Raw genomic sequence first — 111,869 nt, 5'->3', positions numbered from 1 at the left:
CCCGTGCTAACGAACATTGACCCCTGGTCAGACCGTCGCGAATTGATGCCTGCGCTCCTACCGGCCCTTGAGGCCTTTTTGTAATGGGCAGATCGCGAGCTGATCCAATGTTGGCCAGAAGCTGTTTGGAGCTTCCTCGGATAGGCCTGATACATAGATGCAACCGGGTACCAATGTTTGAAAAGCGGGTTGACAGTGGGGGCGAGTCCATACATAGGAGCGAGCTCGCTCGCGAAAAACTCAAGGACGCCGCGTATATCCAGAATGGGCGCGTTATCGTTGACGGTCTTCGCAAGCAAGCTCGCTCCTACAAAGACCAGGTCGCAAGCTTTGTAGAAATGCCCAACAAACCCCACCCGCACTTGTGCATCGGACCGGCGTTATTGCCCAGGCCAACTGGCAGCATGGGCATTATAAAAACCGGAGAAAGCCCATCATGAAGATCATCATCGCTCCCGACTCGTTCAAGGACAGCCTCAGTGCCGCCGGTACGGCCCAGGCCATTGCCGAAGGGTTGGCCCAGGTCTGGCCGGATGCGCAGTTGATTGAATGTCCGATGGCCGATGGCGGTGAGGGCACCGTGGATGCAGTACTTGCCGCGTGCAATGGCCAGTTGCGCCGGCAAACAGTGCGAGGCCCATTGGGAGATGAAGTCGAGGCACGTTGGGGCTGGTTGGCCGACAGCCGTACGGCGATTATCGAGATGGCCGAGGCCAGTGGTTTGCAACTGGTCGCGCCAGGCCAGCGTGACGCGTGTTCGACAACCACGTATGGCACCGGTGAGTTGATCCGCGCCGCCCTGGAGGCGGGGGCGCAGCGCATTATCCTGGCGATTGGCGGCAGTGCTACCAACGACGGCGGGGCCGGTGCGATGCAGGCCCTGGGTGTGCAACTGTTTGATGCGCAGAGTCAGCCGCTGCCTGCCGGTGGTCTGGCCTTGTCATGCCTGTCGCGTATCAGCCTTGAATCGCTCGACCCACGCCTGGCGCAGGTGCGCTTTGAGATCGCGGCTGACGTCAATAATCCCCTGTGTGGTCCTCACGGCGCCTCGGCCATTTTCGGCCCACAAAAAGGTGCGAGCCCCCAGCAAGTGGCCCAACTGGACGCCGCCCTTGACCATTTCGCCGACCACTGCGCCCAGGTGCTGCCCAAGGATGTGCGCGACGAACCCGGCAGTGGCGCCGCCGGTGGCCTGGGCTTTGCCGCCAAGGCCTTCCTCGGTGCGCAATTTCGCCCTGGCGTGGAGGTGGTCGCCGAACTGGTTGGCCTCGAAGACGCCGTACGCGGCGCCGACCTGGTCATCACCGGCGAAGGCCGCTTCGACGCTCAGACGCTGCGCGGCAAGACCCCGTTCGGGGTGGCGCGCATCGCCAGTCAGCACGGCGTGCCGGTCATTGTGATCGCCGGCACCCTGGGCGACGGTTACGAGCAAATGTATGCCCAGGGTGTGGATGCGGCCTTTGCCTTGCCGTCGGGGCCGATGAGCCTGGAGCAAGCCTGCAGCGAGGCGCCGCGCCTGTTACGCGAGCGCGCGGCGGATATTGCGCGGGTGTGGCGCCTTGCGGCTAGTCGCTGACCCCCTGCGCCAATCGCTCCACCCACTGCTCCTGAAACGCTTGCAGCGCCGCGCCGGGTTGTTGCAACTGTACAAACTCCAGCATCGGGTCTTGCACCGCTGTGCGCACGCCGCTTAATTCCTCCAGGGTCGCCAACCCGCAAAACGGCACGTAGGCTTCGCTGTATCCGCCTTCATGCACCAGCACCAGGCGGCCCTGGCACAAACGCTCGGCTGCCTGGCGCAGGCTGCGGGTCATCAGCCGAAACGATTCGCTGTGCAGCAACATGCGCGCCAGTGGGTCGACGGCATTGGCGTCATAGCCGCAGGCGACAATGATCAGCTCTGGCTCGAAACGCTCAAGGGCAGGCACCACGATGCGTTCCATTGCATGCGCGTAGGTTGCGTGACCACTGCCCGGCGGCAGCGGGATATTGATGTTGGCGCCCAGGCCGGCACCACGGCCACGATCCTGGCCGCCGCTGTAGCCCGGCGGGTAGCAAGCGTCCTGATGCAGTGAAACCGTCAACACATCGGCACGTTCCTCAAAGATCGATTGCGTGCCGTTACCGTGGTGCACGTCCCAGTCGATCACGGCGACTTTGCCGAGCCCGTTGTGGGCCTTGGCGGCTTCGATGGCGATGGCAATGTTGGCGAGAAAGCAGAAACCCATGGCGCTGTCTGCCAGGCAGTGATGCCCCGGTGGCCGGGACAGCGAATAGGCGCTGTGTACCTGACCCTTGAGCACCGCATCCACGGCGGCGATAGTCAAGCCAGCCGAAAGCTTGGCGATCTCATAGCTGCCAGGGCCAATCGGTGCCTGCGGGCCAAGCTCGCCACCGCCGGCATCGCTCAGGGCCTTGAAACGTTGCAGGTAAGCGCTGCTGTGCACCCTCAGCAAGTCTGCGTCACTGGCCGGTGTTGCGCTGCGCAGGTGCAGATGGCGAGTGAGTCCAGATACATCCAACAGGCTTTTCAAGCGGCGCTTGGTCTCCGGGGATTCGGCATGACCGCTGCCGGCCGGCGGTTGTACCCAGCCGCCGACGGGTAATGTCAGCGCGTGAGCCCCTGCGCTGTGCCACAGGCTCATTTCATCGAAGAAAAATGCGGTGGTTCGGTTCATACCGGCTCCAGTTCGGTGGGGTGAGAGGGGCGGCTGGTGAGGATCATCACCAGGGACAGCAGGGTAATAAGAGCTGCGCTCAGCAGCAGCAGGGTGAACCCGCCGCTGGCCTCGATCAGGCGACCGGCAATCGCCGGGCCGATGGCCAGGCCACCGCCGATCACCAGGTTGGAGGCGTTCATAAGCTTGCCGCTGTGATCAAGATCGGCCAGGCAGGCCAGCACCAGTGGCAGGATGAAGGTCCAGGTAAACTTGAACAGCAGCGCCGCCAGGGCAAAGCGCAGCAGCGCGGGCTCGCCGAGTAAAAGCAGTACAGCCGCGGCCATCAGCGCATAGCCTGCGAGCAACAGCAGTGCTCGCGGCAGCCGCCCGCCGATCAGCGACGCGCTCGCGGCGCCGGCAATGCCCATGACGGTTGCGAGGGCGAGCACCTCGCCACTGTGTTGCGGGGAAATCCCGACACGGGCGCCCAAGGCACCGATAAAGGTCCAGACACCGCCCAGGCTGATGTAAAAGGCCAGCACCGCGCCGACCCCCAGCGCGGCTTTCCAGCGTGAGCCAGGCAACGAAGGGCCATGGCTTGCCTGTGCCTTGGCGCTGCCAGCGGGAAACGCTCGCGCCAGAGGCAGCAACAAGGTCATCAAACCCGCCAGGATCAGGTAGCACGCGTTCAGTCCAAACCGCTCGAACACGCCCGGCAGCACGATCAGCCCAAGGGCGCCGACGACGAGTTGGCCCATCACCCATAACCCGTAGACCCGGCTGGGATTGGCCGTGGTAGCGGCGCTGGCCAGGCAGAGGATCATCAATGAGCCGCCGGCCAGGGCGCTGGCACCGCGCAGCAGCAGTAACGCTGCATAGGTGTCGGCGCGCATCGACAACAGATTGGCGGCGATAAACAAAAGCGCGGCGACCAGGGCCGCAGTTCGCCAGTCAACGCGCTTGAGCCACCACCAGGCGGGCAGGGTCGCCAGGCTCATCGCGCCCAGCTCCACGGAAAACAAATCGCCAATGCGTGCCGGGCTCAGTTGCCATTGGCTGGCCAATTGCGCGGCCACGGCGGGCGCGGTCATCAGGATGGTGGGGGTGATGGCGGCAAACAGCACGATTGCCGCCAGCTGTGCTTTTGCCGCAGAGGGTTGTGTGGGCATGTTCAAGCTCCAGGAAAAGGGTTCAAAACACATGAACCAGGCGCAGCAACGCCTCGGTCCCGGCATAGCCGTTGGAGGTCGCGACGTTTTGCGTGAGGCTGACCATCAGTTGGTTCCGGCGGTCGAGCCAATGCCCGAGTTCCAGGCCCAATTGGGTGTAGCGTTTGTGGGTGTCGTCGATACGACGATTGTTGATGCGCAGGGCGCCGCCGTCCGCCTGGATCAGGCGTAGCGCGCCGTAAGTGGCAGCGCTGAAGTCATAGGATGCGAAGGCTTGCAGGCGATATAGCGGGGCTTGCTTGAGTTCGCCGCCAAAGTAATCGTCATTCTTGCCATAAAGCTGAGCTTCGAGGTTGGCTTCCAGCACCCAGTTATCGCCAATGCCCTGGGTGTAGTTGTAAACAAAGGTGGCGCCCCAGCGATTGGCGCCGGGGGACACATCCGGGTTTTGACTGTGGTACTCACCCACCGGCACAGTGATCAGGCTTAACAGGCCGCTGTAGGTGCGCGATGCCGGGTCGTTGATGAAAAACAGCGTGCCACCCACTTGTGGGTCGCCCAGGCCGCGCTCGCGGGTGCGCTGTTCGGCACCAGGCAAGCGCGCGGCAATGTCGGCAAATGGCAGGATGAACTGCGGCGTACACAGCGTGCCGCAGGCGTCGGTGAAATACACCTGACGGTAGGCCAGGGCGTTAACCTTGAGGTCGGCCTTGCCGCTGCTGTCGGCGGGCCCATGGAAATCGCCGGCACGGGTGGCGGGCAAATACACCACCCCCAGGCTGGTGCCTGGCGGTGCGCCAAAAAAGTCCCTGGCGTTAAGGTCGGCAGCCTGGCTGTCGAGGCTGAGCAACGTGCCTGCGAGCAGCATGGCAAGCTTGCGTAAACGTGAATGAATCATGGCAAGGCATCTCTTGTGAGGGGCAGCCTGAAAACGGGCAATAGTCGCCCGCGACCGTGAAAACGAGCGTGACAACGTCTTGGGTTGAAAGGGCGAGGATCAGTCGGGAGGGGCGTGCACCAAGTGCGCTATACGCGCCTTGTCGTTGACCCCAAGCTTGGTGTAAATGGCCCGCAGGTGGTGACGCACCGTGTTGGGCGAAAGGCCAAGGTCGCGGGCCACTTCCTTATAGGTCTTGCCCTCGCCAAACCCTTGGGCCACGTCATTTTCACGCGGGCTCAGTTGGGGCAGGGCACGGTTGATGCGCGCCGCCAGCAGCAATTGGTCGCCCACTGCCGAAACCTGGATATGGATGTGCTTGCCGGTATGGCCGCGTTCATCCAGCGGTACCGGCAGGGTCGGGCCGCTCCAGCGCGGCCATTCGCTGAGCAACAGGTCGATAAAGCCGCGCTCGGCGCAATGCAATACCCCTCGCCGGTCGCATACGGCCAGGGCGAGGTTGCGTGGGCTGGTCAGGGTTTCACGCATGGCCACCAGGGTGCGGATCTGGTTCGCTGACACTGCCGCGACCAGGTGCAGCATCAGATTGTTGAGCAGCAAGCAATCCTTTGGGGTGAACCTGGCCGCACCGGGTTTGCGGTAGAGCGTCAGGTGGTCGCTGAGGTGGGTTTGCGGGTCGATATGGATCACGCACAGCAATTGGCCCAGGCCGTGGCGCTGCCCCAGCCAATTCAAGGCGCTGCCGTTGGCCGGGTCGAGCATATCGATGATCACGGCCTGGCCGGGCGTTGCATGGACACGGCCGACGGTCACGTCCAGATGGCGGATCGACTGCCAGTCCGCCAGGTAGTGCGGCGGCAAATGGTACAGGTAGCTGTTGTGCTCCTCCGGCAAACCGTCAATCACCGCGGCGCGACCCCACCATGCGCTGTCGAATGCCAGCAATTGGCTCAGGCGCGCCAGGGCATGGTGCTGGAAGTGTTCGATGTCCTGATGCTGGGCCAGGCGCTGCAGGTCCAGGACCAGGGTACTGAAGGCCTGCAACAGGCCATGGGAATCAAGGCGACTCATGGGTGTTCCTCTGTGGGACTTTTTTTGTTGTTCTCGTCACAGGGTGAAGGCCGGACCTGGGGTCAGGGGGCAGGGCCTGGGTTGAGTATCAGCGTTGCCAGGTTGGATCGCCATCGTTCAGATGCAGGATGGCGCTGGTTGCTGCATAGGAAAAACCCAGGCTCGTAAGGCGCAAGGCTTTACCTCTACACTGAGCCGCCACGTGTATTTCAAAGGATGAAACGCTATGCACACACCTGAACCCCATATCGTGATTCAGCGCTTTACCGAGGCCCACCTTGAGGGCGTCACCGCGCTCTACAACGAACCGGCTGTCTGCCGTCAGGTGCTGCAAATGCCTTTCCAATCGGTAGAAGCCTGGCGCAAGCGTCTGGTGATGGATAACGAGCGGCGCTTGCAACTGGTTGCGGTGCATGGTGGCGAAGTGGTTGGCCAGTTGGGCCTGGAACAGTACCTGCGCGTGCGTCAGAGCCATGTTGGTTCGTTCGGCATGGGCGTGGCGACCGCCTGGCAGGGCAAGGGCGTCGGTTCACGGCTGTTGACGGCTGCGCTGGACGTCGCCGACCACTGGATGAACCTGCGGCGCGTGGAGCTCACGGTGTACGCCGACAACGAAGCCGCACAACATCTGTATCGCAAGTTCGGCTTCGAAGTGGAGGGGCGGATGCGCGATTACGCCCTGCGTGACGGTGTATTTGTCGACACCCTGAGCATGGCGCGCCTGCGCAAGTCGGCTTAGCGGGATTGAGGAAGTCCTGTTGTAGGAGCGAGCTTGCTCGCGAAAAACTCACAAGCGCCGCGTTCAATCAGGAAACACACGTTATCGTTGACGTTCTTCGCGAGCAAGCTCGCTCCTACAGAGGGCGAGACTGCGCCTTGATTGCCAGGTCAGATTTGGGAACTGTTATGCGTAGGAATACCACTGATACGCAGGTCACTGGTCTGCCGTCAGGCGAGTAGACAAATTCCAAGTTCCCATAGGACTACCTCATGAATATTGATCCGAACATTGCGTTGGCAAGGGCAAACGCCACCAGCGAGGCACACAGGGCTGTCGTCGAAATTGCTCATGCAGACGAGCGCGGCAATAAGAATAAATATCGCCAAGTTTCAGTGTCCATTGACCAAGTATTAGAAGGGTCAAAAGGGGCAGACGGATTTGCCGGTTCACTGGGTTCCGGGGACCCTGCGGAGGTGACGTATGAGTTCGCCAATCATCCCGAGACGGGTGGCACGGCCAGCCAGTTCACAGAAGCACAAAAAGGCGTGATCCGCGAGACCCTGAATAATTTCAGCGATGCCGCAAATATTCGGTTCAAAGAGTCGGTCAAGGCACAATCCCATCATATGCAGTTTAAGATTGATGGCAGTAGCTTCAAGTGGCAGGCCCCCTGGTATACGCCCGTGTCCGATGACGAGCCGGGCAGGGTGCAGGTATCGCTGAACCAGCGCCATGCCGATGACCTGGAAAAACCCAATAGTTTTGCGCGTCACATCATTGCAAAGGCCGTGGCCTTTAAATTAGGTCTTCCTGACCCAGCGTCTGCAGTATCAAGAAGCAACTACGCGGAAAACACGCAGGCTTACACGATAAGGAGTCCTTATCTGGAAAACCGCTCAGACCATCGCTTCAGTAAATCCCATGGTGAGGACACTCAGTATTCAAGTGCACCGATGATGGATGATATTGCAGTCATGCAAGACCGATTCGGTGCGAACCTTCAAACCCGAACGCAAGATACAACGTATGGCTTTAACTCAAATGCCGATCGTGACGTGTTCAAACTGGAGTCGAGCGACGACTTGCCAGTGTTTTGCGTGTGGGACGCCGATGGTAATGACACCTTCGATTTCTCCGCCTTCAAGCAAGATCAGGTTATCAACTTGAAATCGGGCAGCTTCTCTAATGTTGGGGGAGGCCTGGGCAACGTTTCGATCGCCAATGGCGTCACCATCGAACGGGCTATTGGCGGTGCTGGCAACGACATTTTAATTGGCAATGACGTCGGTAACGAACTGGAGGGCGGCGAGGGCGATGACATTTTGTATGTCAAGGCGAACTCGGGCTTTAACCGGCTGACAGGCGGGCCGGGTAAAAATACCTTCGTTATCGGTGCGAACGACTCATCCGCCAGCTTTCAAAACACAGCAATAACGGACTTTGTCAGCGGCAAGGATAAGTTGGATATCTCGGCCCTGCGCGCAGCCCACCCCCGGCTCACCGTTACCCGCGAATATCATCGCAGCCATAATCTCACCTTGTTGCGTTTCGATTTCGACGGCGACGGAAAAGAAGATTTCATGATGAGCATAAGTGGGCGGTTCTCGCGTTCCGACTTCGGCGCTTGACCTCGATCGCCCCATCCGTATGCGTTATTTGCCCCTTTATTCATCGCATACGCTGGCTGGCGCCGAGCGAAATGAGGTGCACTGCCCAAGTTTTGGCTATACCTACAACTCATTCTTACGATAATGGTCGCCAGGGAGTTCAATGATGAAGCTAAGGCTAATGGTCAGCGCGCTGTGCGTCGCCTCGCTCGGCATGGCCGGTTGCGCCAGCAAGGTGCCGCAACCGGATGAGTATTCAGGGTTTCTTTCCAACTACAGCCAGCTCAAGGAAGCCAAGTCACCGTCGGGGGCCGAGGTGATGCGTTGGGTCGATCCACAGTTGGACCTGAGCCGCTACACCGCGGTGTACATCGAGCCAACCCAGTTCTACCCCAAGCCCCAGGCCACCACCAGGATCCCTGACAGCACGCTGCGGGGCATTAACGAGTATTACAATCAGGCCCTCAGGCGTGAGCTGGCCAAGTCACTGCCCCTGGCCAACGCGCCCGGCCCTGGGGTGATTGTGGTTCGTGCGGCGATTACCGCCGTGAGCAGCAAGACGGAAGGCCTCAAACCCTATGAGTTTATCCCTGTAGCGCTGGTGGCCGCGGCAGTCAGCACCGGCACGGGTATCCGCGACCAGGAGACCACGCTGGGCACTGAGGCGCAGTTCCTCGATGGAGGCACGAACAAAGTGGTGGCCCAGGTGGTGCGCAAAGGCACCGGCAAGCCATTGGCCAATGACTCACAGGTGCTCAAGGCCGACGATGTGAAAATCGTGATTGATGGCTGGGCATCGGACCTGCATCAATCCTACGTGAAGCTCAAAAAACACTGAGCCTCGGCAGGCCCGTGGTGCTACTTCAGCGGTGTGAGCGGGGGCAGCTTCCATTGACCGTTACCCACCTCGGGCTTGGGCAGGTAAATACGCAGGACCGCGTAGAACGGACCGGGCGGAGCCGGCAGCCAATTGCTCTGCTCGGCCTTTGGGGGCTCGTGGTGTTGCAGCGCCAGGGTAATGCCACCGTCGGCGTCACGCTGGAGGGCCGGTAACATCCGCGAGTTGATCAGGTAGCGCTTCTTGTGGTTGGGCACCAGCATTTTGGTCTTGGCGTCGTACAGCGTCAGCGACCAGAACGCATCGGCCGGTGGCAACTGGTCCTTGGCAAAATGCACGGCGTAGCTGTGGCGTGCGCCGTTGGCCGGCTTACCCTCGCTGTCGACGAGGTAGGTCAAGTGCGCCGCTTCGTCGCTGGACTGCCCGAAGATGCCCTGCGCGGCACCGGCGTAGCGATACAGGTAGTTGTTTTGCAGGCGGTCGCGGCTACCGAACAGGTCACCCTGGGCAACTTGATGAGTATCGAGTTTGTCCTTCTTGAACGCGGCAAATTCGGCCCGGCCATCGGCAATGCCTTCTTCCAGGGCCTTGCGCTGCTCTGCTGTCAATTGGTTGACCTTAAACGGCGCACCCGGGGCGATACCGATTTTGGCGAAGCGCGCCAGCAGGTCTTTTTCGCTGTCCTGGGGCGCAGCGAAGGCCAGCATGAAGTTCAGGTAGCGAAACAGCTGCGGACCTTCGGTCATGGTCGCCGTCGGCTTGGGCCATTCGATCTTCGGCACCTTGGCCGGGGCAGGCTGCTTCACATAGCTGCTCAGGGGCTGCACTGTGTAGCCGCTCTGGATCTGCTTGACCTTGCCCAAATCCTTTTCATCGAACAGCTGCGTGCGGTACAGGGCGTAGGCAATGTTGCTTTCGCTGTAGACCACGCGGTCGATGTCCACCGGTTGCTGACCTTTCCAGTCAGGCCCGGCGATCATGTAGTGACCACCGTTGTTGCCCGTGCTGCGGGTGCCCAGGTAAGCAATGTTCTGGGCGTAGAGGTCGATCAACTGTACCGAGTAGTAGCGCTCGTCTTCTATCCGGGGCAGGGTCAGTATCAGGGGCTCTTTGCGCAGGTCCATCCATACGAACGAGTAGGGCGTGTCTGCGTTCGGGCTAGGAAGTGCGGTGTCCTTGGGAGTCAATACCTGCGCGGTATGAGCGATATGGTTGAACGGCGCCTTGAAGTGGGCGCCGCCCTTGTCGACGGCCTGGGTGTAGAGCGTCTTGTACATTTGCACCACCGGGAAGCCGTATAGGTACGCTTCCTTGGCGATCGCCCGGGCTTCACTGGGGCTGGCGGTGAAGTCAGCCCAGGCGCCGGTACTCATAAGTATCGAGAGGCTCGCCAACAGCAGGCGCGTCGGTTTTCCAATCATGTTGTTGCGTCCTTCCTGAGTTCTGTCTAAGAGCGTGGAGTGAAGGCGCAGAGTTTCCAGCTTTATTTGCTGAACGTCACGTTAATCCCTTCACCGCTCACCGGTGCCGACAGATAACTGCTGAGGACCAAGCGGGCTCACAACATGGATTTGACTTTGTCACGTAGCTGGTCGATGGAAAATGGCTTGCCGATCACCTGCATACCCTCCGGCACGTCTATATTTTCGGCATAGCCACTGGCAAACAGGATCGGCAGGGTGGGGCGCAGTTCGCGGACCCTGGTCGCCAGCGCCTTGCCATCCATGTCCGGCAGGCCGACATCGGTCATCATCAGGTCGATCACCTGGCTGGTGTTCTGCACCTGAGTGAGTGCCTGTTCGGCGTCAGCCGCCTCGATTACCTCGAACTCCAACTCTTCGAGTACATCGACGATCAGCATACGCACGATGGCGTCGTCTTCGACTACAAGGATGGTGGAGGTAGGGGGTACGGGCATAGGGGATATTCCTGAAAATAGAGAGCATACGGGGCTGCGGGATTGACTGACTGCTTACTAGTGAGTGTTGTGCTTCCTGGCAAGTTCCCACAAGGCGTGAGTATTGTGATCATTGTGCTAGGTAAAGTCTCTTGTGCGAGCAAAATTGCGGAAGGCGCTCGCTGAAAAAAAAGACGCGCCAATGAGCATCGGCGCGGCGTGGGTGGTTTTCTGATTACCGGCGACGAGTATTTCCTTGACCCTTATGACGAGATGGGGGCGTTGTATAGTGCTTCGACGTCTGCGGGTAGAACACTGTTCTTGATCGGCCATTCGCTATCATGATCAAAGACCTTGAACTCCAGAGCGTTGCGATCGACGGCATGGGTTTTATATTTAGGCCCCAGCTTTTTGTCATTAAATAGTCGTGCCAGGCCACTCTCCATCGCGTCTGCGCTTGAGAACGATGCATGCCCATAGTTAGGATCATAAAAATAAAACACCTTTTCGTCGCCGTTTACTTTGACCCCAGCAGCCATGGCATGGCCTGGCGAATCAATCATTAATGACTTTGAAGCGGTGGCGTCGCCCAATTCCTTCACCATCGTCTGATAGGTGACTTGACGGTGGGGTTTGCCGGCATAGAAGGAAGTTTGATTGCCCACTTGGTTCTGAAGTTTTTTCAGCCTCTCCATGAATCCGATCGAAGCGGGGTCCTTGGGAAACGCAGCAGCCTTATACATATTGCGAATCAGCTCCTGTTCCTTTCCATGCTCTACCGCGGTTGCCATCACGCGCGACAGTGCCGCGCATTGGCCATCAGACAGTTGCTTTGTCATGGTCAGGTAAATGACTTGTGGCATCGGCGTCACAGTACCAAAGCGTGGTTCTATGGTATCGATAAAACGAGCACTGCCTGCACGCCCCACTTCATAAGCAATGTCATCATATCGCCTGGTTAGAATGCCTACCTGCTCCGCAGTCAGGGTCTTGTCATTGGCCAGCTTCATCAAATCTTCAATTTTTGAAGATTTGGAAAGTCCGTTGATACGTTGGATATTTCCATGTTCGTACCCTGCCGCAAAAGCCTGCGCTCCGGGGCCTTTCCGATGACGGGCAACGGTTGCTTTCCAGTTATTGATAGTGGCGTCGTCAATTTTTTTGGTGTTGTCCTTCGCTGTCGCCCATTTGCCGAAATCGTCCGTATGCATGTGCGCGGAGGGTACAAAGTTCTCCAGAGGCGAGCCATAAGGTTGGCGGGTGGCGGGGTTGTAGGCATACCATTTATCACTGATGAGAACCGCTTGGTCTTCAAAAACAACGTTGTTATGTTTAAACGTGCCTATCGAGGTGGCGTCGAATCGTTTACTCGCTTCGACCAAATCGGGGCTCGCTTTTATGGCTCCCAGGCGCTTCAGGCCGGCGATTGCGGCTTTTTTTCCTCGTACTGCGAGGTTCCAGGTACCTATCGACAAGTCACCCAGCCCTCCCAACGGATTGAGTGTGCTGATCGTCGCCATGCCAATGGCTTTTGCCGCCCGCGCACCTTTAACCAAACGGGATGCCGTGGTGCCTGCGATCTTGAAGACCTTTCCTGCGGTTCCCACCCCGGCGGTAAGAAAGCCGAACAGGTCCAGCCCAAGATCCAGAGCGCCGGCCCCAATATTACCTGCACGGAAATTGTTGATCGCGGAACGAAACGGGATCAGGTCCAGCAAGAACTCGTTCACGGCATCGGCGCGGGTTTGATTTTTGTCCGCTGTCGTCTGGCCCAGTGCCTGTTGCTTGAGCGCCTTATCTTCGAAATTGATATGTTCAACGAATGCGTCTGCGATGAGCTGAACACGGCTTGATGCGAAGGTATCGCCAGGCGCTCCACTAGCAGGTGCCCGCTCAGGTTCGAGTAATGTGTCTGCGCCCGCCGGTTGAAACACTTTGGTTTCGTGGAGGAGATTCGCTTGCCGGTCATGTCTAGGTGCCGCTTTCCCTGCAGAAACCGCTTGGATAAGCCCAGCGTTGAAGTCGATTTTATATGCGCTCGTCACGCCGTCGCGTTCAATCTTGACGAGCAGCGACTCATTTCTGCCGTGATTTGTCGAACCGATGAAGCCTGTACCCAGCGTGCTGGAGTGTTGTTGATAAAAAGTGATGGCGCCAAATTGGAAGTTTTTTCGGTCCTCTACGGGCAATTGGGAGATCAGGTGTTTTATATAGATCTGGGTTCCCTGTTTTTTTTTCTCAATGATGGTCTTGAATTCTGATTCGAACGCATCGCGCACGCCAAAGCGATGATTAGCGTTCAACTGTGTCACCGGAATGCGCTGATCATCCGAGGTAAACACCAGGTTGGGAGCGCAGAGGTCCATCATGGCGATGTCCAACAGAGAATGAGGGCCTACTTCTACGGTGGAATACCGAACTCGCCCAACCGAGTCCGTCTCTTTACGGCTTACGTGAATCAGCCGCTCTTCAAATAGTGTTTCCAGCTCGGGGAAGCGCTCTTTAAGTACGGCCCGCGCCATTTCTTTGCGCGACGGGATGTCCATCTCGAAGGCCTCTGCCGCTACAGCCATCTCGGTTCTGCGCGCGTTGAAGGCAGTGACCAACGTGGCCAATTCGTCGGCGGTATACAGGTGATCATCTTTTTGATGAGCGCTGTCGCTGGGTAGACCATTGACTTTGCCCCAATCGATCAACGCTTCACGCTGAGCGATTCGGGTCACGTTCGGGTCCATCAAGCTTGCGCTCTCTGCCTCAAGCATGACCTGCGCAAAAGTCATGTTGAGGATTTTACCTGGCGTGCGGGCTTCGATGGTTGCGGCAGCGACCGCCAGGTCGACCCAGGCATGGCTGCCATATTTGATGCTGGCGGGGATGTCTTTGATCAGGTACACCGGGGCGCGGCCCGCCAATAGCAGGTAGGCACCCACCTTGGCCAATTCCGCGGTGGTTTTGCCTTTATCGATCAACCATTGGGTCAGGCCATCTATGACCACGGACGCGGGTTTGCCCCAATGGTCGCGACTGGCCAAATCGAAGCCGGCGATTTGATTGCGGTGTGGGGCAGTGATCGACTCCGGATCCAGCTGCAATGCGATGCCCGCCAGCAGATAGTCCGTCCCGCTGGTGTCGCTCAAAATGCCTTGCATTCGCTCTTGCAGGTCTTTACCCATCAGCTGTGCTTGCGGGGTACTGATCAATGCCTGCAGGATTTTGGCTGGTTCATCCCGAGGCCCCGCCGCAATGGATTGCTGATAGCGCAGGAACTCCAGTACTCCGCCTTTGGTTTGCGCCACCAATGGCTTGTCGCCTAAAGCGTGCTCTTGATTGAGGGTGATAGCGCGCAGTCGGCGTTGTTCATCCGTGCTCAAGGGGACCGGCCAGGACAACGCGCCTCCCAGGTTGCCGAAGGAGCTCTCCATGGAGCGGTTGGTCACAGAAAAAGCGAGGCCTGTGAGGTGGAAATAGCTACTGGGCAAAGGCAATCCCAAGATTTTTTTAATGAAGGTCTCAAGGGTCACACTGTCACCCGCTTCATCGGCATAGGAAGACTCAGGGTGAATATCCAGTGGGGTACTGCCCAGTGCGGCCAGTACCACCTGAGGCGTCGCCTCTTTACCGAACTGGCTCGCAATCTGCTGGAGCTTCTGACCCAGTGACTTCAAATTTTCTTTGTCTGCCAGATCGGCGGCCAAGCCGGTTTTGCGTTGAGGTGGCGGGCTGACGGGGGCAGGGGAGTTCGGGGCGCTCGATTGAGCCTGGGTGGCGTGGAGTGCTTGTGTTGTTTCAGGGAATGGAATGACAGTTGATACAACGGGAAAAGCACGTTGTTCGATATTGTTCAGCATGATGGATAAACCTTTCAGGGTAGGAAATGCGCCCTCCTGGTGGAGCCTCCTTGTCCCGAGACGCTATCCTGAGTGGTAAGCTCCGTAGGTAGGTTCCGATACGTCCTACTCCCGAATGTGAGAAATAACGTCAATAACTGAATGTAAAATACGTAACGGCGTGGCGTATTTTTTGCTGGAGGACAACATTTCTACGGTATTGCGGCCTTAGAAAAATAGCGTTCAAGCGCCACTTTGGGGCAAACTCCCGGGTTTTCCGCACTTGGCCAAGGCATGCCCATGACTCCCGCGTCGTCCGTCGATGAAAAGAGCTTCCGTACCCTGTTGAGCCGGAACGTGGCCCTGCCTTTGGGCGTGGGCGTGCTCAGCGCAGTGTTTTTCGTCTGCCTGATTACCTATTTGCTCTCGGTGATCCAGTGGGTGGAGCACACCGATCGGGTCATCAACAACCTCAATGAGACGTCCAAGCTGACGGTTGACCTGGAAACCGGTATGCGCGGCTTTCTGATCACCGGCGATGAACATTTCCTCGACCCCTATGAGGTGGCCAAGCCGCGAATCATTGCCGACCTGCGCAATTTGCGGGAACTGGTGGCGGACAACCCTCAGCAGGTCGACCGCCTCAAACGCCTGGAAGCCCTGCAGAGCGAGTGGAACAAGTACGCCCAGTCGATGATTGATATGCAGCGCCAAAACGGTGACTACCGCGGCGCCGTCAAGGCTGGCCGAGGCAAACGTCTGACGGATGAGATCCGCCGGGAGTACGAAGACGCGGTGGCGATGGAGCAGCAGTTTCGCATCACCCGTAACCAGGAGGTCACCCGTACGACGGTGATCAGCGTCACCCTGTATTTGGTGTTCGTCCTGGGCTTGAGCGGTTTTCTTGCTTATGCAGGAAGAAAGAATTTAGTTTCACTTTCAGATAGTTACAGCGCAAACCTCGCGTCACAACAGAAGATTGCACGGCGCCTTGAACGGCAAGCCTGGCTGCGCAATGGCCAGACCGAACTGGCTGAACAGGTGCTCGGCCAACTGACCCTGAACATGTTGGGTCGCAATATCCTGCAGTTCTTCGCCCAATACATGGGCTCCGCCGTGGGCGCGCTGTACGTGCGCGAAGAACACGGCGGCCTCAAGCGCGTGGCCACTTATGGCTTCTCCCGCGAGCAAGAGCAGCAGGAACAGTCGATCTATAACGACGAAGGCATCGTTGGGCAGGCCGCCCAACTGGATCGCCTGATTCGTCTGGACGATGTGCCGGTGGATTACTTCAAAGTCAGCTCCGGTCTGGGCGAGGGCGCTACCCGTAGCGTAATGGTCATGCCGACCAGCGATGAGGACCGCGTCAACGGCGTGGTTGAGCTGGGCTTCCTGCGTGCGCTGGATGAGCGCGATGTCGAACTGCTGGAACTGATTGCCGGCAATATCGGCACGTCCATCGAAGCCGCCCGCTATCGCCAGCGCTTGCAGGAAGTGCTGGCCGAAACCCAGCAGCTCAACGAAGAGCTGCAAGTGCAGCAGGAAGAGCTCAAGACCGCCAACGAAGAACTCGAAGAGCAGTCACGCATCCTCAAGGAATCCCAGGCCCACCTGGAGACTCAACAGGCCGAGCTTGAGCAGACCAACGAGCAGCTTGCCGAACAAACCCAGACCCTGGCCGAGCAGCGCGACGCCATGGACCGCAAGAACGTCGAGCTGAACCAGGCCCAGTTGGAGCTGGAAGACCGTGCCGATGAGTTGCAACGCTCCAGCAAGTACAAGTCCGAGTTCCTCGCCAACATGTCCCACGAGCTGCGCACCCCGCTGAACAGCTCGTTGATTCTGGCCAAGCTGCTGGCAGAGAACCCGCAGGAAAACCTCAGTGCCGAGCAGGTCAAGTTTGCCGAGTCGATCTATTCTGCCGGCAATGACTTGCTCAACCTGATCAACGACATCCTGGACATTTCCAAGGTTGAAGCCGGCAAGCTGGAAGTGCGCCCGGAAAACTCCAGTGTGGTGCGCCTTGTCGACGGCCTGCGGGGGATGTTCGAGCCGCTGGCGGCGGATCGCAAGCTGGGCTTTGCGGTGGACGTGCAGCAGGGCGCGCCGACCTTGCTGTTCACCGATCGCCAGCGCCTGGAGCAGATCCTCAAGAACCTGTTGTCCAACGCCATCAAGTTCACCGAACAGGGCGAGGTCAGCCTGACCGTCTCCCGGGCGCCAGGGGAGGGCATTGCCTTTACTGTGCGCGACTCCGGCATCGGTATCGCCCTGGACCAGCAGGAAAGTATCTTCGAAGCCTTCCGCCAGGCCGATGGCACCACCAATCGCCGTTATGGCGGTACCGGCCTGGGCCTGTCGATTTCCCGCGACCTGGCGGCGTTGCTGGGCGGTTACATCAGCGTGACCAGCGAGCCGGGCAAGGGCAGTATTTTCACCCTGGTGTTGCCCGAGCAATATGTGGAACGCGAGGAAGACGCACAGACCGTCGAGCCACCGCGCCAAGCCGTGGTCGCACCGATCCCTGCGCCAGTGAGGATTTCGCCACAGCCGGTTGCCGACGCCCAACTGATCCCACGCTTTGCCGATGACCGTGAAAAAGCGCCGTTCAGCACCCGCTGCATCCTGGTAGTGGAAGACGAGCCCAACTTTGCGCGCATCCTGTACGACCTGGCCCATGAGCTGGGCTACCACTGCCTGGTCGCCCATGGGGCCGACGAAGGCTACAGCCTCGCCGAGGAATACATCCCGGACGCGATTCTGCTGGACATGCGCCTGCCGGATCATTCCGGGCTGACCGTGCTGCAGCGTCTCAAAGAGCACGCCAACACCCGCCACATCCCTGTACACGTGATTTCCGTGGAAGACCGCGTCGAAGCCGCGATGCACATGGGCGCCATCGGCTATGCGGTCAAACCCACCACCCGTGAAGAACTCAAGGACGTGTTCGCCCGTCTGGAAGCCAAGCTGACTCAGAAGGTCAAGCGCGTGCTGCTGGTGGAGGACGATGACCTGCAACGCGACAGCATCGCCCGCTTGATCGGCGACGATGATATTGAAATCACCGCCGTAGGCTTTGCCCAGGAAGCTCTCGACCTGCTGCGCAACAATATCTACGACTGTATGATCATCGACCTCAAGCTGCCGGACATGCTCGGCAATGAGTTGCTCAAGCGCATGGCCACCGAAGATATCTGCTCGTTCCCGCCGGTGATCGTCTACACCGGGCGCAACCTGACCCGCGATGAAGAGGCTGAACTGCGCAAGTATTCACGCTCGATCATCATCAAGGGCGCACGCTCACCTGAACGCCTGCTGGATGAAGTCACACTCTTTCTGCACAAAGTCGAATCCCAGCTGTCCCATGACCGCCAGAAGATGCTCAAGACCGCCCGCAGCCGCGACAAGGTCTTCGAGGGGCGCAAGATCCTGCTGGTGGACGACGATGTACGCAATATCTTCGCCCTGACCAGCGCGCTGGAGCACAAGGGCGCCGTGGTGGTGATCGGGCGTAACGGACGCGAAGCGATCGACAAACTCAACGAAGTCGAGGATGTCGACCTGGTATTGATGGACGTGATGATGCCGGAGATGGACGGTTACGAGGCCACGGCCTTGATCCGCCAGGACCCGCGCTGGAAAAAACTGCCGATCATTGCAGTGACGGCCAAGGCCATGAAAGACGATCAGGAGCGCTGCCTGGCGGCCGGCTCCAACGATTACCTGGCCAAGCCGATTGACCTGGACCGTCTGTTCTCGCTGATTCGCGTATGGCTACCGAAGATGGAACGTATTTAAGTGGAGCAGTGTTTTTTGGACAAAAGCAGCGACATTGAGCTGCGCCTGTTGATTGAGGCGATTTACCTCAAGTACAGCTACGACTTTCGTGACTACTCCGGTGCGTCGGTCAAACGGCGCGTGGCCCACGCCTTGCGCCAGTTCGACTGCGCGACCATCTCGGCGCTGCAGGAGCGGGTGCTGCACGACCCGGCGGCGTTCATGCAGCTGCTGCAATTTCTGACCATCCCGGTGAGCGAGATGTTTCGCGACCCGTCGCACTTCCTGGCCATCCGTCAGGAAGTGGTGCCACTGCTCAAGACCTACCCGTCGATCAAGATTTGGATCGCCGGCTGCAGCACGGGCGAGGAGGTATACTCCATGGCCATCCTGCTGCGTGAAGAGGGGTTGCTTGAACGCACGATAATCTACGCCACGGACATCAACCCGACATCGCTGGAGAAAGCCAAGCAGGGCATCTTCTCCCTTGAGAACGTGCGCGCCTACACCGCCAATTATCAGCAGGCCGGTGGGCAACGTTCATTTGCCGACTATTACACCGCAGCTTACGATTACGCGATCTTCGACAAGACGCTACGCGAGAACGTGACCTTCGCCGACCACAGCCTGGCGACCGACAGTGTTTTCTCAGAAACACAATTAATTTCATGTCGTAATGTATTGATTTATTTCAATAAAAAATTGCAGGATCGCGCATTCGGATTGTTTCATGAGTCGCTGTGTCATCGCGGCTTTCTCGTGCTGGGCAGCAAGGAAACCCTGGATTTTTCCGCCTACAGCAAGCAATTCGAACCCTTGGTCAAACAGGAACGGATCTACCGTAAATCATGAGCGAGGCGCATGAACCTCCGATTCGTGGAATTGAAGCCATCGTCGTCGGCGCTTCCGCCGGTGGCGTCGAGGCGTTGCTGAGCATTTTCGGTCAACTGCCTGGCACTTTCGGCCTGCCGATCATCGCCGTGTTGCACCTGCCGGATGAGCGTCGCAGCCAACTGGCGGAGGTCTTCGCGCGGCGCCTGAACATTCCGGTCAAGGAAGCTCAGGACAAGGAAGCAGTGGAGGCGGGCACCTTGTATTTTGCCGGGCCTGGCTATCACCTCTCGGTGGAGCACGACCGCAGCCTGTCCCTTAGCCAGGAGGATCGCGTGCACCACTCCCGGCCTGCCATCGACTTCCTGTTCGACTCTGCCGCCGATGTGTATGGGCCGCGCCTGCTGGCGATCCTGCTGACCGGCGCCAACCAGGACGGCGCGCTGGGGCTGGCCCACGTCAAACAATCAGGGGGCACCACCGTGGTACAAGACCCTGCCGAAGCCCGGATCGCCGTGATGCCTCTGGCGGCCCTGGCCTTGCACACACCCGACCATATTCTTTCCTTGGGCCGTATCGGCTCATTGCTGGCTTCCCTGGAACCCTTCCCATGTTAAGTACTGTCCAGGCCAAACTGCTGATCGTCGACGATCTGCCGGAAAACCTGCTGGCCCTTGAAGCGCTGATCAAGCGCGAGGATCGCCAGGTCTTCAAGGCATTGAGTGCCGACGAAGCGTTGTCCCTGTTGCTGGAACATGAATTCGCCATGGCGATTCTCGACGTGCAGATGCCCGGCATGAACGGTTTCGAGCTGGCCGAACTAATGCGCGGTACCGAAAAGACCAAAAACATCCCGATTGTGTTCGTCAGCGCCGCCGGCCGCGAACTCAACTACGCCTTCAAGGGTTATGAGAGCGGGGCCGTTGATTTCCTGCACAAACCGCTGGATATCCACGCGGTCAAGAGCAAGGTCAATGTGTTCGTCGACCTGTACCGCCAGAGCAAGGCGATGAAACTGCAAGTCGAGGAACTGGAGCGCAGCCGCCGCGAGCAGGAACTGTTGCTCACGCGCCTGCAGGCTACCCAGGCCGAGCTGGAGCAGGCGGTGCGTATGCGTGACGACTTCATGTCGATTGTCGCCCACGAAGTGCGTACGCCTCTGAACGGGCTGATTCTGGAAACGCAACTGCGCAAGATGCACTTGGCCCGCGACAACGCCGCCGCATTTACCCTGGACAAGATGCACGCCATGGTCGACCGCGACGAGCGGCAGATCAAAAGCCTGATCCGCCTGATCGAGGACATGCTCGACGTGTCGCGCATCCGCACCGGCAAGCTGTCCATCCGCCCGGCGCGTTTTGACCTGACGCGGCTGGTGCGCGACCTGGTGCACAACTTCGAGCCACAGGTCGTCGCTGCCGAATCGTCAATGCAACTGGTGACCCAAGAGACCGTGGAAGGTAACTGGGATGAATTCCGTATCGAGCAGGTGATTACCAATTTGTTGACCAATGCGCTGCGCTACGGGGCCAAAAGCCCCGTGAATGTGCGGGTGTATACCGAGCATGGTGAGGCGCGCGTGGAAGTGCGCGACCGTGGCATTGGTATCAGCGAAGAGAACCAGAAACGTATTTTCCAGCAGTTCGAGCGGGTTTCGGCTAACCATGCCGCCGCCGGACTGGGCCTGGGGTTGTTTATCTCCGAGCAGATTGTTGCGGCCCATGGCGGCACCATTGAGGTCGAGAGCCAGATAGGCGAGGGCGCCCTGTTTCGCGTGTGCCTGCCCCTTGAGGCGGCTGCGTGAAATCAATCGTCAGCCCGACGCAACCTCTGCGTGACCCCATGGTCGTAACTGCAGCAATTGACCGGACAAAGGCTTCCCATGAGTGAAGATGCGCAAGATGTCGTACTGATCGTCGAGGACGACGAATCCATTATGTTTGTGCTGGGTGAATACCTGGCTGGCCTGGGTTATCGGGTCTTGAAGGCGATCAATGGGGAGCAGGCCTTTGAAATCCTCGCGACCAAGCCGCACCTGGACCTGATGGTCACCGATTACCGCCTGCCTGGCGGGATTTCCGGGGTGCAGATTGCCGAGCCGGCGCTGAAACTGCGACCGGAATTGAAAGTGATCTTTATCAGCGGCTATCCGCAGGAAATTCTCGACTGTAACAGCCCGATCACGCGCAATGCGCCGATTCTGGCCAAGCCGTTTGATCTGGATACGCTGCAGGAGCATATCCAGCGGTTGCTGGCTTGAAATGAGCGACGCCATGTAGGGGCGTCGCGCATTTTATCCAATCAAGAGTGGGCCTTGCGAACATTTGCGTTCAGTTTACTCGCAGGCGTGTAAGCATATTGCCAGCCGACGTTGGCGCCGACGCCGTCGATGAAGTCTTGAAGACCTTTGTGGTTGCCATCACTGAGTTTATAGACGGTCATTCCGCCGCTGATCTGTGGAGGATTGCCACTCTTGATCATCGCCAAGTCCAGGTCCGGGCTATTGGTATTGAAAAGAAATAACTCATTATTACTGGCTTTTTGTATATACACCGTATGAGCGAAATCTCCCCCTTCATTTGCGTATTTGAAGTTAATAAGCCCCGACTCGGTAATGTCGGCAGGGTTGAAAGTGGTCTTCAGGTTGTCGGGCTTGATGTCCATGAGTTCAAGATAACCGGCTGAGTAGTTGCTGGCGCTTTTGCGATTTGTGGCGGCTAGAACGGTATCGTATACCTGAGGCGAAAGAGTTTTTTCAGCTTGCCCCACGCGCATGGATGCTTCGTAACATATCAATCCCTGATTTTCGGGGTTCGCGTGCAGTTTCTCCCAGTTGAATTTCAACTGTTCGTTTGTAACGCTGCGTGGCAGACCTGAAGGTATCAGTGGTACGTCGTATAAACCTTTGACATCAGCGCCGAACACACTGTTTTTTTGAACCCAGGCATCATCATGTTCAAAGACCTTGAACTCCAGATTATTCCTGTCAAGGCTGTGGGTTTTATATTGAGCGTTGAGTTTTTTATCATGGAAAAGTCGAGTCAGGCCACCCTCCATTGCTTCGGCGGTCGAAAAGTTTGCCAGGCCGAAATTGGGGTCATAAAACCAAAATACCTTTTCACCGTCCTTCACCTTGACCCCGGCCGTCATCGCATGGCCTGGCGAGTCGATCATTAACGACTTTTGAGCGGGGGAGTCACTCAACTCTTTTATCATATCTTTATAGGAAAGCTGCCTAGGTGTTTTTCCGGCATGGAAAGCGGTTTGTCCGCCCACTTGGTTCTGAAGCTTTCTCAATGTTTGAGTAAATGCTCGGGAGGCCGGGTCTGTGGGAAACGCCGCCGCGGTGTAGAGGTTTTTGATGAACTCAGCTTCCTTTCCATGCTCCATGGCGGTTGCCATTATTCTGGACAGCGCAGCGCACTGTCCGTCAGACAACTGTAATGTCTGAGTCAGATAGACGACTTGTGGCAGCGGGATCACGGTACCGAAGCGAGGCTCTATATTGTCAATGAACCGCGCCGAACCGGAGCGTCCAAACCTGTACGCAATGTCATCGTATTTTCTTGCGATAATGCCGACTTGCTCAGCAGTGAGCGTGCTGTCGCCAGCCAACTTCATAATGTCTTCTATTTTATTGGCTTTATCCAGGCCAGGCACTTTGTTAGACGCGCCGATAGAGTAACCATTATCAAACTCCGCCGTTCCCCGATGCTTTGTAACGCTGCCTTTCCACTTATTGACTATCTCATCGCTTATTTTTTTTCCGGGGTCGGCCGCACTCGCCCATCGACCAAATTCTTCCACGTTTATTCGTGCAGAGGGCAAGAAGTCCTTGAGGGGAAGCCCGTAGGGTTGCCGGGTAGCTGTATCAATCGCATACCACTTTCCGTTCTTCTGCGCAGCGACAGTTTCAACGAGTTCTCCATGAATTTTAGCGGTTCCTATCGCGCCGGAATCAAAACCTTTCAACGCTTTTATCACATTATAAGCTTCTGGCGTTGTCCACTTTGCGACTTGACGGGCGGCTAATTTGACCAGGTTTTTTCCGGCAGTCGCGACGCCATTCGCCAGCGTACCAATGCCGTCCAGCGGATTGAGTGCACCGATGGCACCACGACCGAAAATCCTGGCGCCATGCTTGAAGTACTTGAATGCGGATGATCCCACTTTCAGAGCCTTGACCCCCTTGGCGGCTGCGCCAAAGGCAACGAAAAAACCGAACACATCAAGGGCAAGGTCAGCAATACCTTCGCCCACTTTGCCCTGCGCGAAGTTATTGACCGCAGAGTAAAAAGGAACAAGGTTCAGGAAAAACTCACCTACTTTTTTATTGGTCGATACTTCAGTGTCGAACGTCGTCATGCCTTGGGCCATCTCTTTGTATGACGGGATGTCGGAAATTTTCAACTTCGCATCCGCGATGTAGCGTGTTCGCTCGCTGAAGAAACTCCTGGGTGTCCTGGCGTCATCTTTTTCATCAAGTAGTTTGTCGGTGTAGTTACCGGGAGGGTCAAGGGGTGCTAGAAGATAAAACGAATCGCCGAGTTGCATCCCTCTTGGAATAGGCGCTCTGGTTTTGGGGGGAAGGGGGGCAATTTTAATGTCATTCAGGTCATCGCGCTTTGTAATAGTATTTTCATACCAGTTTATTTCATAAGTGCATGTATTTTCATCGAGCTTGCTATGCAAAAAAATCCTGCCCGGCGCCTGCTCAAAGCTGTTTAGATTGCCTGTAGTAGCGCTTCGATAAACTTTAAAGTATTGACCCACCGTAAGCTGCCCATATTCAATCATTTTTCGGTCAGCCAAGGGGAGCGATGAAATTAAATGTTTAGTTTGCGCACTGATTGCTGCTTCATGGCCATCAACGTAAGCGGAAAACTCACGCTCAAATTCAGTTTTTAGGTCTGATAATGACGAGGTTTCTGTACTCAATCTCACCCGAATGGCGGGCAGGCTGATTTTGATATTGCTTGAGCGCCACTGTATATCGCTGGGTTTGAGCCTGTCTGTCAGGTACAAATCCAACACCGAATAAGGGCCAGGTGAGTCATACCGGGCAGTATCGCGGGTTATGCATTTATCCTGAAGATCATCCAGAGATAGATTCGGCATAAGCGACTGCAACTGTTTCAGCGCTTTTTCATGAAACTTTGGCATCTGCGTTGCAAAAGCCGTGGAGGCTGCGCTCAACTCAGCCACTTGCTCGTTGAATGCGTTGCGTACCTCATCCATCTTTGCGTCTGTATATATGTCATCGTCGCTGGCATCCAAGATACCGTTTACGACGCCCCAGTCTTTCAGAGCCTCATTCTGCGCCAACTGTTCAGTGAGCCTGTCTTCAGGATAAAGCGGGATTTGTTCAGCGCGGGTCATAACCTGTGCAAAGGTCATCTTGCTCGTGGAGCCGGGAGCCTGAGCTTCGATACGGGCCACCGCAGTGCTGAAACTGACCCAGGTGTGCGAGCCAAATTTCACTTCCTCAGGTATTTCTTTAACCAGGAGCGCCGGCGCCTTGCGAGACAACAGCACAAACACAGCGAGAGGAGCGGTTCGGACCGTGGCTTTTCCTACACGAATCAAGTGATCACTCAGGGCGCCTCGTAGGGCGGATGCACTTTTACCCCCGAGGTAGGGGCTGGCCAAGTCGAATCCAGCGACCTTGGTTCTCGTTGAGGCGGGCGGGTTCGTGAACACGCTTTCGCTGTCCAAGGAAGTTTGAAGCGCGGCAAGCATCCACTCCATGAGAGAGTCAGGCGAAGCTATTTCGCCCAGTTCTGACCTTGCTCTCATGCCCAAAACCCGTGGTTTGGTGGACTTGAGAATGTCGTTAAGTACTTGATGAGGATCATCATTGAGGGTGCCGGCCTCCCAATGAACGTTACGGGTCCAATGAGCGAGCAAGTGGTCGTCTTGCTCATCTTTCAAATCATGGCGTATTACAGAATGAAGCTTGCGCTGATCTTCGTTGCTTAACAGCGTTGGCCAGGAAAGCGCACCGCCCAGATCTCCTAGAGCAGGCTTTACCGCAGGTACACTTAGCAATGCTTTGGCCACTCCCATGAGCTGGTCATAGTTGGTGGGTAGCTCTATACCTTGATCTTCCATAAATCGGTGCAGACTTACGGTCGCCCCTGGCATCAGGTTGTGTTCTCGAAAATAGGATGAGGCGGGATCGACAGTAAATACGGTGTTTTTCAATGCCTCCTGCTGGTCCGAGCCAAAAGGTTGTGCGCGCTCTTCGGCAGTGCCATAGGGCATTACGGAGTTCGATAGCCTTCCCAGCTTCGCAACAAGGCTGGCTGTTATTTGACCACTCACAGCCCTGCGATTATTCAAGTCACCCAATTGAGTCTGTTGCAGACTCAGGCTCTCCCTGAAAGGGCTATGCAAATCGGCTGGTTCGAAAGGGGGCCCTTCCAGCACTTGTTCAGCATACGCGTTCAAGATGTCCTTCTGAGCGGGCTTGGGAGTGGCGCGATCAATGGGCACATGCTTGTGGTAAAAAAAAGCGATGTCTTGCACTTGGGCGGTATCACTTTTCCCTACCGTAACAACCCCGCCGTAGGGCGTGAGCGCTTTGGCAGCACTGATGAGCAGAGGCCAGCCAGGAAAGTCATAGACACTAACAGCGCCGCCCGCCGAGTCGGAAATGAGGGTGCCGTCGCGGGCATTGATCTTGAGGGGGAAGGATAGGTCAATGCCCTTATCGACTGACCACTCCAGCATTGCGCGGCTTTGAATAATGTTATGTAGATGCCTTCGCCATTGCCCGAACGAAGAGTCCGGCGGAATGTTTTCAATGTTTAGCTTTTTATAATCCAGATTATGTTTGTCAATGATCGGATTTTTCAGCGCATTGGCATACATCCTCGTCAAGGCCCTGTCGCCCGCTGCCTGAGGTGTTTCATCAGAGGGTTCCCTGACTACAGGTGCCTCGATCATGGGTGAGGGAGAGGCGATGAGCGCTTGTGCGTGGAGCCCGGCAGGCGGGGCTCCGGTCTGCACAATAAACGGGGTTACAGTGGAAGAGGACGTTATCACTGACGGAATTCTCCTGATCGATGCCGCTTGAATTTTTTTTCATACGTAACGCGTTAACGTTTTGTGGAAAAAAAACCCCATCGATTCCATCTGTTCAACGTGGCGCCATGACAATTCATTACACAGCGGCGTGCATGGCTACGCCTGGATCATGTCCCGCACCGTGGCGGTCAATAAATCAAAGGTGAAGGGCTTGGTAATCAGTTGCATGCCGGGGTCCAGGAACCCTCCGCGTACCGCCGCGTGTTCGGCATATCCAGTGATGAAAAGCACTTTCAGCTGCGGGCGAATCTGGCGGCCGATCTCCGCCAATTGTCGGCCGTTCATACCCGGCAAACCTACGTCACTGATCATCAGATCGATACGTTGCTCTGATTCAATGATCGGCAACGCTGAGTCGGCATCCTGCGCTTCGACAAAACCATAACCCAACTCTTTGAGTACGGTGCTGACCAACACCCGTACGGCCGGGTCATCCTCGACGATCAAGACGGTCTCACCGGTAGTGGCAAAGGGTAGCGATGTTGGATTGAGCGTCTCCTGAGGCTTCATCTCGCCGATACAGCGCGGCAGGAACAAACTCACCGTGGTGCCTTTGCCAATTTCGCTATGAATGGTCACATGGCCGTGGGATTGGCGAGCAAAGCCATAGATCATCGACAGCCCAAGCCCCGTGCCCTGGCCGATCGGCTTGGTGGTGAAGAACGGATCAAACACCCGGCCCATCAAGTGTTCCGGGATGCCGCAGCCGGTGTCACTGACGCTCAGTTCTACATAATCACCCGGCTTTAACGTGCCGTAAGCGGCAGTGAACACGCTGTCCAAGTGCCGGTTAGTGGTTTCAACCGTCAGGCGGCCGCCACCGGGCATGGCATCGCGAGCGTTGATCACCAGGTTGAGAAGGGCGCTTTCCAGTTGATTGGGATCGGCTTCGGCGGTCCACAAGGCATTGTCCAGACGCATGTCGAGGGCAATGCTTTCATTGATGCTGCGCTGCAGTAACTCGCCCATGGAGGTCACAAGCTGGTTGATCGCCACCGGCTTGGAGTCCAGGGACTGTCGGCGCGAAAACGCCAGCAGACGGTGGGTGAGGCTTGCGGCACGGTTGGCGGAGGTCACGCCCAAGTCGATCAGGCTATCCAGGTCATCCAGCTTGCCGCGCGACACACGCCTGCGCAGCAACTCCAGGCTGCCGATAATCCCGGTGAGCATATTGTTGAAGTCATGGGCGATACCTCCGGTCAACTGGCCGACGGCCTCCATTTTTTGTGATTGGCGCAACGCTTCCTCGTTGTTGCGCAGTTGCGCAGTGCGCTCTTCCACTTGCTGTTCAAGGGTCTCCAGCGTGCGCTGCAAACGCAGCTCGCTCTGGCTCAAGTCGATCAGCCGGTCGCGCGCCTCGTATTGGCGTCGACGACCGCGCAGGGCGGTACTGACCAGACTGATCAGCGTCACGGGGTGGAACGGACGCTCCAGGAACGTCACGTTGCCCAGCAGCCCGCTCAAGTGTGAAGAACCGTTTTGCTCACTGCCGCCGTGATGGGTCATCAACACGATAGGCAGGTCCGACCAGGCCGGCTGCTGGTGCAGGAACTCAAGCAACGGCTCCATGTTCACGCCACGCAAGGCTTCGGCCGCAATGATGAGCAGGCCCGCACCCTCGTTCAGAGCTGTGCACAAATCGTCGAGACTGCCGGCAACCACACCGTGGTAGCCAGCTTCCTTGAGCATCATCAGCGCCAGCGAACTGTCTCGCCCCAGAGGCGCAAGGATGATGGCTCGTTCGAAGGCAGAAGGCAGCGGGGTCACACGTCCTCTTCCTTGAGCAGGGGCGAACCGGCGCCCATGTAGGTCGGGATGCCGCGCAACACGCCCTGGAAATTATCCAGGGGTTGGCCGACGGTCATGCCGCGGCTGCTGATGCGGTACTCGCGTATGGTCGATTCATGGGTGCCGGTGCGTTTCTTGATGATCGAAATGGCGCGGCGAACCTTGCCCAATGCCTCGAAGTAGCGCAGCAGGATGACGGTGTCGGCCAGGTAGGTGATGTCTACCGGGGTCTGCATGTCGCCGACCAGGCCGTGTTGTGCCACCGTCATGAAGGTCGCAGCGCCGCGGCGGTTCAGATACAGCAGCAGTTCGTGCATATGCAGGATCAGGGCATTTTCTTCAGGCATCGCGGCCTGATAACCGTTGATACTGTCGATTACTACCGTCTTGATGCCGCGTTCGTCCACGCAACGCCTTACCCGGTGCGAAAATTCGCCGGGGGACAGTTCAGCCGCGTCGACTTGTTCGATCAGCAGATTCCCGGTGGCTTGCAGCGCCGCCAGATCAATGCCCATGTTGTTCATGCGCTCAAACAACAAGCCCATCTCTTCGTCAAAGATGAACAGAGCGGCCTTTTCCCCGCGCTCCACGGCGGCGGCGGCGAAAATCATCGAGATCAGCGATTTACCGGTACCGGCCGGGCCCAGGATCAAGCTGCTGGAGCCGGTCTCGATGCCGCCGCCCATCAACGCATCCAGTTCGCTGATGCCGCTACTCATGGTTTCGCGTTTATAGCCTCCACGGTGCTCGGCGGCCACTAGGCGCGGGAATACATGCACACCATCGCCCATGATGGTGAAATCATGAAAGCCGCCACGGTATTTCTGCCCCCGATACTTGACCACCCGCACCCGACGGCGCTCGGCGCCGTAGTTGGGGGTCAGTTCTTCCAGACGAATGACGCCGTGGGCCACGCTGTGTACGGTTTTGTCGAGCGATTCGGTGGTCAGGTCGTCCAGCAGCAACACTGTGGCGTCATAACGCACGAAGTAGTGCTTGATCGCCAGGATTTGCCGGCGATAGCGCAGTGAGCTTTGCGCCAGCAGACGAATCTCCGACAGGCTGTCGACCACCACGCGGGTCGGTTTGACGCGTTCCACTACTTCGAAAATCTGTCGGGTGGCTTCGCCCAGCTCCAGATCGGAGGAATACAGCAAGCTCTGCTGATGCTCTGCATTGAGCAGGCTTTCGGGTGGGGTCAATTCGAAGATATGGATGTTGTCGTCCAGGTCCCAACCATGGGACTTGGCACCCTGGCGCAGTTCCCGCTCGGTTTCGGACAAGGTGATATACAGGGATTTTTCACCGTTTTTCGCCCCTGCCTGCAAGAAGTGCAGGGCGACAGTGGTCTTACCGGTGCCCGGCTCACCTTCAAGGAGAAACAAATGGCTACGTGATAGCCCGCCGGAAAGAATGTCATCAAGACCTTCGATGCCGGTGGCCGCCTTTTCACTTAAAAGCGCATTGGATGTAGACAAGAAGTGCCCTCAGGTCACGTACAAGTTGGGTGCGCGCCGAAAAGGTGCGCCATATTCACTTGACCGTAGCGGTTTGTGGCGGTTCAACGTTTCTTCACAATTGCAGCCGTGAAGGCGCGAGCTTGCTCGCGAAGAACGTCAACGATAACGCGGGTATGCTGGTTAAACAGGGTGTTCTGGATTTTTCGCGAGCAAGCTCGCTCCTACAGGCCCTGCTGTAGCGCCGGATCATCCGGGTTCTGTTGCTCCAACTGTGCCAGCAGCACCTGGACGTTCTGCAATTGGCCACTCTCTTTCCAGTAGTTGACCAGCAGTACACGCGCTTTGCGATTGGCCGGGTGGCGCTGAACGATCTCTTCCAACTGGCGCTGGGCGGCTTCCAGTTCGTCTTGGTCATGCAAGGTGGTGGCCAGGTCAAAGCGATAATCCTGATTGTTCGGTTCCAGCTCCACCGCTTTGGACAGGCCGAGCAAAGCATAAGGGCGCTCGCCGTGGTGCAGCAACCACATGCCCAAGGCATGTTGCAGATAGGCCGACTCCGGATGCGCCGCCAATTGCTGCGCCAACAGCTGGCGCGACTCTTCGGTTTTGCCTTGCTTGTCCAGCAGTTCGATTTGCGCCACGCCTGCTTGCAGGTTGTCCGGTTCCAGACGCATCGCCTGCTCCAGCGCGTCTTGCGCCGGAGCCAGCATGGCGCTGTGGATGTACAGACGCGCCAGCTGGATCCAGCCTTGCGCGCTTTCAGGCTGGGCCTTGAGGGTTTTCACAAACTCGTCGAGTACCTGCTGCAAGGGGCCGAAATACAAGCCCAGGGTGTCTGGCGACAGGCCGAGCAGGGCATTGGCCGCAGCAAAGCGCACCGACTGTTCGGGATCATCCAGCACCGGACCAAGCAACAGTGTGCGCTGGCCGGTGGGCACCAGGCCGACGATGCTGTGGATCGCCGCCTCACGTACCAGCGCAGATTCATCGGCCAGGTCCTTATCCGCCAGCTTCAACGCTTGGGGGCTGGGGTAATTGGGCAATTGGGCGTGCAGGGCAGCGCGGCGCTCAGGCGACAGATCAGGCCGCCCCAACTGTTGGTACAACACGCGCGCAGCGCCTGGCTCGCCGTTCTGCGCCTGTTTCAACGCCTTGGAATAACCGTGGGCAATGGCGGGGGCCACGGTGGCTTGAGGGGAGCGAGAGAAAAACCAAAGGGTCGATACGATCAACAACAGGGCGCACAGGCCGATGATGGCGTTACGGCGTGACTTTGACATGCGGGCGTCCGAAAGCTTTGGTGGCTAGTACAAAGCCATCAGCTTCGGTCAGTGCAGGGCGAGTGTCAAACCCGCAGGTGATGCGCAGCAGTCTCAGGCTTTTTTGGGAGCGCTAGCAAGCTTGCTTGCCACCCTCAGGTCAGTACGTAATCCACTGGCTGCGGCGCAGCAGGCAAGTCGGCTTCACCGAGAGCCGCAAGAATCTCGCGCTCCAGGGTGCGCAGGATGGCATCGCACGGCAGGTCGTTTTCGTCGAAGCCAAATGGGTCCTCCAATTCATCGCCGATCGCATCCAAACCAAAGAAGGTGTAGCTGACGATCGCGGTGAACACCGGTGTCAACCAGCCCAGCGGTTCGGCCATGGCGAAGGGCAACAGGATGCAGAACAGGTAAATGGTGCGGTGTAGCAGCAAGGTATAGGGGAAGGGCAGCGGGGTAGTCTTGATGCGCTCGCAGGACGCCTGCACTTGGCTGAGGCTGACCAACCTGGCTTCCAGCTGCGTGTAGCGCCATTCGCTGATCACACCCTGCCGGGCGAGCACGCACAACCGCGCACCGAGCATTTGCAGCACGCTGTCGGGCAGGTTGGGGTGGCTCGGATGCACGGTGACCCAGGGCTGTATGGCGCGCACCTCATCCTCATGGCGCAAATGCGCGATCAAGCCATGGGCAAAACCGCATAGCTCATGCAGCAGCCCGGCCCGTTCGGGGGTGTCGCCCAGCACCTGGGTTTCACGAATCAGCGAGCGTACCTCAATGATCATTTGCCCCAGTTGCTTGCGGCCTTCCCACCAGCGGTCATAGCAGGCGTTATTGCGAAAACTCATGAAAATCGACAACGACAAGCCCAGCAAGGTAAAGGGCGTGGCGTTGACCCTGGAAAAGTAAGCGGGGTGCAGGGTTTCCACCAGCACAATGACCGAAGCCAGCAGCGTGACCAACAGGCTGCGCCAGGCGATGCGCTTGGCAATCGAGCCCTTGAGGGAAAACAGGATGCCCAACACGTTGGGCTTGGGGCGAACGATCATGGCAGGCTTCTGTAAGAGTGCAGGCCATCAGGGTAGAAGCTGGTATGCAGAGCGTCCAATCACTTGGATCGACCGTCTGATCGTTGGGATCAATGATCGCCAGTTGGCCAAACCAGTCAGCCAAGTTGAAGGCTTTGACCATTGCCCCTGCAACGCTCTGGAGCGACTATTTCAGCCGATTTATCCAGTTAAAAGTCCTGAAAATAAAAACACAGAAGGATTGAAACGATGCGTGAGTATTTGGCCGCCACCACCGAGTTTGATTATCAGCGCACTGTCGATGCCGCACTGGCCGGCAACCTGCAGGCGCTCAACGCCTGCGTGGAGTGCTGTGACCGCCATGCGCTGCCGGGGCGCATCGCATTGTTCTGGGAGGGCCGGGACGGGCGCAGTTCCACGTCGACCTTTACCGAACTGCAGGACCAGGCCGCACGCTTCGCCAATTTCCTTCTCGCACAGGGCGTCAAGCGCGGTGACAAGGTGGCCGGGCTGTTGCCACGTACGGCCGAATTGCTGGTGGTCGTGTTGGCCACCTGGCGCATCGGCGCGGTTTATCAGCCGCTGTTTACGGCCTTCGGCCCCAAGGCCATTGAACATCGACTGACCAGCTCAGGCGCCGCGCTGGTGGTCACCGACGCGGTGAACCGCGCCAAGCTGGCCGAAGTCGCCGGTTGCCCGACCATTGTCACGGTCACCGGGGCCAAGGGCGAGGGCATCGTGCGTGGCGACTTCAGCTTCTGGGCCGAGCTGCCCAATTATTCCAACGTCTGCGAGCCGGTGTTGCTGGGCGCAGATGATCCGTTCCTGCTGATGTTCACCTCGGGCACCACTGGCCCCTCCAAGGCGCTGTCGGTGCCGCTCAAGGCGATTGTCGCGTTCCAGGGGTACATGCGCGACGCCGTCGACTTGCGCCCTGAGGACGCGTTCTGGAACGTCGCCGACCCAGGCTGGGCCTACGGCATCTATTTCGGTGTAACCGGGCCGTTGTCCATGGGGCATCCGATCACTTTCTACGATGGCCCGTTCACCCTGGAAAGCACCTGCCGGGTCATCAATAAATACGCGATCACCAACCTGACCGGCTCGCCCACGGCGTATCGCCTGCTGATTGCAGGCGGTGAGCAGTTCGCCCGCTCAATCAAGGGCAAGCTGCGCATCGTCAGCAGTGCCGGCGAGCCGTTGAACCCGGAGGTGATCCGCTGGTTCTCCGACAACCTGGACGTGACCATCCACGATCACTACGGCCAGACCGAGCTGGGCATGGTGCTGTGCAATCACCACGGCCTGACGCATCCGGTGCATGTGGGCTCGGCGGGGTTCGCTTCACCCGGGCATCGCATTGTGGTGCTGGATGACAACTACCAGGAATTGCCCGCCGGCCAACCGGGCATTCTGGCCATCGACCGCGAGCAATCGCCGATGTGCTGGTTCGCCGGCTACGACGGTGTGAAGACCAAAGCCTTCGTCGGCAAGTACTACCTCAGCGGCGATACCGTGGAGTTGAACCCCGATGGCAGTATCAGCTTTGTGGGGCGCAGCGATGACGTGATCACCACCTCCGGCTACCGCGTAGGGCCGTTCGATGTGGAAAGCGCTCTGGTTGAGCACCCGGCGGTGATCGAGGCCGCCGTGGTCGGCAAGCCTTGCCCTGAGCGTACCGAGTTGGTGAAAGCCTTCGTGGTGCTCAGCGAGCAATACCGCGCCACCCCGGAACTGGCCGAAGAGCTGCGCCTGCATGTACGTCAGCGCCTGGCCGCTCATGCTTACCCACGGGAAATCGAATTTGTCAGCGACTTGCCCAAAACCCCAAGCGGCAAGCTGCAACGCTTTATTTTGCGCAATCAGGAAATAGCCAAGGCCCAGGCGGCCGTGGCTTGATCCCTTTCAAAGGAAACAACGATGCAGATTGAAAACAAGGTATTTCTGGTCAGCGGCGGTGCCTCGGGCCTCGGTGCGGCCACGGCTGACATGCTCATCGCGGCCGGTGCCAAGGTGATGCTGGTGGACTTGAACGCCGACGCGGTTGCGGCAAAGGCCACACAACTGGGCGACAACGCCCGCAGCACCGTCGCGGATATCAGTCAGGAAGCGGCTGCCGAAGCGGCCGTTAAAGCGGCTGTCGAGGCGTTTGGAGGCTTGCATGGGTTGATCAACTGCGCGGGTGTGGTGCGCGGCGAGAAAATCCTCGGCAAGAACGGCCCTCACGGGCTGGCCAGCTTTGCCCAGGTGATCAACGTCAACCTGATCGGCAGCTTCAACCTGTTGCGCCTGGCCGCTGCGGCGATCGCAGAAACCGAAGCCAATGCCGACGGCGAGCGCGGTGTGATCATCAATACCGCCTCGGTGGCGGCGTTCGATGGGCAGATCGGCCAGGCTGCATATGCCGCGTCCAAAGGCGCGATTGCCAGTTTGACCTTGCCCGCCGCACGGGAACTGGCGCGTTTCGGGATCCGCGTGATGACCATCGCCCCGGGCATTTTCGAAACCCCGATGATGGCCGGCATGACCCCGGAAGTACGTGACTCTCTGGCCGCCGGCGTGCCGTTTCCGCCACGCCTGGGCAAACCCGACGAATATGCCGCGCTGGTGCGACATATCCTTGAAAACAGCATGCTTAATGGTGAGGTGATCCGTCTCGACGGCGCCTTGCGCATGGCCGCCAAGTAAGGAATGCCTGTATGAACGACCCTATTGTGATTGTCAGCGCCGTGCGCACGCCCATGGGCGGGTTTCAGGGCGATCTCAAAAGCCTGACCGCACCGCAGCTGGGCGCGGCGGCGATTCGTGCCGCCGTTGAACGGGCCGGTATCGCCACCGATGCCGTGGATGAGGTGCTGTTTGGTTGCGTGCTGCCGGCCGGTCTCGGGCAGGCACCGGCACGCCAGGCGGCCCTGGGCGCGGGGCTGGATAAAGGCACCCGCTGCACCACCCTGAACAAAATGTGCGGCTCGGGCATGGAGGCGACGATTCTGGCCCATGATTCACTGCGCGCCGGCAGTGTCGATGTGGTGATCGCAGGCGGTATGGAAAGCATGTCCAACGCCCCGTACCTGCTGGATCGTGCACGCAGTGGCTACCGCATGGGCCACGGCAAGGTGCTTGACCATATGTTCCTCGACGGCCTGGAAGACGCCTACGCCAAGGGCCGCCTGATGGGCACTTTTGCCGAAGATTGCGCCGAGCATAACGGCTTTACCCGGGAAGCTCAGGATGCCTTCGCGATCACCTCCCTGACACGCGCGCAGGAGGCCATCACCCATGGCAGCTTCGCCAGCGAGATCGTGCCGGTGCAGGTCACCGTGGGCAAGGAACAAAAAACCATCTTGCACGATGAACAGCCGCCTAAAGCCAGGCTGGACAAGATCGCCAGCTTGAAACCGGCGTTCCGTGAAAGCGGCACCGTCACCGCGGCCAACTCCAGCTCGATCTCCGACGGCGCTGCGGCATTGCTGCTGATGCGCGAGTCCGAGGCCCACAAACGTGGCCTCAAGCCTTTGGCGGTGATCCACGGGCACGCGGCATTTGCCGATGAGCCGGGGCTGTTTCCGGTGGCGCCGGTGGGGGCGATCCGCAAGCTGATGAGCAAAACCGGCTGGAGCCTGGAAGACGTCGACCTGTTTGAAATCAACGAAGCCTTTGCTGTGGTGAGCCTGGTGACCATGAGCAAGCTTGAGATCCCTCACGACAAGGTCAACGTGCATGGCGGTGCCTGCGCCTTGGGCCATCCCATTGGTGCTTCGGGTGCGCGAATCCTGGTGACACTGCTGTCGGCCCTGCGCCAGAGGGGCCTCAAGCGTGGCGTCGCGGCCATTTGCATCGGCGGCGGTGAAGCCACGGCCATGGCCGTTGAATGCCTCTACTAAGGATGACTTATGCTGCCCAATGACGAACAACTGCAAATCAGCGACGCCGCCCGGCAATTTGCCCAGGAACGCTTGAAGCCGTTCGCCGCCGAGTGGGATCGCGAGCATCGCTTTCCCAAAGAAGCCATCGCTGAAATGGCCGAGCTGGGCTTTTTCGGCATGTTGGTGCCGGAGCAGTGGGGCGGTTGTGACACCGGCTACCTGGCCTACGCCATGGCCCTGGAAGAAATCGCCGCAGGCGACGGTGCGTGCTCGACGATCATGAGCGTGCATAACTCGGTGGGCTGCGTGCCGATCCTTAAATTCGGCAATGACCAGCAAAAGGCCGAGTTCCTCACGCCCCTGGCCAGCGGCACCATGCTCGGTGCCTTCGCATTGACCGAACCCCAGGCGGGCTCCGATGCCAGCAGCCTGAAGACCCGTGCGCGTCTTGAACGCGATCACTATGTACTCAATGGCTGCAAACAGTTCATCACCTCTGGGCAAAACGCCGGGGTCGTGATTGTGTTTGCCGTCACTGACCCGGCAGCGGGCAAACGCGGGATCAGCGCCTTCATCGTCCCCACTGACTCACCGGGCTATAGCGTGGCACGGGTCGAAGACAAACTCGGGCAACATGCGTCCGACACTTGCCAGATCCTGTTTGAAGACGTGAAGGTGCCTGTGGCCAATCGCCTGGGCGAGGAGGGCGAGGGCTACAAGATCGCCCTGGCCAACCTTGAGGGCGGCCGAGTCGGCATCGCGTCCCAGTCGGTAGGCATGGCCCGCGCCGCCTTCGAAGCGGCCCGTGACTATGCCCGTGAGCGGGAAAGCTTCGGCAAGCCGTTGATCGAACACCAGGCCGTCGCCTTTCGCCTGGCCGACATGGCCACGCAGATTGCTGTGGCCCGGCAGATGGTGCATTACGCCGCGGCCCTGCGTGACAGCGGCCAGCCGGCGCTGGTGGAGGCGTCCATGGCCAAGTTGTTTGCCTCGGAAATGGCTGAGAAAGTCTGCTCGGCCGCCTTGCAAACCCTGGGCGGTTACGGTTACCTGAGCGACTTTCCCCTGGAGCGGATCTACCGCGATGTGCGGGTCTGCCAGATTTACGAAGGCACCAGCGATATCCAACGCATGGTCATCTCACGCAATCTTTAAGGAGTCGATACATGAGCTACGAAACCATCCTGCTTGACGTCCAGGGCCGCGTCGGGCTGATTACCCTCAACCGTCCCGAGGCGTTGAATGCGCTGAATGCGCAACTGGTCAGCGAACTGAACCAGGCGCTGGATAGCCTGGAAGCCAACCCGGAAATCGGCTGCATCGTGCTGACCGGCTCGAAAAAAGCCTTTGCGGCCGGTGCCGACATCAAGGAAATGGCCGAGCTGACCTACCCGCAGATCTACATGGACGACCTGTTCAGCGACAGCGACCGGGTGGCCAACCGCCGCAAGCCAATCATCGCCGCGGTGAACGGCTTTGCCCTGGGTGGCGGCTGTGAACTGGCGCTGATGTGCGACTTTATCCTGGCCGGTGACAATGCCAAATTCGGCCAGCCGGAAATCAACCTCGGCGTGCTGCCGGGCATGGGCGGCACCCAGCGTCTGACCCGCGCCGTGGGCAAAGCCAAGGCCATGGAAATGTGCCTGACCGGGCGCTTTATCGATGCCGTCGAAGCCGAGCGTTGTGGGATTGTGGCGCGTATCGTGCCGGCCGATGAACTGCTGGAAGAAGCGCTGAAAGTCGCGACCCTGATCGCCGGTAAGTCAGTGCCGATCAGCATGATGGTCAAGGAGAGCGTGAACCGCGCCTTTGAAGTCAGCCTGTCCGAAGGCGTGCGCTTTGAGCGCCGGGTGTTCCACGCGGCGTTCGCGACCCAGGATCAGAAGGAAGGCATGGCCGCATTCGTGGCCAAGCGGGCGCCGGCGTTCAAGGATAAGTAAACCCTGCCAAACGCCGCAGAGCAAAGGTGGGAGCTGGCTTGCCTGCGATGGCATCGCCTCGGTTTACTGATGTACCGAGGTGTCTGCATCGCAGGTAAGCCAGCTCCCACAAGGTTTTGTGTGGTGTCCGTTAGAGCTGGTAGTTTTTCAACTCCCTGGCAATCACCATCCGCTGAATTTCGCTGGTGCCTTCGTAAATCTGCGTGATCCGCGCATCCCGGTAGTAACGCTCCACCGGATAATCCTCCAGATACCCATACCCACCATGGATCTGCATCGCCTTGGAGCAGACCCGCTCGGCCATTTCCGAGGCAAACAGCTTGGCCTGTGACGCTTCGGACAAGCACGGTTTACCGGCGGTGCGCAGGCGTGCCGCGTGGAGGATCAGCAAGCGCGCTGCGTTCAGCTGCGTTTGCATGTCGGCCAACAGGTTGGCCACGCTCTGGTGTTCGATGATTGCCTTGTCGAACTGCACCCGATCCCGGGCATAAGCCAGTGCTGCTTCAAAGGCGGCGCGGGCAATGCCCAGAGCCTGGGCGGCAATCCCGATGCGTCCACCTTCCAGGTTGGACAGGGCGATCGCCAGGCCCTTGCCGCGCTCACCCAGCAGGTTGGCTTCGGGCACGCTGCATTGGTTGAGCGTAACGGCACAGGTGTCCGAGGCACGGATGCCCATCTTGTGTTCGGTGCGGTCGACCACAAACCCCGGGGTGTCGGTAGGCACCAGAAACGCTGAAATACCCTTCTTGCCCAATTCCGGATCGGTCACCGCAAACACGATGGCCAACTTCGCACGCTTGCCGTTGCTGACAAATTGCTTGGCGCCGTTGATGACCCACTGGCCGTCCTTCAATTCGGCGCGGGTGCGCAGGTTGTGCGCTTCGGAGCCGGCCTGAGGTTCGGTCAGGCAGAAGCAGCCGATGGCCTGGCCGCTGGCGAGTTCGGCCAGCCAGGTGTGTTTTTGCTCGGCTGTGCCGTAGTTGAGGATAGGCCCGCAACCCACTGAATTATGGATACTCATCAAGGCGCCAGTGGCGCCGTCACCTGCAGAGATCTCCTCCACGGCCAGCGCGTAGGCCACATAGTCCACATAGGTGCCGCCCCATTCTTCCGGGACCACCATGCCGAGCAGGCCCAGCTCGCCCATCTTCGCCACCAGCGCGTCGTCGATCCAGCCGGCTTTTTCCCAGGCTTGGGCGTAAGGGGCGATTTCGCCACGGGCGAAGTCGCGCGCCATGTCGCGGATCATGATTTGTTCTTCTGTGTATTCAAGATCTTGCATGGCTTATTTCCCAATCTGCGCGAAGTCGCGGAAGAAGCTATCGACATGGCCGTCGTCCAGCGCATCGAGCGTGGGCGGGTTCCAGCGTGGGGCTTTATCCTTGTCGATGATCAGGGCGCGAACGCCTTCGATCAGATCGCCACGCTCGAACCATTGGCGGTCCAGGTGCAGCTCCAGAGCAAAGCACTGTTCCAGCGCAAGGTGCCGGCCACGACGCAGCATTTGCAAAGTCACGGCCATGGCCAAGGGCGAACGGGTCTGCATCAGGTGGGCGGTATTCAATGCCCATTCATGGGTGTCGGCGACGGTAACTGCCTGTAATTGCTCAACGATGCTCGGTACGTCCGGCAGCGCGAAGAAGTGATCAATAACCGGGCGCAGGGCCGCCAGCGGCGCATCGGGCAATTGCTGCACCGCCAGTTTGGCTAGCACACCTTGCAAATCCTTGAGGGGTGAATCGCTCCATTGCAGCTGGTCGAGTTTGTTGTCCAGGGCGGGGAGTTTGGCGCTGTCGATAGACCAGTCGGCCAGTCCGCAATACAGCGCATCGGCGGCACGTATCTGCACGCCGGTCACGCCAAGGTAGGTTCCCAGCTCACCGGGAATACGCGACAGAAAATAACTGCCACCTACATCGGGGAAGTAGCCGATAGCCACTTCCGGCATCGCCAGACGGCTGCGTTCAGTCACGACCCGAAGGTCCGCGCCTTGTACCAGGCCCATGCCGCCGCCGAGGACGAAGCCGTCCATCAATGCCACCACCGGTTTACGGTAATGGTGGATAGCCAGGTCGAGGGCATATTCTTCGACGAAGAAATCCTGGTGCAGGGTGTCGCCGTTCTTGAAGCTGTCGTACAGCGAACGGATGTCGCCGCCGGCGCAGAAGGCTTTTTCGCCGGCGCCGCGCAGCACCACTGCGTATACCTGCGGGTCATCGGCCCACGCCTGCAACTGCGCAGTCAGCTGGCGGACCATGTCGAGGGTGATGGCATTCAAGCCGGCGGGGCGATTGAGGGTGAGGTGGCCGATATGGTTACGCACTTCACTCAGTACTTGTTGCTGAATATCGGCGCGGCTTGCTTCGGATGAAACCTGAGCAGTCATCACTAACTCCCTGCTTTTATTGTTCTTTATCAAGATGTTCGCGGGCGAACCTTCTCGCGATCGTACCAGTGCAAATTTGCCCAGTACAACCTTCAATCATGCAGGTCGTTGTTGCATTTATGCAGCAGGGATCAAACCACGCGGTTGGCCAGGACCTCACCGATACTGCGCCGCCGTGCGTGTCCTTCCGCTGCGTGGATCAGCTGCTCCAGCTCGGTTGGCTCGACATCGTAAAACTGCTCCATTTCGGCCAGCGCCAGCTTGAGGTCGGCCGCTGTGATCGACGGATCGCTGACGGGCTGAACGCCGAGGACCACAGGTGCAGGCTCGGCCAACCCCTTGGGATACCGCGTGCGCGTGGCATTGTTGTAGACCAGCGCGCACCCCAGCAGAGCGCCGGCACCCAGCATAACAGGCGCCAGTTCGTACCAGCCCAGGGCGATGGACGCAGGGTCGGCCAGCACCAGCGTCATGGCCAGGCCACCGGCCGGTGGGTGCAAACAACGCAGCCAACAAATCAGGATTACCGTCATGCCTGCCGCCAGGCACGCGCTGCCCAGGGTTCGCCCCAGTACCCGTGCCACCAGCAAGGCAACGATACCGGCACACAGGTAACTGCCCATGATTGACCATGGCTGGGCCAGCGCTCCCGAGGACACCGCGAACAGCAACACGGCCGAAGCGCCAAGGGGCCCGAGCAAATGCAGGGCAACCTCCATGCCGAATACCTGGGCGCAAGCCCAGACACTGAGCAGGGTTCCCAAGGCCATGCCGATCCCGGCACGGCTCCATTCAGCGGGGCGGGTGTTGATTGAAGCGGGTAACCAGCGAGCGAGCATGTAAAGACGATCCATAAACGGCGGGCGAAAAAAAAGGCCTGCCTGGTTTCCCGGTGCAGCCCTTTGAACGTTCCAATATTTGGGGGAGGAACCTGCGCAGTTTGCCGAGGTTGACCCGATCGTACCAGTGCATATTAATGAGGGTTAAACGCAAAACTAATGCAGTTAAAAGGCATCGCCCAAGCTAATGGAGCCTGCCACAGTGGGCGCTGGTGGGCTGACTTTGCCCAACACCCGGTTATTGGCCTCTTCATTGAACAAGCGCTCATGCAGATCTTCGCGCAGCCTGGGGTCGTCTGCGAGCGGCCCCTTTAACGCCACCAGCGCGTCGCGCAATGCCATCAGCCGATCCAGTCTTGGTACAGGTACATTCAACAGTTCCTCTCGCACGGCATTGTCCTCTCGATGAAGTAAGCCATCGCGCGTGGGCAGCCTACAACGTCCTTGTAATTATGGCGTGCCTTGACCCAAGCGCTTTCGGGACAGCCCTGACGATCGGGTGGTAAATACTTAGTGCACGTGGCAGCGAGTCTACCGTCGGGTTCCAGGCACAGGAAGGGAAAGTGCACCAGCCATTACGCAAAGGAATGTAGGTGTTTTCTTGGTGCCTTTGATGAAAGACGCCCACCCATTAAAGAGTCGGCGCTCTTTCTTACAATGCCCCTGGAAAAGTGCTTATGGCACTGTGGTTTTTACCAGATGCAGCAATACGTAAGGGTTCTTGTCGAACTCGCCTGTCAGCGTGGGCGTAATTGAACGCAGGCGTGGATCGTCCAGCGCCTGGAAGTCGGCCTGGCTCATGACCAACCATGCCGGCGCCTGAATCGGCTTCAATTCGATGGGCAATTGGGTAAACAGCGGCACCTTGTCACAATCGAAGTTGACCATGAACTTGATGGCTTTCGCATCTTTACCCAGCGCGTGCAGCACCACGGGCGCTGGTTGCTGCAGGACTTGCGCCTTGACGGCGAGGCTGAACGTGCGGGTGTCGTATAACTGACGCTCCAGGGGTTCAACCACCAGGATGTAGGTTGTCCAAAGGGCCAGCACTGCGGCCAGGGCCGGGCCAAATGTACGCAGCCGCGACTTGAGCAGGGTCAGCAGCGCCAGGGTCTGAAGCAGGCCAAGTACGACGAAGATTACTTCGAGGTTGGCCAGCGGTTGCGGATAACGCCGCCGTGCCATCAGCAGGCCAATCACCAACAGCGTCGGCAATAGTGTCCAGACGCCCAGCGTCAGGCCGCGCAGCCAGGCAAACAGTCGCCCCTGTGTCGCCTGGAACGGGTACGCGGCGATGATCGCGGCCATCGGCAACATCGGCAGGATATAGCGCGCTTTTTTCGCCTGGGGTACCGACAGGCCTACCATCACCAGCACACCCGCCGCTGCGCAATACAGCACCAGCTTCAACGCGGGCTCCGGCGCACGCCGCCTGCCGATCATGATCGCCACCAGCACCAGGACTGCCAGCGGATAAGCCAGGGCGTAGTTGCCCAGGGAACTGGTGAAGTAATACAGCACACCGCCGGAGCCTTCGCTGCCATCCATGCGCCCCAGAAACTGCATACGAATCACGTCATGCATGAAGTCTTCGCCGCCGCTGAGCTTGGCCAGCAGCAGCAACAGGCCGACGCACGCCGCCAGCAGCGCCAACGCCAGCAGGCCGAAGCTGAACAAACGACGCCACTGCTGGTTGATCAGGTAATAGCTGCACAACACGCCAGTGGGAATCACCAAACCAATCGGCCCACGCAGGGCAAACCCGAGCAGCAGCAACACAAACACCCAATGCAAGCGCTTGGCAGCAGCGAAGTGATCATGGGCATAGCCCAGGTAAAACACCGCCAGGGTCACGGCGGCGAGCATCTGGTCCAGGGAGACCGCGCGGGTTTCGCTGACGAAGGTGCTGCTGAGCAGCAACATTGCCACGCTCAACATCCCCCAGCGCAGGGAGTAGGGCGCAGTCAGGCGATAAACCAGCATGACGATCAGTGTTGAGGCGACAGCACTGGGCAGCCATGCCGTCAGGCTGGTGACCTGGCCCAGAGGCAATGACAGCAGCCAGGTCAGCAGCGTTGAAGTGGCCAGGTAGTCGGCATATGGTTGGCCGTAGGTCGTGGGGAAAAAACCTGGCCCGTGGCGCAGCATTTCCTGGGCGAACATCACGAAGCGCGAATCAAAACCGATAATTGCCTGGTGCCAGTTGCCGGCGATAAACAGCACCAGCGCCAACAGCCCGAGCCCCAGCGACTGGCGGCGGATCGTGGCGCTCTGCATGGATGGGAAAGCCTTGTTCACCTAGCCGACATCCCTGACCTGTTCAACCCAGTTTTGCTGGGGGATCGGCAACTCGCAGGAATCGCCACGGCCAATGGGAAAATACTTGAAGCCTTTGCGCGTCAGGCGTTCGCCGTCATACAGGTTGCGGCCGTCGAAGATCACCGGGGTTTTCAAGCGCTGGTGAATCAGGTCGAAGTCCGGTGCCTTGAACTGCTGCCATTCGGTGCATACGATCAGCGCATCGGCGCCGCCCAGGGTGGACTCCGGAGTCCCCATCAGCATCAGGCGCGGGTCGTCGCCATAGATCCGCTGGGTTTCCTGCATGGCTTCCGGGTCAAAGGCGCGCACATTGGCACCGGCGGCCCACAGGGCTTCCATCAGCACGCGGCTGGGAGCGTCGCGCATGTCATCGGTGTTGGGTTTGAAGGCCAGGCCCCACACCGCGAAGGTCTTGCCCTTGAGATTGCCCTTGAAGAACGCATTGATGCGCTCGAACAGCTTGCTCTTCTGGCGCTGGTTGATGGCTTCCACTGCTTCGAGCAGGTCGCTGGAGCAGTTGGCTTGCTTGGCGCTATGGATCAAGGCACGCATGTCTTTGGGGAAGCACGAACCGCCGTAACCACAACCTGGGTAGATGAAGTGGTAGCCGATTCGCGAATCGGCACCAATGCCCAGGCGCACCGATTCAATATCGGCGCCCAGGTGTTCGGCCAGCTCGGCGATCTGGTTGATGAAGCTGATCTTGGTGGCCAACATGCAGTTGGCGGCGTACTTGGTCAGTTCGGCGCTGCGCAGGTCCATGAAGATGATGCGGTCATGGTTGCGGTTGAACGGCGCGTACAGGTCGCGCATGACCTCACGCACTTCCTCGCGCTCACAGCCAATGATGATGCGGTCCGGGCGGCGGCAGTCGGCAACGGCCGAGCCTTCCTTGAGGAATTCCGGGTTGGAGACGATATCGAACTCCAACTGACGGCCAGCGATATGCAGGTTCTTTTCGATATGGGCGCGCAAGGTGTCGCCAGTGCCGACGGGCACGGTGGATTTCTCCACCAGGATTACCGGCTCCAGGCGGTGGCGGGACACGGCGTCACCCACCGAGAGCACGTATTTGAGGTCGGCAGAACCGTCTTCATCCGACGGCGTTCCCACGGCAATGAACAGCACTTCACCGTGCTCGACGGCGAGTTTTTCGTCATAGGTAAAACGCAGGCGACCGCTTTCCAGGTTGTCCTTGACCATCGCGGCCAGGCCCGGCTCGAAGATGGTCACGTGCCCTTTCTGGAGCGACTCGACCTTGCTTTTGTCAACGTCCATGCAAATGACATCGTGACCGACTTCGGCTAATACAGTGGCCTGTACCAGACCAACGTAACCACTACCAAATACGCTGATTTTCATGGGGTATTCCTGGGGCTTGAGGTGCAAGCACGACGAGAGTTGATAACCAGTACGCCGAGGATGACCAAGGCCACCCCCAGGGTTTTTGAAAGCGAGAAAGCTTCGTTGAACACCGGCAGGCTGGCGGCCAGCAGGTAGACCAGTGCGTAGCTGATGCTGAGCAACGAGTAGGCTCGGCCCAGTGGCAGATGCTTGAGCGCGCCAAGCCAGCAGAGCATCGACAGCGCGTAGGCAATGATCGCCAGGATCACCACGCCCAGGGCGCCAGGGTCGATGCTGTTGCTGTTAAAGGCAGCCAGCCACTCGGTGGGCAGGGGCAGGCGCGTCATGCTCCAGCGCATGCCCAGTTGGGCGCCACTCACCAGGCCGACACTGCCCAGGGCCAGGGCGAAACCCTGTGTGCGGCTCATACCTGGCGCCCCAGCAAGACGACGCCGGCAATCACCAGCCCCACACCCAGCCAGTGACGGCAATCGATGGGTTCGTGAAATACAAAGCGCGCCATCAGTGTGACCAGCACAAAATTCAGGCTGAGCATGGGGTAGGCAACCCCCACTTCCAGGCGCTGCACTACCAGCAGCCACACCAACAGGCCCAGACCCAGGCACACCAGCGCTGACCATAACCACGGCGAGCGCAGCCTCAATGCCCAGCCTTCGGGCATGTTCCGCCAGCTTTCCACGGCGAACTTTTGCGAGACCTGGCCCATGCAGGTAAGCAAGCAGGCGCTGAGCAACAGCAGCAGGGTGATCATGGCGCGACCTGCGGGAAAATCAGAATCACGATCTTGCCCTGGGCATAACGCTTGCCATCGGTTGGCAGCAGCGCAAGCTCTTCCTTTTCACCTTGGCTGTTCAGGCGCATAACCACGCCGACGGCGCCGGTGCGGCGGGTTTGTGCCATCCACGCCTGGATCGCGTTAGGGTCGACCAATCGATGGGCCGTATCGGCGTAAGCCAGCCCGTACTTGACCTCGCCCGAGGTGTTGTAAAGCGTGATATCCGGGCGTTTGAGACGCCATGACAGCGCAGAAGCGGCGCCCAGATCGTTGCTCAACAGGGCGACAGAGGGCTGCAACTCGTCAATGTGATCGATGATGAACTGGTCCGGGGTCTTGTTATAAACCACCGAATGGGGCAGCGCCGCAGGCACCAATAACACCAATAACCCGCTGCCAATCAGCGGCGCGGCCCACAACGTCAAGGGCCGTGCCGCTTGCAACAGATTGACCACGATCCAGCCGAACAGGAAGGTGAACACCAGCACCAGACTGAAGGTTTCCTCACCGGGTTCGTACACCGGCTTTTTCAACTGGAACCAGCTGAGGGCCAGCAATGCCAGCACCCCGATTGCCAGGTTCAGCCAGCCATTAATGCGCAGGACGCGAGCATGGCCCTGCTTGAGCTTGTCGCTCAAGGTCGAGCCCATCAGCAACGCCAGGGGCAACATGCACGGCATGATGTAGGAGGGCAACTTGCCCTTGGCCAGGCTGAAAAACGCCAGCGGCATCAACAGCCACAGCAGCAGGAAGGCGGTTTTCGGCGCGCGCTTTTGCAGCCACGCCTGCTTAAACGTGGACGGCAGCAGGGCCACCCAAGGAAGCGCGAACGCGACCAGCAGCGGCAGGTAATACCAGAAAGGTTCGGCGTGCTGTGCGTCTTCTCCGGCAAAGCGTTGAATATGCTCGTGCCAAAAAAAGAAATGCCAGTAATCCGGTTCTTGCAGGTGTACAGCCAAAGCCCAGGGGAGGCTGACAGCAATTGCGACCACCACGGCCACGCCACCAAACGTGAACAACTCACCCAGGCGTTTTTGCCAGAGGGCGTAGGGCAGGGCGATCAACACCGGCAGCAACCAGGCCAGGAAACCCTTGGTCATGAAGCCCATGCCGCAGGCGAAACCCAACAGCGTCCATGACCACAAGCGGCCGCGCCGTGTGCTGCTGTCGAAGCAGAACCACAACGCCACGCCGGTCAGGTTGACCCAGAAAGTGAACTGCGGGTCCAGGTTGGAATAACCACCCAGGGCAGCCACGCTGAGGAAACTCATGTACAGCAGGGTGCTGACCAGGCTTTTGTGCGGGTCATTCCACAATCGGCGGGATACCAGGTAAACCAGCACAATGCTCAGGGCGCTGCTCAACGCCGAGGCAAAGCGCACGCCGAACAGGTTCTGGCCGAAAATCGCCTGGCCCAGCGCGATCATCCAGTAGCCCGCAGCGGGTTTTTCGAAGTAACGAATGCCCATGAAGTGCGGCGAGGCCCATTTGCCGGTCAGCAGCATTTCCTGGCTGATCTGCGCGTAGCGGGTTTCATCAGGAATCCACAAACCATGGGTGGCCAGCGGCAGCAGGTAAAACGCGGCAAACGCCAGCAGGAGCAGGGGCAAGGCCCAGCGACGAATCATGCCTGCTGTACTCCCAGCCAACCCTCGCGACCGCTCAATGCGCCGCGCACCAGTTTTTGTTGGGGCAGGGTGGTTACATCTGCGGGCAGAAGATCACCCAAGGGTTTGAAATCAATGCCGCGCTGCCCTGCCTGGGCGAGCAACTGGCGAAAATCATTGGCCATCAGAATCCCTTCGACTTCTGCGTGGATGGTGTAGACGTTCAGCTTCGACGCGCTGAACCGGTCCAGGATGAAGCGGTTGAAATCGTTGGCAGCCACTACCGGCCCGACGACTTCGTCGAAGGTCGGTAGGTCTACCGGAATTTGTGGGGTGCCCGCGCTGCCATCGGCCAGCGTCGGTCGGAACAGGCTGGTACCCCGGCAATCACTGTTGTAGCGAAAGTTGAAGCCTTGCTTGGCTTGCACCACACGTTCATCGGCGCGCCATCCGGCGGCCGCTGAACAGTCCACGCGCTCACCCAGGATGTCGCTCAAGGTCTGCACACCACGCCGAATCTGCTCGACCAGCTGTGCCTCGCTCCAACGCCCGGTGTTGGCCTGCCAACCATGGTGATCCCAGGCGTGCAGGCCGACTTCATGCCCGGCGGCCTTGGCCTGGCGCATCAGATGCCCCAGGTCGCGGCCAATCGGTTTGCCCGGCCAGGCGGTGCCGGCCAGCAAGATGTCCCAGCCATACAGACCGGCAGCGTTGGAGCGCAGCATCTTCCACAAAAACTGTGGGCGGATCAGGCGCCACAGATGGCGCCCCATGTTGTCCGGTCCGACACTGAAGAAGAACGTCGCCTTCACCCCGGCTTCATCCAGGGATTCGAGCAGCCGCGGCACACCTTCACGGGTGCCACGGTAGGTGTCGACGTCGATGCGAAGACCTGCCTGCATTACTTTTTATCCGCAATTTCAAGCATGGCTTCACGCAGGAAGAAATCCAGGGTGTTGCCGATGGTTTCGCTCATCTGCACGCTCGGCTCCCAGTTCAGCAGGCGCTTGGCGTTTTCGATGCTTGGCTTGCGGTGGGCCACGTCCTGGTAACCGGTACCGTAGAACGCCTTGCTTTCTACGTCGCGGAAACCTGCGAACGGTGGGAAGTTGTGGCGCAGCGGGTGAGCCTCGAACTGGCGCAGCAGCTCTTCGCCCAACTGACGGATGCTTGCTTCGTTTTCCGGGTTGCCGATGTTGATGATCTGGCCGTTGCAGACATCGTTGTCGTTATCAATGATGCGCGCCAGAGCTTCGATGCCGTCGGCAATGTCGGTGAAGCAGCGCTTCTGCTCACCACCGTCAAACAGGCGGATCGGCGTACCTTCCACCAGGTTGAGGATCAATTGGGTAATGGCGCGGGAGCTGCCGATACGTGCCGAGTCCAGGCGGTCCAGGCGCGGGCCCATCCAGTTGAACGGGCGGAACAGGGTGAAATTCAGGCCCTTGTCGCCGTAGGCCCAGATTACGCGGTCGAGCAACTGCTTGGACACCGAGTAGATCCAGCGCTGCTTGTTGACCGGGCCGACCACCAGGTTGGAGGTGTCTTCGTCGAAATACTGGTCCTGGCACATGCCATAGACTTCGGAGGTCGAGGGGAAGATCACGCGTTTGTTGTACTTGACGCAGTAGCGCACCAGCTTGAGGTTTTCTTCGAAGTCCAGCTCGAATACCCGCAGCGGGTTGCGGGTGTACTCGATTGGCGTGGCGATCGCTACCAATGGCAGAACCACATCGCATTTCTTGATGTGGTACTCGATCCACTCCGAGTGAATGCTGATATCGCCTTCCACGTAATGGAAGTTGGGGTGGCTGCGCAGGCGCTCGATGGCGTCGGAGCCAATATCCAGGCCGTAGATCTCGTAACGGTCGTCACGCAGCAGGCGCTCGGACAGGTGATTGCCGATAAAGCCATTCACACCCAGGATCAGCACGCGGGTACGGCGTGGCTTGCGGCCAGACTCGGCGCCGCGCAGTACCGAGCCATCCACCAGGCCCAGTTCATCGGCTAAAGCCGGGCCGGCCAGGTACAGGCCGTTTTCGTTACGCTGGCCAAACTTGATCACCAGGGAATCTTCACCGCAGGCAATACGCAGCGGGTTGACGCTGATTACGCGACCTGGCGCCAAACCTTCATTGCCCTTGAGCACTTCGGCTTGCCATACGATGAGCTTATGCTCGCCGACGGCGCAGAAGGCGCCCGGGTAAGGCTGAGTGACGGCGCGAACCAGGTTGAACAGCTGCTCGGCGGGCCGCTTCCAGTCCAGCTTGCCATCGGCGGCGGTGCGGCGGCCGAAGTAAGTGGCCTGGCCTTCGTCCTGAGCGGTTTCAGTCAGCTTGCCCTGGGCTAGCTGTGGCAGCGCATCGCGCAGCAGGGTTGCGGCCGCATCCCGCAGTTTGGCGTGCAGGCTCAGGCCGGTATCGGTGCGGTCGATGCTGACTTTCTGCTGGGCGAGGATGGCGCCGGCATCGGCACGCTTGACCATGCGGTGCAGGGTCACGCCGGTTTCGGTTTCGCCATTGACCAGCACCCAGTTGGCCGGGGCGCGACCACGGTATTTGGGCAGCAACGAGCCGTGCAGGTTGAACGCACCTTTGCGGGCGGTGGCCAGCAGCGGTTCGCTCAGCAGGTTGCGGTAGTAGAAGGAGAAGATGTATTCCGGGTTCAGCTTGGCGATGCGCTCGATCCACAGCGGATGGTTGGCGTCTTCCGGGGCGTGTACCGGGATGCCATTGCGTGCGCAAAGCTGGGCGACGGAGCCGTAGAAATTGTTTTCCTTGGGGTCATCGGCATGGGTGAATACCGCAGCAATTTCGTAACCCGCGTCGAGCAAGGCTTCAATGCCTGCACAGCCGATATCGTGGTAAGCGAAGACAACAGCTTTTGAACTCATGACTGAACCTGATCGGAAGGAGAAGTAGAAGTATGGGAAGACACCAGGCCGTCAACGACGACGACTGGAGTCGGTGCTGCCGGCTGGTTGCGCAGCACTTTTTCAATAAAGAAGCGTGGGCGGGCGCGTACATCGCTGTACATGCGGCCCAGGTATTCGCCCAACAGGCCCATGCCGATGAATTGGCCGCCGGTAAATACGAACAGCACCGCGAACAGCACAAACAGACCGTCGCCCGCCCAATCGGCGCCGAAGGCCAGGCGCATGACGATCAGAGCAAAAGCGAACAGCACGCCCAGGGCCGCCAGACTGAAACCAACGATGGACAGCAGGCGCAAGGGCGTGGTGGTCATGCAGGTCAGCAGGTCGAACATCAGGCTGATCAGGCGCATGGCGCTGTATTTGGACTCGCCGTGCTCACGCTCGGCGTGGTGCACGAGGATTTCGGTTGTGTGGCGGGCAAAGCCGTTGGCCAGAATCGGGATAAAGGTGCTGCGTTCCCGGCAGGCGAGCATGGCATCAACGATGGTGCGGCGGTAGGCGCGCAACATGCAGCCATAGTCGGTCATGGCCACGCCGGTGGAGCGCTGCACGGCCAGGTTGATCAAACGCGACGGCCAGCGGCGGAACGCCGAGTCCTGGCGGTTGTTACGCACGGTGGCGACTACGTCGTAGCCCAGGGCAGCTTGCTCCACCAGGCGCGGGATTTCTTCCGGCGGGTTCTGCAGGTCGGCATCGAGGGTAATGACGACTTCGCCACGGCACTGTTCGAAGCCGGCCATGATCGCGGCGTGCTGGCCGTAGTTACGGTTGAGGATCACCGCGACGACATGGCTGCCTTCTTCAGCAGCGGCGTCTTCGAGCAGTTGGGCTGAATTGTCGCGGCTACCGTCATCCACCAGGATGATTTCGTATTCGTAGGCCAGTTGCTTGCAGGCTGCCGTGGTACGACGCAGCAGCTCAGGCAGGCTCTCTTGTTCGTTGTAGACCGGGATGACGATCGACACACAATGAATAGGGTAGGGTTTCAAAGATTCATGACCTCGGGCTAAAGCAACTTCAAGCGTGAAAACAGCAGCAATTATTGGACGAAACTACAGGCCGCAGATTACAAAACGGCGCTAAAGTTGACGCGTTTTCAATAGGTTAGTCGATAATCCACGGATTGCTCTGAAGAACTGCTGACAAGGTTAAGCGCAAATGTGTGCAACGAATATGAAAGGCGGATGAAAAACTCGTTTATTTGACAGGCAGACAGCTAGGGTTCAGCTAAGTAATCAAGGCGTTACATGTGCAGACCAGACGGGCAAATGGGAACGCGATGCGTGCTGTTTGGTTCAATCCGGGCGCGCTCGCTGGGCCAATGCCTGTGATTGAACAAACTTCTCTGCAATGGCGCCCAAGTGCCGGTAAAGTAAGCCATCTCTTGCCAGGGTTATCGGATGAATAGCGTGCAGCTTTTGCGCAGCCAGTTGCGGCCTGCGCTGATGGGATTATTGATGACAATGGCCTGTGTCACTTGTGTGCATGCCGATGATGGCGTCGCGCTGACCCATATCGATCAGGTGCCGGAAGGTGTGGAGGTGCCGGGCAAGCAAGTCGCCGCCTATACGTGGGATGACCGTCAGGGCAAGAACCTGCTGGTACTCGCCGAGCAGGTCAGCGAGCGGGAGGACGATGGCACCCAGTCGGCGTTTGTCTACGCTGCGCAGTATCTGCTGACGGGCGATCATCCCAAGCGTGTGTGGATGCTGCACGACGACGTGCAACACTGCGAGTTCGACGCCAGCCTGCGCTTTGATCAGGCGGCCACCAAAGTCACCGACCTGCTGCGCGACGGCAATAGCCAGGTCACGGTCGGTTATTCGCGCACCTGTACCAGCGACGTGAGCCCCAATGAGTTCAAGCTGATCATGCGTGTCGGCAAATCCGGCAAGTATCGCCTGCGTGGTCTCGACCGCGTCGGCGCCAGTTGGTGGGACGAAGATGCCGGTGCCCTGCGCGGCATGCCGTTGCCCACCGATTGCAGCGTCGAGGCCCAGCAGAAGTTGGTCAGCCAGTACAAGGAGCAGGGCACTGAGTTGCCACTGCCGGGCTGCTATGGCGACGAGAAGGACTTTGCCAAGGCCCCGGGCGACTACCTCGTCTTCATGCGCCGGCATTGGTTCGCGCTGATGCAGAAACAGGACGCCGACTGGAGCCAATCCCTGGCCCAACCCCAGGAAGCCGCGGAGGACGTCGAATCGGCGCCGTGATTTTGTACCATGGCCGCTACTGGGTTAGACTCAGCCTTCGCCAACCCACTAAATACATCGATTAATCAATGAGTTGATTGATGTATTTAATCCAAAGGCTGATCCCTTGACCGAGACTATCCGCAACCCGCTGACCCTCTACCTCACTCGCTTGGCGCCCTCCAGCCAACTGACCATGCGCTACGTGCTGCAGGATGCCGCCGACCGCCTGGGTTTCGAAGACCTCAACCTCGAAGACATTGACTGGCACCTGCTGCAACCCGACCACGTCATAGCATTGGTGGCTGCCTTGCGCGAGGACGGCTACGCGCCGAATACCTCATCGCTGTATGTGAATGCAGTACGCGGGGTGATGAATGAAGCGTGGCGCATGAGCTTGATCAGCCAGGATCACCTGTTGAAGATGCGCTCGGTGAAGGCCGCAGCCGGTACGCGTCTGGGGCAGGGCCGCAACCTGCGTCGTACACTGATCCGCGAGATGCTCGATGTATGCGCCGCCGACCCTCGACCCCAGGGGCTGCGGGATGCGGCAGTGATCGGCTTGTTGTATGGCTCAGGGATGCGCAAGTCGGAATCGGTCAACCTGGACCTGGCGCAGATCAACTTTGACGAACGCAGCTTGCGGGTGATCGGCAAGGGCAACAAGGAGCTGATCAAGTACGCGCCGGACTGGGCGTTCGCCAAGCTGCGGGCGTGGCTTGAGTTTCGTCGCGAACAACTCAAGGAAGGCGAGCAGGACGACACGTTTTTGTTCAATCGTATACGCCGCGGCAGCCACATCACCCGCGAACGCATTACCAAACATGCGATTTATTACATTGCTCGGCAGCGCGGCGATCAGGTGGGCGTGAAGATCATGCCCCATGATTTTCGCCGTTCATTCATCACCCGGGTGATCGAAGAACATGATTTGTCGATCGCCCAGAAACTGGCGCATCACACCAATATCCAGACCACCGCCAGCTATGACGTACGCGACGACAATGAGCGGCGGCGGGCGGTGGACCGCTTTGATCTGTAGCTGTAGGCGAGGCTCAGGAGGAGGGCGGGGCGCTTGAGGCCAGGTGCGCCGGCAAGCGGCGCAAGGTCCACAGCGTGGTGAGCATTGCGGCAAGCGCGCACAGCGCAATGCCGATCAACATCGGCGCGGGCGTATGGTCGGCGAACACGCCTACCAGGGTCATTGAAACGGCCGCGGTCACCATCTGGATCGCGCCAAGCAATGCAGACGCAGAACCTGCCACGGCGCCATGGTCTTCCAGCGACAATACACCCGCAGCCGGCAGCAACAGGCCGAGAAAACCGAACCCGATAAACAGCAAACTCATCATCAAGGGCAAGCTATCACCCCAGAATGTGGTGGCCGCCAACAGGGCCATGACCGCTGCCACACCCACCACCGACCAGCGAATCAACGGCGCAAGGCCAAAACGCGCACTCAAGCGTGCAGTCAGTTGGCTCATGGCGAAAAACGAGGCGGCGTTGAGGGCAAAACACAGACTGAACTGCGCCGGTGTCAGGCCGAAATACTCGATGTACACGAAGGGCGCACTGCCGATAAACACAAAGAAGGTCGCAAGGCCAAAGCCGCACACGACCGATAAGCCGGTGAATACCGGGTCACGCAACAGCGCGCCATAACTGCCGAACGCATTGCCCAGGGTCTTGCCCAAACGGCGTTCGGCCGGGTGGGTTTCCGGCAGTTGTACGACAGTCATCACCAGGCAAAGCACAGCGACCACCGCCAGCACAGCAAATACTTCGCGCCAACTCCAGATCGATATCACCAGGCTGCCGGCCAGCGGCGCAAGGATCGGCGAAACACTCATCACCAGCATCAGCAAAGCCATCAGACGCGCCGCTTCATGGCCGGTGTACAGGTCCCGCACGATCGCCCGCGGGATCACCATCCCCGCACAGGCACCGAATGCCTGTATGGCGCGAAAACCGATCAATACTTCGATGGTCGGCGCCAACGCGCAGCCGATGCTGCCAATGGTAAATATCACCAAGCCCGCATAAATCGGCAGTTTGCGCCCGAACACATCGCTGATCGGCCCGTAGAACAACTGGCACACACCAATGATCATGAAGAACACGGTAAGGCTCATCTGCACCGCCGCCGGTGAGGCCCCAAGGCTTGACCCCAGGGTTGGCAGCGCAGGCAGGTAGATGTCGATGGCAAACGGGCCGACGGCGGTGATCAGGCCCAGCAGCAGGGCGAGATGGGCAATACTTCGAGACATTGTGCAGGTCCGGCTGGAGCAAAGGACGGCCAGCTTAAGTGAAACGCGCAGATCCGCAAACTTAGGCTTCACTAACAAGCAGTTGTTGCCGATACAGCTAACAGTGACACTTGAACGGTTGGGTTCCCAACCGACGGTCCTGGCACGGGGATACCAGCATGACGATCAAATTGCGCTTGATGCTGTTGATTGGGACCGGGTTGCTCACCGCCTTGATCATGAGCCTGGCCAGCTATTTGGGAAATACCCGGATGGGCGATGCGGTACAGGACAATGACGTCAGCATGACCGTACTGCGCAATCACATGGAAGCCGACATGATGCACGACGCCCTGCGTGCCGATGTGCTGGCGGCCATGTTGGTGGGGCTGGGCAAAAGCACCAGTACACCGACCGAAGTCAACAGCTCGCTCAAGGAACATGCCGAGCACTTTCGCCAGGTGCTGGCCGACAACTTCAAGCAGCCGTTGGACGATGCAATCAAGACGAGCCTGGAAAACATCAAGCCCAGCCTGGATACCTACATCAGCGCCGGCGAGCGCATTGTCGCGCTGGCCCTGGACAACCCCGAAGCCGCCCGTGGCGAGCTGGAGACCTTCAATGCCGCCTTCAGTCGGTTGGAAGATCAAATGGCGGCCTTGAGTGAACTGATCGAAAACAACACCCAGCTGACCAGCATCGGTACCCGGCAAACCATCAGCCAAGCCAACTGGACCCTGGCCGTGGTGCTGATCGCCAGCCTGTTACTGCTGCTGGCACAAGGGCGCTGGGTCATTCTGAGCATCATGGGCCCGCTGCGTACCGCCAGCCACATTGCCGACAGCATCGCCCATGGCAACTTGAGCGAACCCATCATTGAGCCGAAAAATCACGACGAAGCCAGTGCGCTGATTCGCAGCCTGGCCACCATGCAGCGGGATTTGCGCGGCATGATCGAAGTGGTTCGCAGCAACGCCCATGGCGTCAATGGCATGAGCGAACAACTGAGCCAGGGTTGCCATGAAGTCGCAGGCAGCAGCCAACAGCAAAGCGCCGCCGCCAGCACCATGGCCGCCGCCGCCAGCGAAATGACCGCCAGCATCGAAGAAATCACCCGCCATGCCCAACGTGCCCTCGACATGGCCAACCAGGCTGAAACCCTGGCCAAGGATGGCGGCCGCGTCATTCACCAAGTGGTCAGCGACATGGACGGCATTGCCCGTTCAGCGCAGCAATCGGCCCAGGTTATCCGCACCCTGGACAAAGAGTCCGAGGCTATCTACAGCATTATTCAAGTGATCAAAGGCATCGCCGACCAGACCAACCTGCTGGCCCTGAACGCCGCCATCGAAGCCGCCCGCGCCGGGGAGCAGGGGCGCGGCTTTGCAGTCGTCGCCGATGAAGTACGCAGCCTGGCCGGACGCACCAGCGCATCCACCCAGGAGATCGCCAGCATGGTCGGGCGCATCCAGCAAAACACTCGGGAAGCGGTGACCAGCATGGAGGAGGGCGTTGCTCAAGTGGACAAGGGCATGGCCGTTACCGCCGAAGTCGAACGCGCCATTCGCGAGATCCTTCAGGCCACGCTCAGCACCACCGAATTGGTCAACGATATTTCCCGAACTATCAGTGAGCAAAGCCTGGCCAGCAACGAAATTGCTCACCAGGTGGAGATGATTGCAGGCATGTCGCAAAGCAACAGCCGCGTGATTGGAGACACGGCTTCGACGACGGATGAATTGTCGAGTTTGGCGGGGAAGCTTTCGCAGTCGGTGGATCGGTTTAGGTTGTGAGCCAAGGCCTTTTATATAACTCAACTAAATAGATGTTTAGTTTAGTTATATTTTATCCGAATAAAAACTGGTAGGAGACTATATTTTTCTTGGGCTTACGGTTCCAGATTTGGAAGAGCATCAAAAGCTTTCTGAGTCGCTTCCTCTGCCTGCTTAATCTTATGCATAACTGAGTTGACATGTTGCTTAATATTAATCTCCGTCTCCGAATCTGATAAACCTCCGGTCAGCATGACTATTTGCTTCAGACTATTCACATGAAAAAAGGCTTTGGCCAATTCATTGTTAACGGCCTCACTGAAAAAATCTGCTTTATCTAGAAACTGCGATGGTAGATCAATCGTAATGACAGAGACTTTTTCAACTAGTTTCTTACGGGAATTTTCGTCTTTCAATAAGCGGCTAATGTTGTCGGCTTGTTCAGGTGAAAAATTATCGCACCTGAATTTCGCGAGCTGGATACGCGCAGCTCCGATTGGCGTTTTCATGATCTGGGCTAGAAGCCTAGCGCTGGCATTGCGCTCCAGCTTCCGTTGATGCTTGTCAAGGAGCCACGCGGAAAGTGCGATGATTGCGGCTACCGCAGTAGCTACGGCGCTGATCGCATTCCAGTCAATTTTCCAATCTGTACAAAGCCACATTCCGTTTCTCCGGCGCAGGGTGAAAGCAACAGCGTTGCTAAGGCCGACATTCAAGCATGCGGGGAAAGCATCGCCAAGCGAAGGCTTCACGATCTAGAGACGGTAATCGAGGGTTGAGCCAGAGCTTCAAAAAATCTGCCCCCCAGAGCCCCCAACTTCGCATAGGACGGTTCGCATAATGTATATTATGTTAAATACGAGATTGGGTCTGCCTCACTCATGTATCAGCATTTCGTAATGGCTGGACGCAAATTTGCCCCCCACCGATTGATCGGAAACGTGAACGAGTTAATCGGAAAGCTCCACACATCAATCAGTTGGTTCACACAGCAAAGGTGCTATCTGACTTCCTGGCTGGCCACCTCATCGCTTTTTTAGGGTAACCAGTTTCCCTTCGCCGTCCGCCATACCTCCCACCGAGCAAGCAACGCACCAGCCGCTCGCGCAATGCCGAAGAGCCCAGCAGCTCTGATATCCCAAGCTTGTTGTATTTTGTAACGTTTCCAAACTTCCCTTACGTTCCCATCCTGATTGGCTAGCTATCAGGGTGGTTGGAATTGAGGGTTGACACATGAGGAAATGAGCGCTAAATATTGGATCCAATCACGCCAATGGAAGGCGGTAGATGCCAATGGAAGGCAATTAAATGATTAAGATGACACCCTCACTCCCTCTTACACCTGTTTGTCACCCACAAACATACTTATCCATTTTTTATACACTTAGTTCGGCTACTGACTAGGCGCTTAATTATGTCGGCTTAAGCATGGCCGTCATTTACGTGAGCAGCACAGTCGGAGCAAACAACCGCAGTGCAAACATAAAATAAATACAAGGATGGTTTTATGTACCGCCCCGATAAAAACTCGTCAATCCTCCGACTCATATTGAATCACTGTGACGCTGCACCCAATATGCCAGCCATCGTTACAGACAATAAAATCGTCAGTTACCAAGAGTTAAAAGAGCAGCTATTGAACGTGTCTGCTTTTATTCAGAGCAAGGGGATTGAACCCGGTAGCGTTATTGCTATTATGCAGAGTGAAATCAGCAGCGCACTCCCCGCCCTGTTGGGATGCTTACATGCTGGATGTATCTACTGCCCTATAGACCCGTTGATGGCAACGTCGAAAATCCAACGCACCTTAGCCGTTGCCAACGTTGAGCTCGTGCTCTCTGAATATGAGTTGCCTTATCAAAGGCAAAATGATGACCCGGAGTTTATTAATTATAGTGACCTGCCTGTCCGGGCGTCTATCAGCGTAAAGCAACACTATCACCCACTCGCTTATATTATGTTTACTTCCGGTTCAACCGGAGATCCGAAAGGCGTGGCCATTGGGCATGCCAATCTAATTGAAACATTTTTGGCTTGGCGCGAAGTTTATCAGCTGAGCACAATCAAGAGGCACCTGCAATTTGCCAGCCTTTCATTTGACGTATTTGCAGGCGATTGGATTCGTGGACTTTGTTCCGGAGCAACCATTTACGTTCCTACGTCGGCCGAAAAACAAGACGCTGAAAGCCTTGCCAACTTCATCATCACGCACAAGATCGAGTGTGCGGAATTCACTCCCATCATCCTCAGGGAGCTTTACAACTATGCACTGAGCAACAACGTCATACTTGAAAGTTTCAAGCTGCTTATTGCCGGGTCTGACGTGATGCGCGTTAGGGAGTTCAACGATATTCGTAAAGTCATCGCTCACAACTGCCGCCTGGTGTTTTCTTATGGAACAACCGAAACAACAATCGACAGCACTTATTTCGAACCTACCGCTGAAGTCCTAAGCCGCCTGGGTGATGATGCCCCGTTGCCTATTGGCATACCCTTCCCCTGCACTCACATTGCCATTCTGAACAAAGATGGTACTCATGCCGATGTGCACGAGGTCGGCGAACTCTACATAGGTGGCGGTGGCGTTGGGCAAGGTTACGTACACCATGATCACAGAACGTCAGGACGATACCTGCGCCGTCTTCCACACGGGCGCCACGGTCGATGGTACCGAACGGGTGACCTCGCTTCATATGACGGCAAGATCTTCAGCCTTCATGGCCGCGCCGACGCGCGGGTTAAAGTACTCGGCAAGTTGGTCGACCTGACAGAGCTTGAGTCTCACTTGCGTGACCATGAAGACGTACTGGAATGTGTCGCCACTACTACGCCGCACGAAGTCGACAAAAAGATCTTACTGCTCATAAAGCTCAAGCCTCACCGCACACAACCCACTCACGAAGTCATCGTTAAGCATGTCTCGCATCTTGATGATTATCCCGTTAACCGCACAGATATCTATTTCGCACAGGATCTGCCGATGACCATGACCGGCAAAATCGATCGAAATGAAGCAAGTAAAATAGCTATCAAACTCCAAGCAGGGGCGTCCAAATGAGAGTTTTACAAATTGGTGCAGGGCCAACAGGCGTTAGCCTGTTCATACAACTGTATTCCCAACTCGCAAAACAAGACCCTGTGCTTGAATATGTTATTGCTGACGGGCTCAAGCCGGGCGCTGGCTTGGCTTTTGGAACTCACTATAACAGTCACATCATTAACCTCCCTGCTTCTATCATGAGCCTGAACCCGGAAAACCCTCTTGAGTTTGTAGAGTGGCGAGCAAAAAATCAGTCATTGTGGCAAGCAGCATCACTTGAAGAAAACCAGGCGTGGTCGGAGTTCCCGCAACGTCGCTTGTTTGGTATCTATGTGGAGCATCAGTTACAAAACGCTTTGAATAACGCACCTTATGCTGAACTTATCAATACCGCAGTGACCTGCGTTACCCCCATCAAGTCGGTCAAAAAATTTACCGTAGAATTTGAAAACGGCACCGAGGAAATTTTTGACAAGGTGATTGTATGCATTGGCCATGCACCTAAATCGCCGTTGTTATCCAGCACGTCAAAAAAACTGCTCCGCTCTCCTTATCAAGGTTTGAAAATACCTGCCGATGCTACGGTGGGGATCATTGGTTCTCGACTCACAGCAATTGATGCAGTCTTGGCGCTTCAAGAAAAGGGGCATACTGGAAAAATCTTTATGGTTTCCAGAGCGGGTAAGCTACCCAAGGTGATTGCTGAGCACTCCGGATATGACGCTGAAGCGTTTACTGCTGCTCTTCTGGATGAAAAACCTCAGACGTTAGAGTCGATACTGGCGATCCATAAGAAAGAACTCGATAAGGTCACCAACCACCTTATTGACTGGAATGCCCTATTACACGCAGGACCAACCAAGGCTGAAGAGCTTGAGCAAGAACTGCACAACTGCTCTGAGGGCAATCATCTCTGGCAAAGCGTTTTGCTCGCGTCCTATACAGTTGTTGACAAGCTCTGGTCGAAACTTAGTGACGACGACAAAGCAACGTTCATGACTAGATACTATGGTCCTTGGATGACGTACCTGGCCGCATTTCCTGCGTTTAGCGCCACTCGTATATTGCAGTTGATGAAAGCTGAGCAATTACACATTTTCTCGGATCTTCAAGGAATCGAAGCTACCGAGTCAAGCTTCGAAATTTATCACGGCCAGAGCGAATGTTTGTGTGTCGAGTATCTGATTGATGGCCGCGGCGCTGGTTACGATGAAGCTGACCTCAAAGAGTTGCCCGTTTTGAGAAACATGTTGGTCAATGGCACGATAAGTACTCACCCCCTGGGCGGTGTCTCCATCAACCCGTTGACGTATCAAGCCCTGTCCCGCCGTGGCGACGAAGTCCCTGGCCTATTTTTCGTGGGTGATATGACCAAGGGTGAATTCTTGGCTACCACTGATGTGGTACGCAGCGTCATGCACGGTGTCGCTGCCACCTCCGCCATCCTCTCCAGGACACTGACATGAGGCAGGTGCTTCAAAACGAACTTCACGCGCAAAAATCCGGGCTCGCTCAGCTGTCACATGCGATTCTAGCGAGCCTTGGGGTACTCACTTTTGAGCCTGGTTTCAATCTCCAACCTGCGAACAAAATCATCGTTTTCATGGTTGACGGTTTAGGGCTGCGATTACTTGATGAGTATTGCTCCCACGCACCGTTTCTGAAAACGCTGCTGGGTCGTAGCCAGTCTTTCAGGGTTGGGTTTCCTGCAACCACGGCTACCAGTTTGGCCTCCTTTGCCCTTGGGCAAGGGAGCGGCGAGCACGGGGTGGTGGGCAGCCGATTCGCGTTGGATGCTCAGACATCGTTCACCCCACTTCCATGGAAATCAGGCAGTCCTCATCACGATCAAGATCTGATCGTTGAATCGTCGATTTTTAAAGATGAAACTACAGCCTGGGAAACTGCCAGGGAACAGGGCCTGAACATAGAGTGCATACTCCCAGCGAAATTCGTAGACTCTCGTTACAGCAAAGCTGTCTACAGAGGAGCTACTTTCACTCCCTACGAAGACTACTCCCACTGCGGCTTTCGCATTAGAAACGCCCAAAAAAACTTATCAAGACAGCTGATTTACGTCTATCTTGGCGAGTTGGATTACGCGGGTCATATTCACGGACCCCATTCGCAGGCCTGGTTAAACCGCCTGCAGGAGGTCGACACCCTAATCTCTTCCATCGCCAGTACGCTGACTCAAGGGACGCAACTGCTAGTCACCGCCGATCATGGCATGACAACCCTTTGCTCCGAAGTAAGCTTTGACTTCGACACTGATCAGCACTTGCAAGAAGGTGTGGCATGGATTGCTGGCGACATTCGAGCTCGGCACGTCTACGTGAAAGACGGCAACTTCCCCGCCGTGATGGAGCGCTGGAAAAACAAACTGGGTGATGACTTTACGGTACTTTCCCGTAGCCAGGCGGTTAACGAAGGTTTGTTTGGTGGTTCCACGAGGTTTGAACAACGTATCGGAGATATGATTGTGTATCCCACAGGTCAGGGCGGGATCTTGCAAAGCCTTAGGGAGAAAGACCAGACCTTATGGAACGGACATCACGGGGCTTTAACAGATGAGGATCAGCTTTCTCCGCTTCTAATCTACACCAACCGGTGACCCGTAGGCTGTGGCTCGACTTCGAAGCTACAGCCTACACATCAACCTGCCTGTGCCCGAAGAACTTTATGGATCTCGGATACCATCCACCTCACGCCCTCCTCAACCGTCCCTTCATTCCGACACAACGCCCACCCCTGCCCCACACCCACCCGCTCAAACGCCTCTGTACAAGCCACCTGTTCCTCCAGCCTGAACATCACCGTACTGCTCAACCCACGCCGCCGCGCCGCTGCCCTTGCCCAGGATATTTGCGCAGTGGCGACAACCCCCACATGCAGATCCGGCACTTGCACCTGTCGATCAAGGTTCAGCGCAAGAATGTCTTTAAACGGTATCAACCGCCGAAACGCGGCATCGGACGGGTACCAGCGATCCATCAGGATGATGCTGTCGGGTGGCTGCGCAGCCAGTACGTGTCGGGTGATCCAGCTGCGGCTGTCGGCAAAGCGTTCACACACCTCAAGCTCCAGATCCCGACTGGGGTCTCTGGCGAATTTGTTAACCAGAGCCATCGTTTGCGCTCGATAGGGATCGCTTTTGCGCTCGCACAGGCGGACGACCTTTTTGTTGTCGGCCCTCAATGCTGTCGTAACAGCCTCCAACAGCGTGGTTTTGCCGGTGCCCTTGGGCCCATCCAACGAAACAAACAGCGCCCGAGTCATACGAGCGCTGCGTTATCGTTCAGGTTGTGCGGTTCCATGAGGTCTCGGAGTTTGGGCAAGTTGGCCTCCATTATGGGGAACCTTATTGCCCAATGCGAGGCGGGACTGGACCGAAGCGCCCTCCCCGCGTCAGCCGTTCAGCATTCGGCTTTCCGGCACGCCGGCCTCGTACGTCAACGCCCATGGCGCGATCAACCGCTGCGGGGTCTGGCAGGTTTTGCGTTTGAACACGAAGTTGCGGCACTTTTCGGCAAACTGCTGGCGGTTTTGCACCATGTCCAACTGCATCTGTGCCAGCTCATGCTCGCGACAGCGTTCCATTTGCTGAATATCCAACGTGGTTTTACGCGCGCGCGCGTCCCGGTATTGAGGATTGGTCAGCGCGCTTTGGGCCTGTTGAGAGAGCCACAGATCAAAGGTGTGTGGGCAGCGCGGGCCGATATCCTGAACCATTGCGTATTCCAGAGCCTGGACGGCGCTGATGGGCAGGCATTCTTCGGTCAGCTTGTGCGCGACTTCATTGCCGACTGCCCTTGGCAGGCTATAAGTCCAGTATTCGGAGCCATAGAGGCCCATGGTTTTGTAATGCGGGTTGAGCACTATGCCCTCACGGGCCAATACAATATCGGCGGCCAGCGCCAGCATCACGCCGCCTGCGCCCGCACTGCCGGTCAGGCCGCTGATCACCAGTTGCCTGGCGGTTAGCAGTTCCTGGCACACATCGTCGATGGCTTGAATATTGGCCCAGGCTTCCAGCCCCGGCACTTTGGCGGCCTGGATCACATTAAGGTGCACGCCATTGGAAAAACTGCCGCGCCCGCCTTTGATCAGCAACACTTGGGTGTCTCGCGCCTTGGCCCAGCGCAATGCAGCCACCAGTCGTTGGCATTGCTCGGTGCTCATGGCGCCGTTGTAGAACTCAAATGTCAGTTCGCCGACGTGATCAGTCTCCCGGTAGCGAATCGGTTGATAGGCCAGCGCATTGAAACGCTGTTGCGCGATCGAGCTGTCCAGCACCGGAACGCCAGCCAGTTGTTCAGCCAGCACATGACGCGCCGGCAGCTTGAAGGTCTCCTGCCCTGGCTGGGCCTTGCGTTTGAGCGAGCCGATCCACAGGCTGTGATCCCCAGCTGCCACCAGTACCGCGTCATCCTGGACCGCGAGAATTTCCCCCGGACTGCCCTGGCGTGAATCCAGGTGTGCGTCGTACAGGTAATATTGCCCGCCCAGCAGGCTTGCCAGCACACCGGGTTGGCCGTCGGCGGCGTCGATGCTGCGCTTGATAAAGGCTGCACAATCGAACCAACTGAAGGTTCGGTCAGCCTGGGTCATGTTCGGCTGCAATCGCCCGATAACGTCGGGTTGGGTGTAATCGAGGGGCACAGGGACAAAGCCCGTGGCGAATTTTTCCACCACATCGCGGATGCAGACAATCGCCGCGTCACTTACCTGGCCATTGTACAGCTCGGATTTGCGCACATCGGCGGGCATGTAGAATTCGCAGGTCGACCAGATCGGCCCAGCGTCCATTTCCTCCACCGCCTGCAAGGCCGTGACGCCCCAGCGATTAACCTGCCGGGTGATGGCCCAGTCCAACGCGCTGGCGCCACGGTCACCGACGATGCCTGGGTGGACGATCACCACCGGCCGCTGCGGGTGGTTCCATAGCTGCTCGGGTACCCGGTCCTTGAGAAATGGACAGATCACCAGATCGGCCCCCGACGCCTCGACCTGGCGGCACACGGTAATTTCATCGGTGAACACCACAACGCTGGGATCGTGACCCGCCTGGCGCAAATCCAGCCAGGCCCGCTGGGTCAAACCGTTGAATGCCGAGGATAACAACAGGATCTTCAGTGATCGCATGGCTGACTCTTCCTTGAGATTGGGCGACCAGAGGTGCTCCTTGAGCCGTCCCTGGCCTTTGATGGAAGCCCAAGGTTATAGAGCGCGGCAGCCGCGCCACCTGATCCGGATCAATTTTGTATGAGCAATGCCCAGATCCGCACGCTTGAATACGACGCAGACACTCTTTAGCCAAAAGTAGCCCAGGTATTGCTCAAGCAGCGTTTCGCAGAGCTCAAGGATGCGCAGTTGAGCGACATTCAGGTGCAAAGTGCTTCCAGAATAAACGCGGTGCCTATGGGTTTCTCGCGAGCAAGCTCGCGCCTACAAAATCCTTGACTGACTGGCTAAGCACATAAGGTTGACAGCACCGTCCAAACTTCAACAATCTGCACCTCTCCCTGCCCTGCCCCGAGGCTGTCCTTGGACTATTTCAGTGCCCTCACCGCCTTCGTCGAAGCCGCCGAAGGCAATAACTTCTCCCGCGCCGCCGAGCGGTTGGGGATCAAGGCGTCCACGGTTTCACGCTACGTAAAGGACCTTGAGCAGGACCTGGGTATCGCGCTGTTCAATCGCTCCACACGCACCCTGCACCTGACCGAAGGCGGCCAAACCTTCCTGATGCACGCGCGCAGGGTGCTGGATGAACTGGAACATGCCAAAGCGGCGACGTCTGCGTTAAACGAGCAGCCCCGGGGCGTGTTGAAGCTCAACCTGCCACCGGCCTTCGCCCGCCATCACATCCTTGCGGCCTTGAAGGACTTTGGCGCGCGCTACCCGCAAATCAGCCTGGAACTGGTGCTGGACAACGCGCAGGTCAACTTGATTCATGCAGGCGTTGATCTAGCCATTCGCATTGGCGCGCTGGCCGATTCAACGCTCAAGGCGCGCAAACTCTGCGACGGCCATTACCGCGTGGTGGTGAGCCCGGCTTTTGCCGGGCAGCACGGTGCACCAACAACCCCAACCGACCTCACCGGTGTGCCCGCGGTGCTGGGTACCTCTCCTGCGGGCGCTATCAGCTTTGTCTGCGGGGACCAGGTCGCACCGCTGCTGCATAACGGCGGCATTCGGATAAATGACCTCGACGCCCAACTGATCGCCGCACGCCAAGGGTTGGGCTTTGCCCTGTTACCGGATTGGCTGGTCGCCCAGAGCATCCAGGCCGGCGAGCTGCTCGTGTGGCTGCCGCAATGGCGAATACGCGATGTCGAGCGCGACTTCGCCGTGTGGTTTGTCTACCCGCCCAAGCGCATCGTGTCGTCCAAGGTCAGGTGTTTTATCGACTTTATCGTTGAGCGACTGGGCCAGACGCCTGAGTGGACATGACTCAACTGAAGCGAATATCCAGGGAGCGCAGATAGGTTTGCAGCCCTGCGTCCTGAATCGGAATCAGGAACGCCTCGGTGTCCGATTCGTTGAAGTGCGCGTGCCAATAGCCCGGAGGCGTGACAAATGCCAGGCCAGGCGACCAGTCCACCCGCTGCGGATTGCGGATCTGACCATCCGCGTCCAGCTCGGTGCCCACCAGCGAGTAACACCCCGACGGGCAATCAATGATGAAATCCAGCGCAATCGACTGGTGCCGGTGAGGTTTTTGTACCGAGCCTGCCGGCAGGATGCCGTACATCGCCCACAGCACATGGGTCACGGTGCGCGTCTGGGGGAAGTTGCGGTTGCCCAGCAAAATGCTGATGCGGCTGCGGTCTTGCGCCCGGGGATCGTCGGCCGCTTCGCGCAACTTGGCGTTAGCCAACGCTGCGGGGTAGAGCGTCGGCGCGAAGCGGTCTACGCTACGTGTCACTCCCAGGTAGCGCAGCAAGGGTTCATCGTGCACGTAGTAAAGACGCGCATCCTGGCTGGCACTGAAGTGCACCGCCTGCAAGCCTGGCAAGGCAATAAAACAGCCTTTTGACCATTGAATCTCATGCTCGCCCTGAACCAGCCTGCCCTCCCCGGCGATCACATAGAACACCTGGGAGGTCGCATTGGGTTGCAAGGTCAGCGTGTCGCCACGGTTAAGACGCATGAAGTTCGCGCACAGCCCGGGACCTGTCGCGGGGCCTTCGCAGCCCAAGGCCTCGCTGAGGTCCAGCGGGACCACGCGTGAAGGGCCACTGTCGTATAACGAGGCGGGAAAGCTGTGGTAGGGAATGCGCGCAATCAGGTTGGCACTGATGGGGTTGGCCGCCTTGCTGTACTCGAAGTACTCGGCGTCCACCTGGTTTATATCCGCCAGCGCGGGGTTGAATTCACGGTTCATCAGGCTCACCTCAGTCGTTGGCTGGAGCCCGCAGCGCTTTTAAGCGCTGCAGTGCGTGAATCAACTATAGGCAGTGTGCGCTGGCGGATTAATCCCTGCACCTGCACAGCAGTTATGCGAAACGGGGCCGTTAACGCAACTCAAACCAGGTGGTTTTCAACTGCGTGTACTTATCAAACGAATGCAGCGACAGATCACGCCCAAAGCCGGACTGCTTGCCCCCGCCAAAGGGCACCGTGACATCCAGCGCGTCGATTGTATTGACCGACACAGTGCCGGCATTCAGGGCGCGAGCCACGCGGTGCGCGCGGTTCAGGTCGTCACTCCACACCGATGCCGCCAGGCCGTAGATACTCGCGTTGGCCTGCTGCACGGCCTGTTCTTCGGTGTCGAAGGCGCTCACCGCCAGCACGGGGCCAAACACTTCATCGCGGCAAAGGCTCATACCCGGGGTGACGTCGCCAAAGATCGTCGGCTGGATGAAGTTTGATGAACCGTTGAGGGTCATCTGCTCGCCCCCCACCAACAGCGTGGCGCCGTCGGTGCGCGCCTGGCTGATGGCTTGCATGATGCGTGCGGTTTGCCCGCTGTCGACGATTGCACCGGCAGCGCTGCGCGGGTCCAGGGGATTGCCGGGTATCCATGCCCGGGACTTGGCGACCAGGCGCTCGACGAACTCATCGTGAATGGAGCGTTGCACATACAGGCGCGAGTTGGCCGAGCACACTTCGCCCTGGTTAAAGAAAATCCCGAACGCCGCCTTTTCGGCCGCCAGGTCCAGGTCCTGACAGTCTGCAAACACCAGGTTCGGGCTTTTGCCGCCACACTCCAGCCAGACCTGCTTGAGGTTGGACTGGGCGGCGTACTGCATGAAGTATTTGCCCACCTGGGTGGAGCCGGTAAACACCAGGCAATCCACGTCCGAGTGCAACCCCAGGGCCTTGCCGGCGCTCTCGCCCATGCCAGGCACCACGTTCAGTACACCCGGCGGAATCCCCGCTTCAAGGGCCAATTCCGCCAGGCGCAGTGCAGAGAACGGTGACTGCTCAGCGGGCTTGAGCACCACACTGTTGCCCGCCGCCAAAGCAGGCGCCAGTTTCCAGGCGGCCATGTCCAGCGGGAAGTTCCATGGCACCACTGCCGCAATCACCCCCAACGCTTCGCGGGTGATGGTCGCCAAGGCGTTGTGGGCGGTCGGCGCGACCTGGTCGTAGATTTTGTCCAAGGCTTCGCCGTACCAGGCGAACACATGAGCGGCACCGGGTACGTCGACGTTATAGGCGTCCATCACCGGCTTGCCCATGTTCAGGGAGTCCAGCAGCGCCAGTTCTTCACGGTGGGTCATCAACAGCTCGGAGAGTTTAAGCAGGATTTTCTTGCGCTCGCCTGGTGGCATTCGCCGCCAGGGCCCCTGGTCAAACGCACGGCGCGCGGACCGCACCGCAAGCTCAACTTCTGCGTCACCGCAAGCGGCGACCTGCGCAAGCCGTTGCTGGGTCGCCGGGTTGATGGTGTCGAACGTGACACCGGACCGTGCACTCACAGGTTGGCCGTCGATCAGGGCGGTGTTGATGAAGGTTTGGCGGGCAGCGCGTTGCTGCCAGTATTCGAGGTTGAACATGCTGTATTCCTGAAGGGGGATGGATAGGTAAACATCTGGTCAGCCTTAAGGCTTTTGTAGGCGCGAGCTTGCTCGCGAAAACCCCATAGGCGCCGCGTTCACTCAAGAAAAACCCGTTATCGTTGACGTTTTTCGCGAGCAAGCTCGCGCCTACAAATGAACCGAGGGGTTGATGTTTATTCAGCCATTTGCAGGTCCGGCATACGTACCCGGAAGCCACGTGTGACGCAGAACAAACACAGCAGCCCCAGGCCCATCCAGCACAAGCCGATGGTGAATGACATGCCCGACAGGCTCGTCCACAGCCACAGCGTGCTGAGAAACCCCAGGCCCGGTAGAACGGCGTAAAGCAGGTAGTTGCGGGTGCCGCGCAGTTTCTGGTCGCCCAGGTAATGCTTGATCACTGCCAGGTTGACCGCCGAAAACGCAAACAGCGCGCCGAAGCTGATCATGTTGGCCACGGTGTCCAGCGTGATAAACAGAGCGATCAGCGAGAACAGGCTGACCAGCATGATCGCGTTGGCCGGCACGCGTTTCTTCGTTACCAGCTTGCCGAACACCCTGGGCAGCGCACCGTCGCGGCCCATTGCGAACAGCACGCGAGACACACTGGCCTGGGAGACCATCGCCGAGGCGAAACAGCCCGCTACATAGGTCGCGGTAAAGGCGCTGACCAACAGCTCACCGCCTACGCGGCGCATCACATCCACCGACGCCGAGTCAGGGTCGGCGAAGCTGCTCCATTGCGGGAATACCAACTGCGCGCAATAGGAAACCACCAGGAACAACAGCCCACCGATCAACGACACCGCCATGATTGCAATAGGGATGGTACGGCGCGGGTTGGGGGTTTCTTCGGCCATGGTCGACACCGCATCAAAGCCCAAAAACGACAAGCACAGCACCGCCGCGCCGGTCATGATCAGCGGTACGCTGAAGCCGTCATGGTGAAACGGCTTGAGCAACGACACCGGTTCGGCCTGCCCGCTCAGGTTGTGGATCGACAACGCCACAAACACCACGATGAACACCAGTTGCGCCACGATCAGCACCCAGTTGACTCGGGTGATCGACTCGATACCCACCAGGTTGAGCGCCGTCACCAGGGCAATGGAGCCCAGTACCCATACGGCAGTCGGCACGCCGGGAAAGTATTCGGACAGGTAGATGCCGATCAACAAATAGCTGAGCAGCGGCAGGAAGATGTAATCCAGCAGCAAGGTCCATCCGGCGATAAAACCGAAGCAGGCGCCAAACGCCTTGCGCGTGTAGGTATAGACCGAGCCCGAATAGGGATGCGCCTGGACCATGCAGCCATAGCTGTAGGCCGTGAGCAACATGGCCGCCAGCGTCAACAGGTAAGCGGTGGCCAGGTGGCCCTTGGTCATTTGCGTCACCAGCCCGTAGGTGGTGAACACCGCCAGCGGCACCATATACGCCAGTCCAAACAGCACCAGCCCGACCAGGCCCAGGGGTTGTCGAAAACGGCGCGATGAGGTTGATGGGGTGTGATGGGCGGGAGTATCGGCTGCGTTTGTTATTGTATTCATTGCTGACTCCTGGAAATGGGAATGCAGGGCGCCGCGGCGTTCGATCAGATCGATACCGTTATTGAGTCATCCATGGGGTTGGGTGGGCAGCCCAATGTTCGGTGCCCACCCGGTTCAATCCACCGAGAAGCGAAGTCGCTCAGCCCTTCACAGCTTTCCCGCGATCCGTGCGGTGCGGTCTACCGCGATGCGGGTTTTGTCGACCAGTTCATCGAGCTCCGCGCGTGTGGCAACCAGGGCCGGTGCCATGATCATGCGGCCCAGGGTCGAGCGAATGATCACGCCTTCTTCAAAGCCAAATGTGCGGCACTGCCACGCCAGGTCGTTCTCATTGGCGAAGCGTTTGCGAGTGTCCTTGTCCTCGGCGAACTGCAACGCCGCGAGCATTCCGGCGCCCTGGATCTCGCCAATCAGCGGGTGATTGGCGAAGGTTTCGCGCAAAAGCTTGTGCAAATACGGCCCGGTGTCTTCCTTCACTTGGCGCACAATGCCTTCATCGCGCAGCGCCTTGAGATTGGCCAGCGCCACTGCCGCCGCGACCGGATGCCCGGAATACGTCAGGCCATGGGCGAAGACCCCGCCCTGCTCCACCAACGCCTCGGCCATGCGCTTGCTCAGCACCAGACCACCCATGGGCAGGTAGCCGGACGTCAGGCCCTTGGCGATCGACAGGGTATCGGGTTCGAACCCAAAATACTGGTGAGCAAACCATTCGCCGGTGCGGCCAAAACCACCAATCACCTCATCTGCACACAGCAGCACATCGTACTGACGGCAGATCCGCTGGATGTGCGGCCAATAGCTTTGCGGTGGAAAGATCATGCCGCCTGCGCCCTGGAAGGGTTCGGCGATAAAGCCTGCGACGTTTTCCGCGCCCAGTTCCAGGATCTTCTCTTCCAGTTGCAGCGCACAGCGCCGACCGAATTCGTCCGGGGTCAAATCCCCGCCCTGGGCGAACCAATACGGTTCATCAATGTGCGCAACGTCCGGAATCAAGCCGCCCATCTCATGCATGAATTTCATGCCGCCCAGGGCTGACGCCGCCAGGGTCGAGCCGTGATAGCCGTTCCAGCGGCCGATCATGATTTTCTTCTGCGGCTTGCCGAGCACTTGCCAATAACGGCGCACGGTACGGATCAGCACCTCGTTGGCTTCGGAGCCGGAGTTGGTGTAGATCACGTGGCTGTAGTGAGCCGGCAAAAGGCTGAACAACAGCTCGGACAGCTCGATCACCGCCGGGTGGGTGGTGTGAAAGAACATGTTGTAGTAGGCCAACTGGTCCATCTGCGCCGCGGCGGCAGCGGTCAGGTCCTTGCGCCCGTAACCGAGTTGTGTGCACCACAGGCCCGACATTCCGTCCAGATAACGCTTGCCTTCGCTGTCCCACAGGTACAGGCCCTCACCACGGACCATGACGCGGGGACCTTCGGCATTCAGCGCCTTTTGATCCACAAAGGCATGGATATGGTGAGCCGCATCAGACTGCTGATAGTCCTGGGTCCGGCGCTTGGGTTCGAAGGGTAAGTTCATGGCTTTTTCTCTTGTTGTGGGTAGTCATGCCTGGGTGAGCGGCCCGGCTCAGCGGTTCTTGCTCATGTAGCTTTCAAGGGGGTCTTTGCTGAGCACGCCCTGGGCTTCGGCCAACGAATCGATAAACAACGAAAACAGTTCCGATTGCGTACCGATATCGAGCTTGCTGTAGATGTGTTTACGGTGGGACTTGATGGTGTCCTCGGAAACCCCGAGGCGCTCGGCCAGTGAGCGCGTGGAGTGGCCCCGCAGGATCAACTGGGCGATCCGGCATTCGCGCTCGGTCAACAGCGACGAGCCGAAGTTATTGAGTGCCGAATGAATACGCTGCTCCAGCAAGCTCTCAAACCGTGCGCCCTGCGCATCCAGGCCGACAAAGTGCTTGCCCAGCACCGCCAGCACCCACGGCGTGATGCGCTTGAATTGTTGCGTGGTGGTGGCATCGAGCTTTTGCGTGAAGGCCAGCGACACCGCCAGGCTCAGGCCATTGCCTGCCTGATGGATGTAATTGAGCTCATCTTCCAGGTGCGAATGCCGGTAGAACGACTGGTAATACTCACTGTGTTCGAAGTGATCGGGGGCTACATCGGCGAGGTCGTAGCAGCCGGACGCGGCGCCCTCCACGCAGGCACCGTAGAACGGATCAAGCAGATAGAAACCCGACAGGTACTGGCGCACGTTGCCTTGCGGCAGCCATGGCCCGTCCAGCTCGAACAATGCGCTGGGCATCCCGTCGCGGGGGTACAAGTACAGGGTCGTGGCCTGAATCGGCCAGATACACCCAAGGGCCTCAAACAGTGCGGCGGCAAAGCCGGCATTGCCGATGTTCGCGGTGACGCGGGCCATCTGCTCGAACCATTGGGCTGAAGAAAACCGGTCATTTTCCACTTCGAAGACTCGCCGTCAGAATGCTGGGGTGCGGCGCCACGTCACTGGCGCCCGGGACTGAAGTGATAGTCCCACAGCCGCCAAGTCATCGAAATCACCCGTTAGGGTGACGGGTTGTGCCTGTCGGGCTATCGAGGCAGCTCGACCCGCGCCACCAGGCCTGGGCCAGGCAGACGGTTGCTGAGCGTCAGTTCGCCGCCCTGCTCGCGCACAATGGCGCGCGCCGCTGAAAGCCCGAGCCCTACGCCACCGGTATTACGATTGCGCGAGGTTTCCAGACGAAAGAAGGGGTCGAATACGCGCTCAAGGTCGGCCTCGGGAATCCCCGGCCCCTGATCACGGACCTCGATATAGACTCGCTGATCGTCGCCACTCAGGGCGATGCCAGGGTGGCGCGCATATTTGCCGGCGTTCTCCAACAGGTTAACGATCACCCGCTTAAGTCCCAGTGGCCGCCCTTGATAAACCAGGTGGGCCGGGCCGCTGAAATCAACCGCAAGATGCTGGTCGCGATAGTCGTCAATAATGGTTTGCAGCAGCTCCGACAGATCAAACACGGTGCTTTGCTCCAGCACGGTATCATCGCGAAAGAACGCCAGCGCGGCGTTGATCATCGACTGCATTTCTTCGACATCGCGAATCAGTTTGTGCTGATGGTCCAGATCCTCCATGAACTCGCAACGCAGGCGCATGCGCGTCAGGGGCGCGCGTAAATCGTGGGAAATGGCCGCGAGCATATGGGTGCGTTCGCCGATGAAATGCTGGATCTGCGCTTGCATGGTGTTGAAGGCGATGATGGCCTGGCGTATTTCGTCGGGGCCCTCGCTGTCGATAGGCGGAGCACGCAGATCCCCCCCAAAACGCCGGGCGGCACTGGCGAAACGCTGCAACGGCCTGGCCAATTGCCGAGTCGCGAACCAGGCCACCAACAAGGTCGCGATCAACCCCAGGGTAATGATCACCGCGATTCGCGTAGGTGCGCTCAGCCCCCACGTGCGTTCAGGCGGAATGAATGACAACCAGCTGCCGTCGAGCAACTGCACGAGCGCCACATAGTGCGCGTCGGGGCTGCCACGCGGCCAATCGTCCGGGCTGAACACCTGAATTTGTCGCCCCGTGCCAAACAGCGCTTGTATCCCTGGGACTTCGCCCGCTTGCAGCGCCGTGTTGCCGTCGGGAAGGCCGAAATCCGCTGTGTCGTTATGCCACGCCACATGCAGCCGGGCATCGCTGGCCGCTGTCGCCAGTTGCGGGCGCAACGTTGCAGGGGCGGCTTCGATGACCTTGGTGGTCGCGGCCATCTGCTCCAGTAACCCGGTGCGATCAATAGGCGGGCGCGCCCAGACCCCGGCCACCTGGACGAACAAGGCATTGAGCGCCAGCGAAGCGAGCATCGCGGCGAGAATGGTCAGGGCGATACGCCGGTTCAGGGTGTCGCGACGCAACAGGCGGCGGATCATGAGCGGGTGACCACGGCGGTGAACAAATAGCCGCCATTGCGTACCGTGCGGATCAAGTCCGGGCGTTTGCAATCGGGCTCAATCTTGCGCCGCAACCGGCTGACCTGCACGTCGATGCTGCGGTCGAAGGCATCGTGGCCCTGGCCGTGGGTGAGGTCGATCAATTGGTCGCGGGTGAGGATACGCTGAGGGTGTTCGAGAAACACCACCAGCAAGTCGAATTCCCCACCGGACAGCGGAATCATTACGCCTTCGGGGGAGCGCAGCTCGCGGCAGGTAATATCCAGATGCCAACCGGCGAAGGCAATGACGGGTCGGGAGTGCTCGCTGGCCGCGCCGATGGGCTGCCCCGCGCGCCGTTGCACCGCACGCAGGCGGGCCAGCAATTCGCGGGGGGCGAATGGTTTGGTCAGATAGTCGTCGGCGCCCAGCTCCAGGCCGACGATGCGATCACTGAGCTCGCCCATGGCGGTGAGCATGATGATGGGAATGCCCATCTGCGCCCGGACTTTCTGGCACAGGCTGAGGCCGCCTTCACCGGGCAACATGAGGTCCAGGATGATGGTGTCCGGGCGCTGCCGGGCGATGGCCGCCCACATGGCTTCACCGTCGGCAGCCACGTCGACTTCATAGGCGTGCTGCACGAAGAACTTCTTCAGCAATGCCAGAATCTCTCCGTCGTCGTCAACGATCAGCAGTCTGCTCACGTTCCCAGGCCCCCCGGCAAAAAAGGAAGACATCTAAAACCATTCCGGCGCCAGGGTCATTTATTTCAATCGAGCAACATTCCTTCGCCACCGACACAACCCGGACATCTTCGGGAAAACCCACTCGGGCATCCTGCACGCCTTCCATTCAAGGAGACGTTCATGAAGCTTTCAAGCAGCAGGTATACCGAGCAGGCACAGGACACCGGGCGGCCCTTGGTGCTGAGTCAGCGCACATCGTCCCCCGCACAGGACAGTCCCATGCTGTTTCAGGAATCCTGCCTGGGCCTGACGGCGGACCAGGACCGTATCGTGCTGCGCCGCTACTTCGAACATTACAGCCCCGACGCCGGACGCTGGGTCGAGTACGCCCACTCCATTTCCACCGCTGAGCTGGTCCACTGGATCATGACCCATGGCCAGTTGCACGTTGAATGCTCCCAGGACACTGCGAACGAACAGGTAGCCCATTGATCACTCGTAAATGCTCACTGCCGTTACTCATAGCGGCCACTCTGAGCCTGGCGGCCTGCAGCACCAACCACATCGAGCCCGAAAACGCGGGTTTTCTTCACGATTACAGCCTGCTTAAAGAACACCAAAGCCCTTCGGGCCAGACCGTCCTGAGTTGGGTCAGCCCAGCCTTGAAGCGTGGCCGATACAAGCAGGTGTACCTGGCACCCAGCCAGTTTTTCCCGGCTGTTGAACCCAGCGCCCAGATACCGCAAAGCACCCTCGCCCACGTCACCGGGTATTACGACCTGGTGCTGAGGTCGGAGCTCGGCAAACACGTATACCTGGCCGCAAAGCCCGGGCCCGACACACTCACGATACGCCCCGCCATTACCCGGATCGCCACCACCCCCCAAGGCTTGCGCCTATATGAATGGCTGCCGGTCACTCTGGTCGCAGCAGGCGTGAGCACCGCCGCTGGAGTCCGTGATCAGGACAGCGAAATCGCCACGCAGTTGTCCCTGGAAGATGGCTCGACCGGTGATGTCGTGGCTGCCATCGTGAGCAACGGCACCGGCATTCCCCTGGACAACAACAAGCAAGTGATGACCGCAGACAACGTAAAAGAAGTGCTCGACGGCTGGGCTCGCGACCTGGGCCAGTCATACGGCAGCATCGCTCGTTAGCAAGCCCCCCGGCTCAAACGTCATAATCCCCTGGCTGTCTGCGTGGTAATCTTGCGGCACCACGAATAGACATTGATCGTCACTTGACGATGACCAAAGCCAGGAAAGAACATGCCCAAGATTTCTCACTCAGCGCTACGCCGTAACTTCCGTGACCTGCTGGCAACGCCGATCTGCGTTGAAACCGCTTCCGTATTCGACCCCATGTCTGCCCGCATCGCGGCAGACCTGGGGTTTGAAGTCGGGATCCTGGGCGGTTCAGTCGCCTCCCTGCAGGTGCTGGCGGCCCCCGATTTTGCGTTGATTACCCTGAGTGAGTTCGTTGAGCAAGCCACCCGCATTGGCCGTGTCGCCCAGTTGCCCTTCATCGCCGACGCCGACCACGGCTACGGTAATGCGCTGAACGTGATGCGTACCGTCGAAGAGCTGGAACGCGCCGGTGTCGCCGCGCTGACCATCGAAGACACTCTGCTGCCGGCGCAATTCGGGCGCAAGTCCACCGATCTGATTTCGGTGGAAGAAGGCATCGGCAAGGTCAAGGCGGCCATTGAGGCGCGCGTCGACCCTGCATTGTCGATCATTGCCCGTACCAACGCCGGCGTGTTGCCCACCGCCGACGTTATCGCCCGCACCAAAGCCTACGAAAAAGCCGGCGCCGATGGCATCTGCATGGTCGGCGTCAAAGACTTCGAGCACCTGGAGCAAATCGCCGAAAACCTCAGCGTGCCGTTGATGCTGGTGACCTACGGCAACCCGCAACTGCATGACAGCGAGCGCCTGGCCAGCCTGGGCGTGCGCATCGTCGTCGCCGGGCATGGCGCTTACTTCGCCGCGATCAAGGCCACCTACGACAGCCTGCGTGCGCAACGCCAGCTGACCCAGAGCACGTCCAATCTCAGCGCCACGGAGCTGACCCACACCTACACGTTGCCGGAGAGCTATGTGGCGTGGGCTGAAGAGTTCATGGACGTTAAAGAGTAGCTTCAATGACGCCCCGTAGCGCGGGGCGCAGCGTTTGCCACTGCTGTAAAATTCGCGGACCATGGGCGCCTTTCTGTTCCAGCCAACAAGAGGTGCCCATGGCCAACCACGACCTGTGCTACACCCCCGACCCGGATGCCGACTCCATTTCCTCCGATGTGATCGGTTTCAACGGCATTCTGGTCTCAACCCAAATCCCGACCCGCGCCGACGGCAGCCTGGAGCTGGGCGATATCACCCTGCAAAGCGAATGCACCCTGCAAGCGCTGAAAGTCGCGCTGGAAAAAGCCGGCAGTTCCATGGACCGGGTGATGCACCTGACCATTTACCTCACCGATATGGCCGACCGTGCCGCGTTCAACGAAGTCTACAAGCGCTTTTTCGCCAAGCCATGGCCGGTACGGGCTGCGGTGGGTGTTGCCGCGTTGGCGGTGGACGGAATGCGCGTTGAAGTGACGGCGATGGCTGCCAAGGCCTGATATCTCAGGGCGCTATAGCAACTGTGGGAGGGGGCTTGCCCCCGATGAGCATAGGTATCTACACACTTTTTGTAGCCACTGCCGCCGGTAACCACGATGCGAAGCGAGCCGCTCTTGCTCTTGCTCTTGCTCTGCTTTTGATCTTGATCTCAGGCGCCCCGTCAAACCACGCTGGCCGGAATTCGACAGGGATTTGGGGGGTAAACCGGCAGGGATGCCGGTTTAGCCGCCCCGCGCCATGGATGGCGCGTGGCGGCGGCCCCCCAAATCCATGGCGGATTACGGGCACACCGAGCCTAAGCGAGGTGCCGAGTGGTGGGGCAAGAGCCCTTTGGTTACTTTGGGGCTCCTTTCCAAAGTGACCCGCTGTAAAAGCGGAACCAATAGCGGCCGTTACCCAAACAACGGATATGTACTCGATCAAAGCCCAGCATCCAGGTCGGCTCTTAGGCCGCCATCGGAGGCAAGCCCCCTCCCCCAGGTCCGGCGTCGCACGAAAGAATTGTGTAGATACCTATCCCCCGATGAGGGTCTTCAACAAATACATCTGTGCTGACCCAACGCCATCAGGGCAAGCCCCCTCCCACATTAGGATGGATGCAGCTCAGTCAGACACTCTGGGCCCGATAGCCCTGCGGTAGATGCCGCCCAGGCATTTCACAGCTACAATGCGCGCCTCGACCGTGACAAGCCTGACTAAAAAAACTATGTCCTTGCCCAAGCATCACCTTGAATTGCTCAGCCCTGCCCGCGATGTTGCCATTGCGCGCGAGGCCATTTTGCATGGCGCCGACGCCATCTACATCGGCGGCCCAAGCTTCGGCGCCCGTCACAATGCCTGTAACGAGGTGAGCGATATCGCGCAGCTGGTGGAATTCGCCCGTCGATACCATGCCCGCGTGTTCACCACCATCAACACCATTTTGCATGACAACGAGCTGGAGCCGGCGCGCAAGCTGATCCACCAGCTGTATGACGCCGGTGTAGACGCGTTGATCGTGCAAGACCTGGGCGTGATGGAGCTGGATATTCCACCCATCGAGCTGCACGCCAGCACCCAGACCGACATCCGCACCCTGGGCCGGGCCAAGTTTCTCGACCAGGCCGGTTTCTCGCAGTTGGTATTGGCCCGTGAGCTGAACCTGCAGGAAATCCGCGCGATCGCCGACGAGACCGATGCCGCCATTGAATTCTTTATCCACGGCGCCCTGTGCGTGGCGTTTTCCGGGCAGTGCAACATCTCCCACGCGCAGAATGGCCGCAGCGCCAACCGTGGCGATTGCTCCCAGGCCTGCCGCCTGCCGTACACCTTGAAAGACGACCAGGGCCGCGTCGTGGCCTTTGAAAAGCACCTGCTGTCGATGAAAGACAACAACCAGAGCGCCAACCTGCGCGCGCTGGTCGAAGCCGGCGTGCGTTCGTTCAAGATCGAAGGCCGCTACAAGGACATGGGCTATGTGAAGAACATCACCGCCTATTACCGCCAGCGCCTCGACGAAATCCTTGAAGACCGTCCGGACCTGGCTCGCGCCTCCAGCGGGCGTACCGCGCATTTCTTCGTGCCGGACCCGGAAAAAACCTTCCACCGCGGCAGCACCGACTACTTCGTCAGCGATCGCAAGATCGACATCGGCGCGTTCGATACCCCGACGTTCACCGGCCTGCCGGTGGGCGTGGTAGAAAAAGCCGGCAAGCGCGACTTGCAGGTGGTCACCCATGAGCCGCTGTCCAACGGCGATGGCCTGAATGTGCTGGTCAAGCGTGAAGTGGTGGGCTTTCGCGCCAACATCGCCGAGCCCAAGGGCGAGTTCGAGGAAGACGGCCAGAAGCGCTACCGCTACCGCGTCGAGCCGAATGAAATGCCGGCCGGCCTGCATCAGTTGCGCCCCAATCATCCATTGAACCGTAACCTGGACCACAACTGGCAACAGGCGCTGCTCAAGACCTCCGCCGAACGCCGTATCGGCCTGGCGTGGGTGGCGCGTCTGCGTGAAGAGCAGTTGCACGTTACCGCCACCAGCGAAGAAGGCATCAGCGCCAGTGTCACCCTGTCCGGCCCGTTTGGCGTAGCCAACAAGCCGGAACAGGCACTGGACACCCTGCGCGATCTACTCGGCCAGCTCGGTACCACCGAGTACCATGCCACCCGCATCGAGCTGGACGCGCCCCAGGCGTTCTTCATCCCCAACTCGCAGCTCAAGGCGTTGCGCCGTGAAGTAATCGAAGCGCTGACTGCCGCACGCATCAAGGCCCACCCTCGGGGTGGACGCAAGGCCGAGACCACCCCGCCTCCGGTGTACCCGGATGCGCACCTGTCGTTCCTGGCCAACGTCTATAACCAAAAGGCCCGCGACTTCTACCACCGTCACGGCGTGAAACTCATCGACGCGGCCTTCGAAGCCCACGAAGAAACCGGCGAAGTGCCGGTGATGATCACCAAGCACTGCCTGCGGTTCTCGTTCAACCTGTGCCCCAAACAGGCCAAGGGTGTGACCGGGGTGAAGACCAAGGTTGCACCGATGCAATTGATCCACGGTGACGAAGTGCTGACCTTGAAGTTCGACTGCAAACCCTGCGAAATGCATGTGGTGGGCAAGATCAAGGGGCATATTCTTGGGTTGCCGCAGCCGGGCAGTGCTGTAGAGCATTTCAACCCGGAAAACCTCATCTATCAGGGCACACACTGACCCTCATCTGTAGGAGCGAGCTTGCTCGCGAAAAACGAGAGAGCGCCGCGTTTTAACCAGAAGCGCTGCGTTATCGTTAGCCTTCCTCGCGAGCAAGCTCGCTCCTACCGAGGTTGCGGGGCCACCACCAGCCCCGCTGCAACCCTGCCGCTGCCAGCAGAATCGCCGCCACTCCCAACCATTGCAGCCACCCCAGGCGATGCCCAAAGGCGATCCAGTCCACCAGGATCGCCGCAATCGGGTAGATGAACGACAACGCGCCGGTCATCGCCGTGGGCAGCTTCTGGATGGCCCCGTACAGCAATACATACATCAAACCGGTATGCACCACGCCCAATGTCGCCAGTGCCGCCCAGGCAGTGGTCGACACAGGCAAACTGTGCCACGGCACCAGGGGTGCCAACAGCACGGCGCCGGTTGTCACCTGGATCAACGCCATCAGGTGTGGCGGTATGTCCTTCAGGCGCTTGATGATCAGTGCCGCCACCGCGTACAAAAATGCCGCGCCCAGGGCCAGGGCGATGCCGGCAAGATAATTCCCGCCACCCGACTGCTCGCCATGGGCGGTGACAATCGCCAACATGCCCAGGAACGCCACAGTCAGCCAGGCCATTTTTTGCAGCGTGATCTTCTCACCGAGAAACACCGCCGCGAGCATCACCAGTATGAACGGCTGCACGTTGTACACCGCCGTGCTGATCGCAATGGACGCGCGGGAATAGGACTCGAACAGCAGCAGCCAGTTGCCAACGATCGCCACGCCGCTGAGCACTGCCAGTCCGAGTTTGGCCCAGTTGAGCAGATCCAGGCGCAAATAACCCAGCAAGGCGCACACCAGCAACAGCGTCAGCGCCCCGATCACGCAGCGCCAGAACACCACCTCGATCACCGACACGCCCGACACCAGCACAAACCAGCCAATGGTGCCGGAGATCAGCATGGCGGCGATCATTTCCCAGGTCCCGCGACGGATTGATGTATCCATGATTGATGCTCCTCAAATGAGTCCCAATTATGGCAATCTGCTCGACATGGCTACAGCGACTAAAAAAGGCAAAAATCAATAATCACCTTTTGTTATTAGGCAAACATCATGATCGACACCATCGACCAACAACTGATCGCCGCCTTGATGGACGACTCGCGCCTGTCCCTCAAGGCTTTGGCGGGTATCACGGGCCTGTCTTCGCCCAGCGTCAGCGAACGCCTGCGGCGCCTCGAAGAGCGCGGCGTGCTGACCCACTACACCGTCGATATCGACCCCAAACACTTCGGCTACCTGCTGCAAGCCATCGTGCGCATCCGCCCCCTGCCCGGCAAATTGCAGGAAGTGGAGCGCCAGATCCAGGCGATCCCCGAGTTCACAGAGTGCGACAAGGTCACCGGGGACGACTGCTTTATCGCACGCCTGCACGTGCGCACCATGGAGCATCTCGACACGCTGTTGGACCGGCTTAATTCCTATGCCGAAACCAACACCGCTATCGTCAAGAAAACCCCGGTGAAACGGCGTTTGCCGCCGTTGGCTGACTAAATGAGTTGTTCAGGTACTCATGCCCAGTGCAAGGCCCGCTCACTGGTCAGCTTTTCCACAAACCCCACAATCCGCCGACAGGCTTGCGCCAGGCGATCCTCGCCCAAGGTAAAGGACAGCCGAACGAACCCCTGGGCCGGCTCGCCGAAGGCTGCCGCGTCCAGCACCGACACGCCCGCTTCACGAAACAGGCGCCAGGCAAAATCCAGGGACCCCAGGCCCGTATCGCGCACATCCACCAGCACAAACATGCCGGCTTGCGGCGCCTGCACCCGGATGCCTGGGCAGGCGCTCAAGGCGGTCACCACCAGGTCGCGTCGACGTCGGTAGGTCTCACGCATGCCCTCAGCGACTTCCTCATGGGCCACCACCGCCGCCGTCGCCGCCTCCATCACAAAACCGGGCAGGCCGTACATCATGCTCAACAGCAGGGTTTCGGCGTGCTGCACCATCTGTGGTGCAGCGATGAGCCAGCCGATACGCCAGCCAGTCATGGCATGGGACTTGGACAAGCTGCCGATCACAACGCAGCGCTGCGCCATGCCCGGCAACGCCGCGAGGCTGTGGTATTGCCCCTCGAACACCAGGCTTTCGTAAACCTCATCTACCACTACCCAGAGGTCATGGGCGATGGCCAGGTCGGCAATCGCTTGCAGCTCTTGCTGGTTGAGCACTACGCCGGTGGGGTTGTTCGGGTTGGAGAAGAATATCGCCCGGGTGCGCGGCGTGATCGCAGCGGCCAGCAATAGCGGATCCAGGCGAAAGCCGGATTCCGCACAGCAGGGCACCCGCACCAGGGTGGCTCCGCTGGCCTTGAGCGTGGCTTCGTACGTGACGTACATCGGGTCGAGCACCAGCACTTCGTCGCCGGCCTGCAACAGGCACAGCGAGCTGATGAACAGCGCGTTCTGCGCACCGGGCACGATGATGACATTGTCAGCGGCCAAGGGGCGTGCAAGGGTCTGGCTGTAACGGGCCGCGATCGCCTCGCGCAAGGCCGGGCGACCGGCGATTTCGGTGTAGTGGGAATCCCCCGCATGCAAGGCATTAACGGCGGCGTCAGTGATAAAGGACGGCGTGGCGAAATCCGGGTCGCCGACGCTGAGGATGATGACATCTTCGCCCTGGCTGGCAGCGTCGAACGCAGCGTGGTGGATGTCCCAGGCGGCAACGCCCTGCCCTGCAATGTGTTCAACGAAGGGGGAAAACCTCATGCCAGAGCCTCTGATTAAAGAAGAAAGACGCACATCCATGGATACGCGCGCGGGCAACAAACGCTCAACTTAGTGCATAGCAAACCGTCGTTCAATGGGTAAACAGGGCCTTGTCCCCCTGGCAGGCAATCACATTGAACCCCCTTCCGGTCGCCGTTCTCAAACCTGCATAGACCACGGCCCTGGAACACGCACAATGACTTTCATTCTATGGTTGGCCGTATTGGGCGCCGTATTGCTCACCCTCGCCCTCACCTCCTCCTACCTGCGCTGGATGCCGGTGACCACCTCGGCGGTTTGCCTGTTGCTGGGGATCGCCATTGGCCCGCTGGGCGTGGACCTGTTGCACCTGGACCTCAAGGGCTCAGCGCGCTGGATGGAGCACCTGACGGAAGTGGCGGTGTTGTTTTCGCTGTTCGTCAGCGGCTTGAAACTGCGCCTGCCGCTCAAGCATCGTACCTGGCGCATCGCCTTTGGCATGGCCGGGCCCGTGATGCTGCTGACCATCCTCGGCACCTGCCTGTTGCTGCACTACCTGTTTGATTTAGCGTGGGGCGTGTCGCTGCTGGTGGGGGCGATGCTGGCGCCCACCGACCCGGTGCTCGCTGGCCTGGTGCAGGTCAACAACGCCCAAGACTATGACGCGTTGCGATTCGGGCTGTCTGGCGAAGCAGGGTTGAACGACGGCACCGCGTTTCCCTTTGTGATTTTCGGCCTGTTGTTCATGCAGCATGGCGGTTTCGACGGCCATTGGTTAGGCGGCTGGGTGCTGAAAAACCTGCTGTGGGCGGTACCGGCCGGGCTATTGATTGGTTACTGGATGGGCCGCGGCATTGGCCGTGTCACCCTGCACCTGCGTTTGATCAATGCCGATAGCACCCTGTCACCGAATGACTACCTTACCCTCGCATTGATTGCCCTGGCGTATGTGACGGCAGAAGCGTTGGGCGGCTACGGTTTTCTGTCGGTGTTCGCAGCGGGCCTGGGGTTGCGCCAGGCCGAGGTCAAGTCCACCGGCTATGCGCAAACGCCGGCCGAGCACCTCGCCCAGCCGGTGGTGGGCCACCTTGAGATTGAGCCCGAGCAGGCGCTACACGGCGACGTCAGCCAGTTGAAGGACACCCAGATTGCCGCCGGCGTAATGATGGGCGACATGCTGGCGTTCGGCAGCCTGGTGGAACGCTCCATGGAGGTGTTCCTGGTCAGCGTCCTGGGCATCGTGCTGGTCAGCCACTGGGATTGGCGCGCGGTGCCCGTGGCGGCGCTGCTGTTCTGTGTGGTTCGCCCGCTCAGCGTATTTGCGATGCCTTGGGGCAGCCTGCTGGATCGGCGGCAACGCAACCTGGTCAGTTGGTTCGGTATTCGCGGGATCGGCAGCATCTACTACCTGTTCTATGCGCTCAACCATGGATTGATCGGCACCAGCAGCGCGGTGGCGGTGAACCTGACCCTCTCGGTGATCGCGCTGAGCGTGATGGTGCATGGCCTGAGTACTCAACCCTTGCTGGCGTGGTATGAACGTCGCACCGCGCAAAAAAATTGAATCCTGCGCCGCGCTGCAGTTTCAAACGCTCAGAACCTACAGGGCGAGCAAGCTAATGAAAAAAATAGGCCAACGATTGCATGAGGAACGCCAACGCCTGGGGTATTCCCAGCAGTACCTGGCGCAGGCCGGTGGCGTGAGCACGCGGGAGCAACGTGAGTATGAACAGGGCGAGGACCAGCCCCGCGCCGACTACCTGGCGGCACTGGCTGCCCACGGTGTGGATGTGGTGTATGTGATTACCGGCAGGCGCAGCACGGTGGTCAATATCAGCCGGGACCAGGCACAGACCTTGATGGATAACCGCGTACTGGGCCAGAAGGTTTCGCTGGATCAAGCACAGGAAGAAGACCTCCTGTTCAAATTCACCGATCCCTCCGGCCCGCCGCCGGATCAATCCTGACTGTCGGTATTGCCGACATCGGCCGCTTCATCCAGATCGTTCAGCGGCACCTGTGCATCATCCATCAGCGAACCCGGGTCTTCATTGCCGGGATCGTTGAGTTCTTCGTCGAGTTCTTTTGACATGACCGTCTCCATTAGCCGCCCGGGGTATCAATATCGGCATCGGTTTCAGGCTTGTGCTCGCGCTCAGGCTTGAAGTCTGGACTGTAGTCGTTTTCCCTGGCCTTTGGGTCGCTGGCAGGCTTGGGGTCCTTGGGCGCATCGGCGGCGGTGCCCGGTGCGGGCTCGCCGCCGTCGATGGCGGGGTCGTTGCGCTGGCTGGTTTGGGGATCGTTATCTGGGTTCATGCCGCACCTCTTCACAGGCCGATGGAAAATCTGTAATGCGTAAAACTAATGCGTCGCAAGGGCGAGTGAAGTTCCGTTGGATTGCTCAGCGCAGTGGGTTGTCCACCTGGATATAAAACGCATAGATGCCCAGCACCAGCCAGAACACCATGAACAACCACGGTGCACGCATGGAAAACAGCAACGACTTGCGATAGCCCTTGTGGCTGGACTCCATTTCGGAAAACAGCGGCGATTCATCGTAGGCCATGCCCATCACCGGCTCGCTGCGCAGTAACTCGCTTTGCTTGTAGTGCCAGTGATCAATGATCTGGTAGGCCGCGCGTATGCCCGGCCAGGCGTTGAGCGAGCTGAGGATACCCAGCGCGGCGAGGATCACCGGCACCACCAGGGTGAACAGCTTGCCCCATTCGGGGTTGAGGTTGCCCATGCCGGACACGAAGGCGATCACCAGGAACGATTGCGCAGTGAGGTAGGCGTCGGTGCGGTTGGCCAGGATGCTGGTTTCGTACTGGATCTCGCGCCGGTAGAAGTCGAGGCGGTCCTTGGGCGAACCGAAAATCTTGGCGTTGTGTTCGCTGTGATCATTCAGAGCCGCTTCCGGAGTGTGGGGGGAGATGATTCTGGACACGACGGTGCTCCACAAGGTGACGAAACTTCTTAGAAGAATCGGGGTTCGGTGAAGTTCAAGTGGGTTGCCGCACCAGTTTGGGGCGACCGCCGCCCTCTGTCGGAGCGAGCTTGCTCGCGAAAAACGTCAACGAGGACGCGGGTTTCCTGAATAAACGCGGTGCTGGTGGGTTTTTCGCGAGCAAGCTCGCTCCGACAGGAAGTTTACCGGTGATTAACCGCATTCCGGCACAGGCATTGCTTTATCCATTCACCACCCGGAAAACAGGAGCATGCGTTACCCCCCGACCCAGAGCCGACTCCATAAGAAAGTAAGGACCAGGCCTGTTGGCACCTTCAGCCACGGGCTCATAAAAACATGCGTTTTTTTAAGCGGCAGTGCCACCCAAAGCCACACTGGGCACTGACAAGGTACTGGAATGGCTCGAACTTTCTTCGATGAAATGAATGACGCAAACGGCGTATGCCGTGCGCACTATCAGGATTTTTCCCGCTGGCTGGCCAATACGCCGCCGGAACTGCTGGCCCAGCGTCGTCGTGAAGCCGACTTGCTGTTCCATCGCGCCGGGATCACGTTCACCCTGTATGGCGACGAGCAAGACACCGAACGCCTGATTCCCTTCGACATCATCCCCCGCAGCATCCCTGCCAGTGAGTGGAGCCTGATCGAGCGCGGCTGCATCCAGCGGGTCAACGCACTGAACATGTTCCTCGCCGACATCTACCACGATCAGCGCATCATCAAGGCCGGGATCATTCCGGCAGAACAGGTGCTCGGCAACGAGGGCTATCAGAAGGCGATGGTCGGCCTGGACCTGCACCGCGATATTTACTCGCACATCTCCGGTGTCGACCTGGTGCGCGACGGCGACGGCACCTATTACGTGCTGGAAGACAACCTGCGCACCCCCAGTGGCGTGAGCTACATGCTTGAAGACCGCAAGATGATGATGCGCCTGTTTCCGGAAGTGTTCGCCAGGCAGCGCATTGCGCCAGTGGACCACTACCCCAACCTGCTGCTTAAAACCTTGAAAAGCGCCAGCCGCCTCGACAACCCCAATGTGGTGGTATTGACCCCTGGGCGCTTCAACAGCGCTTTTTTCGAACATGCGTTCCTGGCCCGGGAAATGGGCGTCGAACTGGTCGAAGGCGCCGATCTGTTTGTGCACGACCTCAAGGTATTCATGCGCACCACCGATGGCCCCAAGGCCGTGGACGTGATCTACCGGCGCATCGACGACGCCTTCCTTGACCCCGAGGCGTTCAACCCCGAGTCAATGCTCGGCGTACCCGGCCTGGTGGCGGCCTACTGCGCGGGTAATGTGGTGCTCGCAAACGCCATCGGCACCGGGGTGGCTGACGACAAGTCAATCTATCCTTACGTGCCGGCGATGATTCGCTTCTACCTGGACGAAGAACCGGTGCTGCAGAACGTGCCGACCTTCCAGTGCCGCAAACCCGCTGAACTGTCCCATGTATTGGCCAACCTGGAGCAACTGGTGGTCAAGGAAACCCAGGGTTCCGGCGGCTACGGCATGTTGGTCGGCCCCGCCTCCAGCGCCGCCGAAATCGAAGACTTTCGCCAACGCATCAAGGCGCGCCCCCACGCGTATATCGCCCAACCGACCCTGAGCCTGTCCACCTGCCCGACCTTTGTCGAAAACGGCATTGCGCCCCGGCATATCGACCTGCGCCCCTTCGTGCTCTCGGGCAAGGAAACCCGTCTGGTGCCGGGCGGCTTGACCCGCGTGGCGCTCAAGGAAGGCTCACTGGTCGTTAACTCGTCGCAAGGCGGCGGAACCAAGGACACCTGGGTGGTGGAGGGCTGAATATGTTGAGTAGAACCGCTGCCGATCTGTACTGGATGTCACGCTACCTGGAGCGCGCCGAGAACCTGGCGCGCATGTTGGAAGTCAGTTATTCACTGTCATTGATGCCTCAAGCCGGGCGCAGCGATGGCCTGGATGAACTGGCGATGTCGTTGCTCAGCAGCGGCACCCTGGACAGCTACCTGGAGCGTCACCAGACCCTGGATGCCGAGCGCATGTTGCACTTCTTCGCCCTCGACGAAGAAAACCCGGCCAGCATCTACAACTGCCTGCGCGCCGCTCGTGGCAATGCCCATGCCGTGCGCGGGCGCATCACCGCCGACATGTGGGAAAACCTCAACGCCACCTGGCTGGAAATGCGCAGTATCGCCGCCGGCGGCCTGGCGCGGCATGGCATCAGCCACTTCTGCGACTGGGTCAAACAACGCTCGCACCTGTTTCGCGGCGCGACCTCGGGCACCATCATGCGCAATGACGCCTACCGGTTTATTCGCCTGGGCACCTTTGTTGAACGCGCCGACAACACCTTGCGCCTGCTGGATGCACGCTATGAGATGTTTGGTGAAGAATCCGAAGAAGTCAGCGACTTGTCGGCTCGCGGGTATTACCAGTGGAGCGCCCTGTTGCGTGCGCTGTCCTCGTTCGAAGCGTATACCGAGTTATACCCCAACGCCCTGAACGCACGCTCGGTCTCGGAGCTACTGCTGTTACGCAGCGACGTTCCGCGCTCGCTGCACGCGTGCATCGAGGAATTGAGCCATATTCTCGCCGACTTACCCGGCAGTTACGGGCGCACGGCGCAGCGCCTGGCAGCCGAGTTCGAGGCGCGACTGCGATACACCGGGATCGATGAGATTCTGGAAGCCGGGCTGCACGCCCGGTTGACGGACTTTATCGACACCGTGCGCGAGTTGGCCCGGGCGATACACAGCTCTTACCTGGAAGTGGTCTAGCACAAAACTGTAGGAGCGAGCTTGCTTGCGAAAAACTCACCGGCGCCGCGTTTAATCAGAAAGCCCGCGGTATCGTTGACGTTTTTCGCGAGCAAGCTCGCTCCTACAGGGCATCAATCGCCCACCAACGCGGCAACAACTGCCGCACCCGCGCCTCGCCAAAGCGGTCATCGATCAACATCACCACGCCACGGTCCTGCTGGCTGCGGATCACCCTCCCCGCCGCTTGCACCACCTTTTGAATGCCGGGATACAGGTAGGTGTAGTCATAGCCGGCGCCGAAGATCGCGCCCATGCGGGCCTTCATTTGTTCATTCACAGGGTTCAGTTGCGCCAAGCCCAAGGTGGCAATAAAAGCCCCAATCAAACGCGCCCCCGGCAGGTCGATCCCTTCGCCAAATGCGCCGCCCAATACCGCAAAGCCGATGCCTTGGCTGTGCTGGGTAAACTGGTCCAGAAAAGCCTGGCGCTCGGCCTCAGCCATGCCGCGTGACTGCAACCACAGTGCTATCTGCGGGTGCCGCTCGGCCAGTAACTGCGCCACTTGTTGCAGGTAATCGAAACTGGAGAAAAACGCCAGGTAATTGCCCGGCTGCTCGGCGAATTGCCGGGCGATCAACTCCACAATAGGTTCCAGCGACGCCTGGCGGTGCACAAACCGTGTGGAGATGCGCTCAACGATACTGACCTGTAATTGCTCGGCCTTGAACGGCGACTCCACATCGACCCAGGCGGTATCCGCCGGCAACCCAAGCAAGTCGGCGTAATAATGGCGTGGGCTCAGGGTCGCGGAAAACAGCACGCTGCTGCGGGCTGCCGTCAATCGGGGCCGGATGAATTCGGCCGGCACCACATTACGCAGGCACAGGGTCGAGCTGCTGCGCTTGCCACTGAGCGGGCGTTTGCTGATATCGAAAATGAAGTGCTCGTTAAACAGCTCCGCCACCCTGGAAAATTGCAGCGCCTCAAAGTAGAAGGCTTGCAGGTCGCCAGTGAGGGACTCGGGGTGATCGTTGAAGTAGTCGCCCATGGCGCTGGTGCACAGGCTCAGGGCCTGTAACAGCTTGTCGGGCCGGGTGGCATACGCCTGATACGGCGTAACTTGTTCCTTGTGCAACGCGTTCCACTCGCGGTTCAGGCGCTGCAAGGTTTTTTTCAGCGGCTCGGGTGCGGTGTCGCGCAAGGTCTTGAGGCTATATTGGTCGAGGCTGGCGCTGTACATCGAACGGGCGCGCTCCACCAGGTTATGGGCCTCGTCCACCAGCGTCGCAACGCGCCATTGGTTCAACTGCGCCAGGCCGAATAACAGGGCGCCGAAGTCAAAAAAATAGTTGTAGTCGGCGACCACCAGGTCGGCCCAGCGTGCCATTTCCTGGCTCAGGTAATACGGGCAGACGTCATGGGCCAGCGCCACGCTGCGCAGGCTGCGTTGATCGAGCAGGCGAACCCTGGACGCGGCCTGACGGGCGGCGGGCAAACGGTCGTAAAACCCCTTGGCCAGCGGGCAGGAATCGCCATGGCAGGCTTTATCCAGGTGTTCACACGCCTTGTCCCTCGCCACCAGCTCAAGCACACGCAGCGCCAGATCAGGACTGCTGTCGTACAACACCTGGGCGGCGTCCAGGGCGAGTTTGCGCCCCGGGGTTTTGGCGGTGAGAAAGAACAGCTTGTCCAGTTGTTGCGGCGCCAGGGCCTTGAGCATTGGGAAGATCGTGCCGACGGTCTTACCGATGCCGGTGGGCGCCTGGGCCATCAGACAACGGCCCGTGCTGACCGCCTTGTACACCGACTCGGCCAACGTACGCTGCCCGGCACGAAAATCGGCATGGGGAAATGCCAGGGTCTGCGCGGCCTTGTTGCGCTGATCGCGGTGCTGCATTTCCAGTTGGGCCCAATCGAGGAACAGCGCGCATTGCTGATTGAAGAAGCATTCGAGCTGCGCCGCGTCGAAACGTTGGCTCAACAGCGTCTCGCCCTCGCCGACAATATCGAAATACACCAGCGCCAGGTCGATCTCCTCAAGGCCGAGCTTCTGGCACATCAACCAGCCATACACCTTGACCTGAGCCCAGTGCAGTTGCCGATGGTTGGCGGGCTGGGCAGCGAGGTCGCCGCGGTAGGTTTTGACTTCCTCAAGGCGATTGGCGTCGGGATCGTAGCCGTCCGCCCTGCCCCGCACGTTGAGCTGCCGGTATTGCCCCTCAAGCGCGACTTCATTCTGGTAGTGCGCACTGCGCCGGGACGCGACCGTACGGTGGCCGACGATGCCTTCCTGGGCGCTGGGCGACGGGGTAAAGCGCAGGTCGAGGTCGCCGACCTTGGCCGTGAACTCACACAACGCCCGCACGGCCACGCTGTAACTCAAGCGGGTTGCTCCGCCCAGCGCACGTAGCAGACGGTGACCGGCATCTGGTACTCGCCGCAAAATTGCAGCCAGCGCAGTTGGTTGTCTTGCAGGCGATCGCCCGGGCCCTTGACCTCAATCATGCGGTAGGTCTTTTGTGCAGGCCAGAACTGGATCAGGTCCGGCATCCCGGTGCGATTGGCGCGGATATCCAGCAGCAGGCGTGTAAACCAGTGACGCAAGTGCTCGGCGGGCAGGCAAGCCAGGGCTTGCTCCAACAATTCTTCGCTGAGCAGGTTCCAGAACACGAACGGCGATTGGATGCCCCATTTTTCCACGTAGCGCTGGCGGATGGTGGCCTTGTAGCGCTCATCCTCCAATTGCTCGAAACAGGCGGCAAACAACGCCTCGCGGCGTTGATGGAAGTCTTCGCTGTGCAGGTCTGCCGGCCCACGCTGGAACGGATGGAAGAACGCACCCGGCAGCGGCGCGAAAATCGCCTCCCAGCACAACAGGCCGAACAGCGAATTGATCAACCCATTCTCGACGTAATGCACCGGTGCCTCGGGCTCGCTCAGGTGCGCCTGCACGCAGTATTCCACCGACATCAGCGGCGCCTGGGCAAGTTCCAGGTCAAGGCGTGCAACAGCTTGCGGCTTGGCCTTGGGCAACGCCGGTGCGCCGAGTTTGCGGCGCAAGCGCGGCATTACACGCAGCAAGTGCTGCTGTTCAGCAGCGCTTTGCGGCGCCTGTTGGGCCGCGGTGGCCAGGGCCAGCGCTCGGGCGTAATCTTCCTGGCGCTCAAGGACGCGGATCAACCGCGCACGCGCACCGGGATAGGCGCAGGCCAGGTAGATCTGCTCAGCCAGCACAAGCTCGGCGCAGCGTTCGCAATACTGACCGATCTGGAACAACAGCTTGGCGCGGCGTTTTTCCAGCCAGGGGTTGTCGGTGCGCAGGCCCGCGATCTGCACCAGCAGCGTGTCCAATGCTTCTCCCGCTTCAAACGCTTGCTGGCACTGGTGCAAGTACAGGAACCCGCATACGTCGTCACGCGTGCGTAGCCCACGGGACTCGGCGCAAATCTCGACTTTTTCATAGGTGTAGATACCCAGGTCTGCCAGCACAAACTCGGACCAGTCCTGGTGCAGGTTGCCGAAGAACATCAAGCGCAGGCGATCACACAACTCCATGACCGTAAGGCTATAAAGCACATCGTCTACGCCCGGGCACCACTGGGCAAAACTGCGCGGCTCGCTGAACTGCGCCGCCAATGGTTCGAGCCAGGCGGCCTTGTTGCCCTTGGGCTGATCGATCCAGGGGCTGAACGCGCCGAGGATTTCGCCCTTTTGCAGCAAGGCGAACAGGGTGGCAAACGGCAGCGGGCTTTGGTCATCCACCCATCCCAGTTCCCGCAATGGCCTGGCTGCTGCGTGGGGGCAGCCGATTTCCACATAATTGAGCTTGGCACCGCGAAAATGCACGCCCTTGCGCATCACCATGCGCACCAATAACGCCTGGGAGGCCTGGGGCAACCTGTCAAATTGCTGAATGAAATGCTGTTCGTGCGCATCGAGCAGATCGGCATAGCGTTGCCCCAGCCAGGCCAGGACCTGGCGGAAGTTATGCAGGTAATACAAGGGGTCTTCGAGGGGGTTGGCCATGGCGCAAAGGGATCAAATACTGGTTATGCATACAGAGTGCCGTTGCAAAGCCGTTGTTGCAATCGGTAATAGATAAATGGCGCCTGCAACTTTTTGCAAAAAAACGATCAGATGAGGGGGTTGATCGCGTAACATTTATAGCCCCCAGCCACACGCTGCGGGACTTTTCAGGGTTAAAGGTAAGGGTTATGAACATGAAGAATTTGGGTCTTCCGCTGGTTGCACTCACTTTTCTGGTATTGGCCGGTTGCTCCACGCAAACGGTAGTGACATTGCAAAATGGCACGCAATATTTGACCAAGGACACGCCCAACGCCAAGACGGCTGATGGTTTCTATGAGTTCACCGACATCGCCGGCAAGCGCATTCGCATCAAGGCTGATGATGTGGCCACGGTGCGCAAGGAAAACTAATCTTTGGCTCACCATTGAGCAATGGTGGGAGAGTGCAAGCTCTCTCCCACCATTGTGATTTAGCTGATCACTATCCCCTCCCCCGACAAACTGCTCACACCCACCAGCGTCACCGAATCAGCGCCAAAGCTGATCACCGTATCCCCACCCACCACCTTGGCATGATCGCGATAATCGGTACTGCCCTGCACATCGTTGAATACCAGTTTGTCTGTCGCCTGATAGCCAATCACTCGATCATTACCAAACTGCCCGCTGAACAAAAACGTGTTATGCCCGCTGCTGTCGCGAATCGTGTCATTGCCTTTGCCGCCTTCGATAAAGTCCGCGCCCCTGCCGCCCTTGATCAGGTCGTTGCCGTCGCTGCCGATGATGAAGGTGTTGCCCTTGTGCGCCTCGGCATTGCGGTTCAGGTCCTGCACCCAGGTGTTGGCTCGTGCCGGGTCGGAGAGGTTGGCGACAATCACCGTGGAGTCACGGGTCATCTGCTCGTAGAAGCCCGAGTCGAGGATGCGCGTCATGCCATCGCCATAACCGGTGGGCAAGTGCGAGACCCAGGTCGGCAGGTTGAGGATGGAGAATGGCAGCACGTTCCACAGGGCTGAGGCGTAGTGGTCGTTGAAGCTGACAATATTGTCGGTGCTCGACTCGTGGGGCTTGTCGTGCACGCCCAGGGACGACAGGTTGAATGACGAGCCATCCAGAGCACGGAACACCGGGTCGTTTTCATAGCCGACGTTGAGCACCTTATCGCCGGCGCTTTGGGTAGGCGATGCGTAGGCCACGTAATTGGAGTCCTTATAAAACCCCGACCAGGTGCTGTCGCTCAAGTCGGCCATGCTGTTGACCGCCAGGCCACCCAGACTGTGACCACTGACCACGACGTCATTGCCGCTCAGGCCCTGGGCGCCGGCGTAGTCTGCGACGTTTTTGAGCAAGCCGCCAAAGGCTTCCCCTGCGTAGTTCTTGGCATAATCCTTGGGCCCGAAGGCGGCGAGCAGGTCGCTGATGACATCGCCAATGGAGTCGGTGATCAGGCTTTCCCGAGGCCCCGAAGTCCCGCGAAAACTGATGCCGATTTCCAGCAGTTTGCCTGCGTCATCGTATTTGCCCAGCACCTCGGCCTGCGCCGTGCCGTAGCCGAATTTTTCGCCAAAGAAGGTGCCGCGCGCATCGACCTTGCCGCTGTAGCCCAGGGTACTGGCGCTGATAGGCGTCCAGCCGGCTGCTTGCACTGCCTCAAGGGCGGCCTTTTCCGAATCGGGGTTCCAGGGGATGCCGGGGATGACCCCTTGGGCATTGCTGCCGCCAATCAGCGCGCTGACCAGGGTGGCGGGCAAGCCCAGGCCGAGACCGTTGTTCTGGTAGCCCACGGCAAAGCCGTTATCCAGGTTGTGGTAGGAATACATCGTGATCGCCATCGCATCGGCGAACAGCGTCTTGGAGCCCTCAGTACCGAGGTTTTTATAGTCAAAGATACCCATTGGTAGTGCCTCTCTGTTGTTGGATTTGTAGAGAAAGCCAAAACACCTGTTATCCGTTACCTACTGTAGGAGCGAGCTTGCTCGCGAAGATCGTCAACGATGACGCGTTCTGCTTGAAGGAACGCGGCGCACTTGAGTTTTTCGCGAGCAAGCTCGCTCCTACAGTGGTTTTAAAGCTTTAGAACGCCCAGTCCAGGCTCAAACCGACGCCATGCACCTTCTCTTTGCTGGCCAGCAGGCCGTTGTAATCGAAGTTCACCCGCGCATCCTTGCTTAACGCCAGGCTGACCCGAGCCCCAACCAGTGCGGCATCGCGCACCATCGGCGCACTTTCCACCGTGAACGACGGGCCTCCCGAGGCAAACGCCAAGTGCTGTTCCGAATCGGTGCTGCTCAGGTTGTGCTGCCAGCCCAGGGTGCCGGAGACCTCCAGTTGCTGGTGATCGTTGACGTTGAAGGTTTTCAAGGCGCGCACACCCAGGGTGCTCAACACCAGGTCACGGCTGTCGTCGCCACTTTTCAGCGCAGCGGCATCGCCCTTCTCTTTGAAGCTGTCAGTGCCCAGGTGTACGTAGGCCAGGTTGGCGAACGGCTCCAGAGCCAGCGCCTGCAGGTTGATGCGATACGCCGCTTCGGTGAACACCTGGGTGCTGTGCGCATCGACCTTGGCCTTTTGCTTGCCGGCGACGTCGCCGTATTGCAGGTCGCGCTTCACATCGGCGCGGTGCCAGCTGTAGGTCGCGCCGCCGCTCAAACGCCAGGCGCCGATTTCATGCCCGGCATAGGCGCCAAAGTGGTAGCTGTCGACCGAGGCGCGGCTATGGGTGTCGCTGCCCATGTTCAGCGAGGTATCGCTGTAGCCGGCCACCAAGCCGATGCGCGTTGCGTCGTCGAGAGCACCGTCCACCCCGGCAAGCATCCCGCCGATGGAGGTGTTATAGGCTGCGGTGTCACTGCGGCTGTCGGTCTTGCCCCAGGCGCCCAGGGCCTTGACCCATACGTTGCCACGGCTGTCGATGGCCTGGCTGGTTGCGCCCATCTCGCCATTGCGCAGGCGCTCGCCCACCGCTTCGCGCACGTAACGGCTGTCATTGACCAGCGCAGTTTGCAGCGCCGGATAGACTTCACCGCTCAGTTGCTGGAACGCACCCTGGGCCGAAGCGGCCGTCGGGGCCAACAGCAAGCTTTCATACACACCATTGCCCGCGCCCAATTGCTCGGCAGCTGCGGCCACCGCGCGTTGGTTCGGTGTGGCCGCCACACTGGCGAAGCTGTTGGTGCGCGTCACGTCCAACTGCACACCGCCTGCCGCGTAGTTCAAGGTGCCGCCGACAAACAGATAGTCAGGCAGTACTGCATCAAAACTGCCGGTGACACCGCCTGCCGCTTGCAGGATGTTGTATTGGCGGCCGATCAGGCTTTGGGCCTGGGTTGCACTCAACAGTGTCGGGCTGTTTTCCAGGGCCAGGGTCACGGTGCCGCCATTGAGCGTAGCGGTACCCCCGGCGACGATACGGTCGCTGCTGGTCGGCGACAATTCTACGGCGTAGGTCGAGCCCGGGTTAAAGGTGACATCGCCCGCCACGTTCAGGGTGCCGATGGAATTGCCCGGCGCCACCGCGCCGCCGCTATTGGCCGTCAGCGAGCCGATACGCCCCGAGCCACCGATGACGCCGGTCTGGCTGACGATGACATCGGAGGTGACCGAACCGTTGACTGCCAGCAAGCCCTGATTGACCAGGGTCGGTCCGCTGTAGGTGTTGGCGCCGGCCAGCACCAGGGTGCCGATGCCCTGCTTGGTCAGGCCGCCATGGCCGGAGATGTTATTGCTCCACACGTCCAGCCCGCAGTGCACGTCGTTGCAAATGCGCTGGGTCGGTTTGCCCGCATCCACCACCGCGCCAACGCCGGGCAGGTCTGCGACGAACTGGCCGCTGCCATAGGCGCCTTCAATGCGGAACTCGGCAGGAATGTCCTCGGCGGTGATAAACATGCCCGGACCGTTGACCGCCTTGCCCAGGTTGATCATGCCCCAGCCATACAGCGAGTCGATACCAGGCGCGCCGAGGTCCGTGGCCGTGGTCTTGAGCACCGTGGAGATCTGGTCGCCGCTCATGTACTCGAAGCGCTCCATCAGCACCGCTGCTGCGCCAGCCACATGGGGGGCGGCCATGGAGGTGCCGTTTTTGTTGGCCCAGTCGGTGGTCAGGTTGTTCAGGTCGGTACCGTTGATGATCGAGCTGTAGATCTTGGTACCGGGCGCCGACACGCAAAAACTCGCCGCATAGCCGCAACGTGAAGAGAAGGTGCTGATCACATACGGATTGGCGGCATCCGGGTTCTGCTGCAAGGCTGCCACCGACAGCCAGTTCGGCGCGATCTCTGGCACAAAATACGCAAGGCCGGAAATCGCGTCCGGGTTGTTGCGGTTGTAGTCGTTACCGGCGGCAAAAATGGTCAGTACACCGCTGCGAGCCGCATCGATAGCGCCTTGATAAGCGCCCCCTGCGATGGTGCCGAGGATCGGCCGAATGGTGTTGAACTGCGCCTGAGCTTCATTGACGGTGAAATTGGGGAACGCCGGATCGCGTCCGCCCTTGGCGTACTGGTCACCGATGCCGATACCCCAACTGTTGTTGATGATGCGTGCGCCACTGGCGACCAGCCCGTCCCAACCGGCCTTGTACACGGCGCCATCGTTGCCGAGGATGATCCCGTCTTCCGGGCCTGGGTCACCGTTTTCGGCAGTGAGGATCTGCGCATTGAACGCCACGCCATGCATCGGCCCGCCATCGCGGTTACCCGCAGCAATGCCGCCAACGTGGGTACCATGGTTACCCAGCTTGCCATTGGAGTCCTTGGATGGCGTGCCGTCGTAGCGGAACGCATCGCCGGCTTTCACTGGAATATACGGGTCGGTGTATTGACGGATGCCTTCAGTAACAATCGTCACCACCTTGTTGGGACTGGCGAACTCCGGGTGCTGGGCATACACCGGCTGGTCGAATATCCCCAGCTTGACGCCCTTGCCGGTATAACCCGCGGCATAGGCGGTATCGGCTTGCACAGCGCCCAGGCCCCAGTCGGCCTTGAACTCATTGCTGCGCCAACTGGCGGCGTCGCCCAGTTTGCCGGTTTCCACATAGGGTGCAGCCTGGGCGGTCCCCAGGCTTGCCAGGCAACACAGCAACGCGCCGTATGGCACGCAGCTCAGCGCCTTGAGCGGGTAGCCCGGGCCTGTGTGGATGGCGGTAGTTAACCCTGACTTGCGTTTTTTCACGGTGACCTTCCTTAGTTTTCTTATTGCTGGTAGGTGAATCGCTTTCCCTGTGGGATGACTGTAGGAGCGAGCTTGCTCGCGAAAAACCCATAGGCGACGCGTTTATTCAGGAAACACGCGTAATCGTTGACGTTTTTCGCGAGCAAGCTCGCTCCTACAGGCTTAGGACTTGCCTCTCCCACATTTTTGTTCAGAACTGCCAGTTCAAGCTCAAACCCACACCCTGGGTTTTTGCGCGGCCACCCAGCTGGCCGTTGTAATCCAGGTTGACCCGCGTCGAGGCATTCAGCGCCAGGCTGGCTTGCAGCCCCACCAAAGCGGCGTCACGCAGCAACGGCGCACTGCGCACGGCAAATGAAGGCCCGCCTGCGACAAACGCCAAGTGTTCTTCGGACTCCACGGCGGTGAGGCTGTGTTGCCAGCCCAACGAACCGGACAACTCCAACTGCTGGTGATCATTGAGGGCCAGGGTTTTCATCCCTCGTACGCCCAGGGTACTGAGCACCGCATCGCGCCGGTCGCTGCCGCGCTCCAGGGCGGCGGCGTCGCCTTTTTCGTGGAATGACTCACTGTCCAGGTGCACGTAGGCGAGGTTGGCGAACGGCTCCAGTGCCAGAGGTTGCAGGTGAATGCGGTACGCGGCTTCGGTGAACAGCTGCGCGGTCGTCGCATCCAGCTTGGTTTTTTGCTTGGCGCCAACGTCACCCAGTTGCAGGTCACGCTTCACATCGCCGCGATGCCAGCTGTAGGCCCCGCCGACACTCAAGCGCCAGTCGCCCAGCTCACGCCCGGCATACGCGCCGAAGTGGTAGCTGTCGATGGACGCCGATGAGTGCGTCCCGCTGCCCATATTCACAGAGCTGTCGCTGTAACCGGCGACCACACCCACACGGGTCTGCTCATCCAGCGCGCCATCGACACCCGCCAGCAGGCCGCCGATGGAGGTGGTAGAACCGGCCGTTTCGCTGCGGCTGTCGCTCTTGCCCCAGGCGCCGAGTGCCTTGAACCACAGGTTGCTTTCGCCGCTCACCGGTACGTGGCGCAGGCGCTCGCCCACGGCGTTGCGCAGTTGCAAGGTGTCGTTGATCAGCATCGCGCCGACGGCGGGGTAAATTTCACCGGACAGTTGCTGCAAACCCTGCTGAGCCGTGGCGACCGACTGCGACTGCAACAGGCTTTCGTACACCGGGTTGCCGGCGCCCAATTGCTCGGCAGCGGCCGCTACGTTGCGCTGGTTGCGGGTGGCGGCGACGCTGGCGAAGCTCGCATCGTTGCGTCCCACGTTCAGTTGCACAGCGTTGGCGGCGTAGTCGAGGGTGCCGCCGAGGAACAGGTAGTTGGGCAGCACTTGCCCGAACTGGCCCTGGATACCGCCCGATGCCTCGAGAATCGAGTATTGGCGACCGATCAGGCTTTGCACCTGGCTTTGACTGAGTAAGGTTGGGCTGTTTTCCAGCGCCAGGGTGACGGTGCCGCCGCCCAACACGGCCTTGCCGCCCGCGACAATGCGGTCGCTGCTGGTGGGCGTCAGCTCCACGGCATAGGTCGAACCGGCGCCGAGGTTCACATCTCCCGCTACCTGCAAGGTGCCCACGGAATTGCCTGGCGCCACGCGACCGCCGTTGTTGACCGACAACGCGGCGATACGCCCTGAACCGCCAAGGGTGCCGCTGTCATTCACCGTCACCGCCGAGGTCAGCGAGCCGTTCACTGCCAACAGGCCGCCATTGACGAGGGTGGCGCCCCGATAGGTGCTGTCACCGCTGAGTACCAGGCTGCCGGCGCCCGACTTGATCAGGCTGCCTTCGTACACACGGTTGGCGGCGGCCTGGTCGCGGGCGCTGCCGATGGCGTAATCGGTCTGGTCCTGCTGGCTGGCATTGGCGCCAACGCCGTTTTGCCAGCCTTTGTCGATCAGGGTTTGTTGCCAGGCGCTGTGTTCGGCACGGTCTTCGGCCTGGCGTGCAAGCAACGCCTGGTCGGAGATGCCGTTGCTCCACACATCGCCCTGCCCGGCTGCCAGGTTCACATCCATGGCCCCGAGCAATTGCCCCGGCCCGTGCATCGCCCGGCCCAGGTCCGGCACACCCCAGCCGACGATCGCGTTGGGCGCCTGGGTGATTGAGCCGTCGAGTTGCGTGGCGGTGGTCAACAGCACCTGCAACGCTTGCTCGTTGGTCATGTAGGGATAGCGTTCCATCACCAACGCCAACGCGCCGGTCGCATGGGGCGCCGACATCGAGGTGCCGGATTTGACGCCATAGCCGCCGTCGGGAATGGTGCTGTTGATCAGCGCGCCCGGGGTAGAAATACACCAGTACTTGGCGATGCCGCATTTGTTGTATTTCTGGTTATTGGCTTTATCCAGCCCGGACACGGCGAGCCAGTGGCCTTCCAGTTCCGGCTGGAAATACGGCAAGGCCGAACGCACGCTGGCATTGGCATAGCCGCTGTTGCCGGCGCTGAACACATTGATCACGCCGGCCTTGGCCACATCCGCCGCAGCGTCCAGCCAGGTGCCCCGGTTGTAATGCTGGGCGTACGCCGCGTGCATGTTGTCCAGGGTCTGGTAGCTGACGTCCTTGGGCTGGCTGCCCCAGCTATTGTTGATGGCGCGCACACCGGAATCCACCATCGCGGTGTACACCGCCTTGAAGTACTTGGGGTCTGGCGTAGGGCCGAACAGGAAGCTGTCGTTGGCGTTGGTGTTGCCCACATAGACTTGCGCGTTGTACGCCACGCCGTGCATACCCACGCCGTCGCGGGCGGCGCCCATGGTGCCGGTGACGTGGGTGCCGTGGGAGTCGTTGTTGGGGTTGAGCGCGCCGGTGGTGCTGAAGGCGCTGCCATCGACATAGGTGCCAGTGGCGGTGACCGGGTGGAAACGGTCTTTGGAAGCTTCCGGGTGATTGGGGTCGAACCCCGAGTCCAGCGCACCGATTTTCACGCCTTGGCCGCTGATCCCGGCGGCGTAGGCTTCATCGGCCTTCATGCGGCCCAGGCCCCAGTCGCTCTGGTACTCGGCGGAGCGCCAACTGGCGGGGTTACCCGGTTGGCCGGTCTCGGCGTATTGCGCCTGTGCCGCAACGGACAGCAAGAGCAAGGAACCTGCGGTGAAGGGTTTGAAACGTGTTGAATCGGTGATCATCTACACACTCCTGTTTATTGTTATTCCCCCTGTAGGAGCGAGCTTGCTCGCGAAGAACTCACTGGCACCGCGTATAGCCAGGATGTCCACGTCATCGTTGACGTTTTTCGCGAGCAAGCTCGCTCCTACAGTTTTCCATCCGGGCCGAAGGCTTCGTCCACTTTGGCCAAGTCGGTGTCACGCAAGTTGCCCGCGTAGTAGTGCAATTTGGTCCAGGCCATCAGGTAGTCGTACCGCGCCTGGGCCAGGTCGCGGCGGGTGCTGTACAACTGCTGTTCGGCGTTCAGCGCGTCGAGGTTGACGCGCTCGCCGCCCAGAATGCTCTGCTTGGTCGACACCACCAGTGCCTCGGCAGACACCAGGGCTTTCTGGTAGGCACGCAGCTTGCTCACCCCCGACAGGCACGCACTGAACTGGCGGCGCAGCTCGATCAGGGTTTCGCGGGTCTTGCCTTCCAGCTCGTACTCGGCCTGCTCCATCGCGCGGCTGGCCTGGCGGGTGGAGGCGGAGATACCACCACCGGCGTACAGCGGCATACTGACTTCGACACCAATGGTGTTGGTGTCGTAGCGCTGGTTGTAGGTGTTGCCGCTGTCGGATTCCTGCTTGCGCGAGGTGGCATACGCGGTAATTCGCGGCAAATGCCCGGCACGGTTGCGTTCCACTTCATAGCGCGCCACTTCCAGCGACTGGCGCTGCGAAGCCAGCACCGGGTTGTTGGTGAGCGCCAGTTCATGCCAGGTATCGTAGTTGGCCGGGGTCAGGGTGAACGCGGCAAAGCTCTGGTTCAGCGGCGCCAGGTCGTTGATGTTGACGCTTTGCACGCCGATCAACGCACCCAGCTCCCGAAGTGACGCATCCTGCTCATCCAGGGCCTGAATCTCTTCGGCGGTGGCCAGCTCGTAGCGGGACTCGGCTTCAAGGATGTCAGTGCGCGTGCCCTCACCGGCCTTGAACAAGTGCTGGTTCTGCTGGAACTGCTGCTCGAAGGCTTTTTTCTTCGCCCGGGCGATGTCGATCTGGTCCTGGGCAAACAGCGCCTGGGTGTAATAGCTCAACACCCGCACCAGCAACGCCTGGCTCTTGTCGCGAAAGCTTTCGTCGGCGAACAGCGCCTGGGCCACGCCCTTGCGGTAGTTGGCATAGGCTTCGTAATCGAACAGCGGTTGTTGCAGGCTGAAGGTGGAGCCGTAGCTGTTGTAGTTGCGGTCGTCGCGATAGCTGCCACCGCGCCCGTCGGGCAGGTGCGCCTCGGAGTTGTTGCGGCCCTTGTTGTAGTTGTAAGACAGCCTCGGCAGCAGCCCGGCGCGGCCGATGGTGCGGTTTTCCAGGCCGGCGTCGCGCTCCTTGATGGCGCCGAGGAACACCGGATCGTTGCGCAGGGCCTGCTCGTACACATCGAACGGGCCCATCGCGGCCTGGGCACTGCCACACATCAGTAACAGCGAAATGAACACTGGCTTCATGCTCATTCCTCGGTCAACGCGGAGCCGGCGCGATCCAGCAGCGGCTTGAACAGGTAGTTGAGCAAGGAGCGCTCGCCGGTGCGCACGAACATTTCGGCAGGCATACCGGGCTTGATCACCAAACCGTGGAGTTTTTCCATCGCCTCTTCGCTGACACTGGTACGCAGCACGTAATACGGCGCGCCGGTTTTTTCATCGAGCATCTGGTCGGCGGAAATCAGGCTGACTTCGCCGGGCACCCGTGGCGTGCGGCTTTGGTTGAAGGCGGTGAACAGGATATCGACCGGCAAGTGCGTACCGACCTTGTCCACCAGATGCACCGGCAGGTGCCCTTCCACTTCCAAACGCGTGCCCTGGGGCACGATCTCCAGCAGGGTTTCCCCGGCGCGCACCACGGCGCCTTCGGTGTGCACGCTGAGGTTGACGGCGATGCCATCGGCCGGCGCGTTGATTTCGCTGTGTTGCAGGTTGAAGCCCGCGGAGGTGAGTTGTTGTTCCAGGGTCAGGCTGCGCAGTTGCGCGTCGGCCAATTGGCTGCGCACCTCCTTTTGATATTCCTCGCTGTGTTGCTGCAATTTGAGCCGCGATTCGACAATACCCTGCTCTATCCGGCCACTTTCACCGGCGTTTTGCGCCAGGTCCTGCTGCACCTGGGACAACTGGCGCTGGTAGTCCATCAGCCGGTTGCGCGGGATGTAGCCGTTGTCAGCCAATGGTTGCAGGTTGCTCAATTGCTCGCGCAGGGATTGAGCCTGGGCGGTCAAGTCACTGCGGGCAAGGCGCATACCGCTTAACTGCGAGGTAGCGCCCTCGATGCTGGCGCGAATCCCGGCTTGTTCACGGGCAAATGCGTCGCGGCGGCTGCTGAACAGCTGACGCTGACCTTCCAGCACCAACGCCAGGGCGGGATCGGGATTGGCACTCAGCTCGGTAGGAAAGGTGACGCTCGGCAGATTGTCGCGCTCGCTCTGCCAGCGTGCCACGCTGGCCCAGGCCATGCGGTACTGGGCTTGCAGGGATTGCACGTCGGCCTGGTTCTGGGTCTGGTCGAGGCGAAACAGCGGCTGGCCTTGTTTGACCAGTTCGCCCTCCTTGACCAGGATGCGGCTGACTACCCCAGGGCTGAAGGTTTGCACGGCCTTGCGCTTGCCCGATACCACCACGGTGCCTTGCACCGGAATGCCCTGGTCCAGCGGCGCCAGGCTGGCCCAGAGGAAAAAACCACCGGCACCGACGACCGTCATCAGCCAGCCCATGCGCACGAAGAAACGGGCGTCGCGCTCTTTGAAACGAGGTTCTACAGTAGTGCTGCTCATGCGCCTGGATTCCTTGCGGCCGGGTACTGACGACTGAAACTGACACCGGTTTTTTCTTTCGGCGCTTCCTGCTGCCCGGACAATGCCCGCAGCACTTCCTGGCTGGGCCCGAACGCTTGCAGGTGGCCTTCGTTGAGGACCAGCAGCTTGTCGGCTTGAGCCAGCGCCGAGGAGCGATGAGTGACCAGTACGACGCTGCTGCCCTGAGCTTTCATTTGTACGATGGCGCTGGCCAACGCCGCTTCGCCGACCGTGTCGAGGTTGGAGTTGGGCTCATCCAGCACGATCAGGCGCGGCCCGCCGTACAGGGCGCGGGCCAGGGCCACGCGTTGTTTCTGGCCGCCGGACAGGCCGCCGCCGTTGTCGCCCAGCACCGTGTCGTAGCCTTGGGGCAGGCGCAGGATCAGTTCATGCACACCGGCCTGTTGCGCGGCCTTGACCACCTGCTCCGGGTCGGCCTCGCGAAAGCGTGCGATGTTGTCGGCGATGCTGCCGCTGAACAGCTCGATGTCCTGGGGCAAATAGCCGATGTGCGGGCCAAGGTCGTCGCGGTCCCAACGGTGAATATCCGCACCGTCCAGCCGCACGGTGCCGGCCAGGGTCGGCCACACGCCCACCAGCACGCGGGCCAGGGTGGACTTGCCGGAGCCCGACGCGCCCAGCACACCCAGCACTTCACCGGCCGCCAGGTTGAAGCTGACTTGATGCAAGGTCGCCATACGCCGCCCCGGTGGGCCTGCACTGACCTGCTCGAAACTGACGTGGCCCTTGGGCGCGGGCAGAGCCATTTGCTCGCCCTCCGGCGGGAATTCACGCAGCAGCCCATCGAGACGCTGGTAGGCCAGCTTGGCTGAACTCCACTGCTTCCACACCGCGATCAACTGGTCGATGGGGCTCAGTACGCGGCCCATCAGGATGGAGCCTGCGATCATCATCCCGGCAGTCATCTGCCCCTTGATCACCAGGTAGGCGCCCAGCCCCAATACCAAAGATTGCAGGCACAGGCGCAAGGACTTGCTCAAAGAAGTAATGACCGACCCGGTGTCGCTGGCGGTGTTCTGAAAGCCCAAAAACTGCGAATGCACCCCGAACCAGCGTTTGCGCAAGGCGCCGAGCATACCCATGGCCTGGATCGTCTCGGCGTTGTGCAGGTGGCTGGTGGCCAACTGGGTCGACTGCTGGGAAAACACCCCCGCCTCGCCCAATGGTTTTTTGGTCAGGTATTCATTCAGGCAGGCCAGCGCAATCAACAGCACCGCGCCCGCTGTGGCCAGCACGCCGAGCCACACGTTGAAGAGGAAAATCACGAACAGGTAGATCGGGAACCATGGCGCATCAAAGAACGCGAACAACGCCGGCCCGGTGATGAATTGACGCAGTGCAGTCAGGTCGCCCAGAGATTGCCCGGCGTGACCCTGGCCGCGTTGCAGGTTGCGTTCGAACGCGGCCTTGTACACGCGCAGATTGAAACGCCGTTCCAGCTGGCTGCCGATACGAATCACGATAAAGCTGCGGATAACTTCAAGCAGGCCAATAAAGGCAAAGAAGCCCACGACCATCAGCGTCAACATCACCAGGGTGGTTTCATTCTGGGAGGACAACACACGGTCATACACTTGCAGCATGTAAATAGACGGCACCAGCATCAGCAGGTTAATCAATGCCGTGAAACAGCCAACGCTGATCAAAATACTTTTGTATTCACCCAGCGCCCTGAATAAGGGCGCAACCCCGTGGGACTTCGCCATATTGTTTTATCTTCCTGGGAGCGCACTGCACGTCATAGTCACCCCTGCCGATGAAGCGCACGGCCAACTACAAAATCGAGTTATATGCTTATAACTTTTAATTAAGGTGTTCGTTTCAGCTCGACAACTTTCCCGGCTTTAGTGCGGGCTTGATATTGGCCTTCTTGCTGGCGATTCAAATGCGTGATCCCGGAGCCTTCGGCGTTAAACAGCCAAATACCATCCGGTGTGGGCGACCAGGTCTGCGGCTTTTCACCCAACCATTGCTCCACACAAGCGATATCGCCCCCCAGGGCATTGGCCTGCTCCAGTAATTCCAGTGCGCATACCTGGTCCTGCTGCTTCAACTCCCAATGCCCGGCCAACTGGGCGCGGGTGGGTAATACAAGACTGCTAGCCATGGCGTGGGCTCCTGCCGACACGAACAACACCTGCGAAGCACAGGCGATCAAATGAGAAAAACGTGGCATGTGAAACTCCATCCTGGAGCGCGGCGCCGAAGCGCCGCGCCGTGCATCAGGCCACGATGTCGCTGACGGCTGCCTGGCCAACGGTGGTGACGAGGAAATCCGCCACGCCGTGCCCGGAGAAGTCCACGGCCAAGGTGCCCAGGTTGGTACCCGAGGCATAGCTCAGCACAGCATCACCGGCATGGCCGGTGAACGCATTGACGAAGCTCAAGCCCGCACCCTTGGTGATGCCCGACAGGTCGATCTTGTCGGAACCGGAGGTGAAGTCAAAGATCTTGTCTGCGGCCCCTGGTTTGGAGTCGGAACTGGCACCGTACACGAAGGTATCGTTGCCAGCACCACCCCACAGCTGGTCTGCACCGCCGCCACCGTAGATGAGGTCGCTGCCGGCCCCGCCCTTGATGGTGTTAGCCACCTGGTTACCGATGATCAGGTCGTTGCCCGCACCGCCGAAAGCGTTTTCAATAGTTACGCCCTTGGCGATCGACACGTTGCCCACCAGGCCGCCAACATCGGAGAACGAAGTGGCAGTGAGGTTGATCTTCTGGTTTTGAGTGAAGCCGGAGAAGTCCAGAGTGTCGTTGCCGCCACCGTCCCATACCGAGAAGACCAGCTTGTCGGCGTTGGATGTGGCGCTGAGGAAATCACGCCCGGTGTTGGAGTTGAACCCGTAGGTGGTGTCCGTGGCGCGGGTGCTGAGGTTGGCACCGTAGAGCTTCTGGATCGCGGCGATGTCGTCGATCAGCGGGCCGGAAGCGTAAGCCTCGACGCCGCCCTTGCTGAAGTTCTGGTTGGTGTTGCTCTCGCTCCAGTAACTCATGAGGCTATAGCCACGCGTGTCCTGTCCATAGGTGGCGTCGTTATAGGTCGGGTTGCCGTTCCCGGCGTTGTAGTCGCCAGGGTGAGCCAGGCCCAGGGTGTGGCCGATTTCGTGGGTCAGGGTCTGCCGGCCATAGTTGTTCAGGTCCGGGGTCTTGTTCGGCGTGTAGCTGTTGTTGGTCAGGTACCACGATGTGCCATCGTAGCCCGCACCGGTGCCGGGCAGGTAAGCGAAGGCCGCGGCGCCGTCCTGGCCGCTGCTGTAGTTGCCGAAGGTCATGTGACCGTCACCGCCGGAAGCCTTTTCGGTAAAAGTCACGTTGGCGACATCCGACCAGGATTGCATGGCCAGTGCGGCCTGTGCTTTCTGCTGGGCGTTGAATTGGCTGAACCCTGAGATGCCATGTTTGTTCATGGTGCTCTGGGTAGCCGAGGTGAGGAAGGTGTAGGTCAGATCGATCTTGCCGTTGCCATCAAAGTCCCGATACGCGGCGCCATCCCGCAGCAGCTGGGTCGCCGCCTGGTCCACGGTGTAGGACGGTTTGCCATTGACTGTGAGGTTACCGCCACGGTCATACAAATGGCTGAAGCTATCGATTTGCGAGTAAGCAGTGCTGGCTTGCGCGGCAGATACAATAGCTTTGTCTTTTACTTTTGACATAAACGTACTTCCTTGTTTGCAAGTGCATCAGTCTTTGTTCGATAGGAACCTCGCGGGCGAGGATAGTCCTATCACTCACCTCTTTTGAAGGCGTAAGAAAACTGACACAACTTGAAATCTTTCGTCTACACCTATTTCCACAGCGCAAATGTGACACAGGTTCAACTTGGGGAAGTCGCAAGCAGTGTTTATTGGGAACGTTAGCTTTTACGCGCCTAATCCGAGCGCAGCAGTATTTAAATATTAAATAGCAGTAAAGCCGCTCCAAGTTGAGCGGCGCACTTGAGTAATGGATCCAATATATTGTCACGGTGTCATTGGCGACATTAAATAGCCACTACTTGCACTATTAAAGTGCAGTGTCCCCTATTGCCGGGACATACTCCAGCCACACTTGTGCAATGCTGCCAAGAGGGTTTCGCCGGCCAGGCCTGGCACCTGCACATTCGCCTGCGTGGTCATGTCTTCTCCCGCCAGAATCGCGTTGATGATTGCTTCTTCCACCGCCTCCGCTGCGGCGCTGAACAGTGGAGAAATATGATCGTTATTGACCATCTGCAACGCGGTGCGCAGTGGCAGGTCCTTGCGCCCGTAGTCTGCCGGCGGCAAATCCTGATTACCGGTGGCAAAGGCCAGAAACAGGTCGCCACTGGAATCCTCGGTGCCACCACCGGTGCGCGCGATGCCGATGGACGCCCGCTGCGCCAGGCGTTGGCACTGATGGGGCAGCAACGGTGCATCGGTGGCGATAATTACCACGATGGACCCCATGCCGGGCGTACCTTGCTCGGCAAATGGCGAAGCGTTGTCCATCAAGTGACGGCCCACCGGGTAGCCATCGACCCGCAGTTCCTGGCGCTTGCCATGGTTGGCCTGCACCAGTACGCCGACGGTCCAGCCGCCCTGCTCCGCCGATAAACGCCGGGATGCGCTGCCGATACCGCCCTTGAACTCATGGCAGATCATCCCGGTGCCACCGCCCACGGCGCCTTCCTGCACCGGGCCGGTTTCGGCATGGTCGAGTGCCTGGCGCACATGCTCAGGTTGCACATGCTGGCCCCAGATATCGTTGAGCAGGCCGTCGTAGGTTTCCATGACCACCGGCATGCACCAGTACACCGCAGGGTCTTGCAGGCGTTCGCGCTCCAGGGCGATCAAGGTGTCACGTACGATCCCAACGCTGTGGGTGTTGGTGATGGCCATCGGCGTGGTCAACAACCCGGCCTCGTTGATCCACTCAAGGCCAGTGGCATCACCGTTGCCGTTGAGCACGTGGTACCCGGCAAAACACGGTTGATGCCGGGCCTCACCGGCGCGCGGCTGGACCACCGTCACGCCGGTACGCACCTGCTTGCCGTCGATACGCGTTTTGAGCGTGGTGTGGCCAACCCGAACCCCGGGAACATCGGTGATGGCGTTCAATTCGCCAGGTGTGCCCAGCCCCAGCGTGATACCCAATTGACGTGCACGCATACCCACTCCTTACAATTTCTGAAAAACCGGACTCGACCGGCCGCTGATGCAATACAAAATCACCGACAGTGCCAGCAGGCCGATGATGACCATGATGTCGCGCATTGACGCCTCAAGGATCAGGGTCACCAACAGATAACCCGCGCCGAGCACCGCCAGCACCGCCGGCAAAGGCCACAGCGGCATACGATAAGGGTGTTCGCGATCGCGCAGCAGCACCCGGCTCATCAGCGCGCTCAGCGCCACCACCAGGTACACCAGCATGATCAGCAATACGCTGAACGAGGTCAGGTCGGCCAGGTTCGAGCTGAAACTCAACAGCGCCGAAGGAATCGCCAGGAACAACGTCGCCAGCCATGGCGAATCCCAGCGCGGATGAATACGCGTGAACAGCTTGTTGATACTCGGCGTCCACAGTGCATCACGGCCACTGCTGAACACCACCCGGCCGATCTGGATAACGATCGCCACAATTGCGTTGAACACCGACAGAAAGATCCCGGCACTGACCAACCGCGACAGGGTTTCATTGCCGTGGCTGGTCAACAGGTAGCCAATGGGGTCGGGGCTGCTGATCATCGCACTCAGTGACGGCGCACCGATCAACAGTGCGGTGATCGGCACCAGCTCAATCACCACCACCAGCCCAAGGGACCACAACACCGCCTTGTGTACGCCCTTGCCGCCGCATTTCATGTCTTCGGCCAGCAGCACCGCCGGGCCGTAGCCATTGAACGAGAACAGGCCAATACCCACGGCACCGATCACCAGGGCCCAGGGCGCCAGGTGCAACACGCCGTTTTCAACGATCTGCGGCTCAAACAACACGCTGGCCGGCTGCACCGGATTGCCGAAGCCGATCACCACAATCACCAGCAAGGCTGCCACTTCCAACAGCAGGCAGGTGCCGGTAATCCAGGCATTGAGCTTGATATTGAGAATGCCCAGGGCGTAGCTGCACACCACGATCACCAGGGCGACAGTCTGGGAGTCGAATGTTGTGCCCAGGGCGTTATTCAAATAAGTCGCCGCCCCAGTCGCCAATACCGGCGGGATAAACAGCAACATCACCAGCACTGTCAGGAACGTGGCGTAACCGGCCATACCGCCAAACACGCGCTTGGCATACACATACTCACCACCGGCACTGTTATGGGCGCGGCCGAGTTCGGCGTAGCAGAAGGCGAACATCAATGCGAGCAACCCGGCCATCACAAACGCCAGGAACACGCCGCTGCCCGCTTGCTGAATGGCGAACGGGGCGATCACAAATACGGAACTGGCCGGCGTCACCGCGGAAACGGTGATAGCCACTACATCGAAGACGCTCAAGGTGGGTTTGAGCACGCCATCGGGCGTGGGGGTAGCGCTCATATCGTTATCCTCTGTCGTTTTTTTTGGTGTGAGGCAGAAACGAAAAATGATGTGTGTGTACGGGATAGCCTTCCCGTTCAATAGTGGCGACGTTATCGGCTGGCGGGCCGGCAAGCCAATTCCCCTATTGGCGTACTCCCCTTGACGGTGCCCGCTAAAAGCCGAACCCTTGGCCGATCTTTTGAGGGGGAGCCAGTGAAATGAGCCTGTTCCGGGAAATCGGCATGCACGCGGGATTGGGGCGTACCCTGTCACAGATCGGCACCGAGCGGTTCTGGAAGCAATTGGTGCTGCTATTGCACCAATGCCTGCCCTTCGATAATGCCCTGGCGATTTTCTACCCGTTGGATGGCTCGCCCCAGGCCCTTGAGGAATACGACGCCCAGCCCAGCAGCAAACCGGCGTCGATGCTGGTGTACCTCAATGGGCTGTATCTGCTCGACCCGTTTTACCAGGCGTACCACGAAAACTATGCCAGCGGCGTGTACCGCCTGGAGGAAGTGGCGCCGGATCATTTTCGCCAGAGTGAGTACTTCCTCAACTACTTCCACGACAACGTGCTGGAAGACGAAGTGCAGTTGATCCTGCAATTGCCCGGCGAGGGCACGCTTTCGCTATCTCTGGGCATGCAGCGACGCTTCAGCTTCGAGGAAACCGGGCTGTTGACCACACTGGCCGCCTGGGTGCTGCCCTTGATGCAGCAGCACTGGCAGCAAAGCACTCAGCGAGCACCGGCAATAGACAGCCAGATCCGAGACGCGCTGAGTCATTTCGGCAGTGGTGTGCTGTCGGACCGCGAGCTGGAAATCGCTCGCCTGGTGTTGCGGGGGTTTTCCTCCAAAGCCATGGCCGAACGCCTGAAGATCTCCCCGGACACGGTCAAAGTGCACCGCAGGCACCTTTACGCCAAACTGGATATCTCGTCACAGCCCGAGTTGTTTTCACTGTTTATCCAGTCGCTGGGGCATGACCTGGAGAATCCATAGGTTTAATCCGAATGAAAGAAATTAATATGCTGCGGTAACAGATTTACACCATCAACCCGTACGGAAAAGTTCGGCCCTTGCGCCGTCACCTTAATAGTCAAGGTACTCACGCCGAACGCGTGGGTCAGTTGCACATCACCCACCTCCACAGGCGGGCCTGATTGGATATTAATCGCCGTTATAGCGTGGTCTTTTAACATTTCAGACACATCGATCTCATCCTCTTTGGGATTGAAGTTCAGGATCGTGTCCGGATCATCACTGAGGGAGTCGGTGCTTTTTTCATATTTAAATGTATTCGCGCCCTGGCGACCTACCAACTGGTCGCCCCCCGCGCCACCGACCAACACTGAGGGCTCGCCGCGCCTGGCTTCCAGGCGCTCGCGCGCGTCTGTGCCTCGTAATTCAGACTGGGTCCATGTGCCGCCAACTGGAAGGCTCTGTATGGAAGACATATAAGTCACCTATTGATAGTCAGTAATATGAGAGTGTCACGGGTTGCGGCTAAAATCTCTCACAAGGACAACAGGGTTTTCCATCCTGAATAGTTGACATTAAATTTCTTAACCATGACGCCATTATTTGTTTAACGAGGAGCCGGTTATTATCCCAAAAGCGGCAATTAACGTCCGATTCGAATAGTGTTCCACACGCGCGCGAACCCAATCAATTTGCCGCGTTCTCCCTGGGGATGTTGTAGCCGATGCCGGTGCCGCCCCAGGTATGCATAGGTATCTACACAACTTTTATAGCCACTGCCGACGCTAACCACGATGCGAAGCGAGCCGCTCTTGCTCTTGATCTGCTCTTGATCTGCTTTTGATCTTAAGCGCCCCGTCAAACCACGCTGGCCGGAATTCGACAGGGATTTGGGGGGTAAACCGGCAGGGATGCCGGTTTAGCCGCCCCGCGCCATGGATGGCGCGTGGCGGCGGCCCCCCAAATCCATGGCGGATTACGGGCACACCGAGCCTAAGCGAGGTGCCGAGTGGTGGGGCAAGAGCCCTTTGGTTACTTTGGGGCTCTTCCAAAGTGACCCGCTGTAAAAGCGGAACCAATAGCGGCCGTTACCCCAATAACGGATATGTACTCGATCAAAGCCCAGCATCCTGGTCGGCTCTTAGGCCGCCTTCGGGG

85 protein-coding genes and 2 pseudogenes are annotated in these 111,869 nt (G+C 59.2%); 34 read left to right on the top strand and 53 right to left on the bottom strand.

The features are described from left to right. The first annotated feature begins 436 nt into the window (after positions 1–436). Positions 437–1,576 (top strand): glycerate kinase, encoded by a 1,140-nt coding sequence (locus tag TX23_RS16260; protein WP_057703073.1) that lies wholly within the window; start codon positions 437–439, stop codon positions 1,574–1,576. Here TX23_RS16260 and TX23_RS16255 read toward each other — a convergent pair. The 4 genes from TX23_RS16255 to TX23_RS16240 all read right to left on the bottom strand — a co-directional run bounded on the left by TX23_RS16255 (position 1,566) and on the right by TX23_RS16240 (position 5,798). Then, positions 1,566–2,678, bottom strand: coding sequence for a class II histone deacetylase (locus tag TX23_RS16255; RefSeq protein ID WP_057703072.1), 1,113 nt, complete (start codon positions 2,676–2,678; stop codon positions 1,566–1,568). The genes TX23_RS16260 and TX23_RS16255 overlap by 11 nt on opposite strands. Then, the gene (locus tag TX23_RS16250; protein WP_057703071.1) at positions 2,675–3,829 is read right to left on the bottom strand and encodes an MFS transporter; all 1,155 of its coding nucleotides are present in this window, start codon (positions 3,827–3,829) and stop codon (positions 2,675–2,677) included. Before TX23_RS16250 ends, TX23_RS16255 begins: the two co-directional genes overlap by 4 nt. A gap of 22 nt (positions 3,830–3,851) precedes the next feature. Then, on the bottom strand, positions 3,852–4,727 hold the full coding sequence (locus TX23_RS16245; protein WP_057703070.1) for a transporter: 876 nt from the start codon (positions 4,725–4,727) through the stop codon (positions 3,852–3,854). A 99-nt stretch (positions 4,728–4,826) separates the two neighbouring features. After that, positions 4,827–5,798 carry a helix-turn-helix transcriptional regulator gene (locus TX23_RS16240; protein ID WP_057703069.1) on the bottom strand — a complete coding sequence of 324 codons (972 nt, stop codon included), beginning with the start codon at positions 5,796–5,798 and terminating at the stop codon, positions 4,827–4,829. A gap of 226 nt (positions 5,799–6,024) precedes the next feature. Between TX23_RS16240 and TX23_RS16235 the strand changes: the two genes are divergently transcribed. From TX23_RS16235 to TX23_RS16225, 3 genes are all read left to right on the top strand, one after another. Next, a complete protein-coding gene (locus TX23_RS16235) occupies positions 6,025–6,537 on the top strand; it encodes a GNAT family N-acetyltransferase (protein WP_057703068.1) in 513 nt (170 codons plus the stop codon). 251 nt (positions 6,538–6,788) lie between these two features. After that, positions 6,789–8,147 (top strand): M10 family metallopeptidase C-terminal domain-containing protein, encoded by a 1,359-nt coding sequence (locus tag TX23_RS16230; protein ID WP_057703067.1) that lies wholly within the window; start codon positions 6,789–6,791, stop codon positions 8,145–8,147. A gap of 145 nt (positions 8,148–8,292) precedes the next feature. After that, positions 8,293–8,964, top strand: coding sequence for a DUF3313 domain-containing protein (locus TX23_RS16225; protein ID WP_057703066.1), 672 nt, complete (start codon positions 8,293–8,295; stop codon positions 8,962–8,964). A 20-nt stretch (positions 8,965–8,984) separates the two neighbouring features. On the opposite strand, the gene TX23_RS16220 is transcribed toward TX23_RS16225, so the two are convergent. The 3 genes from TX23_RS16220 to TX23_RS16210 all read right to left on the bottom strand — a co-directional run bounded on the left by TX23_RS16220 (position 8,985) and on the right by TX23_RS16210 (position 14,709). Next, positions 8,985–10,385 (bottom strand): DUF1254 domain-containing protein, encoded by a 1,401-nt coding sequence (locus TX23_RS16220; RefSeq protein ID WP_057703065.1) that lies wholly within the window; start codon positions 10,383–10,385, stop codon positions 8,985–8,987. Positions 10,386–10,522: 137 nt separating this feature from the next. Then, a complete protein-coding gene (locus TX23_RS16215; protein WP_057703064.1) occupies positions 10,523–10,882 on the bottom strand; it encodes a response regulator in 360 nt (119 codons plus the stop codon). Positions 10,883–11,124: 242 nt separating this feature from the next. Next, the gene (locus TX23_RS16210) at positions 11,125–14,709 is read right to left on the bottom strand and encodes a YopT-type cysteine protease domain-containing protein (RefSeq protein ID WP_057703063.1); all 3,585 of its coding nucleotides are present in this window, start codon (positions 14,707–14,709) and stop codon (positions 11,125–11,127) included. A gap of 279 nt (positions 14,710–14,988) precedes the next feature. On the opposite strand from TX23_RS16210, the gene TX23_RS16205 reads away from it, so the two are divergent. The 5 genes from TX23_RS16205 (at position 14,989) to TX23_RS16185 (ending at position 21,556) form a co-directional block, all read left to right on the top strand. Then, the gene (locus TX23_RS16205; protein ID WP_057703062.1) at positions 14,989–18,486 is read left to right on the top strand and encodes a response regulator; all 3,498 of its coding nucleotides are present in this window, start codon (positions 14,989–14,991) and stop codon (positions 18,484–18,486) included. Then, entirely contained in the window at positions 18,487–19,317 is an 831-nt protein-coding gene (locus TX23_RS16200) for a CheR family methyltransferase (protein ID WP_186560003.1), read from the top strand. Further along, positions 19,314–19,913, top strand: a complete 600-nt coding sequence (locus tag TX23_RS16195) for a chemotaxis protein CheB (RefSeq protein ID WP_057703061.1) — start codon at positions 19,314–19,316, stop codon at positions 19,911–19,913. The genes TX23_RS16200 and TX23_RS16195 overlap by 4 nt, the downstream gene beginning before the upstream one ends. Beyond that, on the top strand, positions 19,907–21,100 hold the full coding sequence (locus TX23_RS16190; RefSeq protein ID WP_057703060.1) for a hybrid sensor histidine kinase/response regulator: 1,194 nt from the start codon (positions 19,907–19,909) through the stop codon (positions 21,098–21,100). Before TX23_RS16195 ends, TX23_RS16190 begins: the two co-directional genes overlap by 7 nt. Positions 21,101–21,178: 78 nt before the next feature. Then, a complete protein-coding gene (locus TX23_RS16185; RefSeq protein WP_057703059.1) occupies positions 21,179–21,556 on the top strand; it encodes a response regulator in 378 nt (125 codons plus the stop codon). Positions 21,557–21,597: 41 nt separating this feature from the next. Here TX23_RS16185 and TX23_RS16180 read toward each other — a convergent pair whose 3' ends face one another. The 5 genes from TX23_RS16180 to TX23_RS16160 all read right to left on the bottom strand — a co-directional run bounded on the left by TX23_RS16180 (position 21,598) and on the right by TX23_RS16160 (position 31,941). Continuing rightward, positions 21,598–26,169 (bottom strand): hypothetical protein, encoded by a 4,572-nt coding sequence (locus tag TX23_RS16180; protein ID WP_157243923.1) that lies wholly within the window; start codon positions 26,167–26,169, stop codon positions 21,598–21,600. Between the two features lie 312 nt (positions 26,170–26,481). Further along, a complete protein-coding gene (locus tag TX23_RS16175) occupies positions 26,482–28,152 on the bottom strand; it encodes an ATP-binding protein (RefSeq protein ID WP_057703057.1) in 1,671 nt (556 codons plus the stop codon). Next, the gene (locus TX23_RS16170; protein WP_057703056.1) at positions 28,149–29,651 is read right to left on the bottom strand and encodes an ATPase domain-containing protein; all 1,503 of its coding nucleotides are present in this window, start codon (positions 29,649–29,651) and stop codon (positions 28,149–28,151) included. Before TX23_RS16170 ends, TX23_RS16175 begins: the two co-directional genes overlap by 4 nt. Positions 29,652–29,854: 203 nt before the next feature. After that, on the bottom strand, positions 29,855–30,913 hold the full coding sequence (locus tag TX23_RS16165) for a tetratricopeptide repeat protein (protein WP_057703055.1): 1,059 nt from the start codon (positions 30,911–30,913) through the stop codon (positions 29,855–29,857). A gap of 134 nt (positions 30,914–31,047) precedes the next feature. Next, a complete protein-coding gene (locus tag TX23_RS16160) occupies positions 31,048–31,941 on the bottom strand; it encodes a bestrophin family protein (RefSeq protein WP_057703054.1) in 894 nt (297 codons plus the stop codon). A gap of 228 nt (positions 31,942–32,169) precedes the next feature. On the opposite strand from TX23_RS16160, the gene TX23_RS16155 reads away from it, so the two are divergent. The 5 genes from TX23_RS16155 to TX23_RS16135 are packed head-to-tail and all read left to right on the top strand — an operon-like array spanning position 32,170 to position 37,726. Further along, positions 32,170–33,819, top strand: coding sequence for an AMP-binding protein (locus TX23_RS16155; RefSeq protein WP_057703053.1), 1,650 nt, complete (start codon positions 32,170–32,172; stop codon positions 33,817–33,819). 21 nt (positions 33,820–33,840) lie between these two features. Next, positions 33,841–34,608, top strand: a complete 768-nt coding sequence (locus tag TX23_RS16150; RefSeq protein WP_057703052.1) for an SDR family NAD(P)-dependent oxidoreductase — start codon at positions 33,841–33,843, stop codon at positions 34,606–34,608. Between the two features lie 11 nt (positions 34,609–34,619). Then, positions 34,620–35,804 carry an acetyl-CoA C-acyltransferase gene (locus TX23_RS16145; RefSeq protein WP_057703051.1) on the top strand — a complete coding sequence of 395 codons (1,185 nt, stop codon included), beginning with the start codon at positions 34,620–34,622 and terminating at the stop codon, positions 35,802–35,804. A gap of 9 nt (positions 35,805–35,813) precedes the next feature. Further along, a complete protein-coding gene (locus TX23_RS16140; RefSeq protein WP_057703050.1) occupies positions 35,814–36,941 on the top strand; it encodes an acyl-CoA dehydrogenase in 1,128 nt (375 codons plus the stop codon). Between the two features lie 11 nt (positions 36,942–36,952). Next, complete coding sequence (locus TX23_RS16135; RefSeq protein WP_057703049.1) at positions 36,953–37,726, top strand: enoyl-CoA hydratase; 774 nt, start codon at positions 36,953–36,955, stop codon at positions 37,724–37,726. Between the two features lie 130 nt (positions 37,727–37,856). Here TX23_RS16135 and TX23_RS16130 read toward each other — a convergent pair whose 3' ends face one another. The 12 genes from TX23_RS16130 to arnC form a co-directional block, all read right to left on the bottom strand. Further along, positions 37,857–39,008: an acyl-CoA dehydrogenase family protein gene (locus TX23_RS16130; RefSeq protein WP_057703048.1), complete on the bottom strand. Its 1,152-nt coding sequence runs from the start codon at positions 39,006–39,008 to the stop codon at positions 37,857–37,859. A 3-nt stretch (positions 39,009–39,011) separates the two neighbouring features. Beyond that, positions 39,012–40,112 carry an enoyl-CoA hydratase/isomerase family protein gene (locus TX23_RS16125; RefSeq protein WP_057703047.1) on the bottom strand — a complete coding sequence of 367 codons (1,101 nt, stop codon included), beginning with the start codon at positions 40,110–40,112 and terminating at the stop codon, positions 39,012–39,014. Positions 40,113–40,243: 131 nt separating this feature from the next. After that, the gene (locus TX23_RS16120) at positions 40,244–40,951 is read right to left on the bottom strand and encodes an HPP family protein (protein WP_057703046.1); all 708 of its coding nucleotides are present in this window, start codon (positions 40,949–40,951) and stop codon (positions 40,244–40,246) included. Positions 40,952–41,116: 165 nt separating this feature from the next. Beyond that, complete coding sequence (locus TX23_RS27300) at positions 41,117–41,305, bottom strand: type VI secretion system contractile sheath small subunit (protein WP_269812657.1); 189 nt, start codon at positions 41,303–41,305, stop codon at positions 41,117–41,119. A gap of 321 nt (positions 41,306–41,626) precedes the next feature. Further along, complete coding sequence (locus TX23_RS16115) at positions 41,627–43,249, bottom strand: ArnT family glycosyltransferase (protein ID WP_057703045.1); 1,623 nt, start codon at positions 43,247–43,249, stop codon at positions 41,627–41,629. Continuing rightward, complete coding sequence (locus TX23_RS16110; RefSeq protein ID WP_057703044.1) at positions 43,250–44,632, bottom strand: UDP-glucose dehydrogenase family protein; 1,383 nt, start codon at positions 44,630–44,632, stop codon at positions 43,250–43,252. Further along, positions 44,629–45,042, bottom strand: a complete 414-nt coding sequence (gene arnF / locus TX23_RS16105) for a 4-amino-4-deoxy-L-arabinose-phosphoundecaprenol flippase subunit ArnF (RefSeq protein ID WP_057703043.1) — start codon at positions 45,040–45,042, stop codon at positions 44,629–44,631. Before arnF ends, TX23_RS16110 begins: the two co-directional genes overlap by 4 nt. Next, positions 45,039–45,386, bottom strand: coding sequence for a 4-amino-4-deoxy-L-arabinose-phosphoundecaprenol flippase subunit ArnE (arnE, locus tag TX23_RS16100; protein ID WP_057703042.1), 348 nt, complete (start codon positions 45,384–45,386; stop codon positions 45,039–45,041). The genes arnF and arnE overlap by 4 nt, the downstream gene beginning before the upstream one ends. Then, positions 45,383–47,038: a lipid IV(A) 4-amino-4-deoxy-L-arabinosyltransferase gene (gene arnT, locus TX23_RS16095; protein WP_057703041.1), complete on the bottom strand. Its 1,656-nt coding sequence runs from the start codon at positions 47,036–47,038 to the stop codon at positions 45,383–45,385. Before arnT ends, arnE begins: the two co-directional genes overlap by 4 nt. Next, the gene (gene arnD, locus TX23_RS16090) at positions 47,035–47,919 is read right to left on the bottom strand and encodes a 4-deoxy-4-formamido-L-arabinose-phosphoundecaprenol deformylase (RefSeq protein WP_057703040.1); all 885 of its coding nucleotides are present in this window, start codon (positions 47,917–47,919) and stop codon (positions 47,035–47,037) included. The genes arnT and arnD overlap by 4 nt, the downstream gene beginning before the upstream one ends. Continuing rightward, positions 47,919–49,910, bottom strand: a complete 1,992-nt coding sequence (arnA, locus tag TX23_RS16085) for a bifunctional UDP-4-amino-4-deoxy-L-arabinose formyltransferase/UDP-glucuronic acid oxidase ArnA (protein WP_057703039.1) — start codon at positions 49,908–49,910, stop codon at positions 47,919–47,921. The genes arnD and arnA overlap by 1 nt, the downstream gene beginning before the upstream one ends. Next, positions 49,907–50,941: an undecaprenyl-phosphate 4-deoxy-4-formamido-L-arabinose transferase gene (gene arnC / locus TX23_RS16080; protein ID WP_005788328.1), complete on the bottom strand. Its 1,035-nt coding sequence runs from the start codon at positions 50,939–50,941 to the stop codon at positions 49,907–49,909. The genes arnA and arnC overlap by 4 nt, the downstream gene beginning before the upstream one ends. A 411-nt stretch (positions 50,942–51,352) precedes the next feature. Between arnC and TX23_RS16075 the strand changes: the two genes are divergently transcribed. Continuing rightward, entirely contained in the window at positions 51,353–52,165 is an 813-nt protein-coding gene (locus tag TX23_RS16075) for a M949_RS01915 family surface polysaccharide biosynthesis protein (protein ID WP_057703038.1), read from the top strand. Between the two features lie 106 nt (positions 52,166–52,271). Beyond that, positions 52,272–53,186, top strand: a complete 915-nt coding sequence (locus TX23_RS16070; protein ID WP_057703037.1) for a site-specific integrase — start codon at positions 52,272–52,274, stop codon at positions 53,184–53,186. Between the two features lie 13 nt (positions 53,187–53,199). On the opposite strand, the gene TX23_RS16065 is transcribed toward TX23_RS16070, so the two are convergent. Continuing rightward, entirely contained in the window at positions 53,200–54,411 is a 1,212-nt protein-coding gene (locus TX23_RS16065; RefSeq protein WP_057703036.1) for a multidrug effflux MFS transporter, read from the bottom strand. Between the two features lie 158 nt (positions 54,412–54,569). On the opposite strand from TX23_RS16065, the pseudogene TX23_RS28800 reads away from it, so the two are divergent. Further along, positions 54,570–55,325 (top strand): annotated as a pseudogene (locus TX23_RS28800) (HAMP domain-containing protein); the annotation flags it as partial. Further along, a complete protein-coding gene (locus tag TX23_RS28795) occupies positions 55,320–56,183 on the top strand; it encodes a methyl-accepting chemotaxis protein (RefSeq protein ID WP_407071385.1) in 864 nt (287 codons plus the stop codon). The pseudogene TX23_RS28800 and the gene TX23_RS28795, both read left to right, overlap by 6 nt. 95 nt (positions 56,184–56,278) lie before the next feature. Here TX23_RS28795 and TX23_RS16055 read toward each other — a convergent pair whose 3' ends face one another. Next, positions 56,279–56,914 (bottom strand): hypothetical protein, encoded by a 636-nt coding sequence (locus tag TX23_RS16055; protein ID WP_157243922.1) that lies wholly within the window; start codon positions 56,912–56,914, stop codon positions 56,279–56,281. 755 nt (positions 56,915–57,669) lie between these two features. Here TX23_RS16055 and TX23_RS16050 point away from each other — a divergent pair. Genes TX23_RS16050 through TX23_RS16040 form a run of 3 tightly spaced genes read left to right on the top strand, consistent with a single transcriptional unit; the run spans position 57,670 to position 61,816 of the window. Next, complete coding sequence (locus TX23_RS16050; RefSeq protein WP_057703033.1) at positions 57,670–59,220, top strand: AMP-binding protein; 1,551 nt, start codon at positions 57,670–57,672, stop codon at positions 59,218–59,220. Beyond that, positions 59,217–60,668, top strand: a complete 1,452-nt coding sequence (locus TX23_RS16045) for an FAD/NAD(P)-binding protein (protein ID WP_057703032.1) — start codon at positions 59,217–59,219, stop codon at positions 60,666–60,668. The genes TX23_RS16050 and TX23_RS16045 overlap by 4 nt, the downstream gene beginning before the upstream one ends. Further along, positions 60,665–61,816, top strand: a complete 1,152-nt coding sequence (locus TX23_RS16040; protein ID WP_057703031.1) for an alkaline phosphatase family protein — start codon at positions 60,665–60,667, stop codon at positions 61,814–61,816. The genes TX23_RS16045 and TX23_RS16040 overlap by 4 nt, the downstream gene beginning before the upstream one ends. Positions 61,817–61,857: 41 nt before the next feature. Here TX23_RS16040 and TX23_RS16035 read toward each other — a convergent pair whose 3' ends face one another. Beyond that, on the bottom strand, positions 61,858–62,481 hold the full coding sequence (locus tag TX23_RS16035; RefSeq protein WP_057703030.1) for a dTMP kinase: 624 nt from the start codon (positions 62,479–62,481) through the stop codon (positions 61,858–61,860). Positions 62,482–62,610: 129 nt separating this feature from the next. Next, positions 62,611–64,347, bottom strand: coding sequence for a hydrogenase maturation protein (locus TX23_RS16030; RefSeq protein ID WP_057703029.1), 1,737 nt, complete (start codon positions 64,345–64,347; stop codon positions 62,611–62,613). A gap of 402 nt (positions 64,348–64,749) precedes the next feature. Between TX23_RS16030 and TX23_RS16025 the strand changes: the two genes are divergently transcribed. Next, positions 64,750–65,655 (top strand): LysR family transcriptional regulator, encoded by a 906-nt coding sequence (locus tag TX23_RS16025; RefSeq protein WP_057703028.1) that lies wholly within the window; start codon positions 64,750–64,752, stop codon positions 65,653–65,655. Between the two features lies 1 nt (position 65,656). On the opposite strand, the gene TX23_RS16020 is transcribed toward TX23_RS16025, so the two are convergent. From TX23_RS16020 to TX23_RS15990, 7 genes are all read right to left on the bottom strand, one after another. Next, complete coding sequence (locus tag TX23_RS16020; RefSeq protein ID WP_057703027.1) at positions 65,657–66,589, bottom strand: cupin domain-containing protein; 933 nt, start codon at positions 66,587–66,589, stop codon at positions 65,657–65,659. Positions 66,590–66,719: 130 nt separating this feature from the next. Continuing rightward, on the bottom strand, positions 66,720–68,210 hold the full coding sequence (locus TX23_RS16015) for an aldehyde dehydrogenase (RefSeq protein WP_057703026.1): 1,491 nt from the start codon (positions 68,208–68,210) through the stop codon (positions 66,720–66,722). Positions 68,211–68,386: 176 nt separating this feature from the next. Beyond that, a complete protein-coding gene (locus TX23_RS16010) occupies positions 68,387–69,760 on the bottom strand; it encodes an APC family permease (protein ID WP_057703025.1) in 1,374 nt (457 codons plus the stop codon). Positions 69,761–69,907: 147 nt separating this feature from the next. Further along, complete coding sequence (locus tag TX23_RS16005; protein WP_057703024.1) at positions 69,908–71,290, bottom strand: aspartate aminotransferase family protein; 1,383 nt, start codon at positions 71,288–71,290, stop codon at positions 69,908–69,910. 48 nt (positions 71,291–71,338) lie between these two features. Continuing rightward, the gene (locus TX23_RS16000) at positions 71,339–72,136 is read right to left on the bottom strand and encodes a helix-turn-helix transcriptional regulator (protein WP_057703023.1); all 798 of its coding nucleotides are present in this window, start codon (positions 72,134–72,136) and stop codon (positions 71,339–71,341) included. 170 nt (positions 72,137–72,306) lie between these two features. Further along, a complete protein-coding gene (locus TX23_RS15995) occupies positions 72,307–73,638 on the bottom strand; it encodes an ATP-binding protein (protein WP_057703022.1) in 1,332 nt (443 codons plus the stop codon). Continuing rightward, the gene (locus TX23_RS15990; protein ID WP_057703021.1) at positions 73,635–74,378 is read right to left on the bottom strand and encodes a response regulator; all 744 of its coding nucleotides are present in this window, start codon (positions 74,376–74,378) and stop codon (positions 73,635–73,637) included. The genes TX23_RS15995 and TX23_RS15990 overlap by 4 nt, the downstream gene beginning before the upstream one ends. A 129-nt stretch (positions 74,379–74,507) precedes the next feature. Between TX23_RS15990 and TX23_RS15985 the strand changes: the two genes are divergently transcribed. The 5 genes from TX23_RS15985 to TX23_RS15965 all read left to right on the top strand — a co-directional run bounded on the left by TX23_RS15985 (position 74,508) and on the right by TX23_RS15965 (position 79,631). Beyond that, positions 74,508–74,819, top strand: coding sequence for a hypothetical protein (locus TX23_RS15985; RefSeq protein WP_057703020.1), 312 nt, complete (start codon positions 74,508–74,510; stop codon positions 74,817–74,819). Continuing rightward, positions 74,819–75,484, top strand: coding sequence for a DUF3313 domain-containing protein (locus tag TX23_RS15980; protein WP_057703088.1), 666 nt, complete (start codon positions 74,819–74,821; stop codon positions 75,482–75,484). Before TX23_RS15985 ends, TX23_RS15980 begins: the two co-directional genes overlap by 1 nt. A gap of 111 nt (positions 75,485–75,595) precedes the next feature. After that, positions 75,596–76,465, top strand: a complete 870-nt coding sequence (locus tag TX23_RS15975) for an isocitrate lyase/PEP mutase family protein (RefSeq protein WP_057703019.1) — start codon at positions 75,596–75,598, stop codon at positions 76,463–76,465. A 98-nt stretch (positions 76,466–76,563) separates the two neighbouring features. Continuing rightward, positions 76,564–76,944 (top strand): RidA family protein, encoded by a 381-nt coding sequence (locus TX23_RS15970; protein WP_057703018.1) that lies wholly within the window; start codon positions 76,564–76,566, stop codon positions 76,942–76,944. A gap of 707 nt (positions 76,945–77,651) precedes the next feature. After that, positions 77,652–79,631 carry a peptidase U32 family protein gene (locus TX23_RS15965; RefSeq protein WP_057703087.1) on the top strand — a complete coding sequence of 660 codons (1,980 nt, stop codon included), beginning with the start codon at positions 77,652–77,654 and terminating at the stop codon, positions 79,629–79,631. Positions 79,632–79,707: 76 nt separating this feature from the next. Here TX23_RS15965 and TX23_RS15960 read toward each other — a convergent pair whose 3' ends face one another. Next, positions 79,708–80,616: a DMT family transporter gene (locus TX23_RS15960; RefSeq protein WP_057703017.1), complete on the bottom strand. Its 909-nt coding sequence runs from the start codon at positions 80,614–80,616 to the stop codon at positions 79,708–79,710. Between the two features lie 108 nt (positions 80,617–80,724). On the opposite strand from TX23_RS15960, the gene TX23_RS15955 reads away from it, so the two are divergent. Further along, the gene (locus TX23_RS15955) at positions 80,725–81,165 is read left to right on the top strand and encodes an Lrp/AsnC family transcriptional regulator (protein WP_057703016.1); all 441 of its coding nucleotides are present in this window, start codon (positions 80,725–80,727) and stop codon (positions 81,163–81,165) included. Positions 81,166–81,203: 38 nt separating this feature from the next. Here TX23_RS15955 and TX23_RS15950 read toward each other — a convergent pair. Then, positions 81,204–82,379: pseudogene (locus tag TX23_RS15950) on the bottom strand (pyridoxal phosphate-dependent aminotransferase); the annotation flags it as partial. A 196-nt stretch (positions 82,380–82,575) separates the two neighbouring features. Here TX23_RS15950 and TX23_RS15945 point away from each other — a divergent pair. Both TX23_RS15945 and TX23_RS15940 read left to right on the top strand, forming a co-directional pair. Next, positions 82,576–83,922 carry a cation:proton antiporter gene (locus TX23_RS15945; RefSeq protein WP_057703014.1) on the top strand — a complete coding sequence of 449 codons (1,347 nt, stop codon included), beginning with the start codon at positions 82,576–82,578 and terminating at the stop codon, positions 83,920–83,922. A gap of 55 nt (positions 83,923–83,977) precedes the next feature. Further along, positions 83,978–84,325, top strand: a complete 348-nt coding sequence (locus TX23_RS15940) for a helix-turn-helix domain-containing protein (RefSeq protein WP_057703013.1) — start codon at positions 83,978–83,980, stop codon at positions 84,323–84,325. On the opposite strand, the gene TX23_RS28675 is transcribed toward TX23_RS15940, so the two are convergent. The 3 genes from TX23_RS28675 to TX23_RS15930 form a co-directional block, all read right to left on the bottom strand. Beyond that, on the bottom strand, positions 84,316–84,450 hold the full coding sequence (locus TX23_RS28675; protein WP_005788437.1) for a hypothetical protein: 135 nt from the start codon (positions 84,448–84,450) through the stop codon (positions 84,316–84,318). The genes TX23_RS15940 and TX23_RS28675 overlap by 10 nt on opposite strands. An 11-nt stretch (positions 84,451–84,461) precedes the next feature. Further along, positions 84,462–84,674: a hypothetical protein gene (locus TX23_RS15935; protein ID WP_057703012.1), complete on the bottom strand. Its 213-nt coding sequence runs from the start codon at positions 84,672–84,674 to the stop codon at positions 84,462–84,464. 85 nt (positions 84,675–84,759) lie between these two features. Continuing rightward, positions 84,760–85,305, bottom strand: coding sequence for a hypothetical protein (locus TX23_RS15930; protein ID WP_057703011.1), 546 nt, complete (start codon positions 85,303–85,305; stop codon positions 84,760–84,762). Positions 85,306–85,723: 418 nt separating this feature from the next. On the opposite strand from TX23_RS15930, the gene TX23_RS15925 reads away from it, so the two are divergent. Then, positions 85,724–87,133 (top strand): circularly permuted type 2 ATP-grasp protein, encoded by a 1,410-nt coding sequence (locus TX23_RS15925; protein WP_057703010.1) that lies wholly within the window; start codon positions 85,724–85,726, stop codon positions 87,131–87,133. Between the two features lie 2 nt (positions 87,134–87,135). Beyond that, entirely contained in the window at positions 87,136–88,086 is a 951-nt protein-coding gene (locus tag TX23_RS15920; protein WP_057703009.1) for an alpha-E domain-containing protein, read from the top strand. Positions 88,087–88,189: 103 nt separating this feature from the next. Here the strand turns inward: TX23_RS15920 and TX23_RS15915 are convergent, their stop codons facing one another. Together TX23_RS15915 and TX23_RS15910 are read right to left on the bottom strand one after the other, a co-directional pair. Beyond that, the gene (locus TX23_RS15915) at positions 88,190–90,451 is read right to left on the bottom strand and encodes an ATP-dependent DNA helicase (RefSeq protein ID WP_057703008.1); all 2,262 of its coding nucleotides are present in this window, start codon (positions 90,449–90,451) and stop codon (positions 88,190–88,192) included. Then, positions 90,448–92,094 (bottom strand): VRR-NUC domain-containing protein, encoded by a 1,647-nt coding sequence (locus tag TX23_RS15910; protein WP_057703007.1) that lies wholly within the window; start codon positions 92,092–92,094, stop codon positions 90,448–90,450. The genes TX23_RS15915 and TX23_RS15910 overlap by 4 nt, the downstream gene beginning before the upstream one ends. 188 nt (positions 92,095–92,282) lie before the next feature. On the opposite strand from TX23_RS15910, the gene TX23_RS15905 reads away from it, so the two are divergent. Next, on the top strand, positions 92,283–92,507 hold the full coding sequence (locus TX23_RS15905) for a YgdI/YgdR family lipoprotein (protein ID WP_005788446.1): 225 nt from the start codon (positions 92,283–92,285) through the stop codon (positions 92,505–92,507). Positions 92,508–92,566: 59 nt separating this feature from the next. Here TX23_RS15905 and TX23_RS15900 read toward each other — a convergent pair whose 3' ends face one another. The 10 genes from TX23_RS15900 to TX23_RS15855 all read right to left on the bottom strand — a co-directional run bounded on the left by TX23_RS15900 (position 92,567) and on the right by TX23_RS15855 (position 109,746). Next, positions 92,567–93,991, bottom strand: a complete 1,425-nt coding sequence (locus TX23_RS15900; protein ID WP_057703006.1) for a polyurethane esterase — start codon at positions 93,989–93,991, stop codon at positions 92,567–92,569. A 178-nt stretch (positions 93,992–94,169) separates the two neighbouring features. After that, positions 94,170–97,271 carry an autotransporter serine protease gene (locus TX23_RS15895; RefSeq protein ID WP_057703005.1) on the bottom strand — a complete coding sequence of 1,034 codons (3,102 nt, stop codon included), beginning with the start codon at positions 97,269–97,271 and terminating at the stop codon, positions 94,170–94,172. Between the two features lie 190 nt (positions 97,272–97,461). After that, positions 97,462–100,419: an autotransporter serine peptidase EprS gene (eprS, locus tag TX23_RS15890; protein ID WP_057703004.1), complete on the bottom strand. Its 2,958-nt coding sequence runs from the start codon at positions 100,417–100,419 to the stop codon at positions 97,462–97,464. A gap of 125 nt (positions 100,420–100,544) precedes the next feature. Next, complete coding sequence (locus TX23_RS15885) at positions 100,545–101,885, bottom strand: TolC family outer membrane protein (RefSeq protein ID WP_057703003.1); 1,341 nt, start codon at positions 101,883–101,885, stop codon at positions 100,545–100,547. Positions 101,886–101,887: 2 nt separating this feature from the next. Beyond that, a complete protein-coding gene (locus TX23_RS15880) occupies positions 101,888–103,201 on the bottom strand; it encodes an HlyD family type I secretion periplasmic adaptor subunit (protein WP_057703002.1) in 1,314 nt (437 codons plus the stop codon). Continuing rightward, positions 103,198–104,949, bottom strand: a complete 1,752-nt coding sequence (locus TX23_RS15875; protein WP_057703001.1) for a type I secretion system permease/ATPase — start codon at positions 104,947–104,949, stop codon at positions 103,198–103,200. The genes TX23_RS15880 and TX23_RS15875 overlap by 4 nt, the downstream gene beginning before the upstream one ends. A 101-nt stretch (positions 104,950–105,050) precedes the next feature. Next, entirely contained in the window at positions 105,051–105,419 is a 369-nt protein-coding gene (locus TX23_RS15870) for an AprI/Inh family metalloprotease inhibitor (RefSeq protein ID WP_057703000.1), read from the bottom strand. A gap of 46 nt (positions 105,420–105,465) precedes the next feature. After that, positions 105,466–106,899, bottom strand: a complete 1,434-nt coding sequence (locus TX23_RS15865; RefSeq protein ID WP_057702999.1) for a serralysin family metalloprotease — start codon at positions 106,897–106,899, stop codon at positions 105,466–105,468. Positions 106,900–107,265: 366 nt separating this feature from the next. Further along, positions 107,266–108,372, bottom strand: coding sequence for a DmpA family aminopeptidase (locus TX23_RS15860; RefSeq protein ID WP_057702998.1), 1,107 nt, complete (start codon positions 108,370–108,372; stop codon positions 107,266–107,268). A 9-nt stretch (positions 108,373–108,381) separates the two neighbouring features. Then, positions 108,382–109,746 (bottom strand): APC family permease, encoded by a 1,365-nt coding sequence (locus TX23_RS15855; RefSeq protein ID WP_057702997.1) that lies wholly within the window; start codon positions 109,744–109,746, stop codon positions 108,382–108,384. A 200-nt stretch (positions 109,747–109,946) separates the two neighbouring features. Between TX23_RS15855 and TX23_RS15850 the strand changes: the two genes are divergently transcribed. Then, positions 109,947–110,732, top strand: coding sequence for a helix-turn-helix transcriptional regulator (locus TX23_RS15850; protein ID WP_057702996.1), 786 nt, complete (start codon positions 109,947–109,949; stop codon positions 110,730–110,732). 2 nt (positions 110,733–110,734) lie between these two features. Here the strand turns inward: TX23_RS15850 and TX23_RS15845 are convergent, their stop codons facing one another. After that, positions 110,735–111,187 (bottom strand): M10 family metallopeptidase C-terminal domain-containing protein, encoded by a 453-nt coding sequence (locus TX23_RS15845; protein ID WP_057702995.1) that lies wholly within the window; start codon positions 111,185–111,187, stop codon positions 110,735–110,737. Between the last annotated feature and the right edge of the window lie 682 nt (positions 111,188–111,869).

Origin of the sequence: Pseudomonas paralactis (genome assembly GCF_001439735.1) — a bacterium.
GTDB lineage: Bacteria > Pseudomonadota > Gammaproteobacteria > Pseudomonadales > Pseudomonadaceae > Aquipseudomonas > Aquipseudomonas paralactis.
Note: the sequence above shows the minus strand (reverse complement) of the source record. Positions and strands in the feature narration are given on the sequence as shown.

What these genes read in the sequence shown, in the direction of transcription:
- TX23_RS16220 (WP_057703065.1), bottom strand. Translation starts at nt 10,385, where the DNA reads ATGATTGGAAAACCGACGCGCCTGCTGTTGGCGAGCCTCTCGATACTT.
- TX23_RS16260 (WP_057703073.1), top strand. Translation starts at nt 437, where the DNA reads ATGAAGATCATCATCGCTCCCGACTCGTTCAAGGACAGCCTCAGTGCC.
- TX23_RS15960 (WP_057703017.1), bottom strand. Translation starts at nt 80,616, where the DNA reads ATGGATACATCAATCCGTCGCGGGACCTGGGAAATGATCGCCGCCATG.
- TX23_RS16035 (WP_057703030.1), bottom strand. Translation starts at nt 62,481, where the DNA reads ATGACTCGGGCGCTGTTTGTTTCGTTGGATGGGCCCAAGGGCACCGGC.
- TX23_RS16050 (WP_057703033.1), top strand. Translation starts at nt 57,670, where the DNA reads ATGTACCGCCCCGATAAAAACTCGTCAATCCTCCGACTCATATTGAAT.
- TX23_RS16195 (WP_057703061.1), top strand. Translation starts at nt 19,314, where the DNA reads ATGAGCGAGGCGCATGAACCTCCGATTCGTGGAATTGAAGCCATCGTC.
- arnF (WP_057703043.1), bottom strand. Translation starts at nt 45,042, where the DNA reads ATGAGCCGCACACAGGGTTTCGCCCTGGCCCTGGGCAGTGTCGGCCTG.
- TX23_RS16165 (WP_057703055.1), bottom strand. Translation starts at nt 30,913, where the DNA reads ATGTCAAAGTCACGCCGTAACGCCATCATCGGCCTGTGCGCCCTGTTG.
- TX23_RS15885 (WP_057703003.1), bottom strand. Translation starts at nt 101,885, where the DNA reads ATGAAGCCAGTGTTCATTTCGCTGTTACTGATGTGTGGCAGTGCCCAG.
- TX23_RS16000 (WP_057703023.1), bottom strand. Translation starts at nt 72,136, where the DNA reads ATGGCCCGCGTCACCGCGAACATCGGCAATGCCGGCTTTGCCGCCGCA.
- TX23_RS16250 (WP_057703071.1), bottom strand. Translation starts at nt 3,829, where the DNA reads ATGCCCACACAACCCTCTGCGGCAAAAGCACAGCTGGCGGCAATCGTG.
- TX23_RS16125 (WP_057703047.1), bottom strand. Translation starts at nt 40,112, where the DNA reads ATGACTGCTCAGGTTTCATCCGAAGCAAGCCGCGCCGATATTCAGCAA.
- TX23_RS15865 (WP_057702999.1), bottom strand. Translation starts at nt 106,899, where the DNA reads ATGTCAAAAGTAAAAGACAAAGCTATTGTATCTGCCGCGCAAGCCAGC.
- TX23_RS16130 (WP_057703048.1), bottom strand. Translation starts at nt 39,008, where the DNA reads ATGCAAGATCTTGAATACACAGAAGAACAAATCATGATCCGCGACATG.
- TX23_RS16040 (WP_057703031.1), top strand. Translation starts at nt 60,665, where the DNA reads ATGAGGCAGGTGCTTCAAAACGAACTTCACGCGCAAAAATCCGGGCTC.
- TX23_RS16160 (WP_057703054.1), bottom strand. Translation starts at nt 31,941, where the DNA reads ATGATCGTTCGCCCCAAGCCCAACGTGTTGGGCATCCTGTTTTCCCTC.
- TX23_RS16210 (WP_057703063.1), bottom strand. Translation starts at nt 14,709, where the DNA reads ATGCTGAACAATATCGAACAACGTGCTTTTCCCGTTGTATCAACTGTC.
- TX23_RS16230 (WP_057703067.1), top strand. Translation starts at nt 6,789, where the DNA reads ATGAATATTGATCCGAACATTGCGTTGGCAAGGGCAAACGCCACCAGC.
- eprS (WP_057703004.1), bottom strand. Translation starts at nt 100,419, where the DNA reads ATGATCACCGATTCAACACGTTTCAAACCCTTCACCGCAGGTTCCTTG.
- TX23_RS28675 (WP_005788437.1), bottom strand. Translation starts at nt 84,450, where the DNA reads ATGTCAAAAGAACTCGACGAAGAACTCAACGATCCCGGCAATGAAGAC.
- TX23_RS16010 (WP_057703025.1), bottom strand. Translation starts at nt 69,760, where the DNA reads ATGAATACAATAACAAACGCAGCCGATACTCCCGCCCATCACACCCCA.
- TX23_RS15875 (WP_057703001.1), bottom strand. Translation starts at nt 104,949, where the DNA reads ATGGCGAAGTCCCACGGGGTTGCGCCCTTATTCAGGGCGCTGGGTGAA.
- TX23_RS15975 (WP_057703019.1), top strand. Translation starts at nt 75,596, where the DNA reads ATGCCCAAGATTTCTCACTCAGCGCTACGCCGTAACTTCCGTGACCTG.
- TX23_RS15860 (WP_057702998.1), bottom strand. Translation starts at nt 108,372, where the DNA reads ATGCGTGCACGTCAATTGGGTATCACGCTGGGGCTGGGCACACCTGGC.
- TX23_RS16075 (WP_057703038.1), top strand. Translation starts at nt 51,353, where the DNA reads ATGAATAGCGTGCAGCTTTTGCGCAGCCAGTTGCGGCCTGCGCTGATG.
- TX23_RS15905 (WP_005788446.1), top strand. Translation starts at nt 92,283, where the DNA reads ATGAACATGAAGAATTTGGGTCTTCCGCTGGTTGCACTCACTTTTCTG.
- TX23_RS16015 (WP_057703026.1), bottom strand. Translation starts at nt 68,210, where the DNA reads ATGTTCAACCTCGAATACTGGCAGCAACGCGCTGCCCGCCAAACCTTC.
- TX23_RS16240 (WP_057703069.1), bottom strand. Translation starts at nt 5,798, where the DNA reads ATGAGTCGCCTTGATTCCCATGGCCTGTTGCAGGCCTTCAGTACCCTG.
- arnT (WP_057703041.1), bottom strand. Translation starts at nt 47,038, where the DNA reads ATGATTCGTCGCTGGGCCTTGCCCCTGCTCCTGCTGGCGTTTGCCGCG.
- TX23_RS16155 (WP_057703053.1), top strand. Translation starts at nt 32,170, where the DNA reads ATGCGTGAGTATTTGGCCGCCACCACCGAGTTTGATTATCAGCGCACT.
- TX23_RS15965 (WP_057703087.1), top strand. Translation starts at nt 77,652, where the DNA reads ATGTCCTTGCCCAAGCATCACCTTGAATTGCTCAGCCCTGCCCGCGAT.
- TX23_RS16020 (WP_057703027.1), bottom strand. Translation starts at nt 66,589, where the DNA reads ATGAACCGTGAATTCAACCCCGCGCTGGCGGATATAAACCAGGTGGAC.
- TX23_RS15845 (WP_057702995.1), bottom strand. Translation starts at nt 111,187, where the DNA reads ATGTCTTCCATACAGAGCCTTCCAGTTGGCGGCACATGGACCCAGTCT.
- TX23_RS15900 (WP_057703006.1), bottom strand. Translation starts at nt 93,991, where the DNA reads ATGGGTATCTTTGACTATAAAAACCTCGGTACTGAGGGCTCCAAGACG.
- TX23_RS15880 (WP_057703002.1), bottom strand. Translation starts at nt 103,201, where the DNA reads ATGAGCAGCACTACTGTAGAACCTCGTTTCAAAGAGCGCGACGCCCGT.
- TX23_RS16005 (WP_057703024.1), bottom strand. Translation starts at nt 71,290, where the DNA reads ATGAACTTACCCTTCGAACCCAAGCGCCGGACCCAGGACTATCAGCAG.
- TX23_RS15935 (WP_057703012.1), bottom strand. Translation starts at nt 84,674, where the DNA reads ATGAACCCAGATAACGATCCCCAAACCAGCCAGCGCAACGACCCCGCC.
- arnD (WP_057703040.1), bottom strand. Translation starts at nt 47,919, where the DNA reads ATGCAGGCAGGTCTTCGCATCGACGTCGACACCTACCGTGGCACCCGT.
- TX23_RS15995 (WP_057703022.1), bottom strand. Translation starts at nt 73,638, where the DNA reads ATGATCCGCCGCCTGTTGCGTCGCGACACCCTGAACCGGCGTATCGCC.
- TX23_RS16185 (WP_057703059.1), top strand. Translation starts at nt 21,179, where the DNA reads ATGAGTGAAGATGCGCAAGATGTCGTACTGATCGTCGAGGACGACGAA.
- TX23_RS16030 (WP_057703029.1), bottom strand. Translation starts at nt 64,347, where the DNA reads ATGCGATCACTGAAGATCCTGTTGTTATCCTCGGCATTCAACGGTTTG.
- TX23_RS16205 (WP_057703062.1), top strand. Translation starts at nt 14,989, where the DNA reads ATGACTCCCGCGTCGTCCGTCGATGAAAAGAGCTTCCGTACCCTGTTG.
- TX23_RS15910 (WP_057703007.1), bottom strand. Translation starts at nt 92,094, where the DNA reads ATGGCCAACCCCCTCGAAGACCCCTTGTATTACCTGCATAACTTCCGC.
- TX23_RS15925 (WP_057703010.1), top strand. Translation starts at nt 85,724, where the DNA reads ATGGCTCGAACTTTCTTCGATGAAATGAATGACGCAAACGGCGTATGC.
- arnA (WP_057703039.1), bottom strand. Translation starts at nt 49,910, where the DNA reads ATGAGTTCAAAAGCTGTTGTCTTCGCTTACCACGATATCGGCTGTGCA.
- TX23_RS16180 (WP_157243923.1), bottom strand. Translation starts at nt 26,169, where the DNA reads ATGTATGCCAATGCGCTGAAAAATCCGATCATTGACAAACATAATCTG.
- TX23_RS16065 (WP_057703036.1), bottom strand. Translation starts at nt 54,411, where the DNA reads ATGTCTCGAAGTATTGCCCATCTCGCCCTGCTGCTGGGCCTGATCACC.
- arnE (WP_057703042.1), bottom strand. Translation starts at nt 45,386, where the DNA reads ATGATCACCCTGCTGCTGTTGCTCAGCGCCTGCTTGCTTACCTGCATG.
- TX23_RS16190 (WP_057703060.1), top strand. Translation starts at nt 19,907, where the DNA reads ATGTTAAGTACTGTCCAGGCCAAACTGCTGATCGTCGACGATCTGCCG.
- TX23_RS16120 (WP_057703046.1), bottom strand. Translation starts at nt 40,951, where the DNA reads ATGCTCGCTCGCTGGTTACCCGCTTCAATCAACACCCGCCCCGCTGAA.
- TX23_RS16145 (WP_057703051.1), top strand. Translation starts at nt 34,620, where the DNA reads ATGAACGACCCTATTGTGATTGTCAGCGCCGTGCGCACGCCCATGGGC.
- TX23_RS16150 (WP_057703052.1), top strand. Translation starts at nt 33,841, where the DNA reads ATGCAGATTGAAAACAAGGTATTTCTGGTCAGCGGCGGTGCCTCGGGC.
- TX23_RS16255 (WP_057703072.1), bottom strand. Translation starts at nt 2,678, where the DNA reads ATGAACCGAACCACCGCATTTTTCTTCGATGAAATGAGCCTGTGGCAC.
- TX23_RS15985 (WP_057703020.1), top strand. Translation starts at nt 74,508, where the DNA reads ATGAAGCTTTCAAGCAGCAGGTATACCGAGCAGGCACAGGACACCGGG.
- TX23_RS15870 (WP_057703000.1), bottom strand. Translation starts at nt 105,419, where the DNA reads ATGCCACGTTTTTCTCATTTGATCGCCTGTGCTTCGCAGGTGTTGTTC.
- TX23_RS16110 (WP_057703044.1), bottom strand. Translation starts at nt 44,632, where the DNA reads ATGAAAATCAGCGTATTTGGTAGTGGTTACGTTGGTCTGGTACAGGCC.
- TX23_RS15990 (WP_057703021.1), bottom strand. Translation starts at nt 74,378, where the DNA reads ATGTCTTCCTTTTTTGCCGGGGGGCCTGGGAACGTGAGCAGACTGCTG.
- TX23_RS16225 (WP_057703066.1), top strand. Translation starts at nt 8,293, where the DNA reads ATGAAGCTAAGGCTAATGGTCAGCGCGCTGTGCGTCGCCTCGCTCGGC.
- TX23_RS15945 (WP_057703014.1), top strand. Translation starts at nt 82,576, where the DNA reads ATGACTTTCATTCTATGGTTGGCCGTATTGGGCGCCGTATTGCTCACC.
- TX23_RS16215 (WP_057703064.1), bottom strand. Translation starts at nt 10,882, where the DNA reads ATGCCCGTACCCCCTACCTCCACCATCCTTGTAGTCGAAGACGACGCC.
- TX23_RS15850 (WP_057702996.1), top strand. Translation starts at nt 109,947, where the DNA reads ATGAGCCTGTTCCGGGAAATCGGCATGCACGCGGGATTGGGGCGTACC.
- TX23_RS16135 (WP_057703049.1), top strand. Translation starts at nt 36,953, where the DNA reads ATGAGCTACGAAACCATCCTGCTTGACGTCCAGGGCCGCGTCGGGCTG.
- TX23_RS15955 (WP_057703016.1), top strand. Translation starts at nt 80,725, where the DNA reads ATGATCGACACCATCGACCAACAACTGATCGCCGCCTTGATGGACGAC.
- TX23_RS16235 (WP_057703068.1), top strand. Translation starts at nt 6,025, where the DNA reads ATGCACACACCTGAACCCCATATCGTGATTCAGCGCTTTACCGAGGCC.
- TX23_RS16045 (WP_057703032.1), top strand. Translation starts at nt 59,217, where the DNA reads ATGAGAGTTTTACAAATTGGTGCAGGGCCAACAGGCGTTAGCCTGTTC.
- TX23_RS16140 (WP_057703050.1), top strand. Translation starts at nt 35,814, where the DNA reads ATGCTGCCCAATGACGAACAACTGCAAATCAGCGACGCCGCCCGGCAA.
- TX23_RS16245 (WP_057703070.1), bottom strand. Translation starts at nt 4,727, where the DNA reads ATGATTCATTCACGTTTACGCAAGCTTGCCATGCTGCTCGCAGGCACG.
- TX23_RS15940 (WP_057703013.1), top strand. Translation starts at nt 83,978, where the DNA reads ATGAAAAAAATAGGCCAACGATTGCATGAGGAACGCCAACGCCTGGGG.
- TX23_RS15855 (WP_057702997.1), bottom strand. Translation starts at nt 109,746, where the DNA reads ATGAGCGCTACCCCCACGCCCGATGGCGTGCTCAAACCCACCTTGAGC.
- TX23_RS15920 (WP_057703009.1), top strand. Translation starts at nt 87,136, where the DNA reads ATGTTGAGTAGAACCGCTGCCGATCTGTACTGGATGTCACGCTACCTG.
- TX23_RS15970 (WP_057703018.1), top strand. Translation starts at nt 76,564, where the DNA reads ATGGCCAACCACGACCTGTGCTACACCCCCGACCCGGATGCCGACTCC.
- TX23_RS28795 (WP_407071385.1), top strand. Translation starts at nt 55,320, where the DNA reads ATGCAGCGGGATTTGCGCGGCATGATCGAAGTGGTTCGCAGCAACGCC.